Origin of the sequence: Reyranella sp. (assembly GCF_965279625.1) — a bacterium.
Taxonomy (GTDB): Bacteria; Pseudomonadota; Alphaproteobacteria; order Reyranellales; family Reyranellaceae; genus Reyranella.
The window spans coordinates 5691438-5801083 of record NZ_OZ257251.1; the positions used below are offsets into that span (position 1 = coordinate 5691438).

At 65.5% G+C, this 109646-nt stretch carries 108 protein-coding genes and 1 tRNA gene (1 of these 109 only partly in view); 58 read left to right on the forward strand and 51 right to left on the reverse strand.

The features are described 5' to 3' along the window. A protein-coding gene (locus ACQY78_RS27595; protein ID WP_428681342.1) for an NAD(P)H-dependent oxidoreductase crosses the window boundary here: on the forward strand, positions 1 to 51 show its final stretch. The gene continues 543 nt to the left of window position 1, outside the view; 51 of the gene's 594 nt are visible here — the last part of the coding sequence; the start codon falls outside the window, past its left edge; it ends in the stop codon at positions 49 to 51. 30 nt (positions 52 to 81) lie between these two features. On the opposite strand, the gene ACQY78_RS27600 is transcribed toward ACQY78_RS27595, so the two are convergent. Continuing rightward, positions 82 to 261, reverse strand: a complete 180-nt coding sequence (locus ACQY78_RS27600; protein ID WP_422014962.1) for a hypothetical protein — start codon at positions 259 to 261, stop codon at positions 82 to 84. Between the two features lie 129 nt (positions 262 to 390). Between ACQY78_RS27600 and ACQY78_RS27605 the strand changes: the two genes are divergently transcribed. Then, positions 391 to 2001 (forward strand): flavin-containing monooxygenase, encoded by a 1611-nt coding sequence (locus tag ACQY78_RS27605; RefSeq protein WP_428681345.1) that lies wholly within the window; start codon positions 391 to 393, stop codon positions 1999 to 2001. Here ACQY78_RS27605 and ACQY78_RS27610 read toward each other — a convergent pair whose 3' ends face one another. After that, positions 2002 to 2220 (reverse strand): hypothetical protein, encoded by a 219-nt coding sequence (locus ACQY78_RS27610; RefSeq protein WP_428681347.1) that lies wholly within the window; start codon positions 2218 to 2220, stop codon positions 2002 to 2004. Positions 2221 to 2378: 158 nt separating this feature from the next. Between ACQY78_RS27610 and ACQY78_RS27615 the strand changes: the two genes are divergently transcribed. The 5 genes from ACQY78_RS27615 to ACQY78_RS27635 all read left to right on the forward strand — a co-directional run bounded on the left by ACQY78_RS27615 (position 2379) and on the right by ACQY78_RS27635 (position 7531). Further along, on the forward strand, positions 2379 to 3353 hold the full coding sequence (locus tag ACQY78_RS27615; protein WP_428681349.1) for a Bug family tripartite tricarboxylate transporter substrate binding protein: 975 nt from the start codon (positions 2379 to 2381) through the stop codon (positions 3351 to 3353). A 9-nt stretch (positions 3354 to 3362) separates the two neighbouring features. After that, positions 3363 to 4217 carry an alpha/beta fold hydrolase gene (locus tag ACQY78_RS27620; protein WP_428681351.1) on the forward strand — a complete coding sequence of 285 codons (855 nt, stop codon included), beginning with the start codon at positions 3363 to 3365 and terminating at the stop codon, positions 4215 to 4217. A gap of 57 nt (positions 4218 to 4274) precedes the next feature. Further along, positions 4275 to 6512, forward strand: coding sequence for a mechanosensitive ion channel family protein (locus ACQY78_RS27625; RefSeq protein ID WP_428681353.1), 2238 nt, complete (start codon positions 4275 to 4277; stop codon positions 6510 to 6512). A gap of 104 nt (positions 6513 to 6616) precedes the next feature. Beyond that, positions 6617 to 6883, forward strand: coding sequence for a hypothetical protein (locus tag ACQY78_RS27630; RefSeq protein WP_428681355.1), 267 nt, complete (start codon positions 6617 to 6619; stop codon positions 6881 to 6883). 78 nt (positions 6884 to 6961) lie between these two features. Beyond that, positions 6962 to 7531 (forward strand): TIGR00645 family protein, encoded by a 570-nt coding sequence (locus tag ACQY78_RS27635; protein WP_428681357.1) that lies wholly within the window; start codon positions 6962 to 6964, stop codon positions 7529 to 7531. 64 nt (positions 7532 to 7595) lie between these two features. Here the strand turns inward: ACQY78_RS27635 and ACQY78_RS27640 are convergent, their stop codons facing one another. Then, positions 7596 to 9152 (reverse strand): gamma-glutamyltransferase family protein, encoded by a 1557-nt coding sequence (locus ACQY78_RS27640; protein ID WP_428681359.1) that lies wholly within the window; start codon positions 9150 to 9152, stop codon positions 7596 to 7598. A gap of 94 nt (positions 9153 to 9246) precedes the next feature. On the opposite strand from ACQY78_RS27640, the gene ACQY78_RS27645 reads away from it, so the two are divergent. The 5 genes from ACQY78_RS27645 to ACQY78_RS27665 are packed head-to-tail and all read left to right on the forward strand — an operon-like array spanning position 9247 to position 13598. Then, complete coding sequence (locus ACQY78_RS27645; protein WP_428681361.1) at positions 9247 to 9804, forward strand: RNA polymerase sigma factor; 558 nt, start codon at positions 9247 to 9249, stop codon at positions 9802 to 9804. A gap of 38 nt (positions 9805 to 9842) precedes the next feature. After that, on the forward strand, positions 9843 to 10382 hold the full coding sequence (locus ACQY78_RS27650) for a hypothetical protein (protein WP_428681363.1): 540 nt from the start codon (positions 9843 to 9845) through the stop codon (positions 10380 to 10382). A gap of 1 nt (position 10383) precedes the next feature. Then, positions 10384 to 10932 carry a Spy/CpxP family protein refolding chaperone gene (locus tag ACQY78_RS27655; protein WP_428681365.1) on the forward strand — a complete coding sequence of 183 codons (549 nt, stop codon included), beginning with the start codon at positions 10384 to 10386 and terminating at the stop codon, positions 10930 to 10932. Between the two features lie 10 nt (positions 10933 to 10942). Then, positions 10943 to 12508, forward strand: coding sequence for a DUF1800 domain-containing protein (locus ACQY78_RS27660; protein WP_428681367.1), 1566 nt, complete (start codon positions 10943 to 10945; stop codon positions 12506 to 12508). Between the two features lie 10 nt (positions 12509 to 12518). Further along, on the forward strand, positions 12519 to 13598 hold the full coding sequence (locus tag ACQY78_RS27665) for a DUF1501 domain-containing protein (protein ID WP_428681369.1): 1080 nt from the start codon (positions 12519 to 12521) through the stop codon (positions 13596 to 13598). Position 13599: 1 nt separating this feature from the next. Here ACQY78_RS27665 and ACQY78_RS27670 read toward each other — a convergent pair whose 3' ends face one another. Genes ACQY78_RS27670 through ACQY78_RS27695 form a run of 6 tightly spaced genes read right to left on the reverse strand, consistent with a single transcriptional unit; the run spans position 13600 to position 20728 of the window. Continuing rightward, the gene (locus ACQY78_RS27670; protein ID WP_428681371.1) at positions 13600 to 15075 is read right to left on the reverse strand and encodes an MFS transporter; all 1476 of its coding nucleotides are present in this window, start codon (positions 15073 to 15075) and stop codon (positions 13600 to 13602) included. 59 nt (positions 15076 to 15134) lie between these two features. After that, positions 15135 to 16307 (reverse strand): class I SAM-dependent methyltransferase, encoded by a 1173-nt coding sequence (locus ACQY78_RS27675; protein WP_428681373.1) that lies wholly within the window; start codon positions 16305 to 16307, stop codon positions 15135 to 15137. 16 nt (positions 16308 to 16323) lie between these two features. Beyond that, positions 16324 to 17097: a DUF1365 domain-containing protein gene (locus ACQY78_RS27680; protein ID WP_428681375.1), complete on the reverse strand. Its 774-nt coding sequence runs from the start codon at positions 17095 to 17097 to the stop codon at positions 16324 to 16326. Further along, the gene (locus ACQY78_RS27685; RefSeq protein WP_428681377.1) at positions 17094 to 18461 is read right to left on the reverse strand and encodes an NAD(P)/FAD-dependent oxidoreductase; all 1368 of its coding nucleotides are present in this window, start codon (positions 18459 to 18461) and stop codon (positions 17094 to 17096) included. The genes ACQY78_RS27680 and ACQY78_RS27685 overlap by 4 nt, the downstream gene beginning before the upstream one ends. Before the next feature lie 25 nt (positions 18462 to 18486). Further along, positions 18487 to 19887, reverse strand: coding sequence for a cryptochrome/photolyase family protein (locus ACQY78_RS27690; protein WP_428681379.1), 1401 nt, complete (start codon positions 19885 to 19887; stop codon positions 18487 to 18489). Positions 19888 to 19936: 49 nt separating this feature from the next. Then, on the reverse strand, positions 19937 to 20728 hold the full coding sequence (locus ACQY78_RS27695) for an EipB family protein (protein ID WP_428681381.1): 792 nt from the start codon (positions 20726 to 20728) through the stop codon (positions 19937 to 19939). Between the two features lie 129 nt (positions 20729 to 20857). Between ACQY78_RS27695 and pdeM the strand changes: the two genes are divergently transcribed. Next, a complete protein-coding gene (gene pdeM / locus ACQY78_RS27700; RefSeq protein WP_428681383.1) occupies positions 20858 to 21553 on the forward strand; it encodes a ligase-associated DNA damage response endonuclease PdeM in 696 nt (231 codons plus the stop codon). A 6-nt stretch (positions 21554 to 21559) separates the two neighbouring features. On the opposite strand, the gene ACQY78_RS27705 is transcribed toward pdeM, so the two are convergent. Continuing rightward, positions 21560 to 22360, reverse strand: coding sequence for a 2-keto-4-pentenoate hydratase (locus ACQY78_RS27705; protein WP_428681385.1), 801 nt, complete (start codon positions 22358 to 22360; stop codon positions 21560 to 21562). Between the two features lie 47 nt (positions 22361 to 22407). Here ACQY78_RS27705 and mobA point away from each other — a divergent pair, with 47 nt between their 5' ends. Next, positions 22408 to 23088, forward strand: a complete 681-nt coding sequence (gene mobA / locus ACQY78_RS27710) for a molybdenum cofactor guanylyltransferase (RefSeq protein ID WP_428681387.1) — start codon at positions 22408 to 22410, stop codon at positions 23086 to 23088. Here mobA and ACQY78_RS27715 read toward each other — a convergent pair. Next, positions 23051 to 23245: a DUF3553 domain-containing protein gene (locus ACQY78_RS27715; protein ID WP_422014920.1), complete on the reverse strand. Its 195-nt coding sequence runs from the start codon at positions 23243 to 23245 to the stop codon at positions 23051 to 23053. The genes mobA and ACQY78_RS27715 overlap by 38 nt on opposite strands. 102 nt (positions 23246 to 23347) lie before the next feature. Between ACQY78_RS27715 and ACQY78_RS27720 the strand changes: the two genes are divergently transcribed. The 4 genes from ACQY78_RS27720 to dksA all read left to right on the forward strand — a co-directional run bounded on the left by ACQY78_RS27720 (position 23348) and on the right by dksA (position 25812). Next, positions 23348 to 23596 (forward strand): DUF2282 domain-containing protein, encoded by a 249-nt coding sequence (locus ACQY78_RS27720; RefSeq protein ID WP_425066311.1) that lies wholly within the window; start codon positions 23348 to 23350, stop codon positions 23594 to 23596. Positions 23597 to 23598: 2 nt separating this feature from the next. Next, entirely contained in the window at positions 23599 to 24438 is an 840-nt protein-coding gene (locus tag ACQY78_RS27725; protein ID WP_428681390.1) for a DUF692 domain-containing protein, read from the forward strand. Then, on the forward strand, positions 24422 to 25189 hold the full coding sequence (locus ACQY78_RS27730) for a putative DNA-binding domain-containing protein (protein WP_428681392.1): 768 nt from the start codon (positions 24422 to 24424) through the stop codon (positions 25187 to 25189). Before ACQY78_RS27725 ends, ACQY78_RS27730 begins: the two co-directional genes overlap by 17 nt. Positions 25190 to 25386: 197 nt before the next feature. After that, positions 25387 to 25812, forward strand: a complete 426-nt coding sequence (dksA, locus tag ACQY78_RS27735; protein WP_428681394.1) for an RNA polymerase-binding protein DksA — start codon at positions 25387 to 25389, stop codon at positions 25810 to 25812. 61 nt (positions 25813 to 25873) lie between these two features. On the opposite strand, the gene ACQY78_RS27740 is transcribed toward dksA, so the two are convergent. The 3 genes from ACQY78_RS27740 to ACQY78_RS27750 all read right to left on the reverse strand — a co-directional run bounded on the left by ACQY78_RS27740 (position 25874) and on the right by ACQY78_RS27750 (position 30279). Then, complete coding sequence (locus tag ACQY78_RS27740; protein WP_428681396.1) at positions 25874 to 27334, reverse strand: N-acyl-D-amino-acid deacylase family protein; 1461 nt, start codon at positions 27332 to 27334, stop codon at positions 25874 to 25876. A 182-nt stretch (positions 27335 to 27516) separates the two neighbouring features. After that, the gene (locus tag ACQY78_RS27745; protein ID WP_428681398.1) at positions 27517 to 29016 is read right to left on the reverse strand and encodes a M81 family metallopeptidase; all 1500 of its coding nucleotides are present in this window, start codon (positions 29014 to 29016) and stop codon (positions 27517 to 27519) included. A 360-nt stretch (positions 29017 to 29376) separates the two neighbouring features. Beyond that, on the reverse strand, positions 29377 to 30279 hold the full coding sequence (locus ACQY78_RS27750) for an N-formylglutamate amidohydrolase (RefSeq protein WP_428681400.1): 903 nt from the start codon (positions 30277 to 30279) through the stop codon (positions 29377 to 29379). A gap of 126 nt (positions 30280 to 30405) precedes the next feature. Here ACQY78_RS27750 and ACQY78_RS27755 point away from each other — a divergent pair. From ACQY78_RS27755 to ACQY78_RS27775, 5 genes are all read left to right on the forward strand, one after another. Continuing rightward, positions 30406 to 30480: transfer RNA gene (locus ACQY78_RS27755), tRNA-Val, on the forward strand. A gap of 73 nt (positions 30481 to 30553) precedes the next feature. Next, positions 30554 to 32602, forward strand: coding sequence for an NAD(+) synthase (locus ACQY78_RS27760; protein WP_428681402.1), 2049 nt, complete (start codon positions 30554 to 30556; stop codon positions 32600 to 32602). A 92-nt stretch (positions 32603 to 32694) separates the two neighbouring features. Then, the gene (locus ACQY78_RS27765; RefSeq protein WP_422014905.1) at positions 32695 to 33102 is read left to right on the forward strand and encodes a rhodanese-like domain-containing protein; all 408 of its coding nucleotides are present in this window, start codon (positions 32695 to 32697) and stop codon (positions 33100 to 33102) included. A gap of 7 nt (positions 33103 to 33109) precedes the next feature. Continuing rightward, positions 33110 to 34723: a class I adenylate-forming enzyme family protein gene (locus ACQY78_RS27770; RefSeq protein WP_428681405.1), complete on the forward strand. Its 1614-nt coding sequence runs from the start codon at positions 33110 to 33112 to the stop codon at positions 34721 to 34723. A gap of 22 nt (positions 34724 to 34745) precedes the next feature. Next, complete coding sequence (locus ACQY78_RS27775) at positions 34746 to 35216, forward strand: DUF3237 domain-containing protein (protein ID WP_428681407.1); 471 nt, start codon at positions 34746 to 34748, stop codon at positions 35214 to 35216. Positions 35217 to 36374: 1158 nt separating this feature from the next. Here the strand turns inward: ACQY78_RS27775 and ACQY78_RS27780 are convergent. The 10 genes from ACQY78_RS27780 to ACQY78_RS27825 all read right to left on the reverse strand — a co-directional run bounded on the left by ACQY78_RS27780 (position 36375) and on the right by ACQY78_RS27825 (position 47336). Then, positions 36375 to 36782 carry an EF-hand domain-containing protein gene (locus ACQY78_RS27780; RefSeq protein ID WP_428681409.1) on the reverse strand — a complete coding sequence of 136 codons (408 nt, stop codon included), beginning with the start codon at positions 36780 to 36782 and terminating at the stop codon, positions 36375 to 36377. Between the two features lie 971 nt (positions 36783 to 37753). Then, on the reverse strand, positions 37754 to 38749 hold the full coding sequence (locus tag ACQY78_RS27785) for a polysaccharide biosynthesis/export family protein (protein ID WP_428681411.1): 996 nt from the start codon (positions 38747 to 38749) through the stop codon (positions 37754 to 37756). A 156-nt stretch (positions 38750 to 38905) separates the two neighbouring features. Then, positions 38906 to 41227 (reverse strand): outer membrane protein assembly factor BamA, encoded by a 2322-nt coding sequence (bamA, locus tag ACQY78_RS27790; RefSeq protein ID WP_428681413.1) that lies wholly within the window; start codon positions 41225 to 41227, stop codon positions 38906 to 38908. A gap of 337 nt (positions 41228 to 41564) precedes the next feature. Then, a complete protein-coding gene (locus ACQY78_RS27795) occupies positions 41565 to 42449 on the reverse strand; it encodes a S1 family peptidase (protein ID WP_428681415.1) in 885 nt (294 codons plus the stop codon). Beyond that, entirely contained in the window at positions 42446 to 42628 is a 183-nt protein-coding gene (locus ACQY78_RS27800; RefSeq protein WP_428681417.1) for a hypothetical protein, read from the reverse strand. The genes ACQY78_RS27795 and ACQY78_RS27800 overlap by 4 nt, the downstream gene beginning before the upstream one ends. A 579-nt stretch (positions 42629 to 43207) precedes the next feature. Further along, on the reverse strand, positions 43208 to 43867 hold the full coding sequence (locus ACQY78_RS27805; RefSeq protein WP_428681419.1) for an outer membrane protein: 660 nt from the start codon (positions 43865 to 43867) through the stop codon (positions 43208 to 43210). A 223-nt stretch (positions 43868 to 44090) separates the two neighbouring features. Next, positions 44091 to 45404 (reverse strand): ATP-binding protein, encoded by a 1314-nt coding sequence (locus ACQY78_RS27810; protein ID WP_428681421.1) that lies wholly within the window; start codon positions 45402 to 45404, stop codon positions 44091 to 44093. Then, positions 45401 to 46120 carry a response regulator gene (locus ACQY78_RS27815; RefSeq protein WP_428681423.1) on the reverse strand — a complete coding sequence of 240 codons (720 nt, stop codon included), beginning with the start codon at positions 46118 to 46120 and terminating at the stop codon, positions 45401 to 45403. Before ACQY78_RS27815 ends, ACQY78_RS27810 begins: the two co-directional genes overlap by 4 nt. Positions 46121 to 46199: 79 nt before the next feature. Next, on the reverse strand, positions 46200 to 46772 hold the full coding sequence (locus tag ACQY78_RS27820; protein WP_428681425.1) for a Spy/CpxP family protein refolding chaperone: 573 nt from the start codon (positions 46770 to 46772) through the stop codon (positions 46200 to 46202). 150 nt (positions 46773 to 46922) lie between these two features. Then, positions 46923 to 47336: a helix-turn-helix domain-containing protein gene (locus tag ACQY78_RS27825; protein WP_428686523.1), complete on the reverse strand. Its 414-nt coding sequence runs from the start codon at positions 47334 to 47336 to the stop codon at positions 46923 to 46925. A gap of 467 nt (positions 47337 to 47803) precedes the next feature. Here ACQY78_RS27825 and ACQY78_RS27830 point away from each other — a divergent pair, with 467 nt between their 5' ends. The 4 genes from ACQY78_RS27830 (at position 47804) to ACQY78_RS27845 (ending at position 52020) form a co-directional block, all read left to right on the forward strand. Further along, entirely contained in the window at positions 47804 to 48931 is a 1128-nt protein-coding gene (locus ACQY78_RS27830) for an ABC transporter permease (RefSeq protein ID WP_428681427.1), read from the forward strand. Between the two features lie 61 nt (positions 48932 to 48992). Next, complete coding sequence (locus tag ACQY78_RS27835) at positions 48993 to 49625, forward strand: ABC transporter ATP-binding protein (RefSeq protein ID WP_428681429.1); 633 nt, start codon at positions 48993 to 48995, stop codon at positions 49623 to 49625. Further along, positions 49622 to 50596, forward strand: a complete 975-nt coding sequence (locus ACQY78_RS27840; protein ID WP_428681431.1) for an efflux RND transporter periplasmic adaptor subunit — start codon at positions 49622 to 49624, stop codon at positions 50594 to 50596. The genes ACQY78_RS27835 and ACQY78_RS27840 overlap by 4 nt, the downstream gene beginning before the upstream one ends. Further along, positions 50593 to 52020 carry an efflux transporter outer membrane subunit gene (locus ACQY78_RS27845; RefSeq protein ID WP_428681433.1) on the forward strand — a complete coding sequence of 476 codons (1428 nt, stop codon included), beginning with the start codon at positions 50593 to 50595 and terminating at the stop codon, positions 52018 to 52020. The genes ACQY78_RS27840 and ACQY78_RS27845 overlap by 4 nt, the downstream gene beginning before the upstream one ends. A 21-nt stretch (positions 52021 to 52041) precedes the next feature. On the opposite strand, the gene ACQY78_RS27850 is transcribed toward ACQY78_RS27845, so the two are convergent. The 8 genes from ACQY78_RS27850 to ACQY78_RS27885 all read right to left on the reverse strand — a co-directional run bounded on the left by ACQY78_RS27850 (position 52042) and on the right by ACQY78_RS27885 (position 58709). Then, positions 52042 to 52899 (reverse strand): alpha/beta fold hydrolase, encoded by an 858-nt coding sequence (locus tag ACQY78_RS27850; protein ID WP_428681435.1) that lies wholly within the window; start codon positions 52897 to 52899, stop codon positions 52042 to 52044. 1 nt (position 52900) lies between these two features. Next, entirely contained in the window at positions 52901 to 53110 is a 210-nt protein-coding gene (locus tag ACQY78_RS27855; protein WP_428681437.1) for a hypothetical protein, read from the reverse strand. 170 nt (positions 53111 to 53280) lie between these two features. Beyond that, positions 53281 to 53985, reverse strand: a complete 705-nt coding sequence (locus ACQY78_RS27860) for a DUF6134 family protein (protein WP_428681439.1) — start codon at positions 53983 to 53985, stop codon at positions 53281 to 53283. Between the two features lie 53 nt (positions 53986 to 54038). Continuing rightward, positions 54039 to 55223 (reverse strand): CaiB/BaiF CoA transferase family protein, encoded by a 1185-nt coding sequence (locus ACQY78_RS27865; RefSeq protein ID WP_428681441.1) that lies wholly within the window; start codon positions 55221 to 55223, stop codon positions 54039 to 54041. Between the two features lie 107 nt (positions 55224 to 55330). Then, positions 55331 to 55687, reverse strand: a complete 357-nt coding sequence (locus ACQY78_RS27870; RefSeq protein ID WP_428681443.1) for a cupin domain-containing protein — start codon at positions 55685 to 55687, stop codon at positions 55331 to 55333. A gap of 121 nt (positions 55688 to 55808) precedes the next feature. Then, positions 55809 to 57317 (reverse strand): tripartite tricarboxylate transporter permease, encoded by a 1509-nt coding sequence (locus ACQY78_RS27875; protein WP_428681445.1) that lies wholly within the window; start codon positions 57315 to 57317, stop codon positions 55809 to 55811. Between the two features lies 1 nt (position 57318). Next, positions 57319 to 57768, reverse strand: a complete 450-nt coding sequence (locus tag ACQY78_RS27880; protein ID WP_428681447.1) for a tripartite tricarboxylate transporter TctB family protein — start codon at positions 57766 to 57768, stop codon at positions 57319 to 57321. 125 nt (positions 57769 to 57893) lie between these two features. After that, a complete protein-coding gene (locus ACQY78_RS27885; RefSeq protein ID WP_428681449.1) occupies positions 57894 to 58709 on the reverse strand; it encodes a sulfite exporter TauE/SafE family protein in 816 nt (271 codons plus the stop codon). A 122-nt stretch (positions 58710 to 58831) separates the two neighbouring features. Between ACQY78_RS27885 and ACQY78_RS27890 the strand changes: the two genes are divergently transcribed. Genes ACQY78_RS27890 through ACQY78_RS27900 form a run of 3 tightly spaced genes read left to right on the forward strand, consistent with a single transcriptional unit; the run spans position 58832 to position 61329 of the window. After that, positions 58832 to 59878, forward strand: coding sequence for a phosphotransferase (locus ACQY78_RS27890; protein WP_428686525.1), 1047 nt, complete (start codon positions 58832 to 58834; stop codon positions 59876 to 59878). After that, a complete protein-coding gene (locus ACQY78_RS27895) occupies positions 59875 to 60540 on the forward strand; it encodes a TetR/AcrR family transcriptional regulator (protein WP_428681451.1) in 666 nt (221 codons plus the stop codon). Before ACQY78_RS27890 ends, ACQY78_RS27895 begins: the two co-directional genes overlap by 4 nt. A 21-nt stretch (positions 60541 to 60561) precedes the next feature. Continuing rightward, positions 60562 to 61329, forward strand: a complete 768-nt coding sequence (locus tag ACQY78_RS27900) for a C13 family peptidase (RefSeq protein WP_428681453.1) — start codon at positions 60562 to 60564, stop codon at positions 61327 to 61329. On the opposite strand, the gene ACQY78_RS27905 is transcribed toward ACQY78_RS27900, so the two are convergent. Then, a complete protein-coding gene (locus ACQY78_RS27905; RefSeq protein WP_428681455.1) occupies positions 61326 to 62921 on the reverse strand; it encodes an AMP-binding protein in 1596 nt (531 codons plus the stop codon). The two genes, ACQY78_RS27900 and ACQY78_RS27905, sit on opposite strands and share 4 nt — an antisense overlap. 99 nt (positions 62922 to 63020) lie before the next feature. On the opposite strand from ACQY78_RS27905, the gene ACQY78_RS27910 reads away from it, so the two are divergent. The 6 genes from ACQY78_RS27910 (at position 63021) to ACQY78_RS27935 (ending at position 71637) form a co-directional block, all read left to right on the forward strand. Beyond that, positions 63021 to 63989 (forward strand): Bug family tripartite tricarboxylate transporter substrate binding protein, encoded by a 969-nt coding sequence (locus ACQY78_RS27910; RefSeq protein ID WP_428681457.1) that lies wholly within the window; start codon positions 63021 to 63023, stop codon positions 63987 to 63989. 13 nt (positions 63990 to 64002) lie between these two features. Beyond that, the gene (locus ACQY78_RS27915) at positions 64003 to 66072 is read left to right on the forward strand and encodes a hydantoinase/oxoprolinase family protein (RefSeq protein WP_428681459.1); all 2070 of its coding nucleotides are present in this window, start codon (positions 64003 to 64005) and stop codon (positions 66070 to 66072) included. Next, positions 66072 to 67703 carry a hydantoinase B/oxoprolinase family protein gene (locus tag ACQY78_RS27920; RefSeq protein ID WP_428681461.1) on the forward strand — a complete coding sequence of 544 codons (1632 nt, stop codon included), beginning with the start codon at positions 66072 to 66074 and terminating at the stop codon, positions 67701 to 67703. Before ACQY78_RS27915 ends, ACQY78_RS27920 begins: the two co-directional genes overlap by 1 nt. A gap of 68 nt (positions 67704 to 67771) precedes the next feature. Then, positions 67772 to 68866, forward strand: coding sequence for an ABC transporter substrate-binding protein (locus tag ACQY78_RS27925; RefSeq protein WP_428681463.1), 1095 nt, complete (start codon positions 67772 to 67774; stop codon positions 68864 to 68866). 3 nt (positions 68867 to 68869) lie between these two features. Then, positions 68870 to 70576 carry an ABC transporter permease gene (locus tag ACQY78_RS27930; RefSeq protein WP_428681465.1) on the forward strand — a complete coding sequence of 569 codons (1707 nt, stop codon included), beginning with the start codon at positions 68870 to 68872 and terminating at the stop codon, positions 70574 to 70576. Next, the gene (locus ACQY78_RS27935) at positions 70573 to 71637 is read left to right on the forward strand and encodes an ABC transporter ATP-binding protein (protein ID WP_428681467.1); all 1065 of its coding nucleotides are present in this window, start codon (positions 70573 to 70575) and stop codon (positions 71635 to 71637) included. Before ACQY78_RS27930 ends, ACQY78_RS27935 begins: the two co-directional genes overlap by 4 nt. Positions 71638 to 71643: 6 nt before the next feature. Here the strand turns inward: ACQY78_RS27935 and ACQY78_RS27940 are convergent, their stop codons facing one another. After that, positions 71644 to 72483: a TauD/TfdA dioxygenase family protein gene (locus tag ACQY78_RS27940; protein ID WP_428681469.1), complete on the reverse strand. Its 840-nt coding sequence runs from the start codon at positions 72481 to 72483 to the stop codon at positions 71644 to 71646. Between the two features lie 64 nt (positions 72484 to 72547). Between ACQY78_RS27940 and ACQY78_RS27945 the strand changes: the two genes are divergently transcribed. The 10 genes from ACQY78_RS27945 (at position 72548) to ACQY78_RS27990 (ending at position 83736) form a co-directional block, all read left to right on the forward strand. After that, positions 72548 to 73144, forward strand: a complete 597-nt coding sequence (locus tag ACQY78_RS27945) for a glutathione S-transferase family protein (protein ID WP_428681471.1) — start codon at positions 72548 to 72550, stop codon at positions 73142 to 73144. Positions 73145 to 73188: 44 nt separating this feature from the next. Next, on the forward strand, positions 73189 to 73494 hold the full coding sequence (gene clpS, locus ACQY78_RS27950; RefSeq protein ID WP_425066264.1) for an ATP-dependent Clp protease adapter ClpS: 306 nt from the start codon (positions 73189 to 73191) through the stop codon (positions 73492 to 73494). Positions 73495 to 73686: 192 nt separating this feature from the next. Then, a complete protein-coding gene (gene ykgO, locus ACQY78_RS27955) occupies positions 73687 to 73812 on the forward strand; it encodes a type B 50S ribosomal protein L36 (RefSeq protein ID WP_068191747.1) in 126 nt (41 codons plus the stop codon). Between the two features lie 78 nt (positions 73813 to 73890). After that, a complete protein-coding gene (locus ACQY78_RS27960; RefSeq protein WP_428681473.1) occupies positions 73891 to 75390 on the forward strand; it encodes an FAD-linked oxidase C-terminal domain-containing protein in 1500 nt (499 codons plus the stop codon). A 4-nt stretch (positions 75391 to 75394) separates the two neighbouring features. Then, positions 75395 to 76564 carry a glycolate oxidase subunit GlcE gene (gene glcE, locus ACQY78_RS27965; RefSeq protein ID WP_428681475.1) on the forward strand — a complete coding sequence of 390 codons (1170 nt, stop codon included), beginning with the start codon at positions 75395 to 75397 and terminating at the stop codon, positions 76562 to 76564. Position 76565: 1 nt separating this feature from the next. Beyond that, positions 76566 to 77885, forward strand: coding sequence for a glycolate oxidase subunit GlcF (gene glcF / locus ACQY78_RS27970; protein WP_428681477.1), 1320 nt, complete (start codon positions 76566 to 76568; stop codon positions 77883 to 77885). 19 nt (positions 77886 to 77904) lie between these two features. Continuing rightward, on the forward strand, positions 77905 to 78501 hold the full coding sequence (locus tag ACQY78_RS27975; protein ID WP_428681479.1) for a tetratricopeptide repeat protein: 597 nt from the start codon (positions 77905 to 77907) through the stop codon (positions 78499 to 78501). 38 nt (positions 78502 to 78539) lie between these two features. After that, positions 78540 to 79775 (forward strand): amidohydrolase family protein, encoded by a 1236-nt coding sequence (locus tag ACQY78_RS27980; RefSeq protein WP_428681481.1) that lies wholly within the window; start codon positions 78540 to 78542, stop codon positions 79773 to 79775. Positions 79776 to 79804: 29 nt separating this feature from the next. After that, the gene (locus ACQY78_RS27985; RefSeq protein WP_428681483.1) at positions 79805 to 82450 is read left to right on the forward strand and encodes a DUF2339 domain-containing protein; all 2646 of its coding nucleotides are present in this window, start codon (positions 79805 to 79807) and stop codon (positions 82448 to 82450) included. Beyond that, on the forward strand, positions 82447 to 83736 hold the full coding sequence (locus ACQY78_RS27990; RefSeq protein WP_428681485.1) for an AMP-binding protein: 1290 nt from the start codon (positions 82447 to 82449) through the stop codon (positions 83734 to 83736). The genes ACQY78_RS27985 and ACQY78_RS27990 overlap by 4 nt, the downstream gene beginning before the upstream one ends. Here the strand turns inward: ACQY78_RS27990 and ACQY78_RS27995 are convergent. From ACQY78_RS27995 to ACQY78_RS28035, 9 genes are all read right to left on the reverse strand, one after another. Next, positions 83733 to 83927 (reverse strand): hypothetical protein, encoded by a 195-nt coding sequence (locus ACQY78_RS27995; RefSeq protein WP_428681487.1) that lies wholly within the window; start codon positions 83925 to 83927, stop codon positions 83733 to 83735. The genes ACQY78_RS27990 and ACQY78_RS27995 overlap by 4 nt on opposite strands. Before the next feature lie 260 nt (positions 83928 to 84187). Then, positions 84188 to 84334 carry a hypothetical protein gene (locus ACQY78_RS28000; RefSeq protein WP_428681489.1) on the reverse strand — a complete coding sequence of 49 codons (147 nt, stop codon included), beginning with the start codon at positions 84332 to 84334 and terminating at the stop codon, positions 84188 to 84190. 97 nt (positions 84335 to 84431) lie between these two features. Further along, positions 84432 to 85844, reverse strand: coding sequence for a pyruvate kinase (gene pyk / locus ACQY78_RS28005; protein WP_428681491.1), 1413 nt, complete (start codon positions 85842 to 85844; stop codon positions 84432 to 84434). 9 nt (positions 85845 to 85853) lie between these two features. Continuing rightward, complete coding sequence (gene ltnD, locus ACQY78_RS28010) at positions 85854 to 86768, reverse strand: L-threonate dehydrogenase (RefSeq protein ID WP_428681493.1); 915 nt, start codon at positions 86766 to 86768, stop codon at positions 85854 to 85856. A 3-nt stretch (positions 86769 to 86771) separates the two neighbouring features. Further along, entirely contained in the window at positions 86772 to 87557 is a 786-nt protein-coding gene (gene otnI / locus ACQY78_RS28015) for a 2-oxo-tetronate isomerase (RefSeq protein ID WP_428681495.1), read from the reverse strand. Positions 87558 to 87570: 13 nt separating this feature from the next. After that, positions 87571 to 88218: a 3-oxo-tetronate 4-phosphate decarboxylase gene (otnC, locus tag ACQY78_RS28020; RefSeq protein ID WP_422035427.1), complete on the reverse strand. Its 648-nt coding sequence runs from the start codon at positions 88216 to 88218 to the stop codon at positions 87571 to 87573. Continuing rightward, positions 88215 to 89471, reverse strand: a complete 1257-nt coding sequence (gene otnK, locus ACQY78_RS28025) for a 3-oxo-tetronate kinase (protein WP_428681497.1) — start codon at positions 89469 to 89471, stop codon at positions 88215 to 88217. The genes otnC and otnK overlap by 4 nt, the downstream gene beginning before the upstream one ends. 9 nt (positions 89472 to 89480) lie before the next feature. Next, entirely contained in the window at positions 89481 to 89900 is a 420-nt protein-coding gene (locus ACQY78_RS28030; RefSeq protein ID WP_428681499.1) for a GFA family protein, read from the reverse strand. Further along, the gene (locus tag ACQY78_RS28035; protein ID WP_428681501.1) at positions 89897 to 91174 is read right to left on the reverse strand and encodes a glycerate kinase type-2 family protein; all 1278 of its coding nucleotides are present in this window, start codon (positions 91172 to 91174) and stop codon (positions 89897 to 89899) included. Before ACQY78_RS28035 ends, ACQY78_RS28030 begins: the two co-directional genes overlap by 4 nt. 29 nt (positions 91175 to 91203) lie before the next feature. On the opposite strand from ACQY78_RS28035, the gene ACQY78_RS28040 reads away from it, so the two are divergent. Then, on the forward strand, positions 91204 to 91992 hold the full coding sequence (locus tag ACQY78_RS28040) for an N-formylglutamate amidohydrolase (RefSeq protein WP_428681503.1): 789 nt from the start codon (positions 91204 to 91206) through the stop codon (positions 91990 to 91992). 60 nt (positions 91993 to 92052) lie between these two features. Continuing rightward, positions 92053 to 92349, forward strand: coding sequence for a DUF1244 domain-containing protein (locus ACQY78_RS28045; RefSeq protein ID WP_428681505.1), 297 nt, complete (start codon positions 92053 to 92055; stop codon positions 92347 to 92349). Between the two features lie 240 nt (positions 92350 to 92589). On the opposite strand, the gene ACQY78_RS28050 is transcribed toward ACQY78_RS28045, so the two are convergent. The 4 genes from ACQY78_RS28050 to ACQY78_RS28065 all read right to left on the reverse strand — a co-directional run bounded on the left by ACQY78_RS28050 (position 92590) and on the right by ACQY78_RS28065 (position 95802). Further along, complete coding sequence (locus ACQY78_RS28050) at positions 92590 to 93183, reverse strand: MarR family winged helix-turn-helix transcriptional regulator (RefSeq protein WP_428681507.1); 594 nt, start codon at positions 93181 to 93183, stop codon at positions 92590 to 92592. Between the two features lie 64 nt (positions 93184 to 93247). After that, complete coding sequence (locus ACQY78_RS28055; RefSeq protein WP_428681509.1) at positions 93248 to 94009, reverse strand: ABC transporter permease; 762 nt, start codon at positions 94007 to 94009, stop codon at positions 93248 to 93250. Between the two features lie 3 nt (positions 94010 to 94012). Next, positions 94013 to 94828, reverse strand: a complete 816-nt coding sequence (locus tag ACQY78_RS28060) for an ABC transporter ATP-binding protein (RefSeq protein WP_428681511.1) — start codon at positions 94826 to 94828, stop codon at positions 94013 to 94015. Then, on the reverse strand, positions 94825 to 95802 hold the full coding sequence (locus ACQY78_RS28065) for an ABC transporter substrate-binding protein (protein ID WP_428681513.1): 978 nt from the start codon (positions 95800 to 95802) through the stop codon (positions 94825 to 94827). Before ACQY78_RS28065 ends, ACQY78_RS28060 begins: the two co-directional genes overlap by 4 nt. A 307-nt stretch (positions 95803 to 96109) precedes the next feature. On the opposite strand from ACQY78_RS28065, the gene ACQY78_RS28070 reads away from it, so the two are divergent. The 5 genes from ACQY78_RS28070 (at position 96110) to ACQY78_RS28090 (ending at position 100816) form a co-directional block, all read left to right on the forward strand. Continuing rightward, on the forward strand, positions 96110 to 97240 hold the full coding sequence (locus ACQY78_RS28070) for an FAD-dependent monooxygenase (protein ID WP_428681515.1): 1131 nt from the start codon (positions 96110 to 96112) through the stop codon (positions 97238 to 97240). A 14-nt stretch (positions 97241 to 97254) separates the two neighbouring features. Further along, positions 97255 to 98205, forward strand: coding sequence for a polysaccharide deacetylase family protein (locus ACQY78_RS28075; RefSeq protein ID WP_428681517.1), 951 nt, complete (start codon positions 97255 to 97257; stop codon positions 98203 to 98205). A 118-nt stretch (positions 98206 to 98323) separates the two neighbouring features. Then, on the forward strand, positions 98324 to 98596 hold the full coding sequence (locus ACQY78_RS28080) for a DUF2312 domain-containing protein (RefSeq protein WP_428681519.1): 273 nt from the start codon (positions 98324 to 98326) through the stop codon (positions 98594 to 98596). 106 nt (positions 98597 to 98702) lie between these two features. Next, the gene (locus ACQY78_RS28085) at positions 98703 to 99848 is read left to right on the forward strand and encodes a YncE family protein (protein WP_428681521.1); all 1146 of its coding nucleotides are present in this window, start codon (positions 98703 to 98705) and stop codon (positions 99846 to 99848) included. Beyond that, entirely contained in the window at positions 99845 to 100816 is a 972-nt protein-coding gene (locus tag ACQY78_RS28090) for a Bug family tripartite tricarboxylate transporter substrate binding protein (RefSeq protein WP_428681523.1), read from the forward strand. The genes ACQY78_RS28085 and ACQY78_RS28090 overlap by 4 nt, the downstream gene beginning before the upstream one ends. Before the next feature lie 156 nt (positions 100817 to 100972). On the opposite strand, the gene ACQY78_RS28095 is transcribed toward ACQY78_RS28090, so the two are convergent. From ACQY78_RS28095 to ACQY78_RS28110, 4 genes are all read right to left on the reverse strand, one after another. Then, entirely contained in the window at positions 100973 to 101647 is a 675-nt protein-coding gene (locus ACQY78_RS28095; RefSeq protein WP_428681525.1) for a DUF429 domain-containing protein, read from the reverse strand. Between the two features lie 7 nt (positions 101648 to 101654). Continuing rightward, the gene (locus ACQY78_RS28100; protein ID WP_428681527.1) at positions 101655 to 102872 is read right to left on the reverse strand and encodes an NADP-dependent isocitrate dehydrogenase; all 1218 of its coding nucleotides are present in this window, start codon (positions 102870 to 102872) and stop codon (positions 101655 to 101657) included. Positions 102873 to 102952: 80 nt separating this feature from the next. Then, a complete protein-coding gene (locus ACQY78_RS28105) occupies positions 102953 to 105175 on the reverse strand; it encodes an NADP-dependent isocitrate dehydrogenase (protein ID WP_428681529.1) in 2223 nt (740 codons plus the stop codon). Between the two features lie 128 nt (positions 105176 to 105303). Next, the gene (locus tag ACQY78_RS28110) at positions 105304 to 105897 is read right to left on the reverse strand and encodes a TIGR00730 family Rossman fold protein (protein WP_428681531.1); all 594 of its coding nucleotides are present in this window, start codon (positions 105895 to 105897) and stop codon (positions 105304 to 105306) included. 155 nt (positions 105898 to 106052) lie between these two features. On the opposite strand from ACQY78_RS28110, the gene ACQY78_RS28115 reads away from it, so the two are divergent. The 5 genes from ACQY78_RS28115 (at position 106053) to ACQY78_RS28135 (ending at position 109614) form a co-directional block, all read left to right on the forward strand. Further along, on the forward strand, positions 106053 to 107075 hold the full coding sequence (locus ACQY78_RS28115; protein ID WP_428681533.1) for a LysM peptidoglycan-binding domain-containing protein: 1023 nt from the start codon (positions 106053 to 106055) through the stop codon (positions 107073 to 107075). After that, positions 107038 to 107796 (forward strand): phosphatidylserine decarboxylase, encoded by a 759-nt coding sequence (locus ACQY78_RS28120; RefSeq protein ID WP_428686527.1) that lies wholly within the window; start codon positions 107038 to 107040, stop codon positions 107794 to 107796. Before ACQY78_RS28115 ends, ACQY78_RS28120 begins: the two co-directional genes overlap by 38 nt. Before the next feature lie 10 nt (positions 107797 to 107806). Beyond that, the gene (gene pssA / locus ACQY78_RS28125; protein WP_428681535.1) at positions 107807 to 108643 is read left to right on the forward strand and encodes a CDP-diacylglycerol--serine O-phosphatidyltransferase; all 837 of its coding nucleotides are present in this window, start codon (positions 107807 to 107809) and stop codon (positions 108641 to 108643) included. Positions 108644 to 108649: 6 nt separating this feature from the next. Next, a complete protein-coding gene (locus tag ACQY78_RS28130) occupies positions 108650 to 109261 on the forward strand; it encodes a CDP-alcohol phosphatidyltransferase family protein (RefSeq protein WP_428681537.1) in 612 nt (203 codons plus the stop codon). A 194-nt stretch (positions 109262 to 109455) separates the two neighbouring features. Further along, positions 109456 to 109614, forward strand: a complete 159-nt coding sequence (locus ACQY78_RS28135) for a Flp family type IVb pilin (protein WP_428681539.1) — start codon at positions 109456 to 109458, stop codon at positions 109612 to 109614. The last annotated feature ends 32 nt before the right edge of the window (positions 109615 to 109646 follow it).

The following is a 109646-nucleotide window of genomic DNA, read 5'->3' on the forward strand; positions in this document are numbered from 1 at the left end:
CGCGAAACCTATCTCGACAGAGTAAAGGCGCGGCTCACGCGAATTCGCTGAAGCCGCGCCCTTTCACGCCCGTCGGAAAGGCTAGCGGGTCGGGGTGGAATAGGTGGTCGTGGTCGTCGTCGGGGTATAGGGGTCGGACGAGACAGTGGTTGTGCGCTGGGTGGTCGTCTGGGCCGGAACCTCCACGACGCGTTCGCTACGGACCGAGCAGCCCGCGACGACCGTGCCGACCAGCGTAACGAGAACGATTGACTTGATCATGGGCGCTCCTTTGCTTGCAATTGATGCAGCGCAACGGGAGCGGTACGCGCGGGTTGCGTGCGGGCGAACTGGATCGCTGTGCGGTGGTGATGCGTTGCAGATGGGCCACACTCGCCGCTAGGGTGTCGCATGCTTCTCGACCCGAATCCCGACTACGACGCGATCATCGTCGGCTCCGGCATGTCCGGCCTTTTTCAACTTTACCGCCTTCGCGAGCTCGGCCTTAAAGTCCGAGTGTTCGAGTCTGGTACCGGCGTGGGCGGTACCTGGTACTGGAACCGGTACCCCGGCGCTCGCTTCGATTCGGAGAGCTATTCCTACGGCTATTCCTTCTCCAGGGAATTGCTGGAGGAGTGGGACTGGACCGAGCATTTTTCGCCCCAGCCCGAGACGCTGCGCTACCTCAACCACGTCGCCGACAAGTTCGACCTGCGGCGCGACATCCAGTTCCGCAGCAAGGTGATGGCCACCCACTGGCACGAGGAAACAAGGAGCTGGCAGGTCACGCTGGAGGATGGCAGCCGCCACACCGCACGCTTCCTGATCACGGCCATCGGTCCCCTGTCGGCGTTCACGATGCCGCGTATCGAGGGCATCGACAGTTTCGCGGGCCAGAGCTGCCATACCGCCCGTTGGCCACACGAGCCGGTGAGCTTCGAGGGCAAGCGCGTGGCGGTGATCGGCACCGGCGCGACCGGCGTGCAGACCATCCAGGAAGTGGCCAAGACGGCAAAGGCTCTCACCGTGTTCCAGCGCACCCCCAACTGGTGCGCGCCGCTGCACAACGGCAAGATCGACGCCGCCGAGATGGCGCGGATCCGCGCCGACTATCCGGACATCTTCCGGCGTTGCCAGGAGACCTTCGCGTGCTTCCTGCACACTGCCGATCCGCGCGGCACCTTCGAGGTGACGCCGGAGGAGCGCGAGGCCTTCTTCGAGAAGCTCTATGGCGAGCGCGGGTTCGGCATCTGGGTCGGCAATTTCAACGATATCCTGACGAACAAGGAGGCCAACGCGCTGATCTCCGACTTCGTCGCCCGCAAGATCAGGAGCCGGGTGAAGGATCCCAAAGTCGCCGAAAAGCTCATACCGAAGAACCACGGCTTCGGCACCCGCCGCGTGCCGCTCGAGACCCGCTACTACGAGGTCTACAACCAGCCCAACGTCGAACTGGTCGATCTCACGGAGACGCCGATCGAACGCGTGACGCCGACGGGCATCCGCACCAGCGCGCGCGACTATGACTTCGACATGATCATCTATGCCACCGGCTTCGACGCCCTGACCGGCGCCTTCGACCGGATCGATATCCGCGGCGTCGGCGGCGGCAAGCTCAAGGACAAGTGGGCGGAGGGCGCAGAGACCTTCGTCGGCATGTCGGTCGAGGGCTTTCCCAACATGCTGATGCTGCTCGGGCCGCACACGGCGCTCGGCAACATTCCGCGCAGCATCGAATACAATGTCGAGTGGGTCACCGACCTGCTGCGATTCATGCGCGACCGCGGCCTGACCCGCATCGATGCCCGGCCCGACGGGGTGAAGGGCTGGATGAAGACGGTGCAAGAGGCGTCGGTCGGCCTTCTGTCGAACGACGTCAATTCGTGGTTTACCGGCGTCAACACCAACGTCGAGGGCAAGCAGACGAGGCGCATCTCGCGCTACAGCGGCAGCGCCCCGGCCTATCGCGCCCGATGCGACGAGGTCGCCGCGGGCGACTACCGCGAAATGGACCTGGGATAGTCAGCGGCCGAACCAGCCGGCGACGGTGGCTCTCACCCTCGGCGAGGTGAAGGGCAGCGCCAGCCAGGCCAGGAGCAGGAACTCCATGTGCATGTCCGGACGAAAGAACGGGATCATGCCAAGGCCGATGAGCGCCATCACGAGATGACGGTGGATCCGGCGCGCCGGCATCCAGGGGGCAAGCGCCCGGTTCACGCGTTCAAGTTGTTCCTTGTCCATGGCAGCGCGAGACTCAACCGTTCCTCGAGGCGGACGGAAATGTGACGAGCCGCTCGCCTGATGGCAAGGCCGCACCACGGTGCAGAAGGGTCGGCTTGACCCTGCTTCGATCCGCTTCCTAGCCTCGCCGCATAATGAAAGTGGGAAGGAAACGTCGGATGATGATCACGAGACGCGCCGCGGGCGCGGCGCTCCTGTCTGTTGTCGCCTCCGGTGTCGCCGCGTCGACGGCGCAAGCGCAGGCGTATCCGTCCAAGCCGCTCCGCATCGTCGTTCCAACGGGGGCGGGCGGCATCACGGACATCGTTGCCCGCATCGTCGGCGCCCGGCTTTCCGAGCGGCTGGGGCAGCCTGTGATGATCGACAATCGGGCCGGGGCGAGCGGCATCATCGGCACCGAAGTCGCGGCCCGCGCGGCGCCGGACGGCTACACGCTGCTGATGGTCTATCCCAGCCATCCGGTGAACCCGACGCTGAAGAAACAGCTTCCCTACGACACGCTGCGCGACTTGACCGGCGTCACGACACTCACGACCGTGTCTCTGGTCCTGCTGGTGCCGCCGGCGCTGCCGGTGAGGAACATCAAGGAGCTGATCGAGCTGGCGAAAAAGGACAGGGTCACCTTCGCCTCGGTGGGCGCCGGCAGCCTGGCGCATCTCGGCGCCGAGCTCTTCCGGGCCAGGACCGGCATCGAGATGACGCACGTTCCCTATCGCAGCGCTCCGGCGGCCCAGCAGGCGTTGATGAGCGGCGAGGTCATGGTCTTCTTCGACACCCCGATCACCGCCGTGCCGCTGGTGAAGGACGGGCGCCTGCGGGCCCTGGGCGTCAGCACACGCACGCGCTCGCCGCTGCTTCCCGATGTGCCGACCATCGAGGAGGCCGGCGTACCAGGCTACGAGGTTCTCGGCTGGAACGGGATCCTGGTCCCCTCGGGGACCCCGGATCCGATCGTGCAGAAGCTGAACGCCGAACTGCGCGCCATCCTCGCGGAGCCGGAGATCCGCGCGAAGCTCGAGCAACAGGGCGCCGAGCCGGCGCCGATGGAGCAGGCCGCCTTCGCCAAGCTCATTCGCGACGACGTCTCCAAGTGGGGCGATCTCATCCGCGCTGCCGGTATTCAGCCCGAGTAGGAGCGAGCCATGCCGCGCGCCAAGATCACCCCCGATCTCGACATGTATTATCGCGACGAGTGCTTTGCCGATTCCTGGTCGGAAGCGGAGGCCATGCTGCTGCTGCATGGCAACGCCGAGAGCGGCGAGGCGTGGAACGGCCTGATGCCCGTCCTCGGCCGCCGTTTTCGTGTGGTGCGGCCCGACATGCGCGGCTTCGGCCAGTCGACGCCGATGGCGCTCGACTACAAGTGGTCGGTCGACCGGCTCATCAACGATTTCATCGCCTTGGCCGATTCGCTGGGGCTCGCCTCGTTCCACATCGGCGCGGCCAAGGTGGCTTGCCCACTGGCGCTGCGTCTCGCGGCCCGCCACCCCGGCCGCGTGCGCTCGCTCGCGGTCCTGGGCGGCATCGTGTCGGGCGAGATCTCTGTCGGCTCGCGCGCCGACGCGTGGCTCGAGCATATCGAGCAGAAGGGGGTCGAGAGCTGGGCCCGCTGGACGATGCCGGGCCGGCTCGGTAGCACGTGCGATCCGGCGATGATGGAGGGCTGGGCGAAGCTGATGGGTAGGACTCCGCTCTCGACCCAGCTTGGCTTCATTCGCTCGGTGCCGCGCATCGACGTGCGACCGGACCTGCCGTCGATCGCCTGTCCGACGCTTGTCGTGACGACGGACGCGAGCGGCCTGGGCTCGGTCGAGGCCGTACGCGACTGGCAGCAGACGATCCCGAAGTCGGAATTCATGGTGGTGCCGGGCGATTCGTATCATGTCGCGGCCACACACGCCGACCTCTGCGCCCGGTCGATGCTCGATTTCATCGAGCGCCGCGCGCCACCTGGTTCCCGGACGCTGACTTCACGGTTCGAAAACATACACAACTAGTGTAAAAGGCGGAGAATACTGGCTGAATTGAACGTGAGTTAAGGAAGGATCGAGATCGTGAACGCTCTTCGCACACTCGCATTGGCGTTGACGCTTGCCCTTGGGCTGGGCGTTGCGGCACAGGCTCAGACGGCAGGCGCGCCGCCGGCTGGCCTCTCGCAGGAGCAGTTCGACTCACTGGTCGATGCAATCAGCAATTCCGTCTCGGAGAAGCTGAAGGCTGAAGGCGCGCATGCGCCGGCTCCCGCCGCGGCGCCCGCAGCGACCCCAGCCAAGTCCAAGGCGCCGCCGCCGCCCAAGATCGTGCGCGTCGAGCCGAAAGCGGGACCAGATCCATTTGCGGCCTTCATCGATGGTACGGTCAAGGTCGTCGACGCACTTCCTGTTCTCGGCGTCCAACTCGCGCGCATTCCGAGCCTTCTCGACCAGCAGACGGAAGGCGGCCGCGGACCATCGACGTTCCTGCTGCTTCTTTGCGCCGTGGCGGTGGCTGCCGTCGCGGCCGAGGCCATCCTGCGCCTGCTGCTTCATCGGTTCAGGACGAAGCTGGCGGCGAATGCCGGGCCCGAGAACGGTGTGCGGTCGATCGCCCACCTGGTGGGGCTCGCCGTACTGGACGGGTTGGGCGTGCTGGCTGTCTGGCTGATCTGCAATGCGGCCACCGGAGCGTGGTTCACCGGGACCACGGGACAGGACAAGCTCGCCGCCGCCGTGTTGGCAGGCATCTTCTCCTGGCGACTCTACATCCTGCTGTTCCGCGTCATCCTGCAGCCCGAGTTGCCGACCGCGCGCCTCTGCGCGGCCGACGATCACGAGGCGAAGACCATGTACCTGCGGATCTCCGTGGTGATGCTGGTCATCGTGCTGATGCGCATCCTGGGCCAGGTCCTGGTCGCCATGCGCACCCCGGCAGAGGCCGTCGCCGCTTTCCAGGTCATCGGCGGCTTCCTCTACCTGGCGACGTTCCTGTGGCTCGCGTACCGGTCCCGCGTCGCCGCGCGGCAGTGGTTCGGCGGCCTGGGAGAGCTTGCGCCGGTGATCGGCGGGCTGGGCCGCAAGTGGATCCCCATCGCTCCTCTGTTCTTCATCGCGCTCGGTGTGACGCTCATCTACGGCGCCGTGTCCGGGTCCTTGCATGTCGGCTCGGCGATGGTCCTGACGCTGAACCTGGTCGTCGGCGTGCTGATCTTCGAGACGCTGATGCAGGCCTTCGTGCGCCGCCTTGACTCGCAGCTCGCCGGGCGGACGCCCGCCAGCTCGACGCCCAAGCTGCCGGACGTCGTGGCGCGCTGCATCCGCGTGGCGGTGTTGATCGCTGTGTTCGTGATGATCGCCGAGAGTTGGGTCGTGCAGGTGCTGCACCTCGTGAACGACAGCGAGTGGGAGCAGCTCACGAAGTCCTCCCGCACCGCCGGGGTCACGTTGTTCGTGGCCTTCGTCGCTTGGGAGCTCTTCAAGTACATGACCGAACCCTACATGGGGACGAAGACCAAGGATCCGGCGCAGGCGATCGCCGACGGCGATGCGGCGGCAGGCCCGGCCTCGCGGCTCAGCACCATGATGCCGCTGATGCGGCGCACCGCCGCCGTGCTGATCATCCTGATCGCCGTGATGGTCGCGCTGCAGGATTTTGGCATCAACATCACGCCGCTGATCGCCGGCGCCTCGGTGTTCGGCATCGCCATCTCCTTCGGCAGCCAGACGCTGGTGAAGGATATCGTGTCGGGCCTGTTCTACCTCTCGGACGATGCCTTCCGGGTCGGCGAATACATCGACTGCGGCAAGGCCAAGGGCACGGTCGAGGGCTTCACGCTGCGCTCGATCAAGCTGCGCCACCAGAATGGGCAGGTGCATACGATCCCGTTCGGCCAGCTCGGCCAGATCACCAACTTCAGCCGCGACTGGATCACCACGAAGTTCAATCTGCGCTTTGCCCGCGACACCGACATCGAGAAGCTGCGCAAGGCCTCGAAGAAGATCGGGGCCGACATGATGGAGATGCCGGCCATCGCCGACCAAGTCCTGGCACCCTTCAAGATGCAGGGTGTTGCCGACATCGCCGACAATGCCATCGTGGTGCGCTTCAAGTTCACCGCCAAGCCGGGTAATCCGGCGGCAATCCAGCGCGAGGCCATGAAGCGGATGTTCAGCACCTTCCCGGCGCTCGGTTTCGAGTTCGCGACGGGAGGGGCTGCCGTCGTGGTCCATACCGGCCCGGCGTCCAACGATCCCGGAGGGGAGGGGCTGCCCCCGTTGCCCGCGCCGGCGAATATGCCCGCTGCAGCGGCGGGCTGACACGGTCGATAAATCCGGTGTTGCTCCTGACAATCCCGAGCGGTCGCCCCATATGAGAGGGGGCGGCTGCGCAGCGTCCGCGAAGTCGTGCGCCAGAGGGAATGATGTCCACGCGCACGACGCTTACATCTGTAACGTTCAACCGTCCGTTCACGCTCTCAGCCGTGGATGAGGAGCAGCCCGCCGGCACCTATCGCCTCGTGACAGAGGAGGAGCCAATCGAGGGGCTGAGCTTCGGGGCCTATCTGCGGACGGCGACGATGCTCCACCTTCCGGCGGCCCCGGCGCCGGGCCAGACCCGTCAGGTCGTGCCCGTCGATCCCGACGAACTCTCCGCCTTGCTGGCCGCCGACAAGGATGGCCTGACCTAGGAGTGTAACTGCACACCGGTTGCAAGAGGCCGCGGGATCGGGCAAATGCCCGCTCTCGACACTCCCAAGAGGGCTCTTATGGCGACCGATGAAGTGCGTTCCGAACCCGTGCGTGACCCCCGCCGCCTGCGGCCGATCCCCCGGTTCATCTTCGCCTCCCGATGGCTGCAGCTTCCGCTCTATCTAGGCCTGATCGTGGCGCAGGTCGTCTACGTCTTCCTGTTCCTGAAGGAACTCCTGCATCTCGTCGTGGAAAGCCCGAGCGTGACCGAACTACAGGCCATGCTGATCGTCCTGGGCCTGATCGACGTGGTCATGATCTCCAACCTTCTGATCATGGTGATCGTGGGCGGTTACGAGACCTTCGTCTCACGCATGGAATTGAACCGCCATCCCGACCAGCCGGAATGGCTGAGCCACGTCAATGCGAGCGTCCTCAAGATCAAGCTGGCGATGGCGATCATCGGCATCTCGTCGATCCACCTGCTCAGGACCTTCATCGAGGCCGGCAGCCTCGGAAAGCCGAACGCCACCTACACCGAGGCGGCCATCATGTGGCAGGCGATCATCCACGCTCTGTTCATCCTGTCGGCCGTGGGCATTGCCATCGTCGACCGCATCTCCCAGCCGCCCGCCCGCCATCACTGACTGCCAGCGGCGGAGTGCCGGAGTTCCTCCCGCCGACAGGGCGCCGGCGGGAGGAGTTCCGCGATTACTGCGCCGCGCCGCCCGCCCAGGGCGACATGATTTCGTTCATGCCAGTGAGCTCTCCCGTCTTGGGATCGCGAACGATACAGGAGGGATTGGCGAAGCCCAGGGGCGAGACCGGATTGTCGACTTCGACGATCGGCAGCTTGGCAGCGATCGCCTTCTTCACCTCGTCCGGCAGGTCGCGGTTTACCCGGATCGGACCGACGCCGGAAATGTCAACTCTCGGCTGATGGAACGCGGCCTCCACGTCCATGCCCCGGTCGATCATCATCAGCGAGAGCTGCGAGACCGCCGGGACGATGCGCCGCCCGCCGGAAGCGCCGATGCAGAACCAGGGCTGGCCGTCCTTGACGACGACGACCGGGCAGATGTTGCAAAGCGGCTTCTTGCCCGGGGCGATCGAGTTGGGGCGATTCGGTTCCGGGTCGAACCACAGCATGCCATTGTTCATGGTGATGCCGGTCTTCGGCAGCATCACGCAGGAGCCGAACAGGCTCATCAGGGTCTGGGTCAGCGCCACCATGTTGCCTTCGGAATCGGCGGCACAGAAATGCGTCGTGCAGGTATCCGTCGGCTTGTCACCCAGCGTCTTCAGCCGCTCGTCGTAGGCCTTGTGCATGCCCTCGGCGATGGCGGCGAAGAAGTCGGCGCCGGGCGCGCCCTTGCCCCTGGTGGCGGCGCCGGCGAGTTCGATGGCGCGGCGCAGCGTCGGGCCGGCCGTGAGGCCGCCCGCGACGTTGATGGTGACGCCGTTATGCTCGAAGGCAAGGGGATCGACGATTCGGGCTTCGTAGCTTGCGAGATCGTCGTAGGAGATGGCCGACCCGCCGGCCTGCAGGTCGGCGGCGATGTCGCGCGCCAGGCTGCCTTCGTAGTATTCGCGCGGGCCGCCCTCGGCGAGCCGCCGCATCGTCTCACCGAGATTGCCGAGCTTGATGTAGCGGCGGGTGCCGGCCCAGTCGCTGGCCGGCACGCGGCCGTCGTCGCACAGGTAATTGGCCTTGGAGGCGGGGAACTTCTCGAGATGCTTGGCGCCGTTGGCGATCATCACCTGCATGTACCAGTCGAGTTCCATGCCGCGCTGGGCAATCTCGACGCCGGGCTGCAGCACGTCCTTCCAGGCAACCGTACCGAAGCGCTCCAGCGCCTTGGCGAGACCCGCGACCATGCCGGGCACGGCGATCGAGTGATAGCCGACCTCGTTCCTCTGCTCGAGGATGTCGGGCCAGGCGAACGGATTGGCGGGGCCTGGGCCTACGATCTTGTAGACGGACGGATCGAGCTTCTTGGCCGAGACGGGACCGTAGTCGACCGTCCATGCCCGCTGCTCCTTTGCGCTCCAGATCGTCATGAAGCCCACGCCGCCGATGCCGCTCATCCAGGGCTCGAGGGCGCCGATAGCCATACCGGTGGCGACGGCCGCGTCGATGGCATTGCCGCCCTTGCGCAGGATCGAGGCGCCAACCTCGGCAGCCTTGGCATTCTGGGCGACGACGACGCCCTTGCCGCGAACCGCATGCTTTGTGAATTTCAGTTGCCGTGTCAGCGACTCGCTCATCAATGCTCCTCAAATGATGGAAGGACTGTAGCGGGGCCCCTTTTCGCCACAAAGCCCGTTAAACTGCAGGGCGGACAGGCAGAAAGATCGTGGCGTGGCTGAACTGAACCAGATCGATCTGCAGGCGCTGACCAAAGGCGACAAACGCACATGGGATGCGTTCGTCCTTGCCGCCGCCCCGCTGATCAATGCCGTCGTGCGGCGGACCCTCAGCTCCCACCGGGTGGGGGAGGACGACGTCATGGACGCCGCACAGGATGTCTTCGTCCGATTGTGCGCCCAGGATTTCAGGCTGTTGAAAACCTACGATCCGAGCCGGGCCGGCCTGCCGACCTGGCTGTCGGTGGTCTCGCGGTCGTGCGCCATCGATCATCTGAGGCGGCGCCGGCAGGCCACCGAGCCGATCGATGACGTTCCAGAGGCTTTTCTTGGCGTCGAGGACCGCCATGTCGAGAAGCTGAAGATACCCGAGGGCCTCCTGACCGCCCGGCAGGTCCTGATCCTGAAATACCTTTATGACGAGGAGCGGGACGTCATGGAAGTCGCACAATTGCTGTCCGTCGATGCCCAGACCATTCGCAGTACCCACCACAAGGCCTTGCAGAGACTGCGTGCCCATTTTCGTGAGGAAGATCCCGGCAGTCGGGGATGAACCGCGGTGTTTTGGCGTAGTATGAGCAGGAGCGACCCATGAGCACCCAGCAGACCCCGAGGAGCGACAAGGAGCTGTGGCGGAGCCTCGCCGGCGGGCCCGAAGTCGCGCCTGTGGTGGTTAGCGAGATAGAGCTCGCCGCCTGGCTGGACGGCCGTCTCACGGAAGAGGCGGCCGCCCCGATCGAGGCCGCCGTCGCGGCGGATCCCGCGCTCCGTCGCGCCGCGCTCGATCTTGCCGATATCCTGGGCAGGCCGTTGCCGGCCGCCCCGGAGCGGATGGTTGTGCGGGCTCGCGCGCTGGTGGGCTTCGAGGCGGAGAGGAGGGCGTCGGGTGGCGGTCTGGTCGGACGATGGTTCGCAGGGCGGGGCCTCTTCGCCGGTCCTCGGCATGCGCTTCAGCAGGGTGTGATGGCGGCGGCCGCCGTGGTGATTGCGACGGGCGGCTTCATGGTCGGCGGCGGCTTGGGCGAGTCACTCGCCCAGCAGCGCGACGGCTATTCCACGACCGACTCGGCCCACGCGAAGACGACGGCCTCGAATGAGGTCAGCGAGTTCTTCGCCGGCGATGGCATCTGAGATGAACGCGCGCCTGCTTCAGGTCCTGCTCGCTCTGTCCTTGCTGCTGAATACTTTCGTCCTGGTCGGCTTCGTCTACCGGAGCTGGATCGAGCCGCCGTTCGAGATGCGTGGTCCTCCGCCGCTGCGCGGCGAGCCCGGCCAGCCAGGCGGTCCGCGTTTCAATCCCGTCGAGATGGTGGTGCACGATCTCGGTCTCGACGGCGAACAGCGCAAGATCATGACGGGTTTGTTCGACCAGTATTCCAGGGAACGCCGCAACCGGCTTCAGGAGATCCAGCGAATCCGCGAGCAGACGGCTCTCGAGATGGGACGCACACCCATCGACATGGCTAAGATCGACGGACTGATCGATCAGGTCAGTCGGTTGCGAGCAGAGCAGCAGAAGGAGACGCTGCGCACCCTGACGCAGCTTGAGCCGTCTCTGCGCGGCGACCAGCGTGAGCGGCTGCAGAGGCTGCTCGTCGACCGGGTTTCTCCGCCGCCGCCGCCGCCACCGCCACCGCCGCCTCGTCCGTCGGCGGGAGGCCCGCCGCGACCGCCGCAATAGGAAGCTTGTCATGAGTGCACGCCTTGGCCGTCGCAGTTTCGTGGGAGGCGCTGCCGCCTTGTCGGTGGGCCTTTCCTCGGGTTCTTGGTCGGCCTTTCCCGCACGGGCGGCCCAAGCGATGGGCTTCGACGAGGCGCGGCACCTTCTGTCTCGTACAGCGTTCGGCACGACGCCGGCTGAAATCCAAGCGCTTGAGGCTGTCGACTATCCGATCGCGGTCGATCGCCTGCTCGCCAACCCTCGCCGGGAGGCGATGACGCCAGCGCCGGACTGGATCGGCCTCGGCCCGGCCGAGGTGCAGCGTCGCCAGCGGATGGCGGAGTCGGAGCGTAAGAAAGGTGTCGACGGCAAGGATCTCAGTATCGTCCGGCCGGTCCAGGAACAGGGGCGCGAGCTCAGGAACTGGTGGGTCGAGGAGATGATCGCGACCGACCAGCCGCTGGTCGAGCGCATGACCATGTTCTGGCACGGCCACTTCACTTCCTCGCTCATGAAGGTGCGCTATCCGGCGTCGCTGTTCCGGCAGAACGCACTGTTTCGACGCGAGGCGCTGGGAAACTATGCGAGCCTGTTGAAGGCGGTCGCCCGCGATCCCGCGATGCTGATCTATCTCGACGGCAGGGGATCGGTGGCGCGTCAGCCCAACGAGAATTTTGCCCGTGAACTGCTGGAGCTCTTCACCCTGGGCGAGGGGCACTACAGCGAGGCCGACATCAAGGCCGCGGCACGCGCCTTCACCGGCAGGAGCGTTGATCAGGAGTCGGGGCGGTTCGTCGAGCATGGCGGCCAGCACGACGACGGACAGAAAGCCTTTCTCGGCAGGTCCGGGCGCTTCGATGGCGACGATATCCTGACGATCCTGCTCGCTCATCCGCGCACCGCCGAGATGATCGTCGAGAAGCTTTGGCGCGAGTTCGTCTCCCTGAAGCCCGATCCCGCCGAGGTCGCCCGACTCGCGGTGGCGTTCCGGCAGGGTGGCTACGAGATCAAGCCGCTGATGCGGGCGATCTTCCTGTCGGCTGCCTTCCGCAATCCCGCCAACCGAGGCGCGCTCATCAAGTCACCGGTCGATCTGATCGTCGGCACAGTGCATCTGCTTGGCCTGCCGGTGCCGGAGAAGACGGGCCTGGTCCGCATGCTGCAGGGGTTGGGCCAGGTCCCGTTCGATCCGCCGAACGTGAAGGGATGGGCCGGCGGCGAGAATTGGATCTCGACCTATACGCTACTGCTGCGCCAGCAGTTCCTGCGGCGCATGATCGAGGCGACGACGGTGGCGGTGGTGGAAGGCGGCATGAGGATGGCCGACCGTCCCAATCGCCGTGCCGACCGCCGCGAACAGCTCCCGGCCACCGACGCGACGATGCAGGTGATGGAACCGGCGCGTCCGGTCGAGGGCCGCAGCCTGCGCAATGCCGGCCATGAGGTGCGACTGGGATCTACGCTCGCCGGTGTGGACGGTGCGGTGCTGCTGCGCACGCTGCTGCCGCGCCAGCCGGTCGACAGCCTTGATGCCAGCGGGACCGCCGGTGCGATCGTGGCGTCAGCGCTGCTCGACACGTCCTATCAACTCAAGTGAGGAGTGTGCGTTGGGCCGTATCCTCCTGCTGGTCGAACTGAAGGGCGGCAATGACGGGCTGAACACGCTGGTGCCCTATGCCGATCCGAAGTACCGCGACCTGCGCGCCGGCATCGGCGTGCCCCGCGAACGTGTCCTGCAGCTCGACGAGAAGGTCGGCCTGCACGAAAAGCTCGCGCCGCTTCTGGAGTCGTGGAAGGCAGGCGATCTCGCGATCGTGCAGGGTGTCGGCTATCCGTATCCCAACCGCTCGCACTTTCGCTCGATCGAGATCTGGGACACTGCTTCTGCCTCTTCGCAGACGCTGAGCGAAGGCTGGGTCGCCCAGGCCTTCAACGGCGCCAGGCTCGCCAAAGGGGTGGGCGTCGACTGCATCGTGGCCGACACCAATGCGCTGCCCTCGACGGGCCCGTCATTGCGCACCATCGTTATGCAGGACGCCGAGAATTTCCTGCGCCAGGCCAACGCCATCGGTGCCGCATCGGCGAAGGCCGATGGCGGCAACCCCGCGCTTCATCACCTGCTGGCGGTGCGGCAAGAAATCAATGCGGCGGCGGCAGGCCTGCGCGACCGGATGCGCGACGCGCCGGCGCCAGCCCAGGCCTATGGCCAGGAGTATCAGCTGGGCCACCAACTCGACCTCGCGACGAGGATCCTTGCGGCCAAGGTGCCGGTGGTGGCCATCAAGGTGGCGTTGGGCGGCTTCGACACGCATGCCAACCAGGTGCCGACACACGAACGCCTGTTGGCCTTCCTCGCCGCGAACCTAGCGATCCTGCGCAGAAACCTGATGGCGGCCGACCTCTGGAAGGACGTTGTCGTGGTGACCTATTCGGAGTTCGGCCGGCGCGCCCGGCAGAACGCCAGCGGCGGCACCGACCATGGCACGGCGGCGCCCCAGTTCGTCATGGGCGGAGCCGTGAAGGGAGGCCTGCACGGTGTCTATCCCTCGCTGTCCGATCTCCAGGACGGCGACCTCAGGCACACGGTCGACTTCCGCAACGTCTTCGCCACGCTGGCCCAGGGGTGCTGGGGCCAGCCATGCGATTTCGGGCTGCGTCAGCCGCAGAGGCTCGGCTTTCTCGCCTAGCCTAGCTTAGGGTGGCAGCCCTCCGCCCCAGGAGTTCGTCACGCACAGAGCCACGGTCAGCCTCGATCCGGATGTACCAGATCAGCAGTGCAGCGATGATCTTGATGACGACCGGAACGGCGATATAGACGACGATCAATGCCGTCCCGCTGTACAGTCCCTCAGACGGATTGAACCCCAGAAGCGCGGCCACGGGCAGCGAGCCGGCCGCGCCGATGGCCGTCGCGAGTTTCGTCGAGAGAGCCCACAGGCCGAAATAGGCGCCGGTATCGCCCTTCGTATCCTTGCCCTCATCGGAGTTGATGATGTCGGCCAGGACCGACGGCGGCAGGCCATAGTCGGCCCCGATGCCCAGGCCGGTGATGATGGCGATCGGCATGAACCAGACGAAGTCGCCGGCGCCGAGGAAGACGCCGAACGACATCGCCACGGCCGTCAGGACCATGGCGATGAACCAGGCGGCCGTCTTGCTGAAGCGGCGCGACAACAGCATCCAGAGCGGCACGCTGGCGGCGGCGGCGCCGAAATAGACCAGCAGGATGATGCCGGCCTGCAGCTTGTTCCCCTTCAGCACATGCTCGACGTAGAAGAGCATCACCGAGACCGCGACGCCCAGCGCCGCGCCATTGACGATGAAGACGAGCAGCAGGCGGCGGAAGAGCCTGTTCTTCAGCGGCGCGAAGAACGGGATCAGCGTCTTGATCGTGGTGCTGCGCTCCATGTTCCGGGTCGGCCGGACCAGCGACGGCATCATGCCAATCAACCAGTCGCGGAAGTACCGGACGTGGATTTCCGGGTTCTCGCGCACGACAGGCGGATGGACCGAGGGTGGCGACCAGAGCAGGGTCGGCAGGGCGAACAGAACGGCGATGGGGATGAAGATCAGCCCCATGTAGACGTAGCCGGCATGTTCGCCCATCTGGGCGGTGAAGTAGGTGGGAAGCACCACGGCCAGAGTCATGCCGATCAGGCCGAAGACCTCGCGGCCGACCGTGACCCTGGTTCGCTCATTGTAGTCGTCGGTCAGCTCCGCCCCGTGGGCGTGATAGCTGATCGAGACGCCGGCATAGCCGAGATGGACCACGAGGAGCGCGACGAACAGCCAGGTCGCCAGCCACACGGGCTGGGTGAACAGGGACTGCGGCGGATGGAACAGCATATAGAAGCCGCCGACCAGCAGCGGCAGCATCAGGCCGACGAAGGTGAGGCGCCCGCGCGGGCCGCGATGGGTGAACTTGTCGCTGATCAGGCCGATCACCGGGTCCTGGATGGCATCAATCACGCGCGTCGTGATGAAGATCAGCCCCATGATGCCAAGCGGCACCTTCAGGACTTCTCCGTAGAAATGGCTGACGTTGAGCACCACCGGCAGGGCCGCCATGTTGAGGGGCAGCTGGTTGGTGGAGTAGGCGATAAGACGGTCGAAACGCAGCCTGATCGACGTCGTCGAGCCGAGGCCGGACTTGGGCGCATGCACGCGGATTTTGCCTTCCTGTTCGGCTCACCTTTGACCGGCGGCCTCTTGATTGCCGACAGTTATATATGCCTGAAGTGTGCCTGCAAAACGTCCGTGCGGCGCGTGGAGAAGCCTGCGGCACAATAGGCAAGGTAATACCGCCACATGCGGCGGAAACGCTCGTCGAATCCCATGCGGCCGACCTGGTCGGCTACCCCGTCGAAGCGTCCGAGCCAGGTTTCCAGGGTCCGCGCATAGTCCAGTCCGAAACTGTAGAGTTCGGCCACCTTCAGGCCGGCCTGCCGGCACTGCTCGCGCAGGCTCGAAGGGGACAGGAGCATGCCGCCGGGGAAGACGTAGGTCTGGATGAAGTCGGGGTGCTTTCGGTAGCGGTCAAAGAAATCATCGGCGATGACGATGGCCTGCACGATGGCGGACCCACCGGGCATCACATGGCGCTTCAGCGTCGCGAAATAGTCGGGCCAGTAACGTTCGCCGACCGCCTCGATCATCTCGATCGACACGATATGGTCGTAGCGGCCCTCGATATCGCGATAGTCCCGGAATTGCAGGTCGACCCGGTCAGCCAAGCCCGCCCGCTGCAGGCGAGCACGGGCATACTCCAGCTGCTCCCGGGAGATGGTGACGCCCGTCACGCGCATGCCGCGCCGGGCCGCGACCTCCGCAAAGCCGCCCCAGCCGCAGCCGATCTCTAGGATACTGTCGCCCTGGCGGGCGCCGAGCTGGGACAGGATGCGCTCGTACTTGGCGATCTGGGCGGCTTCCAGCGGCTTCTCCGCCTCGCCTTCGTAAAGGGCGGAGGAGTAGGTCATCGAGGGATCGAGCCACAGGCCGTAGAACTCGTTGCCCAGGTCGTAGTGGGCATGGATGTTCTTCTTCGATCCTTCGCGGGTATTCGCGCGCCGGCGGTGGAGAAGCTTCAGCAGCATACCGTGGAAGACGTTCGTCCGGGTCATCTTGCCGAGCGCCTGTTCGTTGGCCAGCAACAGGGCGATCAGGCTCGGCAGATCGGGGGATTCGCAGAAGCCCTCCATGTAGGCTTCGGCAAAACCCATGTCTCCGTCGAGCAGGACACGGCGAAAGAGGCGCCAGTCCCGGACGTCGATCTCGGCGTGTGGGGTTGCGTCGGCCTTGCCGAAGACGCGCACGTTGCCGTCCGGAAGTCGCACTGTCAGGCGACCGACGGACAGACGTTCCAGGGAATTCAGGACAAACCGGGCGGCGAGGGGCATGCGGTCCGAGGGGAAATCAACGGGTCACGAGCTCCGACGGCGGTGCTGGCTTAGTGTAAAATCTCGCCCGCTTCCGCCACAGATGCAAGGCCTGCCAGTGGATCCGAACCACGACGCCCAGCGTCATGGTCGGGTTTGCCAGAAAGCGCCGCAAGACACCGCGGTCGTCCAGCGGCTGGCGCCGGCCGCCGACCGAGGTTGCGAGCATCAGCCCCTGAGCGTCATGGTAGTTCACGTCGACATGGGCCCGCTCGTCGTCCAGCCGAAAGCGGAACCGATAGCCACCCTCGATCGGCAGGAAGGGCGAGACGTGAAAGACTTTGCGGCCTTCCAGCCACTGGTCGGGCTCGATCGACGCACTGTCCTCGTGGTGGACGAGATAGCAATGGCTCTCGCCGAACGTGTTGTTGACCTCGCAGAGGACCGCTCGAAGAGCCCCCGCGCGGTCGCGGCAGAACCAGAAACTCACCGGATTGAACACGTAGCCCAGCATGCGGGGCATGGTCATCAGCTCGACCTCGCCGTCGCAGATGTCCGCCACGCCCTGCTGGCGCAAGATCTCCTTCAGCCAGAGCTTGAGATCCGACCCATCTCGCGCGCCATGGTCGGCGCGGCGGAAGGAGACGGCGCCGCGGCGGTCGACCTTAAGCCAGCGGCCGGCGGCGCTTTCCAGCGCATCGAGGCCGAGGCAGAGATAGCCCACCTTGTAGCGGAAGGCGTTCTCGCGCGGCCTGAGCCGTCGGTGGACGACAGTGGCGTCGACGATCGAATGAGGTGAGGTCCGGCTCACGGTGTCTCGGCCGCGGCACGGGCCGCTACGGGAATCGGCAGCGGCGGGATCGCCGGCCGGTCGGCCACGACGCGCGGCGGGTCGCCGATCCGGCGGTGCTCGTCGGGACGCTGCCAGGGGCGATGGACGCCAAGCTGCTCGGCGACATCGAGGCCGGCCGACAGCGCGTCCTCGTGGAAACCATAGCCGCAGTAGCTGCCGCAGAAATAGGTGTCGCGCACGCCCTGGATGCCGTGCAGATCGCGTTGCGCCCGGATGGCCGCCGCGTCGTAGATTGGATGCTCGAACGAGAAGCGGGAGTGCGCCGCGGCCGGTGCGGGCGTGCGGCCGGGATTCACCGAGACGAAGAGCGGCGAACTGTCGGGCAGGTTCTGCAGCCGGTTCATCCAGTAGGTCACGCTAACGGTGGTATCGCGGCTGCGACTGTCGGCAACGTAATTCCAGCTTGCCCACGCGCTGCGGCGCTTCGGCATCAGACTCTCGTCGCTGTGCAGCCATACCTCGTTGGTCGAGTAGGCAAAGCGGCCCAGCAGATCGCGCTCGCGCTCGTCGGCATCGGTGAGAAGCGAAAGAGCCTGGTCGGCGTGGCAGGCGAGCACCACTCGGTCGAAGCGATCCCAGTGGCCGCCCGCATCACGCACGTCCACGCCTTCGGCGGTGCGCCGGACCGCGCTGGCCGGCGTGGCCAACCGTGCACGGGCGCGCAGCGGCGCCGCGATGCGCTCGACATAGGAACGGCTGCCGCCACTCACGGTACGCCACTGCAACTGCGGACCGATCGTCAGGAGTCCGTGATTGTTGAAGAAGCGTGCGAAGGTCTGTGCCGGATAGTCGAGCATGCGTCCTGGCGGGGTCGACCAGATGCAGGCCGCCATCGGCACGAGATAGCGGTCGCGAAAGGCAGAGCTGAAGCCGGCCTGATCGATGAAATTGCCAATGGTGAAATCGAGGTCTTCCGCCTTGTCGAGAAGCTGCGGGGCCATGCGGTTGAAGCGCAGGATATCGTGCGTCATGCGCAGGAAGGACGGGCGGGCGAGGTTGCTGCGCTGCGCAAAGTAGCCGGCGAAGGAGCTGGCATATTCGAAGCCGCCGTCGTCCAGGCTGACGGCGAATGACATGTCCGACGGGTCGGTCCGCACCCCGAGATGGTCGAAAAGAGCGACAAGATTGGGATAGTTGCGCTCGTTGAAGACGATGAAGCCGACATCCACCGGCAGGCGGCCCTGCTTCGTCGGAGCTTCAACCGTGCAGGAGTGTCCGCCAAAGCGGTCCTCACGCTCGTAGACGACCACGTCGTGGCGACGGCTGAGGAGCCAGGCGGCTCCAAGACCGGATACACCGGCGCCGATGACGGCGATTTTCATTTTTCGCAAGCTCCCCTGGACGCTTCTACGCTGATTTCTTGAGGGTTTGGAAGGCGGCCAGCGCCCGGTCGCGGGCGGCGCCGTGCTCGACGATGCGCCCTGGGTAGTCATTTGGCGGCATCGCCGCTGTCCATGGACGGTGGATCGCATCGTTGGGCAGGTGTGCGATTTCGGGAACCCAACGCCTTACATAGTCGCCGTCGGGGTCGAACTTCTCGCCCTGCAGGACGGGGTTGAAGACCCGGAAATAGGGAGCGGCATCGGCGCCGCAGCCGGCGACCCACTGCCAACCGGTGGCATTGTTCGCGAGGTCGGCATCGACCAGCGTATCCCAGAACCAGCGCTCGCCCTGGCGCCAGTCGATCATCAGGTCCTTGGTCAGGAAGGACGCCACGATCATGCGGACGCGGTTGTGCATCCAGCCGGTCGTCCAGAGCTCGCGCATCCCGGCATCGACGATGGGATAGCCCGTGCGGCCGCGTTGCCAGGCGGCCAACGCTTCGCCCGGGTCGGTCCAGGGAAACGCATCGAACTCGGGTCGGAAGTTCCGCTCCGCCAGATCGCCATTGTGGAACAGGAGATTGTAGGCGAATTCCCGCCATCCCACTTCCGCGAGGAATTTCTCGGTGGCGGCCGACGCGCCGCGGGTCATCGCGGCCTGCCAGATCTGGCGGGGGCCGATCTCGCCGAAGGCGAGATGCGGGGACAGGCGGGACGTTCCTTCCACCCCTGGCAGATCACGGGCCTGGCGATAGTCCTCGATCGCGTCATCCAGAAAGTGCGCGAGCCGTTGCTTCGCGCCGTCCTCGCCGGGCGTCCAGCCGGCGCGCAGTCCACCGGCCCAGTCAGGCGAGGTCGGCGGCAGGCGCCACCCCGCCAGCGGTTCACCGGCCGGCCAGGCCTCTGGCGCCGCCAGGCGCTGCGGTGCGGGCAGCGGCGCAGGGGGCGGCGGCAAAGCGCGGCAGGCTCGCCAGAAGGGTGTGAACACCTTGAAGGCGCCACCGCTCTGGGTCGTGACCTCCCACGGCTCGAAGAGAAGGCTGGCCTTGAAACTCTCGGCCGCGACGCCCCTCGCGGACAGTGCCTTCTTCAGGCGCGTATCGCGCTCGCGGCAGCCGCGATCATAGGCGCGGTTCCAGAAGACCGAAGTGGCCCTGCATTCGGCGACGAGTTCGCCAATCACTTTCTCTGCCGGACCCCGGCGCAGGATCAGGCGGGATCCCAGCCGGCGCAGGGATGCGCCGAGGGTGTGGAGACTGTGGTGCAGCCACCAGCGCGAAGCGGCGCCAAGCGGCCTGACGCCGTCGGTCTCCTCGTCCAGCACGAACACCGGCACGACGGCATGGCCCGACTCCAGCGCCTTGATCAGCGCGGGATTATCCGAGAGGCGAAGGTCGCTGCGGAACCAGACGATCGAAACCGACATGTGCAGCATACGCACATGGCGAACGAACGGATGATCGGACGCGGCTAGGTCAGGAGCGGGGGCAGTTGGGCGCCGGCCGCATCTCCAGGCTTTGGAGGTCCGCCGTCACGGTGAGCATGCCGGTATCGACGGTGAGCCGATCGAGCACGCCATTCTCGAAGACCTGCGCCGTCACCGAAAAGAGCGGGCGCTGGGCCTGGTCGCGACCGCGCGTGAAGGTCATGGCTACCGGCCAGGACTTTCCCTTCGGCGTGGCGACGGGCTTGTCCGTCGGCCGCGACGCCCGGAGGCGGCCGTCGTCGAGTTGCGTCACGTCGATCAGGAATCCGTCCCCCATCACCTCGGGGTCGAACATCAGCGCAGGAAACGAGGCGGCATTGGCACGGAGCCGTTCTGTGAGGTGGTCGATCGCCGCAACCGGCATCAGGGTGGCGAAGGGCAGGAGGACCTGGGACGGCTGAGATCCCGCCGTCGCGATCTCTGCCCGCAACTCGCCTTTCGCGCGCTCGACGCGACCCTTGGTTTCGCGCGTGTTGCCATTCTGAATTTGCGTGGTGCGGTATCGGAAATTGTTGCCGCTGCGCGGCTCCTCGGCATCGAGCTTGGAGGACAGGCTCATCTTCCACGAAGCGGTCAGCGCGATCTCGGTCGCGATGTCGCGCTTGAGATGCCAGCCTGCGCAATCCTGCGTGAGGTCATGGACAGCGGTGCCGATGCGAGGCGCATTGGCGGCGGCTCCCAGTCGCAGCACATACTCGGCGCGATGCGGCTGCATCTGCGCGAAGGCCAACTGTGGTCCACACAGGACAGCAGCGACGACGAAACACACAAGGCGATGCATGGCGGCACCTTGCGCATGCGCCCGCATCAGGTCAATCGTGCTTCACATGAAATTACGAGAGATCGTGGCAGCATTCTGGCAGCGCTCCGTCCCGCCACGCCTATCCGGAGTCTCGCTGGCGTTTCCTCGATGATGGGTCTGGAGTTCATCTGCGCGGGCGAGCGCCTGGAGGCGCTGCCGATGGGCGCCCTGCACTGGCCGGCCGAGCGATTGCTGGCCGTCGCCGACCTGCATCTGGAGAAGGGCTCTTCTTACGCCGTCAATGCCCGCAAGCTTCTGCCGCGCTACGACACGAAGCAGACGCTCGCCCTGCTTTCGACGCTGATCGATGCCGTGCAGCCCCGAACGATCGTCTGCCTGGGTGACTCCTTCCATGACCGTGCAGCCGTCGAGCGCCTTCCCGACGCTGAGCGCAGCGAGATCGAGCGGCTCACCGCCGCAACACGCTTCGTGTGGATCGCCGGCAACCACGATCCGGCGCCGCCGCCGGCGGGCTGGGGCGAGATCGCCGAAGAGATCAATGCGGGACCGCTGATCTTCCGGCACGAGGCGCTGTTCGGTCCCGCCGATGGCGAGGTCTCCGGCCACTACCATCCGGTGGCGGCACTTACCGTGCGCGGACGCGGGCTGCGTCGTCGTTGCTTCCTGACCGACGGCAGGCGTCTCATCCTCCCGGCATTCGGTGCCTATGCCGGCGGTCTCAACGCGCTCGACCCCGCGATCGCGCAGCTGTTTCCCGACGATTACGATGCGCTGGTGGTCGGTCGGGACGCCGTGCGACGCCTGTCGTGGCGGCAGCTCCGGCCCGACCCGACCTTCAGATAGGCGTTCCTAATTCGGCAGTTCGTACTTCAGCGTCACTTCGCCCAGCCCCTCGATCCTGCCGGTGGCGGTGCTGCCCGGCGGCACGAACTGGCAGGCAACCATGCTGCCCGAGGAGACGATCATGCCCTTCTTCAGGCGCTTGCCGTGCTCACCGAGCTTGTTCGCGAGCCAGGCCAGCGCGTTGTAGCAGTGGCCCAGTACGTCGCCCGAGTGGCCCTCGCGCACGACCTTGCCGTCGAAGGAGACCGAGCCGTTCAGGTTGCCGAGATCGAGCTTCGCCCAGTCCTTGTTGGGCTTGGCGAGCAGCGAGCCGCCGTTCCAGCCGGCATCCATGATCAGCGGATTGACCGCGAGGCGGCTGTAATCGGCGCCGCGGTCCTCGATCAGTTCGAAGCCGGCGCGCGCTTCGCCGACATATTGCGCGATCGAGTCCCTGTCGTAGGGCTTGGCCTTGGGCGCCGGCACGTCGGCGTTGACGATCAGGATGATCTCGAGTTCAGCGCCCAGTCGCGTCCAGCGATCGGCGCGGACGGTCGCCTTGTGCTCGAGCACGCGCTTCTTGCGGATCGGCCCGTAGGCGGGACCCTTAAGTCCGGTCTGCGCCAGGATCTGCGGTGAGGTCAGCGCGATCTTGTAGCCAACCAGCGGCCCCTGCTTGACGACCTGCTTCTTGAGGAAGGCGTCCTGGACCTTGTAGGCGAGGCGTTCGTCGTCCGTCGCGAACCGCTCCGGCCACCATCCGACCACGGCGCGCGCTCTGTCGACCTGATGCAGCCACGTGGCGGCCTTGGCGATGCTGAACGTCATTGGAGGCTCCCCCTTGCTTGATTTCTTCAACTTCGCATAGTGCTACCATGGCGACGAGAACGTTGCAGAAATTCGGACCCGTGCGCAGTGGCGCCGTCGTGGGCGTCGTGCTGGCCGGCGGCGAGGGACGGCGGATGGGACCAGGCGTGCTGAAGCCGCTGCGCGTGCTCGCCGGCCGGCCCATGGTGGCGCATGTGGTGGAACGCCTGCGACCGCAGGTAATGGATCTCGTGATCGTGGCCAACGATCTGGCGCCGGAATTCCGCGGGCTGGGCGTGCCGGTGATCGCCGATCCGCTCGATGTCCAGGAGATGGCGCAGCGCGAGGGACGGCGGCTCGGTCCTCTGGCCGGCATCCTCGCAGGCATGGAATGGGCCCGCCAGCACCACCCGCATTCCGGCTGGATCCTGACGGCGCCCGCCGACGTGCCGTTCCTGCCGCTCGATCTCACCGTCAGGCTCTGCGGCCTGATGCACGTGCCGGAGCCGGACGTCCTGATGGTGCGTCATGGCAAGCGCCGCGAACACACACTTGCCATCTGGTCGGTGAAGCTTGCCGCCGATCTGCGCCGCGCCATCCTCGAGGAGGGCATGCGGCGGGTCGAGACCTTCGCCCAGCGCTATGCCTTCGAGGAGCTCGTCTGGCCGGGCAATGCGGCGCCGTTCCTCAACGTCAACACGCCGGTCGAACTCAGCGAGGCGATGCGTCGTCTGGAGCGAGTTCGATGACGTTCCCGTCGATGACGACCTTGCCGGCATTCTCGAAATTGACCGTGATGCGGTGGCCGATCATCGACTGGATCTGGCCCAGGCCCCAGTCCGGTCGAGCGGGATGACGCACGAAGTCGCCGGGGCTCAGCAGTCCATTGCCGGGTTTGTCGAACAAGTTTTCGTTACTCCACCTCTGTGCGTACGATGGCGGCTGCCTGACGCCCTGCCGCCTCAATCTGCTGTATAGACTGGGCGTCGTCATGTCATGGAGGACACAATGAACAGCACTCGCGCAGCCATTGCTTCGGCTCTCGCCGCCGCCCTCGTGCTGCCGGCTGCCACCAGCCAGGCGCAGGGCAATATGGAGAAATGCTACGGCATCGCCAAGGCCGGCAAGAACGACTGCCAGACGGCGAAGTCATCCTGCGCCGGCACATCCAAAGCGGATGCGCAGCCCGACGCCTGGGTGTCCGTGCCCAAAGGCGCCTGCGAGAAGATCATCGGCGGCAAGCTCACGCCCAGCTGAGCATGAACCCGGTTGCCGGCATCGGGCTGCGGTCGCCGCATCTGGCGGAGATCGCGCGCGACCGGCCGGCAACCGGCTTTCTCGAGATCCACGCCGAGAACCATCTCGCGAGCTCTCCGGCGCTTCGGACCGTCGAGCGCCTGCGCGAGGACTATGAAGTCTCGGTCCATGCGGTCGGCCTCTCGCTCGGTTCGGTCGACGGGCTGGACGAGGGGCATCTCGATCGTGTTGCGGCGCTGATCCGTCGCCTCGAGCCCGCGTTGATCTCCGACCATCTATCGTGGAGTGTCGCGGACGGCCGCTATTTCAACGATCTGCTGCCGTTGCCCTACACCGAAGAGGCGCTCGAAGTCGTCGTGCGCAATGTCCTCCGGCTGCAGGACCGGCTCGAGCGGCAGGTTCTGGTCGAGAATCCGTCCTGCTACCTGGCGTTCGCGCATTCCACCCTCTCGGAACCTGAATTCCTGGCCGAACTCGTCAGCCGAAGCGGCTGCGGGTTGCTGCTGGACGCCAACAACATCGCGGTCACGGCGCATAATCTGCGGCTCGATCCCGGCGCCTGGCTCGACGGGCTGCCGGCATCGGCGATCGGTGAATACCATTTGGCCGGTCATGCGGTGAACGATGCGGACGGCAAGCCGATCCTGATCGACGATCACGGCAGCCGGGTCGGCGAGTGCGTGTGGGCCCTGTTCGACGAGATCGTGCGCCGCTACGGCCCGCGGCCGACGCTGGTCGAATGGGACACCGATCTTCCGGTTCTGGACGTGCTGCTCGACGAGGCAAGGCGGGCGGGGCGAGCGCTCGACATCGCGGTGGAGACCAATGCTCGGGCTGCGTGATCTGCAGGCGGCGTTCGCGGCCCACTTGAAAGGCGAGGAGGGCTCCGGCCTCGCCGACGCCGTCGTGGGCGACACGATTTCCGCCCCGGCCCGTCTCCGTGTCCATCGCCATCACGTGGCGCAGAGCCTGGCGGAGGCGCTCGCAGCCACCTTCCCGACCGTGCAGGCGATCGTCGGTAAGGCGTTCTTCCGGACCATGGCCATTGAATTCGTCGTGGAGAACCTGCCGGTGCAACCGGTGCTGGCGGAGTTTGGCGAGGGATTCCCGGCGTTCGTTTCGGACTACGGTCCTGCGGCCGCTCTGGCCTACCTCGCCGACATGGCCCGGCTCGACTGGGCCCTGAACCTGGCGTTCCACGCGCCGCTGGTGGACAGGCTGGCCGCGCCCGACCTTGCCGGGCTCTCTGCCGAACGCCTGTTCGAGCTGAAGGTGACCCTGGCGGCCGGTTCGACCCTGGTCAGTTCGCGCTACCCGATCGATCGAATCTGGCACGCGTCGCAGCCGGGTGCGACCGTCGGGACCGTATCCCTGGAGGAGGGACCGGCCTCGGTGGTGGTCCTGCGTCGGGCGTACGATGCCGCTTTCGCGAGCCTCGCTCGGGCGGAAGCGACGTTCCTGGAGGCGCTCGGCGGGGGCGCCAGCCTGGGCGGAGCGGCGGAAATTGCGTTAGCCGTCGAACCTGCCTTCGATCCAGCCAAAACCCTCGCAAGACTGCTGGCTTTGCAGGCATTTGCTGCACTGCAGCATTGATAGTGAGGCCGAGGCCTAAAAGGCTCGAAACTTGGGGATTATTACAACCGCTGTAATTGTTGCGCTGCACGGCTGAATCGGCGCGCGACCCCGAAACGATCTTGCTCCGGGAAGGCCCGTCCCTATACTCCGCGCGCTTCGAAAAGGGTCTGCCTTCCCCTGGTGGACTATCGTGGCTTCGAGTGGAGTTGCCGACGATGTCGATTACGTTGCCGCAGAATTATCGGCCGACAGAACGTGAAGCTTTCATGAATCCGATGCAGCAGGAGTACTTCCGGCAGAAGTTGCTGAAGTGGAAGGGCGAGCTGATCGAGGAATCCAACCAGACGCTCCAGAACATGCAGGAAGAGAGTCTGGCGCAGCCCGATCTCGCCGATCGCGCGACTGCCGAGACCGACCGCTCGCTGGAGTTGCGGACCCGGGATCGTTTCCGCAAGCTGATCTCCAAGATCGACCAGGCGATGAAGTCGATCGACGAAGGCACTTACGGATACTGCGAGGAGACCGGCGAGCCGATCTCGCTGAAGCGTCTCGAGGCACGACCGATCGCGACCCTGTCGGTCGAGGCGCAGGAGCGCCACGAGCGCATGGAGCGCACCCGCCGCGACGAAGGCAACGACTGAGGAATAAAAAAGGCCCGCGTGAAGCGGGCCTTTTCTTTTCTCGGGTGTGACGACCTGGCGCTCAGGCCCTGGCTTCGTCCTGCATGGCCTGGCGGTTGAGCGCGCGGCCGGCCTGACCGCCGCCGGGCTTGCCGTCGCGCCAGGCGAAGGCGCCGTTGCAGATCACCGTGTCGATGCCCCTGGCCGGCGAGATCGGCTTCTCGAAAGTGGCGGTGTCGATGACTGTCGCCGGATCGAAGATGCAGAGATCGGCATAGAAGCCGCGCTTGACCTCGCCGCGCTTGGCCAGGTGGAAGCGCTGCGCCGAGTAGGACGTCATCCGGCGCACCGCGTCTTCGAGAGGGAACAGCCCGAGGTCGCGCGAGTAATGGCCGAGCACGCGTGGGAAGGTGCCCCACAGGCGCGGATGCGGATGGGCGTCGAACGGGATGCCGTCCGAGCCGATCATGGCGCCGGGATGGGACATCGCCGCCTGCACGTCCTTCTCGTCCATCATGAAGTAGATGGCGCCGGCCGGCTGGATACGGTCGGCGGCCTCCTTCATCGAGCAGCCCATCTCCTCGGCGATCTCCCTGAGGTCGCGGCCGCTGAGACCCGGGACCTTGTCGGACCAGGTGATGAGGACCTTGTCGGCACGTTCCAGCATGTCGCTGCGCAGGATCGTCGAGCCGGCAACGTAGGGGTAGACGTCGAAGGCGATCTGCTGCTTCTTCATCGCTTCGTTGAAGTGCGGCAGCGTCTCCTTCATGCGCCCGAAGTTGGAGCGGCCCGAGCACTTGTGGTGAGAGACGATGATCTCGGCACCGACGCGGCGGCCGATCTCGAACGTCTCGTCCATCGCCTTCAGGATATGGTCGCCCTCGTCGCGCATGTGGGCGGTGTAGACGCCGCCCCAGCGACCGAGCGGGGTGGCCACGTCGACCACTTCGTCGGTCGAGGCGTGGCTGGAGACGGCATAGAACAGGCCGCTCGACATGCCGATCGCGCCCTGCTCGAGGCTCTGGTCGAGCAGTTCGCGCATCTGCGTGATCTCGGGGGCGGTGGCGACGCGGTTGAGGTCGTCGCCCATCGAGTTGATGCGCAGCGTGCCATGGCCGATCAGGAAGGCGCCGTTGATGGCCGGGTTGGCCGCATCGACCTTGCCCGCGAACTCCGCGAAGTCCTTGGAGAGGTTCTCCTTCTTCTTGATGATCAGCGACATCCAGTGGCCGACATCGGGCCGGACGTACGGTGCGGCGGAGACGCCGCAATTGCCGCACACCACGGTCGTGACGCCCTGGCTGGCCTTCATCGCCATGGTCGGATTGTCGATCAGCGCGGTGTCGTCGTGCGTGTGCACGTCGATGAAGCCTGGCGCCACGACCTTGCCCGTGGCGTCGATCTCGTTGTCACCGCGGAGCGTGCCCGGCGCCTCGATCGCGACGATGCGGTCGCCCTTCACCGCCACATCGGCGGCGAAGAGCTTCTTGCCTGTTCCGTCGGCCACCTGGCCGTTGCGGATGACGATGTCGTAAGTGGCCATCTGAAAAACTCCTGGAGAAAACTCTTCACCTGCCCCGTCTCACGGGGGAGGCCGGGAGGGGGAGGGCAACGCGGGAACCTTGGGCCGGGGAAAGATCAGGCTGGTGGCTGTCCCCCTCCGGCCCTCCGGTCTTCATCCCCCGTAGGACGGGGGATGAAGACCGTGGGCGCAGCGGCGTAACTCTAGACTTCGTTGCGGCCGAGCCGCATGTCGAGGTCGAACGGATACAGCGGCCGCTTGACCCGCTCGTACTTGAAGAGCTTGAGGTCGGAGGCGGTGCAGCCGTCGCCGTCGCACATCACGATGTGCTTGGCGATTGGCTCGAAACCGGCGCGGAAATGCTGGCGCGACTTGATCAGCACGTACTTCTTGCGCCGCGGATCGATGCCGCAATGGGTGAAGACGCCGAGATCGTAAGGCTCGGCACGCTTCTCCGACACGACGATCTGCATCTTGCCGGTGTCGAGCACGGCGGTGCGTCCCATGCGCACCGTGGTGCCGGTCGCCATCGGGCCGGTGACGGTGAACTGGCCGTCGGTGATGGCCTTGACCTTGCCGGTGACCTTGAGCGGCTTGCCCTTCAGGCCCATGGCCGGCATGTCGATCTTGCCGCCCAGCTCGAGCGTCACTTCGGCGCCGACACCGGCCTTGATCATCTGCTCGACGCAGGCCGGATCGCAGATCGGGCCCGCGACCGCGTCCTCGAGCTCCTGCTTCATCGCCTCTTCGATGACGCTCATCACGTCCTGGGTACCGCCCGAGGCGGTGTTGTCCCCATGGTCGGCCATGACGACCGGATAGTCGATATAGCCCTTGGCGCGCCCGACCTGGACCGAGAGCGGCTCCGGATGGAACAGGAAGCCTTCGCGCTTCTCCCAGGCCGTATCGAGGATGCGGTTGAGCAGGATTTCGCCTTCCGCCGTCCGCTTGTCGCAGACGATGACCGAGGAGAGGGCGAGATGGGGGATGTCGGCCTGCGGGAAGCCGCCGAACACCGAGGCGTTCAGGACCTGTCCGGTGTCCTCGGCCTGGTTGGCCATGCCCATCAGGGTCTTCATCGGCTCGCGCGAGGGGGTGTGGACCAGCGAACTGCTCATGATCGGGCGGCTGCCCCAGACCATCTTAGGGTCGATTTCGCCGGCCAGCATCCTCATCAGGGTGCGACCCGACCGGCGGGCCGTGTCGGCCATGTCGATATGCGGGTAGGTCCGGTAGCCGGTCATGATCGTGGCGCCGTTGACCATGGCGTCGGTCATCTGGGTATGGAAATCGAGGGCGACGGCGATCGGCACGTCGGGCGCGATCTTGCGGAGGCGGTTCAGCAGTTCGCCTTCACCGTCGTCATAGTGCTCGGCGACCATTGCGCCGTGCAGGGCCAGCAGGACCGCATCGCAGCCTTTCCTGACCTCGTCCACGATGGCCGTAGTCATCTGCTCGTATGCCGCTTTGGTGACCAGGCCCGACGGATGGGCAGAGGCGGCCATTGGGACGGTGAACTCGGCGCCGGCCTTGCGCGCCACCTCAATGAAGCCGCCCAGAGAGGTATTGGTCCCCTCGGCCTCCTTGATCGCACTCGGTCCGCTCAGCGAGCCGGCCCGGGCGAAGGACTCGATTGGGGTGGGCAGGGGCGAGAACGTATTGGTCTCGTGCATCATCATGGCGACTACGAACTTCTTGGCCAACAACCCCTCCACTTGAGCTTAAGTATTTGAACATCTTACATAATCCGCACACCACGCGCGTTTGCCGAAGCAATGCGCTCAGTGCAAAGCTGCATCGCACTATTCTTGTGCGTTGCAAAAACGCCACACCGCCGGCCCTACATCAACGAGCGCTAAATATGTGAATTCAGGGCTCTTTTTCGCGCTTGCATTCTCTTCGCAGGTGCACCATTCTTTGTGGGCAGCAAACGCTACCTCGGTAGCCGCATTGTTTGCTGTATGCCCGTCTTGGGCGTTTCCTCCCTAAACTCGGGCCGCGCTAGTCGCGGCCCCTTTTTTTTTGCGCGGTCGGCTTTTGCGCAGGCGGCTGGATCGGGTGATTTACTCGGCGGCGAGCGGTCGCGGCGGCGGCAGCGTTTCCTGAGCCTGCTGGGCCATCGTCTCCAGCAGGCCGGTCATGAGCCGGGCGATGACCCCGGCCACGGGAAGCCTCTCGTGCCGCGCCTCATCCATGTAGAGTGATCGGTTGATCTCGATCTGCAGCGTATGCCGGGCGAGGGCGGGCCTTCCGTAGCGCTGCGTCGTGAAGCCGCCGGCATAAGGCTGGTTGCGCAATACGCGCAGGCCGCCTGCGCGGAACCACCGTTCGGCGGCGGCGGTGAATTCAGGCGCGCACGCCTCGCCGTGATTGTCGCCCAGCACGATGTCGACCCTCTGATCGGGGTCCCGCGATCCCAGATTGGAGGCCGAGGAGGGCATGGAATGGGCATCGATCAACAGGGCGCCGCCGAAACTGCTGTAGGTGTTCTCGACCAGCAGGGAGAGGGTCTGGTGATAGGGACGCCAGCAGGTCTCGAGCCGGTGCTCGATCGTCTCGGAGGGGACCCGGCCGCGGTAGATTGCCTCCCCGCTGGCGGCAACCCGCGGAATCATCCCGAGGCCGGCCGCTACCCGCGTGGTCCGATGGTTAAGCGGCCGCGGCAGAGGCCCCTCGAACATGCCGGGATCGAGTTCATAGGGTTCGCGGTTGGCATCGACGTAGGAGCGGGGGAAGCGCGCGGCCAGGAAGGGCATGCCGAGCGACGGCGCGGCAGCGAACAGCTCGTCCACGAAGGCGTCTTCCGCCCGGCGGAGCGCGGAGAGCGAAACCGCCGCCTGTTCGAGGAACGAGGCGGGATAGATCGATCCGCTATGCGGCGACGCAACGACGACCGGCACGGTCTGTTGCGCCGGCAAACGGCAATCCAGGGCCTCGTGATCGGTCAGGACCGGGGCGAAATCCATTCTTCGGTCATAGCCCGCGAATCCGGTCGCGTCACGCTTCGCGCACTTGCCAATCCGTTTGCGGCAATGTAGACGACCGGCCTCCGCGCTCCGGGGCGTTTCGAAACCCGGGCAGCAGCAGGTGATGGGCGCGTAGCTCAGCGGTAGAGCACTGTCTTGACATGGCAGTGGCCACAGGTTCGATCCCTGTCGCGCCCACCATCGCCTTCTCTTTCCAGCACCCCTTGATCGAAACCGGTGTCCAAGGCACCACTAGGGAATGGCTGGAGTTCCGATGTCTGATTTCTTTTCGCTTTATTCCCATGAGTTCGTGCGCGTGGCCTGCTGCGTGCCGCGCACCCGCGTGGCCGATGCGGCCTACAATCTGGCCGAGACGCTGAAGCTCGCCAGCCAGGGCGATGCGGCGCGGGCGGCCGTCATGGTCTTTCCCGAACTGGGGCTCTCTTCCTATGCCATCGAGGACCTGCTGCTGCAGGACGCGCTGCTCGACGAGGTCGAGCGGTCGATCGCCAGGGTCGTCGAGGCCTCGCGCGATCTCTTCCCCGTCCTGATCGTCGGGGCGCCGCTGCGCGTGACGAACCGGCTCTACAACACCGCGGTCGTCATCCATCGCGGCAAGGTGCTGGGCGTGGTGCCCAAGACCTTCCTGCCGAACTATCGCGAGTTCTACGAGAAGCGTCATTTCATCTCGGGCGCCAACGTCATCTGCCAGGAGCTCGAGCTGGCCGGACAGACCGTGCCTTTCGGCACCGACCTGCTGTTCAAGGCGACCGGCCTCGATCTCACCTTCCATGTCGAGATCTGCGAGGACGTTTGGGTCCCGATCCCGCCGTCGAGCCATGCGGCGCTGGCGGGCGCCGAGCTTCTGGTCAACCTGTCGGCCAGCAACATCACCATCGGCAAGGCCGAGGCGCGGCGGCTGCTGTGCGGCAGCCAGTCGATGCGCGCGGTCGCTGCCTACGCCTACTCGGCGTCGGGGCGGGGGGAATCCACGACCGATCTCGCCTGGGACGGTCACGCCGCGATCTACGAGCTGGGTGACCAGCTCGTAGAATCGCAGCGCTTCGAGCTTGAGTCGACGATGATCCAGGCCGACGTCGATGTCGGCCGCATCCGCCAGGAGCGGCTGCGCTACAACGGCTTCGCCGACTGCGCGCTGCAGGAGAAGGAAAGGGTCGAGCGCTTCCGGCAGGTCCGGTTCGCGTTCGATCCGCCGCAGGACCGTGTCGCGCTGGACCGCGCCATCGAGCGCTTCCCCTACGTGCCGTCCGATCCGGCCAAGCTGCGCGACAATTGCTACGAGGCCTACAACATTCAGGTCCAGGGGCTGGCGCAGCGCCTGCAGTCGAGCCGCACGGAGAATGCCGTCATCGGCGTCTCGGGCGGCCTCGATTCGACGCATGCGCTGATCGTGGCCTGCCGCGCGATGGATCAGCTGGGGCTCAGCCGCAAGAACGTCTTCGCCTACACGATGCCGGGCTTCGGCACTTCCGACAAGACGCACACCAATGCCTGGCGTTTGATGAAGGCGCTCGGCGTCACAGCGGCGGAGATCGACATCAAGCCGGCCGCCACCCAGATGCTGGCCGATATCGGCCATCCCTTCGCCAAGGGCGAGAAGCTCTACGACGTGACGTTCGAGAACGTGCAGGCGGGCCTGCGCACCGACTATCTGTTCCGCCTGGCCAACCAGCAGCGCGGCATGGTGGTCGGCACCGGAGATCTGTCCGAGCTGGGGCTGGGTTGGTGCACCTACGGCGTGGGCGATCACATGTCCCACTACAATCCCAACGGTTCGGTCTCCAAGACGCTGATCCAGCATCTGATCCGCTTCGTCGCCGCCTCCGGTGACGTGAGCACGGACACGGCGGAGATCCTGCACGACATCCTGAACACCGAAATCTCGCCCGAGCTCATTCCGGCGGGGGAGAAGGGCGTCGTGCAGGCGACCGAGAGCTTCGTCGGTCCCTATGCGCTGCAGGACTTCAATCTCTTCTACCTGACACGGCTGGGCTACCGGCCGTCGAAGATCGCCTTCCTCGCCTGGAATGCCTGGCACGACATGGAGAAGGGCGCCTGGCCGGCCAACCTGCCGGAAGGAACGCGGCGTGCTTACACGCTCGAAGAGATCCGCAGCTGGCTCGCGCTGTTCCTGCGCCGCTTCTTCACCAACCAGTTCAAGCGCTCGGCGCTGCCCAACGGACCGAAGATCTCGTCCGGCGGGTCGCTCTCGCCGCGCGGCGACTGGCGGGCGCCCTCCGACGGCAGCCCCGACGTGTGGCTCGAGGAGATGAAGGCCATCCCGGGGACCGGCGGAAAATAGCTGTAGCGATTTTCACGCGGCGAGCGGGCGGTCGTTTGCGCGCTCGGGCCAAAATGCTACTGACGCTCGAAGCAAGCGCGTAGGAGGATACGATGCCGCTCGAAATCAAGAAGACGGTCCAGCAGATGGTCGACGAGGCCAACAGCCAGATCGAGACGCTGTCGCTGGCCGACGCGATGAAGATGCACGGCCAGCCGGACGTGACCTTCATCGACATCCGCGACCCGCGCGAACTGTGGCGCGACGGCACCATTCCCGGCGCCATCAACGTGACGCGTGGCATGCTGGAAATGTGGATCGATCCGCACAGCCCCTACGCCAAGGATTACTTCCAGACAGGCAACAAGTTCGTGTTCTTCTGCGCCGGCGCCTGGCGCTCGGCCCTGTCGACCAAGACGGCGCAGGACATGGGCCTCACCCCGGTCGCCCATTTCGAAGGCGGCTTCGGCGCCTGGAAGAAGGCCGGCGGTCCGGTGGAGACGGTCGAGCCCAAGAAGTAGGTCAGTCGTGAGCGTCGAGCCGCCCGCCAGCCAACCTACCGTGCCGCAGCCGGTCATCGACGACATTCCCGAGTTCACGTCGATCCCGGCCTATGTCGCCCGGCATGCGCTGAGCCATCCGGGCAAGCCGGCGGTGAAGTGCGACGGCGTGGTGCGGAGCTGGCAGGCGTTCGACGCCCGCATCAACAGGATCGCCCGGCGTCTGTCGGAAATGGGACTGGGGCGCGGCGACAAGATCGCGATCCTGGCCGCCAACTCGATCGAGTATCTCGAGACCTTCATGGGCGGCCTGCGGGCCGGCGTCTGCGTCGTGCCGCTCTCGACGATGGCCGCCGCGGACGCACTCGAGAAGATGCTCGACGATTGCGACGCCAAGGTCCTGTTCCTGTCGGACCAGTATCGCGCTCTGGTCGAGCCGTATGAGGGTCGCCTGGGCAAGCTCGTGGCCGGCGGCCGCATCGCCTACGACTTCGGCCGGCCGGGGTGGCAGGATTTCGAAGCCTGGCTGGCGCCGGCCAGTGACGCGCCGTTCGAGACGGGGATCGGTCCGCTCGACGACTTCAACATCATCTACAGTTCCGGCACGACCGGCCTGCCCAAGGGCATCCTTCATTCGCACGCGCTGCGCAGCCAGCTTCCCGTGCGCTTTCCGGCCTTCGATTACGGGCCGGACACGATCTCGCTGGTCTCGACGCCGCTCTATTCCAACACCACGCTGGTCGCGCTGCTGGCCACCGTCGGCGTTGGCGGCACGTCGATCCTGATGCGCAAGTCCGACGTGGTGAAGTTCCTCGACCTGGCCCAGGCCGAGCGGGCCACGCATGCCATGCTGGTGCCCGTCCAGTATCAGCGCATCCTGGCCCATCCCGATTTCGACAAGTACGACCTCGGTTCCTTCAAGGCCAAGCTCTCGACCAGCGCGCCGCTGCGCGCCCAGGTGAAGGCCGACTGCCTCGCGCGCTGGCCCGGCCGGCTGATCGAGATCTACGGCCTGACCGAGGGCGGCGGCAGCTGCATGCTCGAAGCCAACCTGCATCCCGACAAGCTCCACACGGTCGGCAAGCCGGGCTTCGGCGTCGAGCTGAAGATCCTCGACGAGCAGGGCCGGGAGCTGGCCCAGGGCGAGGTCGGCGAGATCGCCGGTCGCGCCGAGATGATGATGAAGGGCTACTACAAGCAGGACGACAAGACCCGCGAGCTGTTCTGGCACGACACCGACGGCAGGCTGTTCTTCAAGTCCGGCGACATGGGCAAGCTCGACGAGGACGGGTTCCTGATCCTGCTCGATCGCAAGAAGGACATGATCATCTCGGGCGGCTTCAACGTCTACGCCGCCGACATCGAGGTGCTCCTGCTGAAGCACCCCGACGTGATCGACGTCGCCGTGATCGGCGTGCCGAGCGATCAGTGGGGCGAATCGCCGATGGCCTTGTGCGTGCGCCGCGCCGGTGCGACGGTTGGCGAGGAAGCGGTGCGCGAATGGGCGAACGGCCAACTCAGCAAGACGCAGCGACTTGTCGCCGTCGAGTTCCGCGACTCGCTTCCGCGCAGTACCATAGGCAAGATCATGAAGCGCGAACTCCGCGCTCCCTACTGGGAAGGTCGGACGGCCAAGATCTGACGGCCAAGATTCGAGGATTAGCATGAGCGAACCGACTCTCCGTTCCACCCATCTCTTCACGCTGGCGCTCCAGGTCGATCCTAACTTTGTCGATGTCGGCGAGACGCCCTATGGCCGCCGTCGCATCGCGACCGTGACGGGCGGCACGTTCGAGGGCGAGGAATTGCGCGGCACCGTCCTGCCAGCGCCGGCCGGCGACTGGCTGCTGCTGCGGCGCGACGGCATCCTCCAGCTCGACGTGCGGCTCACGCTCAAGACCGACGACGGACACCTCATCTACATGAGCTATCGCGGCATGCGGCACGGGCCGGCGTGGGTGATGGAGCAACTCAACATGGGCTTGAAGGTCGACCCCAGCCAGTATTACTTCCGCGCCACGCCCTGGTTCGAGACGGCGTCGGAAAAGTACCGCTTCCTCAACCGCATCGTCTGCGTCTCGACCGGCCGGCGCGAGGCCGCAGGACCGGTCTACGAGGTCTTCCAGATCCTCTGAGGGGCGGTGCCGCGCATCGCGATCAGCGCTCGCGCTGTGGGCTGTTCGTCAACCCGCTGCCGACCAACGGCCCGACTCCACCGATCCGTCCCGACGCACACTCAGCAAAGAAGGATGTATCGTAGGATCGGTGTTCTCCAGACCAGGGACCAAAGACGACCCTTTACCTTTTCGTAGGCATCGGCGTCTCGACTGGACAGGACTTCGACACCTTGCCGGCGTAGTCGGCGTACGACTGCGCTTTGCCATGTGCGCTGCTCCTGGGTGCCGGTACTCTCCGGCAGGCGAGCGAGGCCACGTATATGGCTGTAGGCTTCAAGAGACCAGCCATCCGGTTCGCCACGCTTGGCATAGAAGCTCACCGTATAGCCGATGGTCTGGGCACTGGGCAGAACCCGGCACTGACAAACGACGAGCGCAGAGTCCCGTCGGTCCGATGATCCTGGCGAGACCACGGCTATCACGCTTCCAGCTCGAAGCGAGACGAGAGGGTTGCCGTCCGAGCGCGCTCTGCGTGCTCCGGCTTTCCGGGGGCTGGGAATCGATGCATTTGGCTTCCGTGGAACTATGAAGCGCGATCGACCAGATTGAACGGGGCGATGGCACAAGGGATGGGTACAGTCCCGGACAACGGCAGGAAACGCAGCTCCTACATTGTTTCGATATGCTGCTGCGGGCTGACCCGAAAGGTCCGGCAACAACAACCTTGCATCTCTGGATACGTAGCCCGATGGCCAGGCGAGCCCACTTCGTGCCGAGGCCGGACGTGCCGCCGCAAGTGTGTTTCCAGGAATTTCTGACGAGGGAGCGAAACGAGCGGAAACAACTCCGAGCGTGTTCGTCTTAGACACAAGGAATGCGCCTCCAGATAGTGACCGGGAAACCAAGCGAGGACACTAATGAGCTGGCGCTCCTGCATTTCCCGCGGCCTCGCGTACGCGCTCGTCGTTGTGTCTCTTGTCGTAGCGCTGTTTGTTGCAACATCGGGCGGCAACCACGGAATGGATCGCGGCATGGATCGCCCCTCGGATCATAGAGGCCTTTCCAGGTGACAGAAGCGCGGGTGCACCACCGTGATGTCGGCGCGGAGGTCAGATGCCGGTCTGCATTCGGCGTTCGTCGGCGCTGAGAGCGTCAGTCAGTGCTTCATCGCTTCGATTATGGCGCGCCCGACGCATTACCCGCGCGTTCAATTCCGCCCGCTGGCGGCTTCTGCGGCTTCCTGGAGGGAGCGCTCGGTGGACTGCCCGATGCGCTTCCGCCGCGGGCTTCCTCGGCAGTCAGCTGGCAGTCGCGGTTGCGATCGTAGCGGACGAAGACAGGATTGGGCTTGTCGGCAAACTCACGAAGGTCGACGCGCCCATCCCCGTTGTCATCGAAATATGCCAGATCTGCCTTTGCGAAGATCGGTTCGTGCTTGCCGAGGGTCGCGAACTCCTCGCGCTCCAGCACGCCGTCGCCGTTCTTGTCTGAGCGCCGGAAGAGTTGCTCGGCGTATCGTTTCCATTCCTGACAGGTCAGTACGCCGTCGAAATCCAGGTCCCAGCGCGAATAGCCTGCGAGCAATGGGTCGGGAGTCTGTCGCGGATCATGGATTGATCCTTGTACCGGCTGCGCGGGCAGGGAAGCCCCGGTACCGCTTAGCGCCAGAAGAAGAACACCTGTAGTGAAAACCTGCAGGACCCCTCGCGCAGGCCGAGCGGACGCCGCAGGAGGGCGACTCGTTCGGATCCAGGGAAGTGTGGAGGTGGACCACGCCAGGCAGACCTTGGAGAGGGAGAATGAAGGCCCTTCGTGGGGGAGGAACCCGGCGTGATCCGAGGGAACAGTGCCATACTCTTCGTGTCCTGACGCCTGCCGGGCCGTCGAGAGTTGTAACGGATTCTGTCGACCGGCCGAGCCGACATGCTTGGATACGATTGATTGGCTGTCGGCGCAGGTAACCACGCGTGCGTGCGCTGAAGGCGCAGAACGTCTTTCACCAGACGCGCGTGCGCCGCGGCTCGCGGAGCAAGCGGCTGCGAAGGCTGTTGGCCGGATGTTCACGGCGCGCCGAAAGCAATGGCAGGGACGCAGGTGCCAATGCGCCAGCTGGAGACGATGCGGTTGGCATGGCGGGCAAGCATCGCGCGGCTAGTCGCGCTGCCGAAGGTCAACGGTGCAAAGGCCGTCGCGAGGGCTGGCCTTCGCAAAGGCGCAGGCCGTGGCCCGACGCCCAGGGCGCATGGCAAGTTCGTCGTCCTGCAATTCCATATTGAGCCACACGAAGGCACGGCAACGGTCCACCGCAAATCGAAATTCATCCGAACTCCTTACGACTGCCGAATGCCGCTCCCGACCGGCGCAATTTCTGGCCGCGGCGCACGGATCGTCCAGCGTTTCGCAGCCCCGAGCGTAGCTCGTGGGAAATTCTGATCGGTACAAGAAGTTGTAACGAAACGTGTCTGCGGGGCTTGAGACAAGGTGAGTTACATGGGGTACGTAACAGTAGCCTTGGTCCGGCAACGCCGTGTTCGAGTGGCTCTGAGTGACCTCGTTCAATCCTTCAAGACGCCGTAGACCGACGCCGTCCGATAAAGCGCCGTCAATGCCTTGTCGTATTCATACAGGGGCGCATTCGTGACGTAGATGACGTCTCTGTCGCGCACATTGAACTGCTGGGCCACGAACATCGATACCGGCTGCATCAAATCGAGCCGGAATATCTTCGACCTGCTGGTCGGGTCATCGGGATCGCCCAGCCTGAATACGTACACACCGGTCTTGTTGGCGCGCTCATCCATCAGGCCGCCGACGGCGCCGAGGGCCTCGAGCAGGCTGAGGTCGGGCCGCGCAATGTCGACGTTCCCGGCCTTCATGACAGCGCCAAAGGCCGAGAAGGTCCGTGCATTCGGCCTGAGAACGATCTCGTCACCCGGTTCAATGCGGATGTCGTTGCCATTGAGAACCTTGGGAAGCTGAGTGCGCAGGAGGAGGCTGCCGCTACGGCGCACAACAACTTCCAGGTGGGATGTCGACTGCGTCCCGGTGGCCGCTCCTCCAGCCCGGTTGATGGCTTCCACGACAGTGTTTACGCCGTCGAGCGTCGAAAGACGGCCGGGGCTTTTGATCTCTCCCGAGATCATGATCGTGTGGGATCGGTCTTCGGCGAGTTCGACCACCACTTGGGGATCCTGCGTCTTGTCGGGCAACTGGGCCAGGATGTGCATTTCCGCTTCCGGGATCGTCAGTCCGGCGACGCGGATATTCCCCGCATAGGGCACTTTCACGGTGCCGGTCTCGTCGATACGACGCGCGCCGAAGCCTGCGCCACCATCCCGTAGCGTCGGGTAAGGCCCGCCTTCGTACTTCCCGTAGATCTTCACGCGTACGGTGTCGCCGCTCGCCAGCGTCGCCTGGCCGCGTTTGAGCGTCGGAGCAGGGGCGGGCGCGCTGTCGGAACGGTCAGGACGGTATGCGGCGACGGTGCTGGCATCCAGATTGACCACGTCATACGGCAGCGCAGACGTGGACTTGCCAGCCGCGTCATTCATGTTTGGGCCGGCGCCTGGCAGTATCTGGCAGCCTGCAAGGGTGACGGCCAACAGGATGGCACACAGAACGCGAACAGGTGGGCACTCACACCCCTTGACCGTTGGTCGTCGCACCTTTGTGTCACCCCGCGCTTCGAAGATGCATCTCGTTCCGGGTCAAAAGCGTGTGCCAAAGCTGAAGCGGACGTTCTGCAGCTTGTCCCAGGGCTCATATTGAAGCGGCAACGCATAGTCGATGCGGATTGGTCCGAACGGCGACGCCCATTGGATCCCTATGCCTGCCGAGACGCGCATCAGCTCGCTCGTCAGGACCGAAGTGTTGTTCGAGGTCACCGACTGCACGCCCCACAGCGATCCAATGTCCGTGAAAGCCTTGCCAACGAGACCGACTTCCTTGGGCACGAGGGGGATTGGAAACGAGAGTTCGGCCGAGGCGGTGTAGAAATACGTGCCTCCCAGGGAATCGGTGGTGTAGCCGTCACGCGGGCCGACGCCGCCGACGGCGAAGCCACGCAACGAGTCACCGCCGAGGAAGAAGAGGTTGTTTAGCCGAACGTAAGCGTTGGAATAGGGCGCTATGGCGCCCACGGAACCGGTGATCGAGGCCACGACCTCCGCGAAGAGCGGCTGGAAATACGCCGCATCGACATTGCCTCTCAAGTAGAACTGATCGCCTCCGGGCCCCGCCGCAGAGAGGCTCCCACGCAGCAGCCAGCCCTTTGTCGTGTTGAGGCGCTGATCTCTCGTATCCCACGCGACGGTCGTGGACAGTTCGGAAAGGGTCGAATAGCCGGCCTGGGCCTGGATGACGGAAGAGGCCCAGTACTGCACATCGTAAATGTTGGTCTGCTTGAGCGTATACCGTAGCGTCTGCCGGAGGGCTTCAGTATAGGCCCAGCCGCCGCGAAAGGCGAAACCGAGACTGGAATCGCTGTAGCTCGAAGTGCTCTGACGGTCGTTCTGCGTCACGAAGAGGTCGACGCCCGCCGACAATTCGCGATCGAGGAAGTATGGCTGGGTGAAGCTGATCGTGCCCTGGCTGCTTTGGGTGCCGAGAGAAACGCTGAGGTTCACGTCCTCGCCGGCGCCTCGCAGATTGCGTTCACGGACGGAGATCGTCCCGACGACACCCGAGGAGCTGCTGTAGCCGGCGCCGAAGGATATTTCGCCCGTGCTCTGCTCGACGACCTGAACCTCGAGATTGGTTTTGTCCGGCGCCGAGCCCGGTGCCGCCGCGACGTCGACCTTCTCGAAGAAGCCGAGGTTGCGCAGTCGCTGCTGGCTGCGGCGGACTTTGGCGGTGTTGAAGGCATCGCCCTCGGCCAGGCGGAACTCGCGCCGGATCACCTTGTCGAGCGTTCGCGTGTTGCCCGAAATGTTGATGCGCTCGACGTAGACGCGAGGTCCCTCCTGGACGTCGAACGTCACGTCGACGGTGTTGTTGTCGCGGTTGCGCTGGATGTTAGGGCGCACGTCCACGAACGCGTAGCCCAGCGATCCCACCGCCTCGGAAATGTTCGAGACCGACTTTTCGACCTCGTCCGCGTCGTACCAGTCGCCTGCCGCGATGGTCAGGAAGGTCTTGAGGACGTCGACGTTCAGGCCCTGGAACCGGCTCGTCACATCGACCTTGCCGAATTTGTAGCGGTCGCCCTCGTTGATCGTGAAGGTAATGAAGAACCCTTCGCGATTGGGGGCAAGCTCGGCGACGGACGAGACCACGCGGAAGTCCGCGTACCCTTCCGAGAGATAGAACTTGCGCAGAAGCTCGCGATCGAGGTTCAGGCGGTCGGGATCGAACCGGTCGTCCGACGACAGGAAACGCCACCAGGCGCTCTCCGACGTCCGGATCTTGCCCCGCAGGGTGCCGTCGCCGAATGCCTGGTTGCCGACGAAGCTGATGCGCTTCACGCCCGTGACGTCGCCTTCGTTGATCTCGAAGACCACGTCGACGCGTCCCTGTTCGAGCCTGATGATCTTGGGCTCGACCGAGGCGTTGTAGCGGCCGCTGCGGCGATAGATGGTCAGGATGCGATCGACGTCCGCCTGGACGCGCGCGCGCGTGAAGACCTGCCGCGGCTTCGACTGCACTTCGTCGCGCAGCTTGTCGTCGTCGACCTTCTTGTTTCCCTCGAACGCGACGCGATTGATGATCGGGTTTTCCGTGACCTTCACGACCAGGGTCGAGCCCTGCATCTCGATCACGACGTCTGAGAACAAGCCCGTCGCAAAGAGCGCCTTGAGCGAGCGGTCGGCCGCGGCCGCGTCGAACGGTTCGCCGACCTTGAGCTGCAGGTACGAGCGGATCGTCTCCGGCTCGGAGCGGACATTACCCTGGATCTGGATACCAGCAATCGTGCCTGCGGGGGCGCGCTGGGCGACTGCAGGCCAGGCGATCGCACACAGGGCTACGAGGGTGAGCAGTGCCTTGCCGAAGGAGGTCCAGCGATACATGCCCGGCCGTGCGGTGGAGTTCAACGCCGGCAACGTATGCCACGCTCGACATGGTACCCACGCGCTGGTGCAATGCTTCCGCTCACACGAACCTCCACGACGATTTGAACGCTTCACTCGGAGTAGCTGTGTATGGCTGACGAATCGGGCGGACGAAGAGCGCGCTTGCTCGAGATTTGTGTCCGCACCTTTCTGATTCAGGATGAGAAACAACTGGAAGGAACAAACTCGAGGCGATCCGCAGAGGACGTAGCCGTGCATGAACACACACGATGGTGACCGCCCGAGCGGGTGGCCGGACGGTGCCGCGAGAGTCTGGATTGTGTGGAAGGCGAGAGCGGCGAAGTGCTTCGCCGCGACCCTATGGCTCGATGCCGTACTTCGTCAGGAATTCGTTGAGCTCCTGAAGCGGCGTCGCAAGTCCAACGAGATAGTGACCCTGCATGAGGATCTCCTCGAGTACCATGGCCACGACCTGGCCATGCGAGAGTGCGACTTTGACGCCGTCCGGCTGCTGCCAGATGAAGGTAGACCCTTGCTCGGCCTTCAGTGCGTTGAGCGCAGACACGGTGCTGTCGGAGAGCGGGGACATGGTGCCGGCGAGTATCCCGATGACATTCCCTTCCTTGTCGAAGAGGGGGCTGCCGGCCAGGCCAGAGTTGTAGTTGCCACCGAGAATGAGCTTGCTGAAAGACCGCCCGGGCTCGATCTGCATCCGATAGATGCCCGACACGTATCCCAGAAAGAGACGGGCCGAATTGCCGATGTGTCCCGCAGGGTATCCTATGGTCGCCGTTGCGGTGCCTATGGGTACGTCCTGCAGCCGTGCAAGCTCCAGCGGCCGACCGGCAATCGGTGCTTTCGGCAGCAGTATGGCGAGATCCATTTGCGGGTCCCGCGCAATCACCTCGGCGATGATCTCGTCACCGGACGGCAGACCGACGATCACGTCGGTGCAGCTGCGGATTGAACTGTTGGATGCCAGCAGGTATCCGCTCTTGTGCTTGAACGCCGTGCCAACGATGCCGGAAGCCTCACAAGTGATGCGGACGATGGAGGGCGCTCCATCGGGAAACCGTCCTTCCGGGAGCATCTCCGGGGCGACCGCCACGTTTTCATCTGTGGCGAGCGGTCGTGTCTGCGCCGATGCACCGTTGACGGATACGACGCTGGCGGCGGAAAGAAGAAGCGTAGCGGACATCAGTCGGCACGCGCGGACCCATGGCGCCTCGATCCGATTGCTCATCTCGACATCTCTTTGCGGAGGTGAGCGGCCGCTAGGCGGGCATGTCCGCGCGTGCGGTAGGAAGAACCGCTCAGTGCAGCATAGAGGTGCGATACCGCAAAGAAGCGGAAGCGGCGGTTATGCTCGATCAGAATGCCGGCAGGTTCGCCCCAGACCTCGATCACGTACGGGTCACTCATCGTGTGGACGCCTCATGTCGTTGCTGTTCGCTTTGCGTGTCCCATCGTACGAGGTCGGGACTCGCCCTGGAACATGGGCGGCCGAGCGATTTGCTTCTGAAGATGTCGCGATTGGAGATGGCAACGTGTCGTGACAAGCGATTCCCGAATGTCACGTGCGTCATCACCAGCGCGAGCATCGGCCTCTCTAGTGGCGATAGATTTCCACGAACGCGATCGCGGGCGGGCTGTTAGGAGAGGGGCGCTGTGTATCGGTCTGCGAAGGCCAACCCAGGCCGGGTGGTCGAGCGGGAAGAGGATCCCTTCCGGCAATCGTACCGCGCCTGCCATGTCAAAGGATGCCGATAGGATTTCGGCGTCAGCGGGCGTCGCTTGAAGGACCTGGCAAGGGCCCGCGCCTCCTCGTCGGCACTGACTGGATACCGGGCGAGGAAGCGCGGGTGCCGGTCGCCGATGAGACGTGAGTCCCATCGGCGACCGGCCATCGGCCAGGGGGCTGGTTCATTGGCCGATGGATGGAGAAACGTTAGTGACGCAAAGACAGAAAGTGTGGCGGCATAATGTGCGCGCAGCTACGGATTACGGTTTGCCAAACCGGTACGTCGCCCCCAGCATCACCGAGATATCGTTGTTGGTATAGGTGCCGGGATTTGTCGTTCCGTAGTAGCGCGCATCGAGGTTGACGCGCATCGACGGGCTTGCGTTGTATCCGACGCCCAGGATCGCCTGGTAGGCAAAGTTGGTGCTGCACATGCTGCAGCCACTGCCCAGGCTGGGGTCCGCGAAGGCCATGCCGATGCCGGCACCAGCATAGGGTGTGATGATGTCGCCGGGCCGGAAGTCGTACAGGCCGTTCACCATGGTGGAGAGCTGCTTGGTCTGGCCGGTCGCCCATCCGTTGGGGGCCGGGCCGTTGCCGGAGTTGTTACGATACATGACCTCCAGTTCGAGCCGAGGACCGAAGAAGTCGTAGCCGGCAACGCCGCCAACGGCATATCCGGTCTGGTTGCTATTGCCATTGCTGTTCAGAAGCCAGTTGAGGCCGCTCTCCAGGCCGACATAGAAACCCTTGCCCTGAAGCGATGAGGCGGCCTGTTGCGCGGATGCGGCGATCGGTGCCAACGCGAGCAATGCACCAACCGCCGGAAGTGCGATCTTCAGGGCGCGGTGGCGATAGGATTCCCGTTGCACGGAATGGACATGCTCAAGCGATGACGTCTTCTTGCGATTTCTCGCCATGTTGGTTCCTTTCAGGGGGCGCTCGATGTGAGCGCACGAAACCTACGCGTTGGCGCCCCAGCTTTGAATGCTCGGCGGCGGCGGACTTGTTTCTGTGCGTGTCGATGTCCCCGCCGGAAGCAAATCGTGACGAGTTGTTCGTGTGCGATGGCGGAGAGCGATCGGGCGGTGGGTCGGACTGGTCAGAGATCACGCTCTTCCGCGCGCGACGCCGGTGGCAGCGTCAGATCGGTTCGACAAGCAGACGTATTCGCGCGCGCAGTCCGTGCGGCACGCAATCGTGCAGGGTGAGTATTCCTCCGTGATCGCGCGCGACCTCGAAGGCGATGGCCAATCCGAGCCCGAAGCCGCCGGGATCCTGTCGCGCGGTATCGGAGCGGTAGAAGGGTTCTAGAACGGCTTCCTTCTCCTCATCCCGGATGCCGGGGCCGTCATCCTCCACATCGATTACTGCCGTTTTGCCTTCCCCCTGCAATCGTACAACGACGCGTGTTCCGTACTTCGTCGCGTTCTGCACGAGATTGGTGATCGCGCGCGTGAATGCCTGGGGCCTCAACGTGGCGGCGAGCTTGTCGGGGCCGATATACTCGATCGTGTATCCCGCATCGGCAAAGTCGCTGCAGATGGATTCCAGCAGGGACGGCAGGTCCGCGCGGACGCGCGCTTCCCGTGCGCTGACGTGCCGGAGATTGGTGACGGCCTCCGAGATCGAGGACTCCATGAGCTCGATATCCCGCAGGATGCCCCGCCTTGCTTCTTCGCTGGCAACTTCCTCCGCGCGCAGCCGCAGTCGGGTGAGGGGGGTCCGCAGATCATGACTGATCGCCATCATCATCTGCGTGCGATCGTCGATCAGGCGGATGATACGATTGCTCATTCGGTTGAACGCGGCGGTAGCAAGCCGGATCTCGACAGGACCCTCTTCTGCGAGGGGCTGTGCCTGTCCTGCCACGCCGAATTTGTCGACGGCCAGGGAGAAGCGCCTCAGGGGGGCCACGATCCGGAGTGCAGTCCAGATCACCAGCGCGATGCTCAGGGCTGCGAGGAAAAGAAGGGGGGGCAGAAACGGCACCGGGGCTACGGGTGGCGGTTCGAGCTTCAGATCGAACCGCACCGCCGTCCCGTCGACGAGTGTCGTGGATACCGTCATCCAGTGGTTGGGTTGCTCGATGGCGGAAGTGACGTGGCTACCGCTTGGTAGGTCCCGCGCGATCAGCGAGATTATGGGATGGCTTCCCGCTGATGGTGTTTGCGGTCCCGCAGAGCCTGAGGGGAGCAGCTCGATCGTGAGATCGCTGCCGGCGTAGGCACTGGCGACGCTGGCACGGCCGGAGGGCGGAAGCACGTCCAGCACCCGAATGAGAGTGCCGATGCGCGTTGCGGCGCTGCGATGCGGATTGTCGGGCACCGCCTGGTCGTAGGGCAGATTGAAGATCACCAGCGTGATGACGCTGAGCGCCAGCACGCCCGATGTGAACACCAAAGCCGTGATCTGGACCGTGATACGACCCGACCGCAGCCAGTCTCGTACTCTCATTCGGACACGACTTCCGGGGTGAAGATATAGCCGCCGCTGCGGACCGTCTTGATCAGCTCCGGGTCCCGCGGGTCATGTTCGATCTTGCGCCGGATGCGACTGACCAGGATGTCGATGCTGCGGTCGAGCGGAGCGCCGGCGCGCCCCTGCGTGAGGTCGAGTAACTGGTCGCGGGTCAGCGTACGCTGGGCATGACGGCAGAAGGCGGTTAGGAGATCGAACTCCGCGCTTGTGAGGGTTATCCTGCTGCTCTCGGGATTGATGAGCTCGCGAGCGATGGTATTCAGTTGCCAGCCCGCGAAACGCATGATTGCAGGTGCGGCGGCTTCCAGGGTCGCCGGCATGGCGCTGGCACGCCGCAGGACTGCCTTGATGCGCGCCAGGAGCTCGTAGGGGTCAAATGGCTTGGCGATGTAGTCGTCCGCGCCCATCTCCAGCCCGACCACCCTGGCCGTCGGCTCGCCGCTCGCCGTCAACATGATCACGGGCATCGCGGAGTCGGCGCGGATGCGACGGCAGATGCTCAGACCGTCCTCTCCGGGCAGCATGATGTCGAGGATCATCAGGTCGATCCGGGCGGCGGACAGGATCTTGTCCATCGCGCGCGCGCAATCGGCGGCCGATACACGGAAGCCGTGCTTCTGCAGGAAGCGCGTCACCATGGTTCGGATCTCGCGATCGTCTTCGACGATCAGGATATGGGATGAGCGAGCCATCAGGCAGGATCATACAATGGCTTGCCGAACGAAACTGGTTTGATTTTTCGTTTGCGCACGCTGTCCCGTAGTACGTCCCTCAGAATGGCAAGGGGGGCATCGAACGGTCGATCTGCTTCTGCTGCTCGATTGAGAGAGTGGCCGTCAGCTTGCGCAAGGGGTCTTTGATCTTGCGGAGATGGGCCAGTTGACGGGCGGTTCGTTCTTCTGCCGTGTCCAGCCGTTGCAGGACGGAAAGATCTGCAGGCGTCGCTGGCAGCTTCGCGCAGGCCTGGCGCTCTTCCATGTCGCCTTCGGTCGCGACCGCGTCGAGTTCCTGCCACATTGGAAGCTGCTGCGGTGTGAGGTCGAGGCGCGCCTTCAGATAGGCCCGCGCGGCGGCCCGATGCGCCAGGCTGTCGGCGCAGACTTCCGCAAAGCCGGGCCATTCCGGCGACTGTGCATGGAGTGGTGGCCTTGGTATGCCTTCGCCGGGACCCCATGCCATGGCGGGGGAAAATGGAGGACGGCCCGGCGGCGGCGGCATCATCCCCGGCGAGGGCGGCAGGTTCGGGAGGGGGCCTGTACCGGGCGGCATTGGTTGTGCCGATACCGTCCAGGCGGCGGCGATCAAACCCAAGGCCCCGCCGAGTACCCAGTAGAATCGTGACATGTAGCGTCCCCAATTGTGCGCCCGGAGACACTCGCACAAGTTCAGCAAAAAGGAGCGGGGTGCGCCTTCTCAATTGGTGCCGACAGGTTTCTCGTTGCCTGTCCGAAACACATGGAAACAATATTCCGCGACTCGTCTCGTACCATCGCATCACGTGCGGGGCCGCTTCGCGGAGAGGCGCTTCCGGGGCTGGGGGCTTTCACTTGCAAGACTCGTTATGAGCCAGCTGAGCTTCTGGCGCAGCACGGCGGGGTGGATCTTGTAGTATGCCCGAACCAGCTCGAGCGTTTCGCGCCGGGACAGCAGGTCGAGCGAGGGCGGGACGTGGTCCTCCCGATCCGAGCGGGGCTTGCCTGTTACCCCGGATGCACCAGAAGCAGTTGCCGGGATTTCGTCGAAGAAGTAGGCGACCGGCACACCGAGAACCGCAGCGAATTCGAACAAGCGGCTCGCCCCCATGCGGTTCGCGCCGCGTTCGTACTTCTGCACTTGCTGGAAAGTGAGGCCGACCGAGCGTGCCAGCGCCGTCTGGCTCATGCCCAATAGCGACCGACGCTGTCGCATGCGGTTGCCGACATGTACATCGACGGGATGATAACCCAAAACAACCTCCCCGAGTGCTATCGGCTATCAGTGATTGGACAGAACGCGAGCGCTGACGCTGGCGATCGGCACGACGGCAAAGCCGTTCTGCCTGTGTCGGGCAGGGAGATCCGATCCCGCTAGCACGCGCATGGCGCACAGGGTGGAAATGAACAAGGTGATGAGGAGCATTGTCCGGCGTCCCGTCATGACTCTTGATAGCGCGCGATGCGTGGGCGTATCCACTAGTTGCGGCGGCGTATATGCTGCAACCTGTGTCTATTGATATTCGCGAAACATTTGGAAACGCAATTGGTGGCGAGCCGCAGATTTGTATCTGGGTGTGTCTGCCTTGGATGTCGTTACCGGCCGTTACAATGGCGCGCTTTGTCTAAAGGAGCCGACGCACCACATTGCCTGGAATGCTTCGTATCGCGTTGATCATGCTCATGAATGAGCGGGGAAAGTACATTGGCATCGTCGCGGCCTTGTCCTTCACGGCCTTCATGATGGTGCAGCAGCCGGCAATATTCCTTGGAATCCTGTCGCGGAGCACCGCGGTCATCACCGAGCTTCCGGTGGTCGACCTGTGGGTGGTGGACCCCAAAGTCGAGAATATCGACGATGCCAAGGCCCTGCAGGATACCCAGCTCTACCGGGTGAAAGGCATCACCGGTGTCGCCTGGGCGGTGCCCCTCTATCGCGGGTCGATCAAGGTGCGCCTCGCCGACGGCAATTCCGTCGCCAGCCAGATCATCGGCATAGACGATGCGAGCCTGATCGGGGGGCCGGCGCAAATCTCACAGGGCAATCTGAGCGATCTGCGCCAGAGCGATGCCGTGCTCGTGGATACAGCCAGCGCGAATGGACGGCTCGCGCAACCCAATGGTTCGGGGCCGGCGACGCCGCTCGGTATTGGATCGACCCTGGAGCTCAACGACAAGCGCGCCACCGTCGTCGGGCTTCATCAGGGCACGCCCGGCTTCCAGTCGCAGCCGGTCATCTACACGACCTATTCCCGTGCGAAGACCTTCCTGTCGTCTGAGCGCAAGATCCTCTCGTTCATCCTGGTCAAGTTGAAGGACCCGGCCGATGCGCCCCGCGTCGCGGCCGACATTCGCAAGTACACCGGGCTTGCGGCCTACACGAGCAAGGAATTCCGCAACCTCAGCCGCGAGTTTTTCCTGTTCAAGTCGGGTATCTTCCTGAACTTCGCGATCTCCTCGATCATCGCCTTCGCGATCGGCGGAGGTATCGCCGGACAGACCTTCTACAATTTCACGCTCGATCACCTGCGATATTTCGGCGTGCTCAAGGCGATGGGCGCCAGCAACAGGCTGCTTCTTGCGATGATCGCCTTTCAGGCATTGACCGCGGCCATGCAGGGCTTCGGTATCGGCATCGGTGCGGTGAGCTTCTTCGGGTCAAGCGGCAATTCCGGCCCCATCGCCTTCGAACTGAACCTCTGGCTGGTGGCGGCAGGCGCGGGGGCGGTCGTGACCGTCAGCCTGCTTGCCGCCGCGATTAGTGCGCGTCCCGTCATGCGTCTCGAGCCGGCGACGGTGTTCCGTGGCTGAGCCCCAAATAGCCATCCGCTGCCGGGGATTGACCAAGTCGTTCGGCGAGGGCGAAGCGCAGGTGAAGGCGTTGCGGGGCGTCGATCTCGACGTGCCGCTGGGCGAACTGCTGATGCTCGTCGGGCCATCGGGCTGTGGCAAGACGACCCTGATCTCCATCATCGCTTCGGTCCTGGATCATGATGGCGGCGACTGCCAGGTGCTCGGCCGCGATCTCGCGCGCCTGAACGCCAGTGAAAAGGCGAAGCTTCGCCGGGCCGACATTGGCTTCGTTTTCCAGTCCTACAATCTGATCCCGTCGCTCTCGTCGGCCGAGAACGTTGCGGTGCCCTTGCTTCTCAATGGAGTCGGGCGCCGTGAGGCACTGGCCAAGGCCGGGCGCGTTCTGGAAAGTCTGGGATTGGGGGGGCGCGGCGGCGGCAGACCGAATGACCTTTCGGGCGGCCAGCAGCAACGCGTCGCCGTGGCGCGGGCGCTCGTGCACGAGCCGCGGATCCTGGTGTGCGACGAGCCCACCAGCGCGCTCGACGAAAAGACCGGGGACACGCTCATGCAGCTCCTGCGTGAGGTCGCCCTGCGCGACGGTCGCGCCCTCGTCATCGTCACGCACGACAACCGGATCTTCAAGTATGCCGACCGCATCGCCACGATGAACGACGGTCAAATTGTCAGCATGGAATTGAAAGCATCATGAGAAGCAGGTTCAATCTGCTACTGCGTGTGGCAATCCCGGTGCTCGCCTTCGCCGGGCTCGCCTTCGCGCTCGTCATCGCGACACGGGCGAGCCGTCCTGCCGCGATCGCGGAGATCGTCGCTCAACCAGCGCAAGCCCCGTACGATTCCTACATCGCCGGCGCCGGTCTGATTGAGGCGGCCACCCGAAATGTCGAAGTGGCGACGCCTGTTTCCGGCGTGGTCGAGGAGATCTTCATCAAGGTGGGGGACAAGGTGCAGGCGGGGCAACCGCTGTTCCGCATCGAAGGCGCCGACGCCGAGGCCGATCTGCGGGTCAAGGACACGGCGGTCACATCGGCGCAGGCAAAGGTGAAGGAAGCGGAGGCGACGCTCGAGGATTATCGCCAGCAGTTGCGCAACGTCGAGCGCCTCGACACGCGCGCTGTCAGCGGCGAGGAGACCGCCAAGCGCCGCGCCAACGTGGCGATCTACACGGCGAAACTCACGCAAGCCATCGCCGATCTCGACAATGCCAAGGCCCAGCGCGACAGCGCGCGCGTTGCCATCGAGCGTCGCATCGTGCGCGCGCCGCTCGAGGGCGAGGTGTTGCAGGTTAACGTGCGCAAGGGCGAGTTCGCTGCCGCGGCCGTGAACGCGACGCCCTTGCTGCTGCTGGGTGAGACCAGCAGCTTTGCTGTTCGCGTCGACATCGACGAGAACGATGCCTGGCGGATGAAGGCGGGAGAGCCGGCGCGCGCCGCCGTCCGGGGCAACAGGGACCTCGCCACCGATCTGAAGTTCGCCTATGTCGAGCCCTATGTGAAGCCCAAGACCTCGCTCACGGGCTCTAGTACCGAGCGGGTCGACACGCGCGTCCTTCAGGTCGTCTACACGTTCGATCGCAACAGCATGCCCTCCTATATCGGGCAGCAGGTCGATGTCTTCATCAAGGCGCCGCCGCTGGCGAGCAGCACTGGAGCCCGGCCATGAGCGCCCTTCGATGGCTCGCCCTGACCGGCCTCGCCGCGATGCTGCCGGGCTGCATGGTCGGACCGGATTACACGACGCCGGACATCTCGACGCCGCAGACCTGGACCGAGGCCTCGACGCCCGGCGGCGTCTCGGCCGATGCCCGATGGTGGGATGCCTTCCATGACGACATCCTGGCCAAGCTGGTGCAGGATTCGACGGCGCAGAACCTTGACGTGGCCCAGGCCGTGGACCGGCTGGCCGAGGCCCGTGCCAACCTGGGCGCCACGCGGTCGGGCCTGTTCCCGACGCTGGACGGGAGCGCCTCAGGGACGGCCTCCCGCGGCGTGAGCTACGGCGTCGCCGGAAACAGCATGAACAGCTCCTCGGTGTCGACGTCGAGCAATACGTCCGTCGCCACCTCGGTGTCCGGCAGTGTCGGTATCGACGCGAGCTGGGAACTCGATCTCTGGGGCAAGACGCGGCGGTCGGTAGAGGCATACAAAGCCGAGGCGGAGGCGGCGGAAGCGGACGTTCGCTCGGCCCGCTTGTCCGTCGTCGGTGACGTCGCCAAGGCCTATGTCGACCTGCGCACGGCACAGCTGCGCATGCAGGTCGGCGAGGCGGCGGTCGGGCGTTATCGCGACACGCTGGCGCTCACCCAGGCGCGACTCAACGCCAACCTCGTCTCGGAGTCCGATGTCCTCAAGGCCAAGGGCTCGCTGGCCGCGGCGGAGGCCAACCTGCCACCGTTACGTTCGGCCGCAGCCGAGGCGCGACACAAGCTCGCCGTGCTGATGGCCCGGTCGCCCACTGATCTCGACGCCTGGCTCGGCGTCAGCAAGGCGCTGCCGCGTTTCCAGGGCGCGATCGACACGGGCATCCCGGCGGATCTCCTGCGGCGCCGCCCGGACGTGGTGAAATCCGAGCGTAAGCTGGCGGCCGCGACCGCGCGCATTGGCGTGGAGCAGGCGAAGCTGCTGCCGGCCATCTCCCTGACCGGCAACATTGGCGCAAGCCAGACCAATATCAGCGGCGTCTCGATCGGCGTGCCGGGCACCTGGTCGATCGGCCCCTCCATCAGCCTGCCGATCTTCAATGCCGGCAAGCTGGGCTACCAGAAGGATGCCGCGATCGCTCAAGCCAACCAGGCGGCCGGAGCCTATCGAGCCTCCGTGCTGGCGGCTCTGCAGGACGTGGAGAACGCCTTCGCGAACTATCGCGCCGACCGGCAGAAGGCCGTCACCCTGACCGCCGCCGTTGCGAACTACGGCTCGGCCCTGAAGCTCGCGAAAGACCTCTACAGCCGGGGCCTCACGAGTTTCCTCGATGTCCTCGAAGCCGAGCAGTCGCTCTATAGCAACCAGGATTCACTGGCTGTGGTCGAGGGCCAGGTGCTGAAGGACATCGTGGCGATCTTCAAGGGCCTTGGCGGCGGTTGGTAGCCGGCGCCGGAGACTTCAAGGTTACGGGCGGGAACTCATGGCGATCTTGTCCAGCACGGGCAGGATGTATTCACGGAACTTCGTCGGGTTCTCGCTCATCGGGAAGTGGCCGAGTTCCTTCATGACCTGTACCTGCGCGCCGGCAATCTGCGACGCCGTGCGCAGCGTGTCCTCGGCGGTGCAGGAGAAGTCGTACTCGCCGGTCAGCAGATAGAGCGGGCAGAACTCGGTGTCGATCGACTTCACCTTCTCGCGCAGATCGCCGTCGACCCGATAGAAATAGAGATCGCCTTTGAAGATGCCGGGGCCGCCCTGCATGTACATCCACAGCGTCTCGTGGCGACTGACCGGCGGGCTTTGCGGCGCGATCAGGCCTGAGATCAGAGCGGCGCAGACTTCGCCGCCATGGACGTCGGGACGGTGCAGCCACGCCGTGTCGTACCACGGCTGCTGGAAATCGGCGGCTTCGAGCGCCACGAGGGCACGGAACTCGGCTGCGTGTTCGATGGCGAGGTTGAGCACGATGCGGCCGCCGATGGAGCAGCCCATCACCACCGGCCGGTCGAGTTCCAGGGCCTGGCAGAAAGCGCGGATCGCGGCGGTGTAGGAGGCCGTGGTCAGGCGGTACTCGGTCGTCTCCCAGCCGTCCGGTGGCGTCGACTTGCCATGCCAGGGCATGTCGAACGCGATCACGCGGAAGCGGCTGGTGATCTCGGGGTCGGCGAGGAGATGGCGGAACTGGCGACCGTCGGCGCCCGCCGTGTGCAGGCAGACGAGGGGGATCCCGCTACCGGCCTCCTCGAAGTACAGGCGATGCGGCGTGCCGTCGATGTCGAGCCGCAGGTAACGGCCGACCATTGGGTCGAAAACGGGCGCCATGTCAGGGGGCCTCCGGCAGGCGGCGGGGCAGGGCCAGCAGGTCCTTGAAAACCTGCAGGTTCTGCAGCAGCGGCCGCAGATCGCCTTCGAGCGAGGCGGCGCCGCGCTTGGTGAGCGCGAACAGGTCGTGCCAACCGGGCTCGGGCATTTTGCGCCAGTGATGCCGCCACGCTTCGTCGCTGCCGCGTACAGTAAAGGCAGTGGATCGCATCAGGCGCGTTCCGCGATCGAAGGAGGCGAGGGTGCCGTCCCTAAAGGTCAGATGGAAAGGCTCGCTACCGATGTCGATCCTGCACTCGACGTTCAGCCAGCGGCCGCGTCTCAGGAGGTCGGCATCGTCAGACAGGAGGTCGGGCAGCCTCGCGAAACAATCTGCAGGTATCATTCCTGCAGTATGTACTCGATCGTAGACCCGTCGGAAGCCTTGAAAGAGGCCTTCACCCAGCGGCCCCGATCATCGAACCACTGATCCATCTGAACATCGCCGGTATAGGAATATCGCGTCGCCTCAAGGGTGCCGTTGGCCGTCTTGATGGTCTCGCGGCCCCTGGGCGTGATCTGGACCTTCGCGAGCGCGCCGTTCTGGCTGTTGAGCATCGCCGACTGTTTGACCTGGTTCAGATTCCAGTGGGTCGACGGAAGCGTGCCTGCCGGGAGCGTTTCCTGCTTGGCACCGCCCTGCTGGAAGCCGACATCGTCGGCCGACAATTTCGGTGCGCTGCCACCGTCGCGGACGACTGCAACACCAGCGGCGTTTTGCTTGGCCTTCACGCCGTACTTGGTGCCGTTATCATCGGTCTGGGTCGAGATCGATTCGAACGTGTTGCCGTTCCAGACCTCTTGGCCGCGATGCATGTAGCGATACATGGTCAAGCCGAGCGCCTTGACCGCAAAGTCGATCGAGGTCGTCACGACACGCTTGTCGCCACTCTGCTGGAAGGTGAGCGTGTGCGTACCGATCCGCTCGCCATTGCGGAAAGCGGCAAAAACGTGGCTTTGGCCATACGGCAGGTCCTGCGCGGCCAGCACTCCTGCCGAGTTGCAGAAGCCCGCCGTCATCAACGCAAGCAGTAGACGTCGCATCATGGGTCAGCTCCTGAGCCATTATACGCTCTTAGAAGCCCCTGGATCAGCCCCCCTCAAACGACCCGGTCGGTCCTCAACCTGGCAATGTCGTCAGCGCCGTAGCCCAGTTCCTGCAGAATCTGGTCCGTGTGCTCCCCCAGGGTCGGCGCGCGGCGCCGGATGGTGAGGGGGGTGCGCGATAGCTTCACCGGCTCCTGGAGGACCGGCACGCCCATCTTGGCGCCCGGATAGTCCATCGAGTGGAAGAATCCGGCTTCCTGCACGTGCTTGTCGTCGAGCGTCTGCTGCGGCGTGTACACGGGACCGGCCGGAATGCGGCTGGCTTCGAGCGCCGCCAGTGTTTCCGCGACCGTGCGGCTGTCGCACCATTTCTGCATGATCGCCGACAGGGCCTCGCCATTGTCGCCGCGCGCGAGGTCGTCCTTGAAGCGCGGATCGGCCGCCAGGCTCTCGTCACCCATCAGCTTGCACCAGCGCACGAACAGGGGCTGGCCGATCGTCATGGCGTAGATCCAGCCGTCCTTGCACTTGAACGTGTCGGACGGGCCCGCGGTGAAGCCGCGGTTGAGGGTGGCGATGCGGTTGAGGTCGAGCATCGCCTGCTCGATCAGGTGGCCGTTGGTGATGTTGATGGCGGTGCGCAGCAGGGCGGTTTCGACCTTCTGGCCCTTGCCGCTCTTGGCGCGGTCCATCAGGGCCGCGAGCACGCCCACGGTGTTGAGCAGCGCGGTGCCGAAATCGACGAAGGGAGCGTTCATGCGGGTCGGCGTTTCGCCGTCGCCCGAGAGGTGCATGGCGCCCGACATCGCCTGGCCGATCGTGTCGAAGCCGACGCGGGTCTTGTAGGGGCCTTCCGAGCCGAAGGTCGAGGTGGTGGCGAGGATGATGCGCGGGTTGATGGCCGAGATGGTCTCGTAGTCGATGCCCATCTTCTGCAGGTCTTCGTAGGGCAGGTTGGCGATCACCACGTCGGAAGCCGCGACCAGCTTCTTCACGATCTCGCGGCCCTCGGGCTTCATCGGATTGAGGGTGAGGCCGAGCTTGTTGCGGCCCATCTGGAGGAACATGGCGCCTTCGCCGCCCTCGACGACCGGCGTCACCCAGCGATCCTCGCTGCCCTCGAGCTTCTCGACCCGGATCACCTCGGCGCCGAGATCAGCCAGCATGGTGCCGCAGAACGGACCGGCGATGTAGCGGCCGAAATCGAGTACGCGGATGCCTTCAAGAACGCCTGACATATGCCTCTGCCTCCCTTGCGCCAGCCTCGACAGGGCTGGCTGCGACGGAGCATTAGCAGAGGTCGGGGAGCGGTTCTATTCGAAGACCGCGCCCGTTCCGGCGCCGGCTAGTCGAAGAAGGTATTGGGCTTCAGGAAGATCGCGAGCATGAGGCAGCCTTCGTCGGTCCAGGCATCGTGGCGGCTGCCGGCCCGTCGCCAGACATAGTTGCCGGCGCGGCACACGCCGGCGTGGTCGGCAAACGATCCCTCGAGCACGTAGGTCTGTTCGATGGCGACATGCTCGTGCGCGGGCAGGCGGGCGCCCGGCGCCCAGCGCATCAGCACGGTCGAGAGGCCGGTTTCCTTCTGCTCCATCAGGATCTTCCACTCGACCCCGGGGAAGCGGGTCGGCTGCCAAGGCACCCTGGCGACATCGACATAGGTTGAATCCGGGACGATGCCGGCCAGTGTCTCGACGTTCATGCGGCGACCTCTCGCTGGGCAGTGACGGGGACGCGGACGCTAACGCTGACACTGACCATCAAAATGCAAAGGGCCCCGAAGCGCAAGCTTGGGGCCCTTTTCAGAGTATTGGAGGAGGGGATCAGCCCTCTTCTTCGACGAATGCTTCTTTGCGCGCCTTCTTGAAGCTGGGCAAGGCCATCAGGAGTAGCAGGACCGCCGTCGTGATGAGCAGGCCCAGGCTGATCGGCCGTTCGAGGAAGACCATCGGATCGCCACGCGAAAGAAGCATGGCGCGCCGGAAGTACTCCTCCATCTGCGGCCCCAGCACGAGGCCCAGCAGGAAGGGAGCGCCTTCGCAGCCCAGTTTGACGAAGACGTAGCCCAGCACGCCGAAGATCGCGACCTGCATGACGTGGAACGTGCTGTTCTGGAGACTGTATGCCCCGATGCAGCAGAAGAGCAGGATCGCCGGTGCCAGGAAGCGGTACGGCACCGTCAGCAGCTTCACCCAGATGCCGATCATCGGCAGGTTGATGATGACCAGCATGGCGTTGCCGATCCACATCGAGGCGATCATGCCCCAGAAGAGGTCCGGCTTTTTGGTCATGACCTCAGGCCCCGGCTGGATGCCCTGGATGATCATGGCACCCACCATCAACGCCATGACGGCGTTGGAGGGAATGCCGAGGGTGAGCATCGGGATGAACGAGGTCTGGGCGGCGGCGTTGTTGGCCGCCTCCGGTGCCGCAACACCCTCGACCGCACCCTTGCCGAACTGGCCGGGGTTCTTGGAGAGCTTCTTCTCGAGCGTGTAGGCCGAGAAGGCGCCGAGGGTCGGGCCGCCGCCGGGCAGAACGCCAAGCGCCGCGCCCAGGAAGGTGCCGCGCAGTGCGGCGGGAATGGCGCGCCTGACTTCTTCCATGGTCGGCCACAGCGAGGTCACCTTGATGGTGCCGCCGGTGCGGGTCAGATGTCGCTCCAGATTCACGACGATCTCGGCGATGCCAAAGAGACCCATGGCAATCGGCGCGAAGTCGATGCCGTCGCTCAGCTCCGGAATGTCGAAGGTGAAGCGCTGGGCGCCGGTGTTCACGTCGGTGCCGACCAGTCCGAACAGCAGGCCGAGGAAGATCATGGCGATCGCCTTGACCACCGAGCCGCTGGCCAGGATGACCGCGGCGACGAGGCCTAGGGCCATCAGCGAGCAGTAGTCCGCAGGGCCGAACTTCTGCGCCATGCGTGTCAGCGGTTCCGCGAACAGCACGATGATGATGGTGCCGACGGTGCCGGCAAAGAACGAGCCGACCGCGGAGATCGACAGTGCCGCGCCGGCACGGCCGTTGCGGGCCATCTGGTAGCCGTCGAGACAGGTCACGACCGAGGAAGCTTCGCCCGGCAGGTTCACCAGGATCGACGTCGTCGAACCGCCATAGGCCGCGCCGTAGTAGATGCCGGCCAGCATGATCAGCGAGGCCGTGGGCGGCAGGTGGAAGGTGATCGGCAGCAGCATGGCGATGGTCGCCACCGGCCCGATACCGGGAAGAACGCCGATCAGGGTGCCGAGGAGGCAGCCCAGCAGCGCGTAGGTCAGGTTCTGGAAGGAGAGGGCGACGCTGAAACCCAGCGTGAGATTGTCGAGCAGATCCATCTCACCAGACTCCGCGCAGGATGTAGATGTTCATGCCCAGCCCGACCTTGAAGACGAGCGTGCAGAGGACGGAGAGGACGACGATGTTGCCGATCACCTCCACGAGCTTGAATTCCTCACCGGCCAGGGAGGCAATCATGATGAGAACGACCAGAGCAGGGATCAGTCCGGCACGCTCGAAGAGCAGCGCGAAGCAGACGATGCCTAGGGTGACCAGGGTGATCGGCTTCCACTTGGGCCGTTCGACCGGCTCACTGCCGCTCACCACAGCGATGATGCAGACCAATACTCCCAGACCCAGCAACGTCAGGGACAGCATCCGCGGCACATAGCCCGGTCCCATTCGGACGGGCGTGCCAAGTGCGAGCTTCTGCCCGAAATATAGCGCGACCAACCCGAAGCCAATGAACATCAGCCCGGACAAGAAGTCCTTGCTTAGGAATCGATTCAACGATGCCTCCCCAGAAACGCGTAGTCTTCGATGTGCTGTTGGGTCCAAACCCCTGGACCGCCAACAGCTAAACACAATTCGGCCGCTTTGCCCAAGTGCCAAGTGCAATACAAGTGCTAAGTGCACTACCTAAGCAGCAGACAGGCTGCGATTATGGCCAGGCAAAGCGCGAACAAGCGCCGCAGCAGGGACACGGGGACCCTCGCGGACCATCGCGCCGCGATCGGCGCGACAAAGAGCGCAGGCAGGGAGAGGGCCGCAACGCAAAACATCGCCACATCGCCTAGCGCGTCGCCGGGACGGCCCGGCGCGTCCCGATCCATCTGCAGAAAGACAAGGGTCGCGGGCACGGCGATCATCAGATTGAAGAGGGCGCCGGCCCCGATCGCTCGTTTGATGGAAAATGAGAACAGCGTCAGGACGGGTGTGCTCAATGTTCCACCCCCGACCCCGACGGCGGCCGCCAAGCCCCCGACCAGGGCGGGCGAGAGGTGAGAGAGGAGACCCCTAGGCTCGCTGTGCCCAATAATGAGGCGGTCACCCGCCGCCATCTTGAGGGCGAGCGCCGCCGCCACCACCGCAAACAGCGTGGTCAATACCTTCGTGGGCGCCAGAGGGCTCAAGGCCAACCCGACGATGGCGCCGGCCATCAAGGCCGGCAGCCAGGCCCGGACCAGCTCGCGATCGATCGTTCCGGCACGCCAGTGCGCCGCTGCGGCCGTGATCGAGGCTATAAGAATGCTCGCCTGGGCCGTACCCACGGCGAGGGGCACCGCTTGCGTTTCCGCGACGCCCTGAAACTCGAATATTTCCAGCAGGATAGGGACAGCTACGATGCCGCCGCCCACACCCAGGAGGCCGGCCAGCAAGCCGATGAGAATACCCGTCCCGAGCAGCGCCGCCCAAGCGGCCGGCGGGTAGGCCGCTAACAGAGATTCCACGTCAATGTCCCCGTTGGTCGATATTGCATGCGCACCAGCGGGCGAGCAAACTCCCGGCCAATATGAACGGTCGTTCAGGAGGTTTTCGGGTGTCACGGCGAGGGGACGACTATATCGGCACGATGGCGGTGCAGGAAAAGCATCGGTTCGACGAGCAGTCGCTCGGCCGCTTCATGTCCGCCCATGTGGACGGATTCACACTGCCGGTGCGCGTCGAGCAGTTCAAGGGGGGGCAATCCAACCCGACCTACCGGCTGACCGATGGCGCGGAGCGCCGCTACGTGCTGCGCCGCAAGCCGCCGGGAAAGCTCCTGCCTTCCGCCCATGCGGTCGACCGGGAATTCCGGGTAATCTCGGCCCTCAATCGCACCGACGTGCCGACCCCCCGGGCCTACGCGCTCAGCGACGACGAAAGCGTCGTGGGCACGCCTTTCTACATAATGGAATATTGCGACGGCCGCGTGCTGTGGGATCCGCTGCTGCCGGACGTACCGAAAGAAAGCCGGCAGGACATCTACCGCGCCAAGTTCGAGGCGCTGGCCCGCCTTCACCGCGTCGACTATGCGGCTCTCGGCCTTGCCGATTTCGGGCGGCCCGGCAGTTACGTCGCCCGCCAGATCTCGCGTTGGGGCAAACAGTACAAGGCGTCGGAGACCGAGAAGATCGAGTCGATGGACCGGCTGTTCGACTGGCTGCCCGCCAACCTTCCCACGAACGACGAGACGGTGCTGGTCCACGGTGATTATCGCCTCGACAACATGATCTTCCACGCCACCGAGCCGCGCGTGCTGGGCATCATCGACTGGGAGATCTCGACGCTCGGCGACCCGCTGGCCGAACTCTCCTATCTCTGCATGCTTTGGCGCACGCCCAAGGACTGGGGTGGCCTGCAGGGACACGATCTCGGCGAACTCGGCCTTCCGACCGAGGCCGAGATGGTGGACTACTACAGCACCCTGTCGAAGCGCTCCGTCCCGGAGCCCGCGCTCTGGGAGTTCTACATGGCCTATAATCTATTCCGGGTGTCATGCATCCGTCAGGGTGTTTACGCCAGGTCACTCGACGGCACGGCGGCCAACATGCGCGCGGCCGACTCGGGCAAGCTGGTCAAGCCCGCAGCCGATCTCGCCTGGGAGATCGTGAGCAACATGTCCGGAGCCTCACGATGAGCAAGCGCAAGACGATCCTCGCCGACGAAGAGCCCGCAGAAGTCATCGCCGAACGCGAATCGCGTCCGCCGGTCGAGGCGATCCGCGCCGCGGCCTTCGCCCAGTTCGCCGAGCGCGGTTACCCGGTTGTGACGGTGCGCGACATCATGAAGGCCTGCGGCTTGACGCAGGGCGCCCTTTACAATCACTTCAAGTCCAAGGACGAGCTGCTGCACGACATCATCGCCTCGACACAGGGCGAGCTGGAGCGGCTCTGCCAGCAGGCGGTGGCAGGGGCGGGCGGTGATCCCCGCGCCGAACTGGCGGCTTTCGTGCGGGTCTATGTCATGCGCCATTGCCGGCTGCGCATAGAGGCGCTTGTCGCCAACCGGGAAATCGGCTGGCTGGACACCGCGCGCGTGGCCGACATTCGCCGCAGCCGGCGCGCCATCCGTGACATCGTCGTAGCGATCCTGAAGCACGGCGTCGAACGCGGCGCCTTCGATCCGCCGCGCGTCGAGGGAAATCACGATCTCAAGGCGATCGCAATGGCGCTGCTCGACCAGTGCACCCATGTCTCGATGTGGTACGGTCCGGGGGGCGATCTCACTGAACAGCAGATGGCGAAACTCTACACCGACATGGCCTTGCGCATGGTCGGCGCCGCGCCGCAGACCGCTTAAGAAGATCTGGAGCAGCAGAGTATGTTGATTCGCGTCGCAGCCCTGGTTGCGTTGCTGGCTTCGCTGATCGGCTGCACGCCGGACTCCGACGCCGCGCCGCCGTCCGGCCGCAACACGGCGATGGCACCTGCGCCCGGAGACGTGCCCGCAGCGCGCTGGCATGCCGTGCTGATTGCCGGCGACAACAACAGCCCGTCCTTCGACAACGGTATCGATGCGCTCCGCGACAAGCTGTCGGCGCGCGGTGTGCGGGATATCCGCCTGCTCACCTCGGACCCGGGGCGCAACCCGTCGGCCGAGGTCGCCAGCGCGGCGAACGTCTCGAATGCGCTGCGCAATGCAGGAGGCGCCGGGGCCTGTCTCGCCTTCATCACCAGCCATGGAAATGAAACCGGCGTCTTGCTGCGGCAGGCCAACGGCGTCATCCGGCCCGCCACGCTCGACAACGCCCTGGACGCGGGCTGCGGCACGCTGCCAACGGTCGTTGTCGTCTCGGCCTGCCACAGCGGGGTCTTTCTGACTTCTTCCATGCGGCAGCCCAACCGGGTGGTGCTGACGGCCGCCGCGGCCGATCGCGTGAGCTTCGGCTGCGGCGCGGGCGACCGCTTCACCTACTACGACCAGTGCCTGCTGCAGCAGTTCGATGCCGCCTCGACCTGGGGCCAGCTTGCCCAGGCCACGCGGGCCTGCGTGCAGAACCTCGAGAAGAGCATGGGCATCCGCACGCCGTCGCAGCCGCAGATCTTCGTCGGATCCGCGGTCGCGAACCTTCGCCTGCCGGGGCGCTAGATTCGCTCCATCGCCATGTCGCGCAGGCGGGCGCGCTGGATCTTGAATCCGTTGGGCGAGGGCGTCTTGGGGAAAGCGTCGAGCGCGAAGACCCGCATCGGCACCTTGTAGTTGGCGAGGCCGTGTTTGCAGTGCGCGATGGCAGCGGCCTCGTCGAGCGTCGCGCCGGGCGCGAGGATCACGAAGGCGACCGCGCGCACGCCGTCCGGGCGTGGCACCGCGATGGCCTGGCAGCCGGCGATGCCGGGCAGCTTCTGCAGATGGGTCTCGATCTCGAGCGGATTCACCAGGAAGCCCGAAAGACGCAGCACATCGCCCATGCGGCTCAGAAAGGTGAACCCGCCGTTTCCGTCGAGCTCGGCGAGGTCGCCGGTGCGGACATAGCCGTCGGCGGTCACGGTCTCGGCAGTGGCCTTTTCGTCACCGTAGTAGCCGACCATGAGCGACGGGCCCGCACATTCGAGCGCGCCGGGTTGGCCGACGCCCAGCAGTTCGCCGGTCTCCGGATCGCGGACGCGGACATGGCCGAGCGGCGAAACGGGAACGCCACCACCCTTCTTGCGGCGCGCGACCTCGGTGTCGATCGGCTGCAGGGAATAGAGCGCCTGCACCTCGCTCATCCCATAGAGGCCGCAAAGTCGGAGACCGCGCCGTTCTGCGGTTTCCGCGATGTCATCCAACGACGCGTTGAAGGCGGCGTAGCCCGCCCACTTCACCGAGGGGAAGGGGCAGTCGCCGGGCGCGGCGTCGAGCAGTCGGGCGAACATGTCGTCGCTGCCGAACAGGGTGGTCGGCCGATGACGCGCGATCAGTCGTCCGATCTCGTCGATCTCGGAGGAATCGACCAGCACGCAAGGCCTGCCGGCCGCGAGAGTCGCCATCGTCTGGTCGAAGCCGTAGACGCCGCACAGCGGCAGGATCGAGAGCGATAGGGTATCGCGCGCGGTGAGGCCGAAGGCGCGCGCGACCTGCTGGGCGTGGCTGGCGATCGCGCCCTGGCGGTGCAGCACGAATTTGGGTGCGCTCGTGGTCCCTGAGGTCGTGAAGATGTTGCAGGGGGCGCTGGCCTTCGCATTGTTCAGGCCGAGTCGAGGTCGCGACAGCAATCGCTCGAATGGCACGCGCCGCAGCCGCTCGATGGCAGCCGGGATCGACACGGGCTCGTCGCCCACGGTGACGATGGCTGCGAGCCTGTCGAGGGCTTCGGGTTCGATGTCAGCCAGGATGGACAGAAAGTCGATGCGCCGGAAGCCGGGCGCGCAGGCCAGCACCTTGGCGCCGGAGCGCGCGACGATGTCAGCGACCTCGACGGCGCGATAGCGCGTGTTCACGGCGACGGCGATGGCGCCGAGGCGTATGCAGGCGAGATAGAGGATCGGATAGGCCGGCACATTGGGCAACCAGAGCGCCACGCGATCGCCCGGGCCTATGCCGAGGTCGGCAAGCCCCTGGGCCGCGCGTCGCGCGCTCTCGGTCAGCTCGAAGAAGGAAATCGTTCGGTCGCCGTGCAGGAAGGCCGGGGCGTCGGGAGTCTGCACTGCGATGTCGGCGACGAGCGTCCAGACATCGGCGGCGGGTTGGGCGAGAGGCATGCGCGCGGAGACTACCCGAAGACGGCTTCATCACAAGCGGGGCAACTTGACCCGGCACGCTGCTTGCCTAAGGCTCGCCATTGGGGATTGGGAGTCGTGATGTTCCGTCGAAGTCTGCTTGCCGCTCCGTTCATCCTCGCCGCTGCCTCGGCACGCGCGCAGCAATGGGTGCCGAAACAGCCGATCAAGATCCTGGTGGGCTATGCGCCCGGCGGCACCGCCGACATCGTCGCCCGCATCGCGGCTGAGACGATCCAGCGACAGCATGGCTACACTGTGATCGTCGACAACAAGACCGGTGCCGGCGGCTTCATCGCGCTCAAGGCCGTGGCCCAGGCACCGGCCGATGGTTACACGGTGGGCATCGGCATCATGGGCCAGCTCGCGGTTGGACCCGTCGTGCCGGGATCGCAGATCCCCCTCGATCTCGACAAGGATCTGACTCCGATCTGCAATCTGGTCGGCGTGCCGATGGCCCTGATCGTGCGCGTGGATGCCCCATTCAAGACCATCCCCGAGTTCGTTGCCTACGCAAAGGCCAATCCCGGCAAGGTGAGCTATGCCTCCACCGGCCTCGGCTCGACCAACCAGCTCGGCGCGGAGTTCCTCGCCGCCGAAGCGGGCGGCCTGAAGCTGATCCACGTTCCCTATCGTGGCGGCGCGCCCGCCATTGCCGACGTCGCGGCTGGAAACGTGGACGTGTTCTTCGGCAACGTGTCGGAGCTGATCGGCCAGGCGCGCGGCGGCAAGGTGCGGGTGCTCGCGCTCGCGGCGACGAAGCCGACGCCGCTCGCCCCCGAACTGCCGCTGCTCACGAAGGACATTCCGGCCCTCGACATCAACAACTGGTTCGGACTGATGGGACCGGCCGCCCTGCCGGCCGATATCAAGGCCGCCCTCGCCAAGCTCTTCATGGAGGCGATCGCCGATCCTAGGAATGGCGAAACGCTGGCCAAGCAGGGACTTGAGCCGATCGACCAGGGGCCCGATGCTTTCGCCGCCTACATCGCCAAGGACCGCGAGCGTTGGGCGAGGGTCGCCAAGCAAGGCAATGTAAGAGCCGAATAGCAAAGGAAGTGTAATGAGTGCGCCGCTTTCCCTCGGAATCGACATCGGGGGAACTTTCACCGACCTCGTCATTCATGATCCGCGCACCGGGCGGGCCGTCATCTGGAAGGAAAGCACGACACCTGACGATCCTGCCCGAGGGGCGCTCGAAGGCACGCGGCGTGTACTGGAGAAGGCGGGCGCCAGGCCGCAGGATATCGGCCGCGTCGTCCATGCCACCACGCTGTTCACCAACGCGCTGATCGAGCGCAAGGGCGCGAAGACGGGCCTGCTCACGACCGCGGGCTTCGGCGACGTGTTGGAGATCGCGCGCGAGCGGAAGTACGAGCTCTACGATCTCTTCATCGAGATGCCGAAGCCACTGGTGCCGAGGCCATGGCGGCGCGAGGCGAAGGAACGGCTCGGGCCCGACGGTTCGATCGAGATCGCACTCGATGTCGAGGCGGCGCTGGCCGAAGTCGCCGATCTGGCGGAGCAGGGCGTGGAGAGCCTCGCCATCTGCTTCCTGCATTCCTATGCAAATGCCGCGCACGAACGCGCGATCGGCGCGGCGGTGGCCGAGCGCTTCCAGAACCTGTCGATTTCGCTGTCGTCCGACATCGCGCCGGAGATCCGCGAGTATCTGCGGGCCAGCACGACGGTCGCCAACGCCTATGTGCGGCCGCTGGCCGAGATCTATCTCGAACGGCTCGAGCAGGCGCTGCGGGACGAGGGCATTCCGGGCGGACTGTTCCTCATGCTGTCCAATGGCGGCCTCACCCATGTGAGCGAGGCCAAGCGGGCGCCGGTGCAGCTTCTCGAAAGCGGGCCCGCGGCCGGCGCGCTGGCCGGCGCGTGGTTCGGCCGCAACGCCGGGCTGGAGCGCGTGCTGGCGTTCGACATGGGCGGCACGACCGCCAAGCTGGCGCTGGTCGACGACGGCGAGCCGCTCGTCGCCTGGGGCTTCGAGGCGGCGCGCGAGAAGCGCTTCCTGCGCGGCTCGGGCCTGCCGATGCAGATCGCCACGGTCGAGCTGATCGAGATCGGCGCCGGCGGCGGCTCGATCGCGCACAGGAGCGACTTGGGGACCTTGAACGTCGGGCCCGAGAGCAGCGGCGCGCAGCCGGGACCGGCCTGCTATGGCCGCGGCGGCACCGAGGCGACGGTGACCGACGCCGACCTGACCCTTGGCTATCTCAACGCCGACTTCTTCCTGGGCGGGGCCATGAAGATCGACGCGGTGGCGACGAACGCCGCTTTCGGAAAACTGGCCGGCGCTTTGGGCGTCGAGTCGGGGCGTGCAGCCTTCGGCGTGCACGACGTGGTGAACGAGAACATGGCTGGCGCGGCGAGGGTCGCGATCGCCGAGCGCGGCCGTGTGCCCTCCGAGTACGCACTCCTCGCGACGGGCGGAGCGGGCCCCGTCCATGCCTGGCACGTGGCGCGCAAGCTCGGCGTCAGCCGCGTCGTCTGCCCGCCGGGCGCGGGCGCGGGCAGCACCATTGGCATGCTGATGGCGCCGGCGCGCGTTGATCGCGTGGCGAGCTTCACGACCGCGCTGGCGGGTGCGGATCTCGCCGCCGCGGATCGCCTCTTCGCCGATCTCGAGAAGGAAGCACTGGACGTGCTGCACTTGACCGGCGCCGATGTCGAGAACCGAACCGTTCGACGCCTCGCCGACATGCGCTACATCGGGCAGGGCAGCGAGATCACCGTCGTGCTGCCGAAGATCCTCAGCGAGAGTGAGGTGAAGACGTCCTTCGAAGCAGCCTACAAGGCGCTGTTTGCGCGCACGCCGCCGGGGGCGGCGATCCAGTTCGTGGCCCTGCGCCTCTCGGTCAGCGCGCCGATGCCCGGCACCGGCGGCAAGCTCGAACTGCCGCGACATGCTTCGGCGACCGCCCTCAAGGGCACACGGCCCGTGTTCTTCCCCGACGAAGGCAAGACGCTCCCGACGCGCGTCTGGGACCGCTACGCGCTCGAACCCGGCGTGAGCATCGACGGGCCCGCGGTCTTCGAGGAGAACGAGAGCACCTTCATCGTCGGCCCGAACTCCACGGCCCGGCTGCTGGCCGACGGCTCCATTCTGGCGGAGGCAAACTGATGTCGCGCACTTTCGATGCCATCGAACTGGAATTGTTGTGGCGCCGGCTGATCTCGCTGGTCGACGAGGCGGCGGCGGCCATGGTGCGCACGTCGTTCTCGACGCTGGTGCGGGAGAGCTACGACTTCTCCTGCGTCGTGACCGATGCCTCCGGCCAGTCGCTGGTGCAGGCGAGCGAGAGCATCCCGAGCTTCATCGGCACCCTGCCCGAGACCGTGAAGCACTTCCTGCGTCACTTTCCGGAAGACCAGCTCTCGCCGGGTGACGTGCTGATCACCAACGACATCTGGCTGGGCACCGGCCATCTGCCGGACGTGACCCTGGCCAAGCCGATCTTCCGCAACGGCAAGCTGATCGCCTTCAGCGCCACCACGGCGCATGTGCCCGACATCGGCGGCAAGATCAGGAGCCCCGAGCCCCGCGAAGTCTTCGAGGAGGGGCTGCAGATCCCGCCGATGAAGATGATGGCGGCCGGCAAGACGGATGAAACGCTGGTGGCGCTGATCCGCAAGAACGTGCGTACGCCCGACCAGACGATGGGCGACCTCTACGCGCAGATCGTGGCGCTCGACCTCATGGAAGACCGGCTGCTGGTGCTGATGGAGAATTACGGCCTGCCCGATCTCACCGATCTGGCGCGCGAGATCCAGGGGCGTTGCGAGGCGGCGATGCGCGCGGCGATCCGTGAGCTGCCGGATGGAACCTATCGCAGCGAGCTCAAGACCGACGGCATCATGGACAGGCCCATCACCATCAAGATGGCGCTCACCATCAAGGGCGACGAGATCCTGATCGATTTCGCCGGCACCGATGCGCAGGTCGACCGGGCCATCAATTGCGCCATGTGTTACACGAACGCGATGTGCATGTATGGGGTGAAGGTCTGCACCAACTCCAACCTGCCCAACAATGAAGGCGCGTGGCGGCCGATCACGCTGACCGCGCCGCCGGGCTGCATCGTCAACCCGCAATTCCCCGCGCCGGGCGGGTCCCGCATGCTGATCGGCCATTACATCCCGATGCTGGTGTTCGGCTGCCTGGGCCAGATCGTGCCCGAGCGCGTGATGGCGGCCTGCGGTTCGCCGATGTGGGGTATGAACCAGTCGGGCGTGCGGGAAGGCGGCAAACCCTACGCCAACATGTTCTTCTACAATGGCGGCATGGGCGGCAACATCCAGAGCGACGGCGTCACCTGTCTCTCTTGGCCGTCCAACGTCAGCTCGACCTCGATCGAAATCAGCGAGCACATCGCGCCGCTGCGCTTCCATCACAAGAAGCTGCGCCCTGACTCGGGCGGCGCCGGGCGTCATCGCGGCGGGCTGGGGCAGGAAATCCGGATCGAGAGTCGCAGCGACACGCCGATCGCCGTTTCGTTCCTTGCCGAACGCACGATCTTTGCGGCTTTCGGCATCGAGGGCGGCAAGGACGGCGCGCCGGGCGAGCTGCGCATCAACGGCGAGAAGACCGATCCCAAGAAGCAGTACGTACTGAACAAGGGCGATACGGTCTCGCTGGGCACGCCGGGCGGCGGCGGTCATGGCGATCCCAAGCTGCGCTCCGCGGGCGCGCTCGCCGCCGATATCGCGGCGGGATACGTGACGGCAGCGTCAGCATATCAGGGTGACGACTAACGCGGCGATTGAACCTCCGGGCAGCGGTCGATACGCTCGCTGCAAATAAAAGCCAACCGGAGGAAACAATGAAGCTGTTCGCTGCCGCGTCCGCGGCACTATGCGCTGTCGCTTTGGCCGCTGTTTCCCCGGCCAACGCACAATCCAACGCCGGGGGCAAAGTCTGCGACAAGCCTCAGCAGATGGAGGGCTTCAAGACCTGCGCCGACATCGCCAAGGCGAAGGCGGAAGGCGCGTTCACGCTCTATTCAACGGATCCCGAGCAGGGACAGGTCAAGCTGCTGGCCGCCTTCAACAAGGTGTTCCCGGAGATCAAGACCAGCTACGTCCGACTGCAGGCCGGCGCGCTTTACGCCAAGGTGCTGTCGGAGCGCCAGGCTAAGTCCTACCTGGTCGACGTCATCCAGCTCTCCGACATGGGCATGATCCTGGATATGCAGCGGAAGGGCGGCTTCCGGCAGTACGTCTCGCCCGAGATGCAGTTCTTCCCCAAGGAGGCGAAGAGCCAGCCGGAAGGATTCTGGACCTGGGGGTCGGTCATCATGGCCGGCATCGCCTACAACCCGAACCAGGTATCGGCCGCCGACGCACCCAAGAAGTGGGAGGACCTGCTCGATCCGAAGTGGAAGGACAGCATCAACGTCAAGGTGTCGAACTCGGGTCTGCAGCACGGCGTCTGGTACATGCTGATGCCGATCCTCGGCATGGACTACTTCAAGAAGTTCGGCGAGCAGAAGCCGCGAGCCTTCGATTCCTACGTCCAGCAGTACGGCCGCCTCGTTGACGGCCAGGACAAGGTCATCATGGGCGCCCAGTATTCGGGCTACATCGAGTTCAAGGCCAAGGGCGCACCGCTCGCCTTCGTCTTCCCGGAAACCGGCGTGCCCGCGGTGCCCGAGACCTACGGTATCGTCGACCAGGCGCCGCATCCCAACGCTGCCGAACTGTTCATGGACTGGTTCCTCTCGCCGGTCGGCCAGAAGGCGCTCGCCGACGCCCTGTTGCTGCATTCGCCGCGTCCGGACGTCCAGCCGCCGGGTGGAGCCGACACCGTACCGCTCAGCAAGATGAAGCTGCTCACGCCGGCTGACTGGAATGCGTTCGAGAAGGATCGCCCGGCTTTCGCCAAGGAGTGGAATCGCATCGTCGGTACCGGACGCTAGGCTTTGGCTGACGGCCCGACGGGCATTCTGCGCCCACGCATAAACTGGCAGGCCCTGACGACGCTCGCGGTCCTCGTGATCGTGGGCTTCCTGGTCCTGCTCCCGATGGTCTTCCTGGTCGAGGAGTCGCTGAACGTCGGCGATCCGATGGCGTTTCCGCCGGTCGAGTTCGGCATCGCCAATTACATCTCGATCTTCGAGGAGGACCTCAAGACCGTGTGGAACACGCTGGTCATCGCCGTGATGGCCACCGTGATGGCGATCTTCATCGGCTTCACGCTGGCCTGGATCCTGACGCGCACCAACGTGCCGGGACGGGAGAAGCTCGAACGGCTGATGGAGCTGCCGTATTACATGACGCCGCTGGTGGGCGCGCTCGCCTGGGCGGTGATCGCCGGACCCAAGAGCGGCTTCATCAACCAGATGTGGAAGGCGATCGGCGGTACCGGCGACATCGCCGACATTTACACTCATTTCGGCATCGCCTGGGTGATGGCCCTGTTCGAGGGCACCGTCGCCTTCGTCATGATCTCGGCGTCGATGAAGTCGATGGACCCGGCGCTCGAGGAATCGGCGCGAGTCATGGGCGCCTCCAAGCTCCGCACCATGCTCACCGTGACGCTGCCTCTGGTGATGCCGGGCGTGCTGGGCGCCATGCTGTTCGTCTTCGCCGAGATGCTGGGCTCGTTCGCCGCCGCCCTCGTGCTCGGCATTCCCGGCCGCATCTACGTCATCACCACGGCGATCTGGGATTCCACGCTCGCCTATCCACCCGATTACGGCCGCGCCTCGGCGATGGGCCTGTCGCTGTTCGTCGTCATGTTCTTCATGTTGTCCTTCTATCGCCGCATGATCCGCCGTGGCACCTTCACTACGATCAGCGGCAAGGCTTTCCGGCCGCGGCCGATGGACATGGGAAGGCTCGCCTGGGTGCTGTTCAGCGTCTGCGCGCTCTATGTGGCGCTGGCGGTGGTCTTTCCGATCGCGGCGCTCCTCATGACCTCACTGCAGCGCTTCGCCACCGTGCTCCTGCACCAGGCGCAGTGGACGCTCGCCAATTACGAGACCGCCCTGTCTCTGGGACCGGTTCGCACGGCACTGTTCAACAGCATCATGCTGGGCCTGGGCGTCGCCACGGTCGGCGTGGTGATCATGGCGTTGCTGGTCTGGATCATCTACCGCTCGCAACTGCGCGGCCGCGGCGCCATCGAGTATCTCGTGATGTTTCCGCAAGCCGTGCCCCGCCTCGTGTTCGGCCTGGCGCTGCTGTGGGCCTGGCTCAATATCCCGATCGGCATCTACGGCACCTTGTGGCTGCTGGCGCTGGCCTACTTCACCGTCATGCTGCCGCTCGGCGTGCGCACACTGGCGGGCGTGGTGCTGCAGATCGACAAGAGTCTGGAAGAATGCGCGCGCGTCTGCGGCGCCTCCTGGGCCTACCAGATGCGCACCGTCACCCTGCCATTGCTCAAGCCCGGCATCCTGGCGGCGTGGCTGCTGATCTTCATGGCCTGCGTGCGTGAACTCGGTGCGTCGGCCTTCCTGATGGGGCCGAACGCCAAGGTGATCGCGCCGTCGATCGTCAACGCCTTCGCCACCAGCGGCACGGAGCTTACGGCGGCGATGGCATTGATCCAGACCTTCACCGTGATCTTGGCGCTGGTCATCCTGTTCCGTGTGGCGCGCGGCATGACCAAGGAGTTGCAGTGAGCGAGACGCGTATCGAAGTGAAGGACCTGGTCGTGCGCTACGGCGATCAGGTGGCGGTGAATGGCGTGAGCTTCACGGTCGGTCGCGGCGAGCATCTGACCCTGCTCGGGCCTTCGGGGTGCGGCAAGACCACGACCTTGCGCGCCATCGCCGGCCTCGAACATCCGTCAGGCGGCAGCATCCGCATCGACGGCCGGATGATGTATGACTCAGCCGAGCGCAAGAACGTCCAGACCGAACAGCGCGGCGTCTCGATGGTGTTCCAGTCCTACGCCATCTGGCCGCATATGAGCGTATTCGACAACGTTGCCTATGGCCTCCGGGTGCGCAAGCAGGGCCAGGACGGCATCAAGGCCAATGTGGAGCGGGCGCTCGACCTGGTGCAGATGCGCCATCTTGCCGAGCGCGGCGCTTCCAGACTGTCGGGCGGCCAGCAGCAGAGAGTTGCGCTGGCCCGCGCCATCGCCTTCTCGCCGACCGTCGTACTGTTCGACGAGCCGCTCTCCAACCTCGACGCCAAGCTGCGCGCCGAGATGCGGGTCGAGCTGCGTGAGCTGCAGCGCCGGCTGGGCATCACGTCGGTCTACGTCACGCACGACCAGGAGGAGGCGCTGGCCATTTCCGACCGTGTGATCGTCATGAACGTGGGCGTGATCGAGCAGATCGGCACGCCGGAAACAATCTACAACCGGCCGCGCAGCCGCTTTGTCGCCGACTTCGTGGGCTCGGCCAACCTGATCAAGGGCAAGCCCGGCGGTGACGGCACCTTCGTCACGGATGGCGGCACGGTGCTGAAGGTCATGGCGCCGCACAAGCCGCACGGCAGCGAAACCGAGGTTGCCGTCCGCACCGCCTACATCGATCTGGAGCCGCGGCCCGGCGACAATCACGTGCCGGGGACGGTGCGGCAGCGCCTTTTCCATGGCGACTTCGTGCAATACGTGATCGACAGCGCCGTTGGTCCGATGATCGTGCGCCGGCCGCCGGTCAATCTGCTGGAAGAGCGCGCTGCGGTGACGCTTTCCTTCTCACCCGAGCACTGCGTGCTGCTGGAGGCGTAACGGGAGCTAAAACGGCTCCGTCCCCGCCACGATCACCCGGTGCATCAGCCGGCGCTCGCCCTCGGGGTAGTCGGCGTTCGCCTTGTGCATCGTGCAGCGATTGTCCCAGATCACGATGTCGCCCTGTCGCCAGACATGGCGGTACTCGTATTTCGGCTGTGTCGCGTGGGCGATCAGCTCGTCGAGCAGCCGGTCGCTCTCGGCCCGATCGACGCCTGCGATCTGTTCCATGCGGTTGGGATTGAGATAGAGCGACTTTCGCCGCGTTTCGGGATGAGTGCGCACGAGGGGATGCGTGGCCTCGGGCATCGCCGCCATCTCCTCGGCGGGCCGGGTCGAGATGCGGCTCAGCTTGCGGCTCGAATGGTATTTGTGGATCACCTTCATCGAATCGATGCGCGCCTTCATGTCGGCCGGAAGGTCCTCATAGGCGGCATACATGTTGGTGAACTGAGTATCGCCGCCGCGCGACGGGACTTCCACGCCATAGAGCATGGTCAGGGAGCAGGGGGCCCGCATGAAGCTGTCGTCTGTGTGCCAGTTGGCGCCGTTCACGATCTTCTTGCCGTCGCCCAGAGTGTCGCGGTCTTCGCTCGAGATGATGTTAACCTCAGCGCATTCCGGCGTGCGGGCGAGCTGCTTGCGCAGCATCGGGGTTCCGAATTGTGACATGGCCGCGAGGAAGGTGGGCGGCGACAGGTGCTGGTCGCGAATACAGATCACGAGATTGCCGTGCAGGACGTCCGTCAAGGCCGCCTGAGTGGCCCGGTCGGCCGGCTCGTTGAGGTCAATGCCGCTTACCGCTGCGGCCATGTGAGAGCCGAGTTTCTCGGTCTGGAAATTCATGGCGTTGCTCCCGGAAGGCGGGATAACGTGCGCGCCGATCCGACGAATCTCAAGGGGGACCGCCATGAAGATCGCCTACTCTGCTGCAAGCCCGTATGTCCGGAAAGTGATGGCTTGCGCTATCGCGCGCGGGCTCAACGACAAGATCGAGCGCTGGAAGGTCGGGACGACCGATCCGGCGCTGTTGCCGGTCAATCCGCTGTCCAAGGTCCCGAGCCTCATCACCGACGACGGCATGTCGCTCTACGATAGCCCGGTGATCTGCGAGTATCTCGACAGCCTCGGCAGCGCGCCCAAGCTGTTTCCCGCGCCCGGTCCGGCGCGCTGGAAGGCGCTGACCCAGCAGGCGCTGGGCGACGGCATTCTCGACGCCTCCCAGCCGCGCCGCCGCGAGATCGCGCTGCCGCAGGACGAGGGTCGCCAAGGCTACATCGCCCTGCAGCAGGGCAAGGTCACGCGCTCGCTTGACGTTTTGGAGAATGAAGCCGATTCGCTCGGAGAGCTGACGACGATCGGCGAGATCGCGATCGGCTGCGCACTCGGCTACCTCGACTTCCGCTTCGCCAACGAGCCGTGGCGTCCGGGCCATCCCAAGCTGGCCGCCTGGTACGACAAGGTCGTGAAGCTGCCGCCCCTTGCCGAGACGATGCCGGTGGGCTGAGACTGTCGCTCGTTGGTGCCCTCAAGGAAACTGACGGGAGATCGATGAGCGATATCGATACCAAGCCGCAGGCAGTGGAGCGGACCAAGACCAAGCAGCCGCCGCTCTACAAGGTGATCCTGCTGAACGACGACTACACGCCGCGCGAGTTCGTGGTCGTCGTTCTGAAGGCCGTGTTCCGCATGACCGAGGAACAGTCCTACGTCGTGATGATGACGGCGCACCAGCGCGGCGCCTGCGTCGTGGCCACCTACACCCGCGATATCGCCGAATCCAAGGCCAGCGAAGCCAACGACATGGCCCGCGGTGCGGGCCATCCCCTGGAGTTCAGCACGGAGCCTGAGGAGTGAGGCGCCGACGCGGGTCCAGCCCCCTTTTGCAAGCCATTGCAATCATTGGAGAATTCGGCGAATCAGGCAAAAAGGGCCTGAGAAACTTCGGTGGAGAATCAATGGGTTGACTGGAGCGGCTGCGGTCCGTATTTTCCGCCCGCTTTCGGAATTCACCCCGGCCCGGCCGGGGCTTTTTGTTGAGTTAGGGCCATGAAGATCCGTCATTCTCTCAAGTCGGTGAAGCTCCGTCACAAGGACTGCCGCATCGTGCGCCGTAAGGGCCGCGTTTACGTGATCAACAAGACCAACCCGCGCTTCAAGGCCCGCCAGGGCTGAGACGGCGTCAGCGTCTTGCTGAAAAAGCGGCGGGAGCTTCGGCTTCCGCCGCTTTTTCATTTGGCGTATGAGCGAAGCATGGAGATGCCGCCGCTCGATCCCGCCATCCTCGCCCGCCGGTCGGAGATCGTCGCCGCCTTGCGCGCCATATTGCATGGAGGAGGGCCGGGCGAGGGCGTCATCGACGATCTCGACGGCATGCGCCCCTACGAATGCGATGCGCTGTCGGCCTACCGCCAGATGCCGCTGGTCGTGGTGCTGCCCGAGACGGTGGCCCAGGTGGCCGCCATCCTACGCTACTGCCAGGACAACAAGGTGAAGGTCGTGCCGCGCGGCGGCGGCACTTCGCTGTCGGGCGGGTCGATGCCGGTGGGCGATGCGATCCTGCTGGCCATGGGCAAGTTCAACCGCGTGCTCGAGATCGATTACGCCAATCGCTGCGCCCGCGTGCAGCCGGGCGTCACCAATCTCGGCGTCACCAAGGCGGTCGAGCACGAGGGCTTCTACTACGCGCCTGATCCCAGCTCGCAGATCGCCTGCTCGATCGGCGGCAACGTCGCGGAGAATTCCGGCGGCGTGCACTGCCTGAAGTACGGCCTCACCACCAACAACCTGCTCGGCATCGAGATGGTGCTGATGAATGGCGAGGTGGTCCGGCTGGGAGGAAAGCATCTCGACTCCGGCGGCTACGACCTGCTCGGCCTGATGACCGGCTCGGAAGGCTTGCTGGGAGTCGTCACCGAGGTGACGGTGCGGCTGCTGCGCAAGCCCTCGACCGCGCGCGCTGTGCTGCTGGGCTTCCCGACTGAGGCGGGCGCCGCCGACTGCGTCGCCGCCGTTATCGCCTCGGGCATCATCCCCGGCGGCATGGAGATGATGGACAAGGAGGCGACCAAGTGCGCCGAGGCCTATGTCGGGGCCGGCTATCCGCTCGATGCCGAAGGTCTGCTGATCGTCGAGCTCGATGGACCGCCGGTCGAAGTCGACCATCTGGTCGATAGGGTCGCCGAGATCGCCCGAGGTCGCGGCGCGACGACGGTGCGCGTCAGCAACGACGAGCAGGAGCGCGTGCTGTTCTGGGCCGGCCGCAAGGCGGCGTTTCCCGCCGTCGGCCAGATCTCGCCCGATTACATGTGCCTCGACGGTTCGGTGCCGCGCGGCAAGCTGGTCGAGGTGCTGGCCGAGATGCGCGTTCTGTCGAAGCAGTATGGCTTGCGCGTCGTGAACGTCTTCCATGCCGGCGACGGCAATCTTCATCCGCTGATCCTGTTCGACGCCAACGATCCCGACGAGCTGCGGCGCTGCGAGGAGCTGGGCGCCGACATCCTGCGGCTCTGCGTGCGGGTCGGGGGCGTGCTGACGGGCGAGCATGGCGTCGGCATCGAGAAGCGCGACCTGATGGGCGTGCAGTTCACCGAGATCGATCTCGACCAGCAGATGCGTGTGAAGTGCGCCTTCGATCCCGACCACCTGCTCAATCCCGGCAAGGTCTTTCCGAAGTTGCGCCGCTGCGCCGAACTCGGCCGGCTGGTCGTCACCCAGAACAACCTTCCGTTCCCCGACATCCCGCGGTTTTAGCTCAATGACTGGTACGATCAGGCCGCGCGACGCGAAGGAGCTGCGGCAGGCTGTGGAGTGGGCGCTGAACGAGGGCGCCACGCTCGATGTGCGGGGTGAGGGCAGCAAGCTCGCGCTCGGCAAGCCGCTGCAGTGTGCCCAGGTGCTCGATCTGTCGGGCATCTCCGGCATTGTCGACTACGCGCCCGAGGAACTCGTCGTCACCCTGCGCGCCGGCACACCGATGCGCGAGGTCGAGGCGCTGCTGGCCCAGCGCAATCAGATGCTGGCCTTCGAGCCGCCCGACCTCGGTCCTCTGCTCGGCCAGGGGCCGGGGCGAGGGACGCTGGTCGGCGCGGTCATGGGCAATCTCGCGGGCTCGCGCCGCCTCTCGGCGGGTGCGGCGCGCGATCACCTGCTGGGTTTCAGCGGCGTCAACGGGCGCGGCGAGGCCTTCAAGTCGGGCGGCCGCGTCATGAAGAACGTGACCGGCTACGACCTCTCCAAGGTCCTGGCGGGCTCCTGGGGGACCCTGGCGGTGCTGGACGAAGTCTCGGTCAAGGTGCTGCCGGCGCCGGACCAGACGGCGACGTTGCTGCTCCTGGGCCTCGACGATGCGGCGGCCGTGCGGGCGATGTGCGCGGCGATGGGCAGCCCCCACGAAGTCTCCGGTGCCGCGCACGTGTTCGGCAAGACGGCCCTACGTCTCGAAGGCGTGGCGCCCTCGGTCGAGGCGCGGCTCAAGGGCCTGCGCGAACTGATGGCGGATGCCGGTGCGAAGATGGAGGAACTCGGCACGCTGGAGAGCCGCGCTTTCTGGCGAGAAGTGCGCGATGTCGCTCCCTTGAACGCCGGTCCCGACGAAATCATCTGGAAGATCTCCTGTCCGCCGACCGAAGGGCCCGCGATCCTGGCGCGCATCAGGACGCGGCGTCCCACGGCACAAGCCTTCTACGACTGGTCGGGCGGGCTGATCTGGCTGGCGCTACCGCCGTCGGCCGACGCCGACCATACGATCGTTCGCGGGGCGCTTGGCGCGACCGGCGGTCACGCGACCCTGATCCGCGCTCCCGAGGCTGTGCGTGCGGGCGTCCTCGTGTTCCAGCCCCAGTCCGCCGCGCTCGTGGCACTGGCGGCGCGAGTGAAGGAAAGCTTCGACCCCAAGGGTCTCTTCAATCCAGGCCGGATGGGCTGACGTGCAAACCAACTTCACCCTGGCCCAGCTTGCCGATCCCGAGAACGCGCGCAGCGAACAGATCCTGCGCAAGTGCGTGCATTGCGGCTTCTGCACGGCCACCTGTCCGACTTTCGTGCTTCTGGGCGACGAACGCGACAGCCCGCGCGGCCGTATCTATCTCATCAAGGCGATGCTGGAGGGCGACCGCGCGCCGACCATGCAGGAGGTCCGGCACGTCGATCGCTGCCTGTCTTGCCTTTCCTGCATGACGACCTGTCCGTCGGGCGTGAACTACATGCATCTGGTCGATCACGGCCGGCACCGCATCGAAGAGACCTATACGAGGGCGCCGACGGACCGCTTCATGCGCGGCATGCTGGCCTGGCTGATGCCGCGCCCCACGGCCTTCCGCTGGGCCATGGTGCTGGGGCGTCTCGCCAAGCCATTGGCCCCACTGCTGCCGGCAACCAGCACCGATCCGGGCGGCGCCACCTTCCTGCGCCGGCTGCGCGCCATGCTCGATGCCGTGCCGGCGCGCCTGCACGGCCCGTCGCCGGTCGACCGGCCGCAGACCTTCCCGGCAAAGGGCCTGCGCCGCAGGCGCGTTGCGCTGATGCCGGGCTGCGGCCAGCAGGTGCTGGCGCCGGAGGTCAACGAAGCGACGGTGCGCCTGCTGACGCGTCACGACATCGAGGTCGTGAACGTCGCGGGATCGGGCTGCTGCGGCTCCTCCGTGCTCCACGTCGGACGCAACGAGCAGGCGGTCGCCTTGGCCAAGGCGAACATCACCGCCTGGCTGCGCGAGATCGACGGCGCGGGACTCGACGCGATCGTGATCAACGCGTCGGGCTGCGGCACGACGGTCAAGGACTACGGCAACATGCTGGCCGACGAGCCGGAATGGCACGAGAAGGCGCTGCAGGTCGCGAAGCTCGCCAAGGATGTCAGCGAGGTCATGCTCGATATCGGTCTCGTGAACGTCGAGCCCAAGGGACTGACCGTGGCCTATCATTCGGCCTGCTCGATGCAGCACGGCCAGAAGGTGATCGAACAGCCCAAGCGGCTGCTGCGCGATGCCGGCTTCGTCGTGAAGGACGTGCCGGAGGGGCATCTCTGCTGCGGCTGGGCGGGCACCTACCAGGTGCTGCAGCCCGAACTGTCGCGCCGCCTGCGCGACCGCAAGGTGGCCAACATCGAGAGCGTGAAGCCGGATGTGATCGCGGCCGGCAACTTCGGCTGCATCGGCAATATCGCGTCCGGCACCGGCATACCGATTGCCCATACCGTCGAGCTGCTCGACTGGGCTACCGGCGGCCCGAAGCCGGCTGCGCTCGACTGATCACGATCCGGGGGACGGCATGAACGCTCTTCGTGCTTGCCTTGTCGCCCTTCTCGGCCTGATGCTCGGGGCCAACGTGCAGGCGCAGAACGCCGGGAGCGGCACCGTGCTCGATACCCTGTTCATCAAGCTGCAGAGCGCCACCGATCCATCCGCCATCAAGTCGCTGGAGGCGGCGATCTGGGAACAGTGGGTGATGGTCCCCGACATGAGCCAGCGGGCGCTGATGATGCAGGGCATCGCCGAGATGCAGCAGCAGGAACTCAAGACCTCGATCGAGACCTTTACGCGTCTGATCGATGTTGCGCCGGATCTGTCGGAGGCCTGGAACAAGCGCGCGACGGCGCACTGGCTGATGGGCAACTTCCCGGCCTCGCTGGCCGACATCTGCGAGACGGTGAAGCGCGAGCCGCGCCATTTCGGCGCCTATTCCGGTCTCGGCATGATCCGCGCGGAAATGGGAGAGAATGCGCGCGCCGTTGCGGCCTTCGAATTGGCGCGCAAGTGGAACCCGCACATCCCGGGAATCGAGGACGAGATCGAGCGTTTGAAGGTTTTGGGCGGAGATAAAGGGATGGACGCCGACCCATTGGGTTGCGGCCGGCCCTCGACGTAGGTCAAAGTCGCCGCGCGTTCAGATTCGGGAGTTGGTGAATGGCCACGTTGTATGTCGGCGGTCGTCTTTTCGACGGCGAGAAGGTGCAGGACGGGCAGGCGGTGCTGGAAGAGGGCGGCCGCATCAAGCGCGTCGCCCCGGCAGGCGAGTTCAAGGGCTTCGCCGGCGAGGTCGTCGACACGTCGGGGGGCACGCTGATTCCGGGCATCATCGACTGCCATGTTCATTCGCTCTCGGGCGCCGAGGGCAATCCCGGTGCCGTGCAGGATCGCCTGAGCGCCGCCCAGCTCACGGTGCGCGGCATGGAGTTCATGCGCCAGACCCTGGAAGGCGGCGTCACCGCCGTGCGCGACTGCGGCGGCAAGGACTATATCGAATTCGCGATCCGCGACGCCTACAACGCCGGCCGCTTCCTGGGCCCGACGATGCGCTGCGCCGGCCGCATGATCTGCATGACCGGCGGCCACGGCAATCGCACCGGCCGCGTTGCCGACGGAGTGGACGAGGTCGTGAAGGCGGTGCGCGAGCAGGTCCATGCCGGCTCCGACCTCGTCAAGATCATGGCCACCGGCGGCGTGATGACCCAAGGCGTGAATCCCGAGGACGCGCACTACAGCGCCGAGGAGATGAAGGCCGGTATTTCGGAGGCGCATCGTTTCCACAAATGCTGCGCCAGCCATGCCCAGGGCGCGCTCGGCATCCTGAACGCGGTGCGCGGTGGCATCGATTCGATCGAGCACGGCATCTTCATGGACGAGGAGTGCTGCCGCGAGATGAAGGAGCGCGGCGTCTGGCTGGTGCCAACCCTGGCCGCCGTGAAGAACATCCTTAAGGGCTACGACGAGGGCGACCGCTCGATCCCCGACTATGTGATCGACAAGAGCCGCCGCGTGTTCGACCGTCATATCGCGGCGACCAAGATGTACTACGCGGCCGGCGGCCGCATCGCGATGGGCACCGACGCCGGTACGCCGCACAACCGTCACGGCGAGAATGCCCGTGAGCTCGAGTTCATGTGCGACATCGGCATTTCGAGCCGCGATTCGCTGTTCTTTGCGACCGCGAGCGCGGCCGACCTGATGCGCCTGGCCGATCACGGCCGCATCAAGGAAGGCAACGTCGCCGATTTCGTGCTGTGCGACGGCGACGCGCTGGCCGACATCAAGCGGGCGGCGCGCAAGGAGAACCACCGGCTTGTGGTGAAGCGCGGCCTCGTCGCCCGTGACAACCGCGCGGCCTTCTCCCAGGAAGCTGCCCGCGTCGCAGCGGAATAGGGAACGGGCAGGGCGATCCCGGAGCCTTCGTGGAAGAAATCTTCCTCATCCTCGTCGGGATCGCCTGGGCGCTCGGCACGCCCCTGATTGCCATCATGGCGCTGGTCCGCACGTCGGGCATTCGCGCGCAGAACGATCGCCTCGCCTCGGAACTGGCGGCGCTGCGGCGTCAGATCTCCGCGGCGGGCGCTCCGCCGCTTCCGCCGTCCGTCGAAGCGGCGCCGTTCCCGGCGACCGCAATCGAGACCGCCCTTCCGCCGCCGCCGGCGCCACCCTTCGTTCCCGAGCCGGAGCCCGAACCTCAGGCCGAACCCGAGGCGATCGTCATCGGGGCAACCCTGCCGGCATCCCCGTCGACTCCTGCACCGCCGCCGATCCCGGCTATCGAGCCCGTGCGGGGCGGGTGGGAGCAGCGGCTCGGGGCCCGGGCCTTCCTCTGGGTCGGCGCCATTACCCTGGCCTTGTCGGCCGTCTTCCTCGTCCGATACTCGATCGAGGAGGGCTACCTCTCTCCGGAGGTGCGCGTCATCCTGGCGGCGCTGTTCGGCTTTGCTTTGATTGCCGGCGCCGAGCGGATTCGGTCGCGGGACGATCGCGTGTCGCAGGCGCTGGCGGCCGCGGGCGTGGCGGCGCTCTACGGCTCGCTGCTTTCCGCCGTGGCGCTCTACGACATGATCTCCAGGGTCGCGGCCGGTGGCGGCGCGGCGGCTCTCACCGCCTTCACGATCACGCTCTCGCTGCGCCATGGGATCCTCGTCGCGGCGCTCGCCTTCGTCGGCGGCTTCCTCAGTCCCGCGATCATCGGCAGCGAGCAGCCCAACACGCCGGTCCTGTTCGGCTATCTGCTGGCCATTGCCGCGGGCTCGCTCACGGTCATCCGGGTTCGCGGGTGGTGGGTGCTTGGGTGGGGCGTGCTGGCGGGCTCGGCGCTGTGGACCTGCATCTGGATGCTGGCCGATCCCGACCTGCCGGAACTGCACTGGGTCGGGCTCTTCCTGGTGGCGCTGGCCGGCCTCTTCGTCTGGGCATCGTGGCGGCGCCTGCAGGAGAGCGAGAACCCGGCGAAGGACGTGCTGGCCCTGGTCTGGGCTTCGCTGGCCGTCACCGGCGGCTTGCTGGTGCTGGCCATCGCGCAGGACGGCGGCGCGCAGACGGCCGGCTGGCTGGCCCTGGCCGTGCACGGAATTGGCGTCTTCGCCTTCGCGCGCTGGGCGCCGCACTTCCAGTTCACGGCTGGCCTCGCTCCGGCCCTGTCGCTGGCGGCGCTGGCGCTCTGGTGGTGGACGGGAAGCGGGGTGGCCGCCGAATGGAACGATGGCCGCTTCGGTTGGCTCGTGACGATGTTCGGTGGCCTTTACGCCGGAGCGGCCTTCGCCTTGCTGTGGAACGCCGCGCGGCCGGGATTCTGGGCCGCCCTGTCGGTATCGGCGGCGCTCTCGCACTTCCTGTTCGCCTGGTACGTGCTGCGCGGCACCGCGACCGGCGGTGTCCCGTGGGGCCTGATCAGCATCGGCCTCGCCGCGCCCTTCCTGGTGGGGGCGGAACGGCTGGTCCGCTGGCGCGGGGCCATGCCGGGGGCGACCGAAGCCCTGGGCTTCCTCGCCGCGGGCGTCACCTTCTTCATCGGCGCTGCGATCCCGCTTGAGCTCAATCGTGAATGGATCACCGTCGCTTACGCGGTCGAACTGGCCGCGGTCGCCGCGATCTCCGCGCAGCTCGGTCTGGTGGCCCTGCGCCGGCTCTGCTGGCCATTGCTCGCCATCGTGGTCGTGCGCTTCGTCGTCAATCCGGAGATCCTGAGCTATCCGATCGGCCTGACGCCCGTCCTCAACTGGATGCTCTGGGGCTACGGCATCTCGATCGCCGCGCTGGTCGTTGCACTGCGCTTCCTGCGGCCGACCGGCGATATCCAGCTCGTTCGCGCAGTGGAGGCGGCGGCGGCCTTGCTCACCTTCGTCCTGCTGACGCTCGAGGTTCGCAGCGTCTTCCAGCCGACGACGATGATGATGCCGGATGCGAGCTTCATGGAGCGCGCCTTCTACGTGCTGGTCTGGGGCGCCTTTGCCCTGGCGGCACTGTGGAAGACGCGGCTGGACGGAGACCTCGTGGCGCTGTGGGCGTGGCGCCTGAGCGGCGGCGTGGCCGTTGCGGTCGTGCTCATCGTCCAGGTGCTGGTCGCCAATCCCGTGTTCGAGCCGGCGGATGTCGGCCGGCTGCCGATCCTCAACGGGTTGCTGCTGGCCTATGCGATACCGGCGGCGATGGCGGCCCTGGCGCGTCGCTGGATCGACGTCGAGCCCGACCGGCGGGTCGATCTCCTGGTCGAGGCGGCGGCCTCGATCCTGGCCTTCGTCTATGTCTCGTTCGAGGTGCGGCACTTCTTCGATCCCGGCTTCGAGCGGCGCGGCTTCGACGCGCATGGGCTGGAACTCTATGCCTACTCGATCGTCTGGCTGCTGTTCGGCGTCGCCCTGCTGGCGCTGGGCTTCCTGCGGCAGGCCGCGGCGCTGCGGCACGCCGGCATGGTGCTGGTCTGCATCGTGGTCGCCAAGGTCTTCCTGATCGACATGGCGGGGCTGCAGGGGCTGCTGCGGGTCTTCTCGTTCCTTGGCCTGGGCGCGGCGCTGATCGGCCTCGGCTACGCCTATCGTCGGTTCGGCTTCGACAGCAAATGAGCGGGACGTTGTTTCCCGAACTCGGCCTGTCGCTCGACGCGTTGCGGACCCTGCAACTCGACCGGCTGCGCGCCGCGCTTTGCCATGCCTACGACAACCAGGTGCCGTACCGCGGCAAGTGCGAGGAAGCGGGCGTCCATCCCGACCAGCTGACGAGCTTCGACGATCTCGCGCGCTTTCCCTTCACGGAGAAGGGCGACCTGCGCGACGCCTATCCGTACGGGATGCTGGCGATCCCGCGCGAACGCTGCGTGCGTCTGCACGCCTCCAGCGGCACGACGGGCCGGCCGACCGTCGTCGGCTACTCGGCCAAGGACATCGCGACCTGGGGCGACCTGATGGCGCGTTCGCTGTTCGCCGGCGGCGCACGGCCGGGCGACATCATCCACAATGCCTACGGCTACGGGCTCTTCACTGGCGGGCTGGGCGCGCATTACGGCGCCGAGCGCCTGGGCTGCACCGTGGTGCCCATGTCGGGCGGCTTCGGCGAGCGGCAGGTCCAGCTGATCCGCGAGTTCGGCGCCAGAGTCGTGCTGATGACGCCGTCCTACATGCTGGCGATCGCCGACGAGTTCGAACGCCAGGGCATCGATCCGCGCGACACGGCCATGCGCATCGGCATCTTCGGGGCCGAGCCGTGGACGCAGGGGATGCGGACTGAGATCGAGCGCCGGCTCGGCATCGATGCCGTCGACATCTACGGGCTGAGCGAGGTGATGGGGCCGGGCGTCGCGTGCGAGTTCGTCGAGAGCAAGGACGGGCCCACGATCTGGGAGGATCACTTCTATCCCGAGATCGTCGATCCTGTGACCGGCCAGCCTGTTGCCGAAGGTGAGCCGGGCGAGCTGGTGTTCACGACGCTGACGAAAGAGGCGATGCCGGTCGTGCGCTACCGGACGCGCGACCTCACGCGCCTGATGCCGGGCTCGGTCACGGCGATGCGGCGCATGGCCAAGATCACGGGGCGCAGCGACGACATGCTGATCGTGCGCGGCGTCAATCTCTTCCCGAGCCAGGTCGAGGAACAGATCCTGCGCGACCCCCAGCTGAGCGGTCACTACGTCATCGAGCTCACGCGGAGCGGCGCGCTCGACGATCTTCTGGTGAGGGTCGAGGCGCGTGACGGTCTGGAGCGGGAGGCGTTGGCCCGGTCGGCGGCCGAGCTGACGCGGCGGCTGAAGGGCATGTGCGGCCTGACGGCCGAAGTGGAGATTGCAGCGCCCGGGACCGTCGAGCGGTCGATGGGCAAGGCGCGCCGCGTTTTCGACAGGCGTCCGAAAGATTAGAGGCCCGACGCCAGCCGGATCCTGGCCCTGATCAGACCGGGATCGTCTGGAAGCTGACTGACCTCGGCCGCAATCAGGGACGACTTGCTCACGGGGGCTGCCTTCGCGCGACCGGTCGAAGCGTCGACGACGACGGCAAGGGTCAACAGGGCGGCCGCGATCACCAGCAGATCCACCCAGGAGAAACGCATTCTGCGATACTGAAGGGGGACGGCGATGGCCCGGGGCTTTTTGTGGCCGTTATTCATGATGGCCTCGTGGGTGTTATCGGCTGGGCTGGAATGGTTGCTTATGATTTCAGTTTCCGTCCGGGGCGCGACCGGACTGGGGCGATACCAAGAACGTTTGTGTCAACCGTGTCCGATGGTGGCGCCCGCGACTGCGGCGAAGGTCAGGATCGAGGCGGCAATGACCAAAAAGTCGATCCAGGTCAGCGACAGGCGGCGACGCTTCACGGCCGGTCTCCGGTGCCGCTGACGGAGGCGGGCGGGGCAGAAGCGCCGGACGCACGGCTCTGGGCGAGCACACCACCCGCGAAGATCACGATGCAGACGAGGATCAGAAGCGCATCGATCGTGGCGAAATTTCGGCGAGCCATGGAACCTCTCGTTGTGTCTTCACGAGAGCATACGGCGACCCGTTCGCAATCATCCCTCGCCCGAAAAGCGTGCGCGGATCGTGCGTCGCAAGAGTGTTCAGACGTAGGCGATGCGAAGGATGTTGGTGGCGCCCGGCGTGCCGAACGGGACACCCGCCGTCACCACCAGCCGCTCGCCTTCCTTGGCCATCCCTTGCTGGCGAGCCACGCGCACCGCGCGCTGCACCATGTCGCCGAAATTATGCGCGTCCTCGGTCCGCACCGGATGGACGCCCCAGGTGAGCGTCATGCGGCGCGCCGTGTCGAGGTTCGGCGTCAGGCAGAGAATGTGGACGTCGGGCCGCTCGCGCGCCGCGCGCAATGTGGTCGAGCCGGTATTGGTGTAGGTGACGATGGCGGCGGCCGACAGTGTGTGGGCGCATTGACGGGCGGCGGCACTGATCGCGTCGGCCGTCGTCGCTTCGGGCTCGTGCCGGCTCGCATCCATCAGGCGGCGATAGAGCGGATCGGCTTCGACGCTCTTCAGGATGCGGTCCATCATCGTGACCGCCTCGACCGGGTAGCTGCCGGAAGCGGATTCAGCGGACAGCATGACGGCGTCGGTACCGTCATAGACGGCCGTGGCCACGTCGGACACTTCGGCGCGCGTCGGCGTTGGCGCGTTGATCATCGATTCCAGCATCTGCGTCGCCACGATGGTCGGACGGCCGGCGACGCGGGCGGCGGCGAGGATGCGCTTCTGCAGCGGCGGAACCGCCTCGGGCGGCATCTCCACGCCGAGGTCGCCGCGCGCGACCATGATGCCGTCGCTCTGCTCGATGATCTCGTCGAGATGTTCGATCGCCTGTGGCTTCTCCAGCTTGGCCATGACGGCAGCGCGGCCCGCCACCATCTTCTTCAGTTCGGCGATGTCGTTGGCATGCTGCACGAAGGAGAGCGCGATCCAGTCGACACCGATCGACAGGCCGAAGGCGAGGTCCTTGTGATCCTTCGGTGTCATCGGCGACATCGGCAGGACGAGGTTGGGCAGGTTGACGCCCTTGCGGTCGCTGATGGTGCCGGCGACCTCGACTTCGGTGTCGATGGTCTCGCTATCGTGGGACACGATGCGCAGCCGCACCTTGCCGTCGTCGATCAGCAGGATGCCGTCGGGTTTCGCGGCCTTGAAGATCTCCGGATGAAGGAGGGGGATGCGTTCGGCGGTGCCGGGCTCGGCATTCATGTCGAAGCGCAACCGCTGGTCCTTCTTCAGAACCATCGGCCCCTTGGCGAAAGTGCCGAGGCGCAGCTTGGGGCCCTGGAGATCGAGCAGGATGGCGATCGGGTGCTTGAATTCCTTCTCGAGCGCGCGGAGTTGTTCGACCCGCTGGCGATGATCCTCGTGCTGGCCGTGGCTGAAGTTCAGCCGAAAGACGTCGGCGCCGGCTTCGAACAGGGTCCGCAGGCGCTCCGTGGTCGACGAGGCGGGGCCGAGCGTGGCGACGATCTTGGTGAATCGATTGCGGCGCATGGGGACAGTCTACTTCGAGGGCGACGACACTTTGAAGTCACCTGCCGCTTCGTAGACCTTTACGACCGCGGCGTCATCCAGCTTGCCCCAGCCGGCGCCCGCCGCTGCGATGAAGAGCTGATGCGCGGCGGCGGCAAGAGGCAGCGGCAGGCGCAGCTCGTGGCCCGTATCGAGCACCAGGCCGAGATCCTTCACGAAGATCTCGACCGCCGAGAGCGGCGAATAATCGTCGTCGAGCATGTGCGGCACTCGGTTGCCGAACATCCAGGAATTGCCGGCGCTGGCCGAGATCACTTCATAAACCGCGCGCGTATCGGCACCGGCTTTGGCCGCGAGCGCCATCGCCTCGGCAGCGGTGGCGATGTGCACGCCGGCCAAGAGCTGGTTCACCGTCTTCACGAGCGAGCCGATGCCCGCCTTGTCGCCGAGGCGAAACACTTTCGCCGAGGTGGCCGAGAGGATCGACTCCGACGCGGCGAAGGCCTTGGCGTTGCCCGAAGACATGAAGGTGAGCTCGCCCGACTCAGCGCGTGCGCGCCCGCCGGACATCGGCGCATCGAGCAGCTCGTGGCCGGTCGCCGCGAGACGCTCGTCGAGCTTGCGGATAAAGGCCGCCGGGCAGGTGGCACACTGCATGACGAGGCCGCCCTTGCGTAGCGCGGCGACTGCACCGCCCTCGCCATAGAGCACCGCTTCGACCTGCTGGGCGTTGACGACGGCCACGATAACCACATCGGCGGTCTTCGCGGCTTCGGCGGGCGTCGCTTCCGTCGTGCCGCCGGCGGCCACGAAGGCCTCGCGTGCAGCGGCGCTTGGATCGACGCCGATCACCTTGTGGCCGTGCTTCAGCAGGTTCTTCGCCATGCCGAGGCCCATCGAGCCGAGGCCCACGAAAGCGATGAGGGGGGTGTTCTTGTCGGTCATGGATCAGGCCTTGATGCCGTACTTGGCCGCCCAGCCAAGGCCGGCGCCGGTCGTGGTCTTCGGCTTGTATTCGAGGCCGACATAACCCTCGTAGCCCAGCCGATCGAGCACATCGAGCAGGTAGAGGTGATTGACCTCGCCGATGTCGGGCTCGTTGCGGTCGGGATTGCCGGCGATCTGCACGTGCGAAGTGATCGGGAACAGCCGCTCCATGCGCTTCTGCAGATCGCCCTCGGTGACCTGCAGGTGATAGAGGTCGAGCTGCAGGCGAAGATGCGGCGCACCGACTTCGTCGATGATCGCCTTCACCTGGTCGGTCGTGTTGGTGAAGTAGCCCGGAATGTCGCGGTGGTTGATCGGCTCCAGCACGATGGTGATGTCCATCTTGGCCGTGCGGTCGCAGATCTTCCTCAGGTTCGAGATGAAGGTGCGGTGCATCGCCTTCACGTCGGCCCCGGGGGCGATCATGCCGGACATGACGTGAAGCGTCCGGCATTCGAGGACCTGGGCATAATCCAGCGCCTTGTCGATGGCGGCGGCGAACTCGGCCTCGCGGCCGGGAAGGGCGGCCAGTCCGCGCTCGCCCTTGCTGGCGTCGCCCGGCGGCAGGTTGAACAGCGCCTGGGTGAGTTTGTGCTTCTTCAGCTCGGCGGCGATCTCGGCGGCCGGCGCCTCGTAGGGAAACAGGATCTCGACGGCCTTGAAGCCATGGGCCGCCGCGGCGCCGAAGCGCTGCAGGAACGGCACTTCCTGGTAGATCCACGAAAGATTGGCGGCAAGCTTGGGCATTCTTCTGGTCCAATCAGGAAGGATAGGCTTCTTCGACGTCGCGCACCTGGGCATCCGAGAGCGTGCGCAGCTTGAAGCCCTGCAGCAGCAGGTGGAGCTTGGCCGTTTCCTCCAGCTCCTCGATCGAGGCGGAGGCAGCCGATAGCGAGGTTCCGGCGACGACCGGGCCATGATTGGCCAGCAGCACCGCGCGATGGCCCTTCGCATAGTCACGAATGGCGTCAGCGAGCTTGGGATCGCCGGGCTTGTAGTAGGGCACGAGCGGCAGCTTGCCGACCCGCATCACGAAGTAGGGCGTGATCGGCGGCAGGGTCGTCTCGGCATTGTGGTGGCACGACGGATCGAGGCAGGAAATCGCCACCGCATGCGTGCAGTGGAGATGGACGATCGCACCGTCCTTGGGCCGCACGTCGTAGACCGAGCGATGCAGCAGCGCTTCCTTGGTCGGCGGATCGCCGGCGACATGCTTGCCCGAAAGATCAATCTTGGAGAGCTGGCCGGGCTCGAGTTCGCCGAGCGAGGAGTTGGTCGGCGTCATCAACCATCCGTCGGCGACACGCGCGCTGATGTTGCCGGAGGTGCCGGGGCAGAGGCCGCGCGCGGCGAGCTTGGCGCCCAGCGCGCAGATCTGCTCGCGTATCTTGGTTTCTGCGGTGCTCATAGCCGGTCGAATGCCTTGGTGAAGAAATCGGGAGCGCCGAAATTGCCGGACTTCAGCGCCAGCAGGAGCGGTCTGGCGCCCACGGACGCCGTCCACGGCACGCCGGGGTCGATCTCTGGTCCGATGCGCAGCGCCGTGACGTCGAGCGCGCCGACGACGGCACCCGAGGTCTCGCCACCCGCGACGACGAGGCGGCCGACGCCGGCCTCGATGAGGCCACGGGCCAGCGCGGCCATCGTCTTCTCGATCGCCTGGCTCGACTTCTCGATGCCGTACTTGGCCTGCAGCGCTTTCACCGCCTCGGGTGTGTCGCTGGCCGACAGCAGGATCGGTCCGTTACCAAGCTTGCCCTTGGCCCAGTCGAGCGCCTTGCCGGCAACGTCTTCGCCCCGGCAGATCGCGTCGGTATCGAGCGCGAGATGTGCGCCCTTGAAGGCCTTGATCTGGCCGAGTGTGGCCGCGGAGCAGGAGCCGGCGAGGACGGCCGAAGCGCCTTCTGTCTTCGGCAGCGCATCTGCACCGGAGCGATGGGCCATCAGGCCACGGCGGCGATAGGCGGCGGGCAGGCCGAGTGCCACGCCCGAGCCGCCGGTGACCAGCGTATCGTCACCGATCGCTTCGCCGATGATGCCGAGATCGGTGTCGGCCACGGCGTCGACCACGACGTGCCGAACGCCGTCGGCGCTGAGCTTGTCGAGCGCTTCACGCAGGACGGCAGAGCCGGACTGGACCTGCTTCAAGGCGACGAGGCCGACCTTGTGCGGCGTCTGTCGCGCCAGCACGCGCACCAGGCTCGCATCGGTCATCGGCGTCAGCGGATGGTGCTTCATGTGCGAGTCCGAGAGCAGCACGTCGCCCACGAACAGGTGTCCGAAGAAGATCGTGCGGCCATTCACCGGAAAAGCCGGGCAGTAGATCGCCTGCTTCGCTTTCAGCGCCTCGAGCAGCGCATCGCCCACAGGGCCGATGTTGCCGGCGTCGGTCGAATCGAAGGTCGAGCAGTACTTGAAGAAGAAGCGTACGCAGCCGGCCGCCTGCAACGCCTTCAGCGCGTCCAGCGATTGCGCGACCGCGTCGGCAGCCGGGATCGAGCGCGTCTTCAGCGCGACGACGACGGCATCGACGTCGTCGGGGATCGTGCCCTTCGCCGGCACGCCGATTGTCTGGATCGTGCGCATGCCGCCTTTGACGAGCATGCCCGCGATGTCGGTTGCGCCGGTGAAGTCGTCGGCGATCACTCCAAGAATAGCCATGGGATGACGTTAGGCGAGGATCGTCGCTGGCATCCAGAACTTTCGGCGCCGCGAGCGTCGTCGGGCCTCGTCCTCGCCGTCGTAGTGGTGCAACGGCGGTGCAGCATCGAAAGTGTCGCGAATGTCGAGCGAGTTGACGTTGACGATGCCGATGGCGCCTTCCGCCTCGGGCATCACGGCGCCGACATAGGTGCCGCAATGGGCACAAAGCAGATAGTCGGTGATGCCGAGGCCGAAGCGGTAGCGCGACAGGGCGTTTGGTGCGCTGCGGAATTCCACGCTTCCCGTCGGATCGCCCATGGTGCGGGCGCCGTGACGGCGGCAGAAGCTGCAGGCGCAGCGTCCGACCCGCATCTCCTCCGGAGTCTTGTCGGAGGTGAGGGTGATCGCGATCGCGCCGCAGTGGCAGGAGCCGGGATAGGTCGTCATGGCGCGATCAGGGTGACTCGGAAGTCGTTGACGTTGGTGCGAGTCGGACCAGTGACGAGGCTGTCACCCAGCAGCTCGAAGAAGCCGTGCCCGTCATTGTCGTCGAGCATGGCTTGCGGATCGCGGCCTTTGGCGCGCGCCCGTGCGAGCGTATCCGGCGTGAAGACCGCGCCGGCAATGTCTTCGGCGCCGTCGACGCCGTCGGTATCGGCCGAAAGGCCCCAGATGCCGGCCGCGCCGTCGGCCGCGATGGCCTCCGCCAACAGATATTCGACGTTGCGGCCGCCGCGGCCCTTGCCGCGCACCGTGACGGTGGTCTCGCCGCCGGAGAGGATGGCCACGGGCTTGCCGCCGCGCTTGGCGATCTCGAGAGCCTGGCGCGCGTGGGCGGCGCCCAGCTCACGGGCCTCGCCTTCCAGATTGTCGCCCAGCATGACGACCTCGACGCCGTGCTCTCGCGCGACGGCGGCGGCGGCTTCGATCGACCGCTTGGGCGTGGCCACCATGATCGTCTCGACATTGGCGAGGCGGGAATCACCGGGTTTCGGCGTCTCTTCGATGCGGCCGGCGGCGCCTTCCTGAAGATGCCTGAGCACGGCGGCCGGCGGATTGATCCGGTACTTCGCGAGCACGGCAAGCGCGTCGGCGAAGGTCGTCTTGTCGGCGACGGTGGGACCCGAGCCGATGACGCCGGGGTCATCGTTCGGCACGTCGGAGATCAGCCAGGAAAGCACGCGGGCTGGCTGGGCGGCGATTGCGAGGCGGCCGCCCTTGATTGCCGAGAGATGCTTTCGCACCGTGTTCATCTCGACGATGTTGGCGCCAGACTTCAGCAGCGCCCGATTGACGTCCTGCTTGTCGTTGAGGGTGAGGCCCGGTGCCGGCAGCGCGAGCAGGGCCGAGGCGCCGCCCGAGATCAGGCAAAGCAGCAGATCGTCGGCGCTCAGCCCCTGGACGCGCTGGTAGATGCGGCCGGCCGCCTCGCGGCCCTTGTCGTCGGGAACGGGGTGCGCGGCCTCGACGATCTCGATGCGCCTGCAGGTTTCGCCATAGCCGTAGCGTGTCACCACCAGCCCTTCGAGCGGATGCGGCCACTGATCCTCGACGGCCCGTGCCATGGCGGCGCTGGCCTTGCCGGCGCCGATCACGATGGTGCGGCCCTTCGGTGGCTGCAGTCTCTCGATATAGGGCGCAAGGCAGGTGGCGGGGCGTGCGGCGGCAAGCGCGGCGTCGAAGAGGGCGCGCAGCAGGGCGCGGGCGTCGGCATCTTTCATTTGCCCGATCTTCGCACTATAGGGGCGCGATGCAACCGTTGCTCCGGCCGGGCGATCCGCCGCCGTTCTCCGTCTTCAACGAACAGGGTCAGGCGCCGCTGTTGCTGCTCTGCGATCACGCCAGCAAGGCGGTGCCGCACGCGCTGGGCGATCTCGGTCTTCCCGCGAGCGAACTGGCGCGGCACATCGGTTGGGACATCGGCGGGCTCGACGCGGCGATCGAACTGGCGAAAGCGCTCGATGCGCCGCTGGTCTCGTCCGGCTATTCGCGGCTGGTGATCGACTGCAACCGCTGGCCGGGAGGCGAGGGCTCGACACCGGAGACCAGCGACGAGACGGTCGTGCCGGCCAACAAGGACCTCACCAGGGAACAGGTCGATGCCCGGGCCGAGGCCTGCTTCTGGCCCTACCATCGCGAGGTCGACCGGCTGCTCGATGAGATGACGGAAGGCGGCCGCACGGTCTGCCTGCTGGTGATGCACAGTTTCACGCCGGTGATGAAAGGCTTCGTGCGCCCCTGGCATGTCGGCGTGCTGTGGAACGACGATCCGCGCCTGCCCGAGCCGCTGCTGGCCGAGCTGCGCCGCGATCCTGCGCTGGTGGTCGGCGACAACGAGCCCTATTCGGCGCGCGCGTCCTACGAATACACGCTGACCGCCCATGCGCGGCCGCGGGCGCTGCCGCATTGTTCGCTGGAGGTGCGGCAGGATCTCATAAGCACGCCGGACGATGCGAGCGCCTGGGGCCGGCGACTGGCGCCGGCGATCTCCGCTTCCGTCAAACAGGCCCTCGCGCAAGCCAAGAAGACGTCTGGTTAAGCCCCGCGTCCGACCCTATATCCGGACCTAGACTTCAGCCTGCATCTCCAGGAGGCGATCATGGATGACAAGACCCGTACCGAACTGGAAGCCGCCGCCTTCCGGCGTCTGGTGTCGCACCTTCAGGAGCGGACCGATGTCCAGAACATCGACCTGATGAACCTCGCCGGCTTCTGCCGGAACTGCCTGTCGCGCTGGTACCGCGAGGAGGCGGGCAAGCAGGGCATCGAGATCGCCGATCCGAAAGCCCGCGAGATCGTCTACGGCATGCCCTACGACGAGTGGAAGGCGAAGCATCAGAAGGATGCGTCGGCCGACCAGAAGAAGGCCTTCGACAAGTCCCATAAGCACGGCTGAAGGCGGACTTGCCGGGCGCGAGTGAATCGCGTCGGCTTCACTCCAAGGACCTCATGCAGAGGAGCCGCGCGGAGCGTGGCGTCTCGAAGCATGGGCACGAGCACTCCGCCTGTCCCACATCCTTCGAGACGCGCCGCTTCGCGGCGCTCCTCAGGATGAGGTAAGTGCTTGAATCGATTCAATTCATTTCCGGCCAGCCTCTCAGAAGAGTAGTGCGGGCCCCCCTGAAGAGGAAAGATTCTACCCGGGCCAGGTATCGATCGCTTCGGCGAAGCGGGACAGTTCGGCGAACAGTCGCTTCTGGCCGTCGTCGCCAAGCTTCTGGAGGCGGCTGCGCTGCACGTCGAAGACGCGGGGGATGGCTTCGTTGATGACGGCTTCACCTGAGGCCGTGAGCTGGACCCGCAGCGTCCGGCGATCGCTCGGCTCGGCGAGCCGGGCGATCAGGTTCTGTGATTCCAGCTTGTTCAACCTGCTGGTCAATCCGGCGCCGCTCAGCAGAAGCGACTGCACGAGCTGTTTGGGCGTGAGGCAATAGGGTGTGCCGGCGCGCCTCAGCGCGGTCAGCACGTCGAACGTGCCGCGCGTCAGGCCGAACGGAACCAGCGCTTCCTCGATGAAGGCGGTGCACTGGATCTGGATTCGCGCGATCAGCCCGTAGATCTGCACCGGGCTGGTGTCGATGTCGGGTCGCTCGGCGCGCCACTGCGAGAAGATGGCATCGACCTGGTCGCGCGCAGCGCGGGCCTTGGCCGTCGGGCGTCGGCCCGGTCGCTGCGGCTTCGCCTCCGGTGTTTCCGGGGCGCCTTCGATTTCCGGCTTGCCGCTGCCCATCTTTCCTCCGTTGGCGTCCGTCATCGCGAAGGCGGCCGATCAGTCAGGCTTCGCACGGGCTGGCTCAGGGCGTCCAGTCGACGACCCGGCGTTCGATCCATTCAATGCCGTGAAAGAGAGCGATGCTGAGCAGGGTCAGCAACGCGATGGCGGCGAAGGCGAGGGGCGTCTGCGACTGCGACGTCGAGATCAGGATGAGATAGCCCAGCCCTTCCTGCGCCGCGACGAACTCGCCGATGACCGAGCCGATGACGGCGAAGGTGACCGCCACCTTGCAGCCGGTGAAGAAGTGCGGCAGTGCCACGGGAATGCGAAGGCGCCGGAAGATCATGTGCTGCGACGCGCCCAGAGACCGCATGAGGTCGAGCATGGTGCGAGGGGCGGCTTCCAGTCCGGCGATCAGGTTGACCAGGATCGGGAAGAAGCAGACCAGAATGACGATCACGATCTTCGGCCATTCCGAAAGACCGAGCCACAGGATGATCAGGGGAGCAACGGCGACCTTGGGCACGGACTGGAGGCCGAGCAGGATCGGACAGAGAAGCCGGCGGGCGGTGGCGTTCAGGGCGATCAGCACGGCCAGCGGCAGGGACAGCGCGATGGCGAGCAGGAAGCCCACCATCGTCTCGCGCAAGGTCACGAGACTGTTGAGCGCCAGTTCGGGGGCCCATTGCAGCGCCGTCCTTCCGATCTCGGTCGGGGCGGGCAGGATCCAGGCGGGAATCACGAAGACGCGGACGGACAGTTCCCAGGCAACCAGCAGCACCAGGTAGACGGCCGGGACGGTGGCGCGCCCGGCCAGGCGCGAGGACGAAGACGCACTCATGGCTCAGGCTCGGCGGTCGAAGATGATGTCGCGGATCTGCTGCTTGAGCTCCTGGAAGCGCGGCAGTCGCGGCGTATCGGCATTGCGCGGACGCGGCAGGTCGATCTCGAAGTCGGCGCGGAAGCGGCCCGGACGCGGCGACATGACCAGCACGCGGTCGCTGAGCAGGATCGCCTCCTCGATGTCATGCGTGATCAGGAAGGCCGTCCGGCCGAGATCCTGCCAGAGGCCCGAAAGTTCGAGCGAAAGCTCCTCGCGCGTCAGCGCGTCGAGCGCGCCGAACGGTTCGTCGAGCAGCAGCAGCCGCGGATCGGCCAGCAACGCCCGGCAGAGCGCGGCGCGCTGGCGCATGCCGCCGGACAGCATCTGGGGACGGTGATCGGCGAAGGCGGAGAGGCCCGTCATTTCGAGCAGCCGCAAGGCGCGCTCCCGCGCCGCCGCCTTGGGCAGCGCGAGCACCTCGGCCGGGAGCAGCACGTTTTCCAGCACCGTGTTCCAGGGGAACAGCACATGTTCCTGGAACACAATGCCCACCTCGTGGGAGGGCGCGTCGAGCGGCGTGCCGTAGCGCGACATCGTGCCGGTGTCGGGCATCTCCAGGCCGGCAACCAGTCGCAATAGGGTCGACTTGCCGCAACCGGACGGGCCGACGACGGCGACGAAGCTGCCGGTCGGAATGCGAAGGTCGATCGGGCCGAGCGCATGGACCGACGTTCCCGCCGCGCCGGGGTAGTGCTTGCTCACACCCCGCAGATCGATGGCCGCCACATCCGCCGCCGGCGGAGGGGCGGCCGCCAGGCCACCGGCGGCCGCGATCATTCGACGAAGCCCGGAGCGTAGAGCTGCGCCGGCTGCACGGGCGACTTCAAAGTGAAGTTGGCCGACATGACGTCGACGGTTCCCGCGATGCTCTTCGGGTTGATGCTGCCCAGCGGCTGACCGGGGACGGTCGCGAGCTCGCCCACGAGCTTGGTCTCGCCTTCGATGATCGCCGGTGCCAGTTCCTTCTGGTACTTGGCCATGATGGCGGCCGCCTCGGCCGGGTTGGCGAACGCATCCTTCATGCCCTTGATCGTCGCCTTGACGAAGGCGCGCACGAGTTCGGGCTGCTTGGCGATCGTCTCCTCCGAGGCGATCAGTCCGTTGCCGTAAAAGTCCAGACCGGAGTCCTTGTAGGCGATGCGGACCGTTTCCTTGGGCGCGATCGCCGCCGCGATCAGCGACTCACCGACGGAGAACTGACCGATCGCATCGACCCGGCCGTTGGCGAGCAGCGAGGGCAGGGCGGAGCCTTCCGCGACGACCCATTTCACCTTGCTGGCATCGATGCCGGCAGCCTTGGCGAAAGCCGGGAACAGCAGGCGGACCGAGCTCGATGCGGTGTCGGCGATCGTCTTGCCCTCGAGATCCTTGGGAGAGGCGATGCCCGTTCCCTTCACGCCGAAGATCGCCTGCGGCGGCCGGGCGTAGACGATCGAGACCAGCTTGACCGGGACGCCGTCATTGCCGCGGGCCAGCACCAGCGAGCCCGCGTCGGCAAAGCCGATGGTCGCGAGGCCGGCGGCCACCTTCTTGATCGCATCGGCGGAGCCCTGGCCGCGCAGGAACGTCACGTCGAGGCCGGCTTCCTTGTAGTAGCCCTTCTCGCGCGCGACGTAGAAATAGGCGTGCCGTCCGTTGAAGCCGAAATCGGTGATGAAGTTCACATCGGCCGCGCGGGCCGGCGCCGCGCTGGCCCCGGACATGCCGGCGACGAGGCCGATTGCGGCGGCGAGACGTCCAAGCAGTTTCATAGATCACATTCCTCGGTTCGAACTGGGAAGGCCCCCGGCAGGCTGCGGCGCCCTCGCCGCACTGAGCGTCCCGATGTCTCTGCATATTTCATTCCATATCGAATGAAAAGCGAGGAGTGATTTCCAATTGAGCTGTTTCACGACTGCTCATCTCTTGATCAAAAGAGCCACCAAAAGGCTGTATGGTGGGCATATAGCGTCCTTTAGATGAGCGGCGCTTTTCGGGAGAGACTGCGGTTGTGCCTCTATTCATTCGATTGCGAATGATTTAGGAAGAGGCTTCGAAGGTCGTGATCGAGGTGGGCGGATGGATCGGCAGACGCGAATCGCAGTTGTCGGCGGCGGGTTGGCGGGGCTGACGGTGGCGGCACTCCTGCAGCGCGACGGATACCCCGTCGCCGTCTACGAGCAGACGCCGAATTTCTCGAGGATCGGGGCGGGCATCATCCTCGGTGCCAATGTCGCCAAGGTCCTCCGATCGCTCGGTCTCGAGCGCAGCTTCAGCGAAACTGGCATCCGGCCGGATGCTTTCGTCAGCCGGGCGTGGGACAGCGGCGAGGCGCTGTACGAACTGGTCTTCGACGCCGCCTGCGAGGCTCGCTTTGACGGTCCCTTCGTCAACATTCATCGCGCCGACCTGCATCGCATTCTGCAGACGCCGCTCGCCCCGGGAACGATTCGGTTCGGGCACCGGCTTGCCGGTCTCGACGAGACGCCGGGCGGAATCAAGCTGGACTTCGACAACGGCGCCAGCGCCGAGGTCGATATCGTGATCGGTGCCGATGGCATTCGCTCGAGGGTGCGCGACGAGATTCTCGGCAAGGAAGAGCCGCGCTTCATCGGGCGCATCGCGCCGCGGGCGGTCTTTCCCGCCGAGCGTCTCGGCGACCTCGAGATCCGCGATTGCACCAAGTGGTGGGGACCGGATCGCCACGTGCTGGTCTATTACATGACGGCGCGACGGGACGAGGTCTATGTCATGGCCGCCATTCCGGCCGATCGCTGGGACGGCGACGGCTCGCCGATCCCCGGCACGCGCGACGATTTCGTCTCGGCGCTGGAGGGCTTCCATCCCGAGCTGCTGCGGGCGGCCGAGGCGGCGACGGACGTATCCGTCTGGCCGATCATGGACCGGCCGCGCAATGACACGTGGCACAAGGGCCACGTCGTCCTGATGGGCGACGCCTGCCACGCCGTGCGGCCGTTCATGGCGGCCGGCGGCTCGATGGCCATCGAGGACGCCGCGATCCTCCATCGCTGCATCGTCGAGGCCTCCGACACGGGGGCGGCCTTCCGGCGTTATGCCGCCAACCGGATTCCACGGGTCGCTGAAGTGCAGCGCATCTCGATCGCCAACACCTGGATGCACGGGCCGACGGAGGTCGACTGGTTCTTCGCCTACGATCCCAGCACGGCCACGCTCGACGTCGCCCCTTGATCCCGGAGCCGCCAATGTCCGCATTCGATCCCGCTGCCGCCAGCGACATCCGCCCCGACGCGATGAAGGTCCGCGATCTCGTCGGATATGGCGAGCGACCGCCCCATCCGCATTGGCCGGGCAACGCCCGGATCGCCGTCAACTTCAACCTCAACATCGAGGGAGGAGGTGAATCGACGTTGGCCAATGGCGACGCGGTGTCGGAAGGGATGCTGAACGACATCGGCGTGGACACCAAGGCCGGGCGCAGGGTGCCGCTGGTCGAATCGGTGTTCGAGTATGGCAGCCGGCGCGGCGCCTGGCGGCTGTTGGACATTTTCGCGAGGTTCTCGGTGCCGGTCAGCGTCCTGGGCGTGGCCCGCGCCCTGGAACAGAATCCACTGCTCGCCCGGGCCTGCGTCGAGCGCGGCCACGAGATGGTCAGCCACGGCTACCGCTGGATCGACTATGGCGACGTGGACGAGGCAACCGAGCGCCAGCATATCCAGCAGGCGGTCGAGATCCTGACGCGTCTCACCGGAAGCCGGCCGCTGGGCTGGATGACCGGCCGTCCCGGCGAGAACACGCGGCGGCTGGTGGCCGAGGAGGGCGGCTTTCTCTACGACCGTGACTCGCTCGCCGACGAGCTGCCCTACTGGGTGGAAACCGCGAACGGCCCCCATCTGGTGATCCCTTATTCCTACGAAGCCAACGACAATCGCTTCGACGCGAATTCCGGCTTTTCGACGGGCCAGGACTTCTTCGAGTACATGCGCGACGCCTTCGATTTCCTCTACGAGGAGGGCGCGGCGGGGGCGCCGAAGCTGCTGTCGATCGGCCTCCACGATCGGCTGATCGGACGGCCGGGCCGCGCGGGCGGCCTCGTCAAGTTCCTGCAGCATGCAACCGCCCGCGAAGGGGTCTGGTTCTGCCGCGGGATCGACGTCGCGCGGCACTGGCAAACACACTTCCCGGCCCGTGCATAGAGCGCCCCTGGCCGGGCCACAGTCCCCGTTATCCCCACGTTTCAGGGCGTCGATGTAATTGAGTGGACATGGTGGTCGCTTCTATGGTCTTGCCGGTCGGACCATGGAGTAGTTGGACATGCCGGACGGAAGCTCGATTTCCAAGAAAACCAAAGCTGGCCCGATCTCGGCCGACCGCCTGAAGAGCTTCATCGAGCGCATCGAAAAGCTCGAGGAAGAGCGCAAGGCCATCGGCGGCGACATCAAGGACGTGTATTCCGAGGCCAAGGGCGTCGGCTACGACGTGAAGACCATGCGCAAGATCGTGTCGCTTCGCTCGATGGACGCCTCCGACCGGGCGGAAGCCGAGACGCTTCTCGACGTCTACAAGCACGCCCTCGGAATGGTCTGACCCTCCGGGCAGATACGGAAATTTGATTTCGCACGCCAGGGCGAGGCGGTAGGGTTCCCGACGGCAAAATGCTCCGGTTACAGGAGCGGGCCCAGGAGGAACTCCCATGCGAAACACGGTCATCTCGGGCGTTTGCGTTGCGTTGAGTCTGGGCGCCCTCCAGGCGCATGCACAGATCGCCGTTTCCTCGAACGATCACAAGATCACCCAGGAAAACGGCGTCACCAAGAACGTTACCAACCCGCCGCCCGACACCGTCACGGTCATCGATCTCGGCGCCCTGCCGGTGAAGGTCATGGGCACGGTGTCGAACGTGCCGGGCAGCGTGGTGGGGCCACCGCTTTCAGTGGCGATCACGCCGGACGAGTCGATTGCGCTGATCGCCTCCTCGTCGAAGCTCGATCCGGCCGATCCGACCAAGCTTGCCCCGGACGATCGCGTGACCGTCGTCGATCTCAAGGATCGTAAGATTCTCGGCACGCTGAATACCGGCCCTGGCGCTGCCGGCATCTCGATCACCAGGGACGGCAAGCGTGCGTATGTCGCCAATCGAATGGCCGGCTCGATTTCGATCCTGTCGATCGACGGCAAGGACGTGAAGCTGGTGAAGACCGTGCCGCTGATGGACGCCAAGACGCTGCTCAGCCACATGGCTGTCTCGCCGGACGGTGCGACTGGCGTGGTGACGCGCAATGGCGACGCCAAGGTCGAGCTGATGAAGCTGGGCGGCGACAACGTCACGTCGTCTTCGGTGGTCGATGTGGCGCCGCGTCCCTATGCCGTCTCGGTGACGCCCGACAGCAAGGCCGCCGTCGTGGCGAGCCTCGGCGATCCCAAGGCCAATGGCATCCTCACCGTGATCGACCTCACCACCGGCAAGATCGTGGGGACCGCCGACATCGGTCATGAGAATCTCGAAGGCATGATCATGTCGGGCGACGGCCGCTGGATCGCGGGCGTCGCGCATGCCGGCTCGACGCGGCCCAAGGATGCACCGCAATACAAGCCCAACGGGATGCTCGTGGTCTACAGGCTCGACGGTACGGGTCTTACCAAGACGGGCGAGGCGCCGATCGGCGGCTGGTCGCAGGGAGCGTCCTTCTCGCGCGATGGCTCGGTCATCGTCGTTCAGAACATGAACGAGAAGAACCTGCAGGTATTCAAGAACGACAATGGCAAGATCACCGACACCGGTCAGAAGATCGATGTAGGAGGCGGTGCCGCGGCCGTAAGGAGCTCGACCGACCGATGATCCAGAGGCGTAACGTACTCAAACTTCCGGTCGCCGCCGTTGCGGCGACCGCATTGCCGGCCTGGGCCCAGAGCTTTCCGTCGCAGCCCGTCCATATCGTCGTGCCGTTTCCGCCTGGCGGCGGCACCGACTCGCTGGCGCGGGCGGTCCAGGAGCCCATGCAAAAAGCCTTGGGCGGCACGGTGATCGTCGACAACAAGGGCGGTGGCGGCGGCAGCATCGCCCACGAATTCGTGGCCAAACAGCCGGCGGATGGCCACTGGATGGTGGTCAGCGCGAACAACCTGCCCCTCTACCCGCACATCGTGGCCAAGCTCGGTTTCGACGCAAAGACGGCCTTCGTGCCGGTCGGCTTCATCGCCAAGCAGGAATCCGTGCTCGTCGGCAGCCTGGATGCACCGTGGCCCGACCTCAAGGCGATCATCGCAGCGGCGAAGGCGGCGCCGGGCTCCGTGCAGTACGGCACGGCGGGGCTGACCACGCCGATGCACCTGTCGACCGAGCAGTTCGCCATGCTGAACGGCATTAAGCTGACGCACGTGCCGTTCCGCGGGACCGGCCCGCTGGTGACCGACCTGCTGGGCGGCCACATCAAGCTCGGCATGTCGAGCATCACCAGCGTTTCCCAACAGATCGCCTCCGGGAAGCTCAAGCCCTATGCGATGGCCTCGCTGGAGCGCTCGTCGGTCGCGCCGACCATCCCGACCTTCAAGGAGCTGGGCGCCGGCGATGTCGACGGCACGATCGTCTACACGCTGCTGGCGCCCGCGGGGACACCGCCGGCGGTCGTCGCCCGGCTGAACGAGGCGCTGAACGCCGCCGTGGCGACGCCCGAGCAGAAGGAAGACCTCGCAAAGCGCGGCTTCGTCGCCATGGGCGGCACGCCGCAGCAGCTCGCCGACTGGCTGAAGGTCCAGGAGCCGATCTGGGTCCCGGTGCTGCAGGCGGCGGGAATCAAACCGGAGTAGCAGGGTACTCGATTCCGGCAAATAAACGAAACAAACGAAATAAACGAAATAAATGAAACGGATGTCGCACCCCCTCCCGAATCAGGACGGGTGGCGGCGTCGACCGGCGGCTGCGGCCGTCGGTACTTCCGAAAAAAATCCATTGTTAACAGCCGCTTAGAACCAGATGTTCATCGGCAGGCCGTAGCGGTCACGCTCTTGCGCCGGTCCCAGGCGCGTCGCCGCGCCTCGTGCGATCAGCAGGGCGGTGCGGCAGACGGCGATGGCATCGAGCACGTCGTCGCGGGCCGCGCCGGGGAGCGATCGCGGCTCCCACGGAAAGCCGTGGCGTGCGAGCAGCTCGAGGCGCTCGGCAAAACCTTCGGGTCGGCGCTTCTTGCTGAGGACGGGCTTGCCCGCGTTCATGCGCGCAAAAGCCAGTTCGGGATGCGCCTCATGGACGATCGGGCGCAAGCCCTCGTTGCCGCGCATCAGGGCGTCGACTTCGCGCATCTTCGGGAAGAGATGGAATGTCTGCCGGGTGAGCCCGACGCCCAGTGTCTTGCTGAGCGCATTGGCATCGGGATGCGTGGTGCAGGCGAGGGCCGGCCGGCAAGGCGTCGGGAAGACCGAGCTCGTCTTGCCCGGCAGGAGGGCGCGGGCTTCGCGCTCACAGGCCCGGCCGGGCCGCGGCGTGTCGGCGAGGCCGATCGGCATGTCGACGGCCAGAACGGAAAGACCCTCGCAGGCCTCTGCGAGGGTCTTCATGACTCTTATGTTCAGGGCGCCATCGCTCTCGCGCCGGCAGATCACCCAGCCGGTGCGGCAACCGTCGGCGCCGGCGACGATCAAACGAGGCTTACCAGCTGGCCATCTGGGCCTTGAGGTTGCCGTCGAGCACGGCAAGGAACTCCTCGGTGGTCAGATAGGCCTGGTTCATGCCGATAAGGAGCGCGAGATCCTTGGTCATCTTGCCGCTCTCCACGGCCTCGACGCAGACCTTCTCGAGCGCCTCGGCGAATTTCACCACGTCGGGCGTGTCGTCGAACCTGCCGCGGTACTTCAGCGCCTGCGTCCAGGCGAAGATCGAGGCGATCGGGTTGGTCGAGGTCGGCTTGCCCTGCTGGTGCTCGCGGTAGTGGCGCGTCACCGTGCCGTGGGCGGCCTCGGCCTCGACGGTCTTGCCGTCCGGCGTGAGCAGCACCGACGTCATGAGGCCGAGCGAGCCGAAGCCCTGGGCCACCGTGTCGGACTGGACGTCGCCATCGTAGTTCTTGCAGGCCCAGACGAATTCGCCATGCCACTTGAGGGCGGAGGCGACCATGTCGTCGATCAGCCGGTGCTGGTAATAGATGTTCTTCGCCTTGAACTTGTCGGCGAATTCCGTGTCGAAGACTTCCTGGAACAGGTCCTTGAACCGTCCGTCATAGCGCTTGAGGATCGTGTTCTTGGTCGACAGGAAGACCGGCCAGCCGCGCATCAGGCCGTAATTGAACGAGCTGCGCGCGAAGCCGATGATCGACTCGTCGAGATTGTACATCGTCATCGCGACGCCGCCGGCCGGGAAGTCGAACACGTTGTGCTCGATGACCTTGCCGTCCTCGCCCTCGAAGCGGACGGTGAGCTTGCCCTTGCCAGGCACGACGAAATCGGTGGCGCGATACTGGTCGCCGAACGCGTGGCGGCCAATGACGATCGGATGCGTCCAGCCCGGCACGAGGCGGGGGACGTTCTTGCAGACGATCGGCTCGCGGAAGATCGTGCCGCCGATGATGTTGCGGATGGTGCCGTTCGGCGAGCGCCACATCTCCTTGAGATCGAATTCCTTCACGCGCGCTTCGTCCGGCGTGATGGTCGCGCACTTCACCGCGACGCCGTACTTCTTCGTGGCCTCGGCCGATTCGACGGTCACCTTGTCGGCGGTTCTGTCGCGATTCTCGATTCCCAGGTCGTAGTATTTCAGGTCGATGTCGAGATAGGGAAGGATCAGCTTTTCCTTGATGAACGCCCAGATGATGCGGGTCATCTCGTCGCCGTCCATCTCGACGACCGGGTTCTTCACCTTGATCTTCGACATCTTCCGGACCTCACAATTGCCGTAACGCACAATTTAGAAAGCCGCCCCGGTTCCCCGGGGCGGCTTCACCTGACGCTGCCTTAGAGGGCAGCGAGAGCTTCGTTCAACGTTTTGCTCGGCCGCATGCCGGCAGACGTCTTCTTCTGGTCGGGCAGGTAATAGCCGCCGGTATCCACCGGCTTGCCCTGCGCGGCGATCAGCTCGGCGTCGATCTTGGCCTCGTTCTCTTCCAGGACCTTCGCCAGCGGCTTGAAGCGGGCCGACAGGGCGGTGCTGTTGTCGCGGCGGGCCAACGCCTCGGCCCAGTACTTGGCCAGATAGAAATGGCTGCCGCGATTGTCCAGCTGGCCGACCTTGCGGGCGGGCGACCGGTTGTCCTCGAGGATCTTGGCGTTGGCTTCGTCGAGCGTCTCGGCCAGCACCTTCACGTCCTCGTTGCCGGTGGTCTGTGCGAGATGCTCCAGTGAGGCGCCCAGCGCCAGGAATTCGCCCAGCGAATCCCAGCGCAGGTAGCCTTCGTGCTGGAACTGCTCGACATGCTTGGGAGCCGAGCCGCCGGCGCCGGTCTCGAACAGGCCGCCGCCCTGCAGCAGCGGGACGATCGACAGCATCTTGGCCGACGTGCCCAGCTCCATGATGGGGAACAGGTCGGTCAGGTAGTCGCGCAGCACGTTGCCGGTGACGGAGATCGTGTCCAGCCCCTGGCGGATGCGCTCGAGCGAGAACTTCGTGGCCTCGACCGGCGCCAGGATGCGGATGTCCAGGCCCTTGGTGTCTTCGTTCTTGAGGTACTTCTCGACCTTGGCGATCAGCTGCGCATCGTGGGCCCGCTTGGCATCCAGCCAGAACACCGCCGGGGTGTTGGTGAGACGCGCGCGGCGCACGGCGAGCTTGACCCAGTCCTGGATCGGCTCGTCCTTGACCTGGCACATGCGGAAGACGTCGCCGGCCTCGACCTTCTGTTCCATCAGGACGGTGCCGTCCTCGCCAACCACGCGCACCGTGCCGGCCGAGGCGACCTCGAAGGTCTTGTCGTGCGAGCCGTATTCCTCGGCCTGCTGCGCCATCAGACCGACATTCGGCACCGAACCCATCGTCTTCGGGTCGAAGGCGCCGTGCACCTTGCAGTCGTCGATGACGGCCTGGAACAGGGTCGAGTAGCAGCGGTCGGGAATGGCCGCGATCGTGTCGTGCAGCTGGCCGTCGGCGCCCCACATCTTGCCCGACTCGCGGATCATCGCCGGCATCGAGGCGTCGATGATCACGTCGCTGGGGACGTGGAGGTTGGTGATTCCCTTGTCGGAGTTCACCATCGCGAGACCGGGGCGCTTGGCATACTCGGCCTGGATATCGGCCTTGATCGCAGCCTTCTCGGCGTCGGGCAGAGTCTCGATGCGGGTGAGCAGGTCGCCCAGGCCGTTGTCGGGATCGATGCCGAGCTTCTTGAACGTCTCGCCGTGCTTGGCGAACACGTCGGCGAAGAACACGGAAACGCAATGGCCGAACAGGATGGGATCGGAGATCTTCATCATGGTCGTCTTGAGGTGCAGCGAGAACAGGACGCCGTCCTTCTTCGCCGCCTCGATCGCCGAAGCGTAAAAGGCGCGGAGCGCCTTAACGTTCATCACCGAGCAGTCGATGATCTCGCCGGCCTTGAGCGGAATCTTGGGCTTCAGCACCGTGGTCGCGCCGTCGGCAGCGGCCAGCTCGATGCGGGCATTGGTCGGCGCCGCCATGGTGGTCGCGACTTCGGAACCGTAAAAGTCGTTGGCCGCCATGTGGAGGACGTGTGTCTTCGAGTCCTTGCTCCAGGCGCCCATCTTGTGCGGGTGCTTGCGGGCGTACTGCTTCACGGCGCCGGCGGCGCGGCGGTCGGAATTGCCCTCGCGCAGCACCGGGTTGACGGCGCTGCCCAGCACCTTGCCGTAGCGGGCGCGGATTTCCTTGTCGGCCGGCGTGGCGTCGCTGTCGGGATAGTTCGGGATGTCGTAGCCCTTGCTCTGCAACTCCTTGATCGCGGCCTTCAGCTGCGGGATCGAGGCGGAGATGTTGGGCAGCTTGATGATGTTGGCTTCCGGCTTCAGCGTCAGCTTGCCGAGCTCGGCCAGCTCATCGGGGATCTTCTGCTCGGGCTTCAGCTTCTCGGGGAAGTTGGCGATGATGCGGCCGGTGAGGGAGATGTCCTTCAGCTTCATCTTCACGCCCGCCGTCGCCACGAACGCCTCGACGATCGGGAGCAGGGAAAACGTCGCGAGTCCGGGGGCCTCATCGACCTTCGTCCAGACGATTTCGAGATCTGACATACCTGCACCTCCGTACGCCGCTTTTCGGTTCGGCTGGGTTGATGAATTGCTGAATTAGGCCTGTCTTGTTGCACCGCCGTGAGGGGCCTGCAAGACGGCTGGCCGGCCCCCTTGCGCGCGATTTGCCGTCAGACGCGATCCAGACGTTTTTCGACGCCGGTCGGCGGCGGCATTGCCGCGATCGCGGGCAGGACGTCCTTCAACTCGCTCACGAAGGCGACGTGGTCGAGATGCGTTGGTTCCGCGAAACCGCCTGCCACGACGCCTCGCAGCAGGGCTGCCAAAGGCTGCCAGTAGCCGCCCTGGTCGATGATAACGATCGGTTTGGTGTGAAGGCCCAGGGTTCGCCAGGACAGGACCTCGAAGAACTCCTCCAAGGTCCCGATGCCGCCCGGCAGGACCACGAAGCCGTCGGAGCGCTCGAACATCTGGAGCTTGCGTTCGTGCATGGTCTCCACGACCACCGTCTCGGTCAGCGCCGGATGGCCCGCTTCGCGCTGCAGAAGGAAATTCGGGATGATCCCGATCGCCCGGCCGCCATTGTCGAGGGCGGCATTGGCGACCAGCCCCATCAGTCCGACGCCGCCGCCGCCATAGACCAGCGTAATGCCCTCCGCGGCCAGAAGCCGGCCCAGGCCGACGGCGGTCTCGCGGGTGGCGGGATCGGCGCCGAAGCGGGCGCCGCAGAAGACACAAAGGGAGGAGGGGGTGAATTCGGGCACGAAAGCTGCTTTTCTGGGACGAACCAGCGCGTTTCAGCGCCGGGGTGACATGGTATCATTTCGCAAAGAGTGGTTGCGAGCGCCATGGGGATGGTGGTCGCACCGTTGGGAGGGCGATGTCACGAACTGTTTTCGGGCTGGTCGCTGTGGGGGCGGTGGTCATTGCCATCGCCGTCGGAGTGGCATGGCGTGGCAAGCTGAGCGAACAGGCCGTCATGGATCGGTCGGCGAAGGCTGCCGGCAGCGAAACCGGGCCTGCACCGGTTGCCGCTGCCGTAGCCCCACCGGGCGCCACAGCCGCTCCGGCGGCCGTCCCGGCGTCTGCACCGACAACGGCCGCTGCCGCCGCCTTGCCGTCGTTCGACGTCGCACGGATCGGGCCCGATGGCCGGGCCGTGATCGCCGGCCGTGCGGCCCCGGGCGCCAAGATCGTGCTGCTGGACGGGGGCAAGGAGATCGCCAAGGCCGACTCCGATGCGCGCGGCGAGTGGGTCATCATCGTTCAGGATCCGCCCCTCGCGTCCGGGCAGCACGAACTGCGCGTCGTCCAGCATATCGAGGGGAAGGCACCGGTCACGTCGGGCCAGGCCGTGGTCGCCGTCGTGCCCGAGCCGCAGGCGGCAGGCATGCCGGCGCAGCCGCGGGAGCAGACGCTGGTCATGATTTCACCGCCTGCCGGTGCGCCGACCCTGGTCCAGCCGCCCTCGGCCGCCGGTGTGCCGAAGTCGGCGGACCTGTCGCTGTCGACGCTGGTCTATGACGACCGCGGCCAGGTGACACTTTCAGGCCAGGCCGCACCGGGAACGGCCGTACGGGCCTATGTGAACGAAAAAATGGTGGCGGAAGGGGTGGCCGGAGCGGATGGCCACTGGCGATTGATGCCGGCCGAACCGATCGAGCAGGGCAAGCACCGGCTGCGTCTCGACCGGATCGCCAAAGACGGCAAGCCTGTCGCTCGGCTCGAGCTTCCGTTCGAGCGCGTGGTCGTTGCGCCGGTTTCCAGCACGGACGGTCGCCGCCTCTACATCGTTCGGGGCGACAATCTCTGGAACATCGCGCGGGCGCATTACGGCGCCGGCTGGCGGCACACCGTCATTTTCGACGCAAACAAGGAACAGATTGTCGATCCCAATCTGATATATCCGGGGCAAGTCATCACTCTGCCCAAGGTCAACTGACCTTCGGTCAACCAAGAGCGCGCAAATCATGCTGGCAAATTTCCTGGTGCCGATCCTCTCCGACGGATGGCGCTTCATCGCCCTGTTTGCCGGCGCGACCTTTCTTGCGGCCCTGACCGGTCTCGCGTGGCTATTCTGGCCGCTGTTCGTCTTGACCCTGTGGTCGATCTACTTCTTCCGCGATCCCTCGCGGGGGGTGCCGCAGGACGACGGGTTGCTGATCGCACCGGCCGACGGGCTCGTGCAGATGGTGGTCCCGGCCGTGCCGCCGGCCGAACTGGGGCTGGGTGACAAGCCGCTGACGCGGGTGTCGATCTTCCTCAGCGTTTTCGACGTCCACATCAACCGCAGCCCGTGCGCCGCCACCGTCGACGTCGTTGCCTATCGTCCAGGCAAGTTCCTCAGCGCCGATGCCGACAAAGCGAGCGAGGACAACGAGCGTACCGCTCTGGCGCTGCGCCGCGCGGATGGGCGCGTCATCGGTTGCGTGCAGATCGCGGGGTATGTGGCGCGCCGCATTGTCTGCTACGTGAAGCCTGGGCAGACGGTCGCGGCAGGGGAACGTTTTGGCCATATCCGCTTTGGTAGTCGTACAGACCTCTACCTGCCGGAAGGGGCGCGTCTGCTGGTCTCTCCGGGCCAGCGCATGATCGGTGGCGAAACCGTGATGGCCGAACTCGATCCCCTCGTCACCGAACCGCGTATCGCCGTCGAATTCTAGGGAGTCCGACATGGACAGCGACCTGCGTTCACAACGCAGTGGACTAAGTGGCTTCTCGATCCATCGCCTGATCCCCAACGTCCTCACGCTGGCGGCGCTCTGTTCGGGCCTGACGGGTATCCGCTTCGCTCTCCAGGGGGAGATGCGGCTCGCGGTGATCGCGATCATCGTGGCGGCGATTTTCGACGCCCTGGACGGTCGCGTTGCCCGGCGACTGGGCGTGACCAGCCGATTCGGCGCGGAACTCGACTCGCTGTCGGACTTCCTCTGCTTCGGCGTGGCGCCGGCGCTCGTGCTGTACCTTGCCTCCCTGACCCACGCTGGCGCGCTGGGCTGGGTCGTGACCCTGATGTTTCCAATCTGCTCGGCGCTTCGCCTGGCCCGCTTCAACACCGCGCTCGTCTCCGAGATACCGCCCCCGGTGTGGACCGGCTCGTTCTTCACCGGCGTGCCGGCGCCAGCGGGCGCGTTGCTGGCCCTCATGCCGCTCATGCTGAGCTTCGAGATCGAGGCGGCTTGGCCGCGCCACGCCGTCCTCGTCGGCTTGGGACTTGTCGTCGTCGGCGGCTTGATGGTGAGTCGTCTTCCGACCTTCTCGTTCAAGAAGGGGCGGGTACCCCGTCATCTCGTGCTGCCGTTGCTGCTCGGGGCCGGCCTGTTCATGGGCGTGCTGGCAAGCGCGCCATGGATCGCCCTGTCCCTGCTCGGTCTTGCCTATATCTGCCTCATTCCCTTCAGCGTGCTGGCCTATCGGCGTCAGGCCGTGCAGGATCGACAGGCTGCGGAAACCGCCGGCGTCGTTCCACTGCGCTCCGTCGATACGGGGGCTTCGCAGCCGCGCGACTGACGCGCGATGCTAGACCCCATCATTCGCCGCTGGATCGATCCAACCCTCGATCGGGCCGGGACTTGGCTGGCGGTGCGGGGCATTCCCGCCAACGCCATCACCCTGACCGGCCTCGCGGTCGGATTGGTCGCCGTCCCCCTTCTGGCTTTCGGCCAGTACGGCATCGCCTTGCTGGTGATCCTCTTCAATCGCCTGCTCGATGGTCTGGATGGCGCGGTTGCCCGGCGTAGCCGTCCGTCGGCGTTCGGTGGCTATCTCGACATAGTCTGCGACATGATCTTCTATGCGGCGGTCCCCTTGGGATTTGCCATCGCGCAGCCCGACCATGCCGTCTGGGCCGCTCTTCTTCTGGCGTCCTTCGTCGGCACCTGCGCCTCTTTTCTTGGGCGCGCCATCCTCGCCGCCGGCCGCGGCGAGCGTGATCCAGGGAAGAGGGGGCGGAAATCCTTCTTCCATGCGTCCGGTCTCATTGAGGGAACGGAGACGATCCTGGCCTTCGTCCTCTTCTGCCTGCTGCCGCAACTCTTCCCCTGGTTTGCCGGAGCGTTGGCGACCCTGTGCTTCTGGAGCGCTGCCGCGAGGGTGTTCGAAGCTCGTTCGGCGGATTCAGAATCCTGATTTACGTGCCAGAAAGGCGTAAACTTCCTGATCGAGCCCCCAACCACCCGCCACAAATATTCCTTTTTAGAATCATAGTCTTAGAAATGATGACACAGAATTGTCGACTTTCGATTGACCTAAGATATTGCATTAAGTAACCTCGCTAAGTTGATTCGGCGTGGGGCCGGCAAGTCTAGGCTGGAGATTAAGGAATGCTTACGATTTTCCGTCGCTTGATGAAGAACAACCAGGGCGCCACGGCGGTCGAGTACACGCTGATCACCTCGTTGATCGCGGTTGCCGCCATTGCCTCCATTCGCTCCGTGACGGACAAAGTGAGCCACGTGCTGGGCGCGGCGGCGCTCAACTGACGCAAGGTCTCGAGGCTTTGCCGAATCTGGCA

Bases quoted from the DNA above. Each gene is read 5' to 3' on its own strand.
- ACQY78_RS28065 (WP_428681513.1), bottom strand. From the start codon at position 95,802: ATGAAACTGCTTGGACGTCTCGCCGCCGCAATCGGCCTCGTCGCCGGC.
- pdeM (WP_428681383.1), top strand. From the start codon at position 20,858: ATGATGGGTCTGGAGTTCATCTGCGCGGGCGAGCGCCTGGAGGCGCTG.
- glcE (WP_428681475.1), top strand. From the start codon at position 75,395: ATGACTGGTACGATCAGGCCGCGCGACGCGAAGGAGCTGCGGCAGGCT.
- ACQY78_RS27900 (WP_428681453.1), top strand. From the start codon at position 60,562: ATGTTGATTCGCGTCGCAGCCCTGGTTGCGTTGCTGGCTTCGCTGATC.
- ACQY78_RS27945 (WP_428681471.1), top strand. From the start codon at position 72,548: ATGAAGATCGCCTACTCTGCTGCAAGCCCGTATGTCCGGAAAGTGATG.
- ACQY78_RS28035 (WP_428681501.1), bottom strand. From the start codon at position 91,174: ATGAAAGATGCCGACGCCCGCGCCCTGCTGCGCGCCCTCTTCGACGCC.
- otnC (WP_422035427.1), bottom strand. From the start codon at position 88,218: ATGAGCACCGCAGAAACCAAGATACGCGAGCAGATCTGCGCGCTGGGC.
- ltnD (WP_428681493.1), bottom strand. From the start codon at position 86,768: ATGACCGACAAGAACACCCCCCTCATCGCTTTCGTGGGCCTCGGCTCG.
- dksA (WP_428681394.1), top strand. From the start codon at position 25,387: ATGTCGATTACGTTGCCGCAGAATTATCGGCCGACAGAACGTGAAGCT.
- ACQY78_RS27980 (WP_428681481.1), top strand. From the start codon at position 78,540: ATGGCCACGTTGTATGTCGGCGGTCGTCTTTTCGACGGCGAGAAGGTG.
- ACQY78_RS27870 (WP_428681443.1), bottom strand. From the start codon at position 55,687: ATGAACGTCGAGACACTGGCCGGCATCGTCCCGGATTCAACCTATGTC.
- ACQY78_RS27975 (WP_428681479.1), top strand. From the start codon at position 77,905: ATGAACGCTCTTCGTGCTTGCCTTGTCGCCCTTCTCGGCCTGATGCTC.
- ACQY78_RS28045 (WP_428681505.1), top strand. From the start codon at position 92,053: ATGGATGACAAGACCCGTACCGAACTGGAAGCCGCCGCCTTCCGGCGT.
- ACQY78_RS27690 (WP_428681379.1), bottom strand. From the start codon at position 19,887: ATGTCGGTTTCGATCGTCTGGTTCCGCAGCGACCTTCGCCTCTCGGAT.
- ACQY78_RS27795 (WP_428681415.1), bottom strand. From the start codon at position 42,449: ATGAGCAATCGGATCGAGGCGCCATGGGTCCGCGCGTGCCGACTGATG.
- ACQY78_RS28130 (WP_428681537.1), top strand. From the start codon at position 108,650: ATGCTAGACCCCATCATTCGCCGCTGGATCGATCCAACCCTCGATCGG.
- pyk (WP_428681491.1), bottom strand. From the start codon at position 85,844: ATGCGCCGCAATCGATTCACCAAGATCGTCGCCACGCTCGGCCCCGCC.
- ACQY78_RS27960 (WP_428681473.1), top strand. From the start codon at position 73,891: ATGGAGATGCCGCCGCTCGATCCCGCCATCCTCGCCCGCCGGTCGGAG.
- ACQY78_RS27630 (WP_428681355.1), top strand. From the start codon at position 6,617: ATGTCCACGCGCACGACGCTTACATCTGTAACGTTCAACCGTCCGTTC.
- ykgO (WP_068191747.1), top strand. From the start codon at position 73,687: ATGAAGATCCGTCATTCTCTCAAGTCGGTGAAGCTCCGTCACAAGGAC.
- ACQY78_RS27915 (WP_428681459.1), top strand. From the start codon at position 64,003: ATGAGTGCGCCGCTTTCCCTCGGAATCGACATCGGGGGAACTTTCACC.
- ACQY78_RS27620 (WP_428681351.1), top strand. From the start codon at position 3,363: ATGCCGCGCGCCAAGATCACCCCCGATCTCGACATGTATTATCGCGAC.
- ACQY78_RS27855 (WP_428681437.1), bottom strand. From the start codon at position 53,110: ATGCGATCCACTGCCTTTACTGTACGCGGCAGCGACGAAGCGTGGCGG.
- ACQY78_RS28135 (WP_428681539.1), top strand. From the start codon at position 109,456: ATGCTTACGATTTTCCGTCGCTTGATGAAGAACAACCAGGGCGCCACG.
- ACQY78_RS27740 (WP_428681396.1), bottom strand. From the start codon at position 27,334: ATGGCCACTTACGACATCGTCATCCGCAACGGCCAGGTGGCCGACGGA.
- ACQY78_RS27820 (WP_428681425.1), bottom strand. From the start codon at position 46,772: ATGTCACGATTCTACTGGGTACTCGGCGGGGCCTTGGGTTTGATCGCC.
- ACQY78_RS27685 (WP_428681377.1), bottom strand. From the start codon at position 18,461: ATGAAAATCGCCGTCATCGGCGCCGGTGTATCCGGTCTTGGAGCCGCC.
- ACQY78_RS27920 (WP_428681461.1), top strand. From the start codon at position 66,072: ATGTCGCGCACTTTCGATGCCATCGAACTGGAATTGTTGTGGCGCCGG.
- ACQY78_RS27655 (WP_428681365.1), top strand. From the start codon at position 10,384: ATGAACGCGCGCCTGCTTCAGGTCCTGCTCGCTCTGTCCTTGCTGCTG.
- ACQY78_RS27720 (WP_425066311.1), top strand. From the start codon at position 23,348: ATGAACAGCACTCGCGCAGCCATTGCTTCGGCTCTCGCCGCCGCCCTC.
- ACQY78_RS27760 (WP_428681402.1), top strand. From the start codon at position 30,554: ATGTCTGATTTCTTTTCGCTTTATTCCCATGAGTTCGTGCGCGTGGCC.
- pssA (WP_428681535.1), top strand. From the start codon at position 107,807: ATGGACAGCGACCTGCGTTCACAACGCAGTGGACTAAGTGGCTTCTCG.
- ACQY78_RS27810 (WP_428681421.1), bottom strand. From the start codon at position 45,404: ATGAGAGTACGAGACTGGCTGCGGTCGGGTCGTATCACGGTCCAGATC.
- mobA (WP_428681387.1), top strand. From the start codon at position 22,408: ATGGCGACGAGAACGTTGCAGAAATTCGGACCCGTGCGCAGTGGCGCC.
- ACQY78_RS27615 (WP_428681349.1), top strand. From the start codon at position 2,379: ATGATGATCACGAGACGCGCCGCGGGCGCGGCGCTCCTGTCTGTTGTC.
- ACQY78_RS27805 (WP_428681419.1), bottom strand. From the start codon at position 43,867: ATGGCGAGAAATCGCAAGAAGACGTCATCGCTTGAGCATGTCCATTCC.
- ACQY78_RS27600 (WP_422014962.1), bottom strand. From the start codon at position 261: ATGATCAAGTCAATCGTTCTCGTTACGCTGGTCGGCACGGTCGTCGCG.
- ACQY78_RS27800 (WP_428681417.1), bottom strand. From the start codon at position 42,628: ATGAGTGACCCGTACGTGATCGAGGTCTGGGGCGAACCTGCCGGCATT.
- ACQY78_RS27995 (WP_428681487.1), bottom strand. From the start codon at position 83,927: ATGCGTTTCTCCTGGGTGGATCTGCTGGTGATCGCGGCCGCCCTGTTG.
- ACQY78_RS27775 (WP_428681407.1), top strand. From the start codon at position 34,746: ATGAGCGAACCGACTCTCCGTTCCACCCATCTCTTCACGCTGGCGCTC.
- ACQY78_RS27875 (WP_428681445.1), bottom strand. From the start codon at position 57,317: ATGGATCTGCTCGACAATCTCACGCTGGGTTTCAGCGTCGCCCTCTCC.
- ACQY78_RS27725 (WP_428681390.1), top strand. From the start codon at position 23,599: ATGAACCCGGTTGCCGGCATCGGGCTGCGGTCGCCGCATCTGGCGGAG.
- ACQY78_RS27850 (WP_428681435.1), bottom strand. From the start codon at position 52,899: ATGGCGCCCGTTTTCGACCCAATGGTCGGCCGTTACCTGCGGCTCGAC.
- ACQY78_RS27825 (WP_428686523.1), bottom strand. From the start codon at position 47,336: ATGCGACAGCGTCGGTCGCTATTGGGCATGAGCCAGACGGCGCTGGCA.
- ACQY78_RS27905 (WP_428681455.1), bottom strand. From the start codon at position 62,921: ATGCCTCTCGCCCAACCCGCCGCCGATGTCTGGACGCTCGTCGCCGAC.
- ACQY78_RS28080 (WP_428681519.1), top strand. From the start codon at position 98,324: ATGCCGGACGGAAGCTCGATTTCCAAGAAAACCAAAGCTGGCCCGATC.
- ACQY78_RS28040 (WP_428681503.1), top strand. From the start codon at position 91,204: ATGCAACCGTTGCTCCGGCCGGGCGATCCGCCGCCGTTCTCCGTCTTC.
- ACQY78_RS27840 (WP_428681431.1), top strand. From the start codon at position 49,622: ATGAGAAGCAGGTTCAATCTGCTACTGCGTGTGGCAATCCCGGTGCTC.
- ACQY78_RS27865 (WP_428681441.1), bottom strand. From the start codon at position 55,223: ATGTCAGGCGTTCTTGAAGGCATCCGCGTACTCGATTTCGGCCGCTAC.
- ACQY78_RS27635 (WP_428681357.1), top strand. From the start codon at position 6,962: ATGGCGACCGATGAAGTGCGTTCCGAACCCGTGCGTGACCCCCGCCGC.
- ACQY78_RS27640 (WP_428681359.1), bottom strand. From the start codon at position 9,152: ATGAGCGAGTCGCTGACACGGCAACTGAAATTCACAAAGCATGCGGTT.
- ACQY78_RS27990 (WP_428681485.1), top strand. From the start codon at position 82,447: ATGAGCGGGACGTTGTTTCCCGAACTCGGCCTGTCGCTCGACGCGTTG.
- ACQY78_RS27910 (WP_428681457.1), top strand. From the start codon at position 63,021: ATGTTCCGTCGAAGTCTGCTTGCCGCTCCGTTCATCCTCGCCGCTGCC.
- ACQY78_RS27860 (WP_428681439.1), bottom strand. From the start codon at position 53,985: ATGATGCGACGTCTACTGCTTGCGTTGATGACGGCGGGCTTCTGCAAC.
- ACQY78_RS28105 (WP_428681529.1), bottom strand. From the start codon at position 105,175: ATGTCAGATCTCGAAATCGTCTGGACGAAGGTCGATGAGGCCCCCGGA.
- clpS (WP_425066264.1), top strand. From the start codon at position 73,189: ATGAGCGATATCGATACCAAGCCGCAGGCAGTGGAGCGGACCAAGACC.
- ACQY78_RS28030 (WP_428681499.1), bottom strand. From the start codon at position 89,900: ATGACGACCTATCCCGGCTCCTGCCACTGCGGCGCGATCGCGATCACC.
- ACQY78_RS27605 (WP_428681345.1), top strand. From the start codon at position 391: ATGCTTCTCGACCCGAATCCCGACTACGACGCGATCATCGTCGGCTCC.
- ACQY78_RS27785 (WP_428681411.1), bottom strand. From the start codon at position 38,749: ATGAATGACGCGGCTGGCAAGTCCACGTCTGCGCTGCCGTATGACGTG.
- ACQY78_RS28075 (WP_428681517.1), top strand. From the start codon at position 97,255: ATGTCCGCATTCGATCCCGCTGCCGCCAGCGACATCCGCCCCGACGCG.
- ACQY78_RS28085 (WP_428681521.1), top strand. From the start codon at position 98,703: ATGCGAAACACGGTCATCTCGGGCGTTTGCGTTGCGTTGAGTCTGGGC.
- ACQY78_RS27650 (WP_428681363.1), top strand. From the start codon at position 9,843: ATGAGCACCCAGCAGACCCCGAGGAGCGACAAGGAGCTGTGGCGGAGC.
- ACQY78_RS27890 (WP_428686525.1), top strand. From the start codon at position 58,832: ATGGCGGTGCAGGAAAAGCATCGGTTCGACGAGCAGTCGCTCGGCCGC.
- ACQY78_RS27705 (WP_428681385.1), bottom strand. From the start codon at position 22,360: ATGACGTTCAGCATCGCCAAGGCCGCCACGTGGCTGCATCAGGTCGAC.
- ACQY78_RS28055 (WP_428681509.1), bottom strand. From the start codon at position 94,009: ATGAGTGCGTCTTCGTCCTCGCGCCTGGCCGGGCGCGCCACCGTCCCG.
- ACQY78_RS27895 (WP_428681451.1), top strand. From the start codon at position 59,875: ATGAGCAAGCGCAAGACGATCCTCGCCGACGAAGAGCCCGCAGAAGTC.
- ACQY78_RS27940 (WP_428681469.1), bottom strand. From the start codon at position 72,483: ATGAATTTCCAGACCGAGAAACTCGGCTCTCACATGGCCGCAGCGGTA.
- ACQY78_RS28070 (WP_428681515.1), top strand. From the start codon at position 96,110: ATGGATCGGCAGACGCGAATCGCAGTTGTCGGCGGCGGGTTGGCGGGG.
- ACQY78_RS28050 (WP_428681507.1), bottom strand. From the start codon at position 93,183: ATGGGCAGCGGCAAGCCGGAAATCGAAGGCGCCCCGGAAACACCGGAG.
- ACQY78_RS28060 (WP_428681511.1), bottom strand. From the start codon at position 94,828: ATGATCGCGGCCGCCGGTGGCCTGGCGGCCGCCCCTCCGCCGGCGGCG.
- ACQY78_RS27925 (WP_428681463.1), top strand. From the start codon at position 67,772: ATGAAGCTGTTCGCTGCCGCGTCCGCGGCACTATGCGCTGTCGCTTTG.
- ACQY78_RS27675 (WP_428681373.1), bottom strand. From the start codon at position 16,307: ATGCCCCTCGCCGCCCGGTTTGTCCTGAATTCCCTGGAACGTCTGTCC.
- ACQY78_RS27815 (WP_428681423.1), bottom strand. From the start codon at position 46,120: ATGGCTCGCTCATCCCATATCCTGATCGTCGAAGACGATCGCGAGATC.
- ACQY78_RS27830 (WP_428681427.1), top strand. From the start codon at position 47,804: ATGAATGAGCGGGGAAAGTACATTGGCATCGTCGCGGCCTTGTCCTTC.
- ACQY78_RS27845 (WP_428681433.1), top strand. From the start codon at position 50,593: ATGAGCGCCCTTCGATGGCTCGCCCTGACCGGCCTCGCCGCGATGCTG.
- ACQY78_RS27730 (WP_428681392.1), top strand. From the start codon at position 24,422: ATGCTCGGGCTGCGTGATCTGCAGGCGGCGTTCGCGGCCCACTTGAAA.
- ACQY78_RS28090 (WP_428681523.1), top strand. From the start codon at position 99,845: ATGATCCAGAGGCGTAACGTACTCAAACTTCCGGTCGCCGCCGTTGCG.
- otnK (WP_428681497.1), bottom strand. From the start codon at position 89,471: ATGGCTATTCTTGGAGTGATCGCCGACGACTTCACCGGCGCAACCGAC.
- ACQY78_RS27695 (WP_428681381.1), bottom strand. From the start codon at position 20,728: ATGCATCGCCTTGTGTGTTTCGTCGTCGCTGCTGTCCTGTGTGGACCA.
- ACQY78_RS27660 (WP_428681367.1), top strand. From the start codon at position 10,943: ATGAGTGCACGCCTTGGCCGTCGCAGTTTCGTGGGAGGCGCTGCCGCC.
- ACQY78_RS27750 (WP_428681400.1), bottom strand. From the start codon at position 30,279: ATGGATTTCGCCCCGGTCCTGACCGATCACGAGGCCCTGGATTGCCGT.
- ACQY78_RS27610 (WP_428681347.1), bottom strand. From the start codon at position 2,220: ATGGACAAGGAACAACTTGAACGCGTGAACCGGGCGCTTGCCCCCTGG.
- ACQY78_RS27765 (WP_422014905.1), top strand. From the start codon at position 32,695: ATGCCGCTCGAAATCAAGAAGACGGTCCAGCAGATGGTCGACGAGGCC.
- ACQY78_RS28000 (WP_428681489.1), bottom strand. From the start codon at position 84,334: ATGGCTCGCCGAAATTTCGCCACGATCGATGCGCTTCTGATCCTCGTC.
- otnI (WP_428681495.1), bottom strand. From the start codon at position 87,557: ATGCCCAAGCTTGCCGCCAATCTTTCGTGGATCTACCAGGAAGTGCCG.
- ACQY78_RS28100 (WP_428681527.1), bottom strand. From the start codon at position 102,872: ATGTCGAAGATCAAGGTGAAGAACCCGGTCGTCGAGATGGACGGCGAC.